This is a genomic window from Rhodococcus sp. Q1 (genome assembly GCF_004153645.1).
GTDB classification, from domain to species: domain Bacteria; phylum Actinomycetota; class Actinomycetes; order Mycobacteriales; family Mycobacteriaceae; genus Rhodococcus; species Rhodococcus gordoniae.
Window position 1 is genome coordinate 1 of sequence record NZ_SDMJ01000011.1, and the last position, 96323, is coordinate 96323.

Annotated in this window: 61 protein-coding genes, 2 pseudogenes and 1 riboswitch; of the genes and pseudogenes, 30 read left to right on the top strand and 33 right to left on the bottom strand. The window is 64.0% G+C overall.

From position 1 onward, the window contains the following. Positions 1–122: 122 nt before the first annotated feature. The 4 genes from EQ874_RS21070 to EQ874_RS21085 all read right to left on the bottom strand — a co-directional run bounded on the left by EQ874_RS21070 (position 123) and on the right by EQ874_RS21085 (position 7529). Complete coding sequence (locus tag EQ874_RS21070; protein ID WP_165369303.1) at positions 123–1346, bottom strand: HEPN-associated N-terminal domain-containing protein; 1224 nt, start codon at positions 1344–1346, stop codon at positions 123–125. A gap of 584 nt (positions 1347–1930) precedes the next feature. Then, positions 1931–2815 (bottom strand): HNH endonuclease signature motif containing protein, encoded by an 885-nt coding sequence (locus EQ874_RS21075; RefSeq protein ID WP_129978048.1) that lies wholly within the window; start codon positions 2813–2815, stop codon positions 1931–1933. Positions 2816–2958: 143 nt separating this feature from the next. Then, positions 2959–5928 carry a Z1 domain-containing protein gene (locus tag EQ874_RS21080; protein WP_242496867.1) on the bottom strand — a complete coding sequence of 990 codons (2970 nt, stop codon included), beginning with the start codon at positions 5926–5928 and terminating at the stop codon, positions 2959–2961. A 92-nt stretch (positions 5929–6020) separates the two neighbouring features. Further along, complete coding sequence (locus EQ874_RS21085) at positions 6021–7529, bottom strand: ATP-binding protein (RefSeq protein ID WP_129978049.1); 1509 nt, start codon at positions 7527–7529, stop codon at positions 6021–6023. Between the two features lie 490 nt (positions 7530–8019). Between EQ874_RS21085 and EQ874_RS21090 the strand changes: the two genes are divergently transcribed. From EQ874_RS21090 to EQ874_RS21145, 12 genes are all read left to right on the top strand, one after another. After that, complete coding sequence (locus EQ874_RS21090; protein WP_242496868.1) at positions 8020–12138, top strand: NERD domain-containing protein; 4119 nt, start codon at positions 8020–8022, stop codon at positions 12136–12138. Next, positions 12138–15746, top strand: coding sequence for a BREX-2 system adenine-specific DNA-methyltransferase PglX (gene pglX, locus EQ874_RS21095; RefSeq protein WP_129978050.1), 3609 nt, complete (start codon positions 12138–12140; stop codon positions 15744–15746). Before EQ874_RS21090 ends, pglX begins: the two co-directional genes overlap by 1 nt. 32 nt (positions 15747–15778) lie before the next feature. Continuing rightward, the gene (locus EQ874_RS21100; RefSeq protein WP_242496869.1) at positions 15779–19507 is read left to right on the top strand and encodes a DUF6079 family protein; all 3729 of its coding nucleotides are present in this window, start codon (positions 15779–15781) and stop codon (positions 19505–19507) included. Next, complete coding sequence (gene pglZ / locus EQ874_RS21105; RefSeq protein WP_129978051.1) at positions 19504–22314, top strand: BREX-2 system phosphatase PglZ; 2811 nt, start codon at positions 19504–19506, stop codon at positions 22312–22314. Before EQ874_RS21100 ends, pglZ begins: the two co-directional genes overlap by 4 nt. Next, positions 22311–23606: a BREX system ATP-binding protein BrxD gene (gene brxD, locus EQ874_RS21110; RefSeq protein WP_129978052.1), complete on the top strand. Its 1296-nt coding sequence runs from the start codon at positions 22311–22313 to the stop codon at positions 23604–23606. Before pglZ ends, brxD begins: the two co-directional genes overlap by 4 nt. Before the next feature lie 3 nt (positions 23607–23609). Continuing rightward, positions 23610–25700, top strand: coding sequence for a DEAD/DEAH box helicase (locus tag EQ874_RS21115; RefSeq protein ID WP_129978053.1), 2091 nt, complete (start codon positions 23610–23612; stop codon positions 25698–25700). Next, positions 25697–26581, top strand: coding sequence for a GIY-YIG nuclease family protein (locus EQ874_RS21120; RefSeq protein ID WP_129978054.1), 885 nt, complete (start codon positions 25697–25699; stop codon positions 26579–26581). Before EQ874_RS21115 ends, EQ874_RS21120 begins: the two co-directional genes overlap by 4 nt. A 319-nt stretch (positions 26582–26900) precedes the next feature. Continuing rightward, a complete protein-coding gene (locus tag EQ874_RS21125; protein ID WP_129978055.1) occupies positions 26901–28835 on the top strand; it encodes an AAA family ATPase in 1935 nt (644 codons plus the stop codon). Next, positions 28832–30292, top strand: coding sequence for a hypothetical protein (locus EQ874_RS21130; RefSeq protein ID WP_165369304.1), 1461 nt, complete (start codon positions 28832–28834; stop codon positions 30290–30292). Before EQ874_RS21125 ends, EQ874_RS21130 begins: the two co-directional genes overlap by 4 nt. Before the next feature lie 180 nt (positions 30293–30472). Continuing rightward, complete coding sequence (locus EQ874_RS21135) at positions 30473–31201, top strand: ankyrin repeat domain-containing protein (protein ID WP_129978057.1); 729 nt, start codon at positions 30473–30475, stop codon at positions 31199–31201. A 350-nt stretch (positions 31202–31551) separates the two neighbouring features. After that, complete coding sequence (locus EQ874_RS21140) at positions 31552–33648, top strand: UvrD-helicase domain-containing protein (RefSeq protein ID WP_129978058.1); 2097 nt, start codon at positions 31552–31554, stop codon at positions 33646–33648. Between the two features lie 38 nt (positions 33649–33686). Next, entirely contained in the window at positions 33687–36557 is a 2871-nt protein-coding gene (locus EQ874_RS21145; protein WP_242496870.1) for a DUF262 domain-containing protein, read from the top strand. Between the two features lie 106 nt (positions 36558–36663). Here the strand turns inward: EQ874_RS21145 and EQ874_RS21155 are convergent, their stop codons facing one another. From EQ874_RS21155 to EQ874_RS21170, 4 genes are all read right to left on the bottom strand, one after another. Beyond that, the gene (locus tag EQ874_RS21155) at positions 36664–37590 is read right to left on the bottom strand and encodes an HNH endonuclease (RefSeq protein WP_242496871.1); all 927 of its coding nucleotides are present in this window, start codon (positions 37588–37590) and stop codon (positions 36664–36666) included. A gap of 86 nt (positions 37591–37676) precedes the next feature. Further along, on the bottom strand, positions 37677–38888 hold the full coding sequence (locus tag EQ874_RS21160) for a hypothetical protein (RefSeq protein WP_129978059.1): 1212 nt from the start codon (positions 38886–38888) through the stop codon (positions 37677–37679). Beyond that, positions 38888–40651, bottom strand: a complete 1764-nt coding sequence (locus tag EQ874_RS21165; RefSeq protein ID WP_129978060.1) for a helicase-related protein — start codon at positions 40649–40651, stop codon at positions 38888–38890. The genes EQ874_RS21160 and EQ874_RS21165 overlap by 1 nt, the downstream gene beginning before the upstream one ends. Beyond that, a complete protein-coding gene (locus tag EQ874_RS21170) occupies positions 40648–46008 on the bottom strand; it encodes an AAA domain-containing protein (protein WP_129978061.1) in 5361 nt (1786 codons plus the stop codon). Before EQ874_RS21170 ends, EQ874_RS21165 begins: the two co-directional genes overlap by 4 nt. A gap of 632 nt (positions 46009–46640) precedes the next feature. On the opposite strand from EQ874_RS21170, the gene EQ874_RS21175 reads away from it, so the two are divergent. From EQ874_RS21175 to EQ874_RS23000, 4 genes are all read left to right on the top strand, one after another. Continuing rightward, complete coding sequence (locus EQ874_RS21175) at positions 46641–47219, top strand: TerD family protein (protein ID WP_129978062.1); 579 nt, start codon at positions 46641–46643, stop codon at positions 47217–47219. Positions 47220–47307: 88 nt separating this feature from the next. Beyond that, positions 47308–48438 (top strand): DUF475 domain-containing protein, encoded by a 1131-nt coding sequence (locus tag EQ874_RS21180; protein WP_129978063.1) that lies wholly within the window; start codon positions 47308–47310, stop codon positions 48436–48438. 178 nt (positions 48439–48616) lie between these two features. Next, entirely contained in the window at positions 48617–49258 is a 642-nt protein-coding gene (locus tag EQ874_RS22995) for a TerD family protein (protein ID WP_242496872.1), read from the top strand. Further along, a complete protein-coding gene (locus EQ874_RS23000; protein WP_165369308.1) occupies positions 49155–49751 on the top strand; it encodes a Tellurium resistance in 597 nt (198 codons plus the stop codon). Before EQ874_RS22995 ends, EQ874_RS23000 begins: the two co-directional genes overlap by 104 nt. A 73-nt stretch (positions 49752–49824) precedes the next feature. On the opposite strand, the gene EQ874_RS21190 is transcribed toward EQ874_RS23000, so the two are convergent. From EQ874_RS21190 to EQ874_RS21215, 6 genes are all read right to left on the bottom strand, one after another. Further along, positions 49825–51297 carry a hypothetical protein gene (locus EQ874_RS21190; protein WP_129978064.1) on the bottom strand — a complete coding sequence of 491 codons (1473 nt, stop codon included), beginning with the start codon at positions 51295–51297 and terminating at the stop codon, positions 49825–49827. Between the two features lie 42 nt (positions 51298–51339). Next, positions 51340–51936, bottom strand: a complete 597-nt coding sequence (locus EQ874_RS21195; RefSeq protein WP_129978065.1) for a hypothetical protein — start codon at positions 51934–51936, stop codon at positions 51340–51342. A gap of 12 nt (positions 51937–51948) precedes the next feature. After that, complete coding sequence (locus EQ874_RS21200; protein ID WP_129978066.1) at positions 51949–53481, bottom strand: DUF4407 domain-containing protein; 1533 nt, start codon at positions 53479–53481, stop codon at positions 51949–51951. 81 nt (positions 53482–53562) lie between these two features. Continuing rightward, positions 53563–54222: a hypothetical protein gene (locus EQ874_RS21205; RefSeq protein ID WP_129978067.1), complete on the bottom strand. Its 660-nt coding sequence runs from the start codon at positions 54220–54222 to the stop codon at positions 53563–53565. Then, the gene (locus EQ874_RS21210) at positions 54182–54985 is read right to left on the bottom strand and encodes a protein phosphatase 2C domain-containing protein (RefSeq protein WP_347400880.1); all 804 of its coding nucleotides are present in this window, start codon (positions 54983–54985) and stop codon (positions 54182–54184) included. The genes EQ874_RS21205 and EQ874_RS21210 overlap by 41 nt, the downstream gene beginning before the upstream one ends. A gap of 128 nt (positions 54986–55113) precedes the next feature. Continuing rightward, a complete protein-coding gene (locus tag EQ874_RS21215) occupies positions 55114–55842 on the bottom strand; it encodes a VWA domain-containing protein (RefSeq protein WP_129978069.1) in 729 nt (242 codons plus the stop codon). A gap of 183 nt (positions 55843–56025) precedes the next feature. Here EQ874_RS21215 and EQ874_RS21220 point away from each other — a divergent pair, with 183 nt between their 5' ends. After that, entirely contained in the window at positions 56026–57738 is a 1713-nt protein-coding gene (locus EQ874_RS21220) for an alpha/beta-hydrolase family protein (protein ID WP_129978070.1), read from the top strand. Between the two features lie 38 nt (positions 57739–57776). Here EQ874_RS21220 and EQ874_RS21225 read toward each other — a convergent pair whose 3' ends face one another. The 4 genes from EQ874_RS21225 to EQ874_RS21240 all read right to left on the bottom strand — a co-directional run bounded on the left by EQ874_RS21225 (position 57777) and on the right by EQ874_RS21240 (position 65044). Then, positions 57777–58457, bottom strand: a complete 681-nt coding sequence (locus EQ874_RS21225) for a hypothetical protein (protein WP_129978071.1) — start codon at positions 58455–58457, stop codon at positions 57777–57779. A gap of 4 nt (positions 58458–58461) precedes the next feature. Beyond that, positions 58462–59073 (bottom strand): DUF6642 family protein, encoded by a 612-nt coding sequence (locus EQ874_RS21230; RefSeq protein ID WP_129978072.1) that lies wholly within the window; start codon positions 59071–59073, stop codon positions 58462–58464. A gap of 226 nt (positions 59074–59299) precedes the next feature. Next, positions 59300–63625: an AAA domain-containing protein gene (locus EQ874_RS21235; RefSeq protein WP_129978073.1), complete on the bottom strand. Its 4326-nt coding sequence runs from the start codon at positions 63623–63625 to the stop codon at positions 59300–59302. Between the two features lie 213 nt (positions 63626–63838). Beyond that, entirely contained in the window at positions 63839–65044 is a 1206-nt protein-coding gene (locus EQ874_RS21240; protein ID WP_129978074.1) for a Glu/Leu/Phe/Val dehydrogenase dimerization domain-containing protein, read from the bottom strand. Positions 65045–65219: 175 nt separating this feature from the next. Between EQ874_RS21240 and EQ874_RS21245 the strand changes: the two genes are divergently transcribed. Continuing rightward, a complete protein-coding gene (locus tag EQ874_RS21245; RefSeq protein ID WP_129978075.1) occupies positions 65220–66131 on the top strand; it encodes a LysR family transcriptional regulator in 912 nt (303 codons plus the stop codon). Positions 66132–66153: 22 nt separating this feature from the next. Here the strand turns inward: EQ874_RS21245 and EQ874_RS21250 are convergent, their stop codons facing one another. Then, a complete protein-coding gene (locus EQ874_RS21250) occupies positions 66154–68949 on the bottom strand; it encodes an aconitate hydratase (protein ID WP_129978076.1) in 2796 nt (931 codons plus the stop codon). Between the two features lie 514 nt (positions 68950–69463). Here EQ874_RS21250 and EQ874_RS21255 point away from each other — a divergent pair. The 5 genes from EQ874_RS21255 to EQ874_RS21275 all read left to right on the top strand — a co-directional run bounded on the left by EQ874_RS21255 (position 69464) and on the right by EQ874_RS21275 (position 72074). Next, positions 69464–69895, top strand: a complete 432-nt coding sequence (locus EQ874_RS21255) for a hypothetical protein (RefSeq protein WP_129978077.1) — start codon at positions 69464–69466, stop codon at positions 69893–69895. Between the two features lie 167 nt (positions 69896–70062). Next, the gene (locus tag EQ874_RS21260) at positions 70063–70653 is read left to right on the top strand and encodes a DUF3558 domain-containing protein (protein WP_129978078.1); all 591 of its coding nucleotides are present in this window, start codon (positions 70063–70065) and stop codon (positions 70651–70653) included. Positions 70654–70661: 8 nt separating this feature from the next. Further along, complete coding sequence (locus tag EQ874_RS21265) at positions 70662–71021, top strand: hypothetical protein (protein ID WP_037215801.1); 360 nt, start codon at positions 70662–70664, stop codon at positions 71019–71021. Positions 71022–71107: 86 nt separating this feature from the next. Beyond that, complete coding sequence (locus EQ874_RS21270) at positions 71108–71695, top strand: DUF3558 domain-containing protein (RefSeq protein ID WP_129978079.1); 588 nt, start codon at positions 71108–71110, stop codon at positions 71693–71695. Between the two features lie 19 nt (positions 71696–71714). Beyond that, positions 71715–72074: a hypothetical protein gene (locus tag EQ874_RS21275; RefSeq protein WP_129978080.1), complete on the top strand. Its 360-nt coding sequence runs from the start codon at positions 71715–71717 to the stop codon at positions 72072–72074. A 311-nt stretch (positions 72075–72385) separates the two neighbouring features. Here the strand turns inward: EQ874_RS21275 and EQ874_RS21280 are convergent, their stop codons facing one another. Next, on the bottom strand, positions 72386–74239 hold the full coding sequence (locus EQ874_RS21280; protein ID WP_129978081.1) for a TerD family protein: 1854 nt from the start codon (positions 74237–74239) through the stop codon (positions 72386–72388). Positions 74240–74365: 126 nt separating this feature from the next. On the opposite strand from EQ874_RS21280, the gene EQ874_RS21285 reads away from it, so the two are divergent. Continuing rightward, complete coding sequence (locus EQ874_RS21285; protein ID WP_129978082.1) at positions 74366–76594, top strand: glycoside hydrolase family 3 C-terminal domain-containing protein; 2229 nt, start codon at positions 74366–74368, stop codon at positions 76592–76594. A 3-nt stretch (positions 76595–76597) separates the two neighbouring features. On the opposite strand, the gene EQ874_RS21290 is transcribed toward EQ874_RS21285, so the two are convergent. From EQ874_RS21290 to EQ874_RS21300, 3 genes and pseudogenes are all read right to left on the bottom strand, one after another. Beyond that, positions 76598–77644, bottom strand: a complete 1047-nt coding sequence (locus EQ874_RS21290) for a zinc-dependent alcohol dehydrogenase family protein (protein WP_129978083.1) — start codon at positions 77642–77644, stop codon at positions 76598–76600. Between the two features lie 108 nt (positions 77645–77752). Next, positions 77753–78055, bottom strand: a complete 303-nt coding sequence (locus EQ874_RS21295) for a DUF5994 family protein (protein WP_064060094.1) — start codon at positions 78053–78055, stop codon at positions 77753–77755. A gap of 161 nt (positions 78056–78216) precedes the next feature. Then, positions 78217–78898: pseudogene (locus tag EQ874_RS21300) on the bottom strand (phosphatidylinositol mannoside acyltransferase); the annotation flags it as partial. A 137-nt stretch (positions 78899–79035) separates the two neighbouring features. Between EQ874_RS21300 and EQ874_RS21305 the strand changes: the two are divergent. From EQ874_RS21305 to EQ874_RS21315, 3 genes are all read left to right on the top strand, one after another. Beyond that, positions 79036–79593 (top strand): DUF5994 family protein, encoded by a 558-nt coding sequence (locus EQ874_RS21305; protein WP_228044967.1) that lies wholly within the window; start codon positions 79036–79038, stop codon positions 79591–79593. 31 nt (positions 79594–79624) lie between these two features. Further along, complete coding sequence (locus tag EQ874_RS21310) at positions 79625–80086, top strand: DUF5994 family protein (RefSeq protein WP_064060096.1); 462 nt, start codon at positions 79625–79627, stop codon at positions 80084–80086. A gap of 139 nt (positions 80087–80225) precedes the next feature. Continuing rightward, on the top strand, positions 80226–81506 hold the full coding sequence (locus EQ874_RS21315) for a serine hydrolase domain-containing protein (protein ID WP_129978085.1): 1281 nt from the start codon (positions 80226–80228) through the stop codon (positions 81504–81506). A gap of 364 nt (positions 81507–81870) precedes the next feature. Here the strand turns inward: EQ874_RS21315 and EQ874_RS21325 are convergent, their stop codons facing one another. Beyond that, the gene (locus EQ874_RS21325) at positions 81871–83175 is read right to left on the bottom strand and encodes an LLM class flavin-dependent oxidoreductase (protein WP_129978086.1); all 1305 of its coding nucleotides are present in this window, start codon (positions 83173–83175) and stop codon (positions 81871–81873) included. After that, complete coding sequence (locus EQ874_RS21330; RefSeq protein ID WP_016933873.1) at positions 83175–83939, bottom strand: 3-oxoacyl-ACP reductase; 765 nt, start codon at positions 83937–83939, stop codon at positions 83175–83177. Before EQ874_RS21330 ends, EQ874_RS21325 begins: the two co-directional genes overlap by 1 nt. Before the next feature lie 55 nt (positions 83940–83994). Next, positions 83995–84086: riboswitch (TPP riboswitch) on the bottom strand. 262 nt (positions 84087–84348) lie between these two features. On the opposite strand from EQ874_RS21330, the gene EQ874_RS21335 reads away from it, so the two are divergent. Further along, positions 84349–85845, top strand: a complete 1497-nt coding sequence (locus tag EQ874_RS21335; protein WP_129978087.1) for a stealth family protein — start codon at positions 84349–84351, stop codon at positions 85843–85845. Here the strand turns inward: EQ874_RS21335 and EQ874_RS21340 are convergent. After that, on the bottom strand, positions 85842–86762 hold the full coding sequence (locus EQ874_RS21340) for a phosphodiesterase (RefSeq protein ID WP_129978088.1): 921 nt from the start codon (positions 86760–86762) through the stop codon (positions 85842–85844). The genes EQ874_RS21335 and EQ874_RS21340 overlap by 4 nt on opposite strands. Positions 86763–87389: 627 nt before the next feature. Between EQ874_RS21340 and EQ874_RS21345 the strand changes: the two genes are divergently transcribed. Continuing rightward, positions 87390–88286, top strand: a complete 897-nt coding sequence (locus EQ874_RS21345) for a type IV toxin-antitoxin system AbiEi family antitoxin domain-containing protein (RefSeq protein ID WP_129978089.1) — start codon at positions 87390–87392, stop codon at positions 88284–88286. Between the two features lie 52 nt (positions 88287–88338). On the opposite strand, the gene EQ874_RS21350 is transcribed toward EQ874_RS21345, so the two are convergent. The 6 genes from EQ874_RS21350 to EQ874_RS21375 form a co-directional block, all read right to left on the bottom strand. Further along, a complete protein-coding gene (locus EQ874_RS21350; protein ID WP_129978090.1) occupies positions 88339–89820 on the bottom strand; it encodes a sodium:solute symporter family protein in 1482 nt (493 codons plus the stop codon). Positions 89821–89841: 21 nt separating this feature from the next. Then, complete coding sequence (locus EQ874_RS21355; RefSeq protein WP_129978091.1) at positions 89842–90873, bottom strand: 2-oxoglutarate and iron-dependent oxygenase domain-containing protein; 1032 nt, start codon at positions 90871–90873, stop codon at positions 89842–89844. A 69-nt stretch (positions 90874–90942) separates the two neighbouring features. Next, positions 90943–91638, bottom strand: a complete 696-nt coding sequence (locus EQ874_RS21360; protein WP_242496873.1) for a hypothetical protein — start codon at positions 91636–91638, stop codon at positions 90943–90945. Beyond that, on the bottom strand, positions 91635–93605 hold the full coding sequence (locus EQ874_RS21365; protein ID WP_129978092.1) for a 5-oxoprolinase/urea amidolyase family protein: 1971 nt from the start codon (positions 93603–93605) through the stop codon (positions 91635–91637). Before EQ874_RS21365 ends, EQ874_RS21360 begins: the two co-directional genes overlap by 4 nt. A 7-nt stretch (positions 93606–93612) precedes the next feature. After that, positions 93613–94263, bottom strand: a complete 651-nt coding sequence (locus EQ874_RS21370) for an urea amidolyase associated protein UAAP2 (RefSeq protein ID WP_129978093.1) — start codon at positions 94261–94263, stop codon at positions 93613–93615. Beyond that, positions 94260–95108: an urea amidolyase associated protein UAAP1 gene (locus EQ874_RS21375; RefSeq protein WP_129978094.1), complete on the bottom strand. Its 849-nt coding sequence runs from the start codon at positions 95106–95108 to the stop codon at positions 94260–94262. Before EQ874_RS21375 ends, EQ874_RS21370 begins: the two co-directional genes overlap by 4 nt. Positions 95109–95282: 174 nt before the next feature. Between EQ874_RS21375 and EQ874_RS21380 the strand changes: the two genes are divergently transcribed. After that, positions 95283–95969, top strand: a complete 687-nt coding sequence (locus tag EQ874_RS21380; protein WP_129978095.1) for a TetR/AcrR family transcriptional regulator — start codon at positions 95283–95285, stop codon at positions 95967–95969. Between the two features lie 96 nt (positions 95970–96065). Here EQ874_RS21380 and EQ874_RS21385 read toward each other — a convergent pair. Further along, positions 96066–96323: pseudogene (locus tag EQ874_RS21385) on the bottom strand (cytochrome ubiquinol oxidase subunit I); the annotation flags it as partial.

Consider the following 96323-nt stretch of genomic DNA (forward strand, 5'->3'; position numbering starts at 1 on the left):
ATCCGGGCAGCAACGGTTCGACGATCTCCCACAACGCATCCGGTACCAGCCGGGAAGACAACGCATCGACCACGGCAATGCATTATGCCGCACAAACGATCTAGGCCATAAGAGACATGCTCTTAATCCCTGACGCGACTAACCACTCGATGCGCGGTTACGGAACCAGGTACGAGAGCCAACGTGGCGTGTTCTGTATCGACAGAATCGGCTTCCACGCACCCGCTACCATCACAAAAGACGACGGTGTTTACACCCTCAATCTGTGCGCTTTTAAAGCTAAGTCCGCGCACTTCGAAGGGAGCGGCACGCCTCAGATACTCCGTAAACACCTGGGTGGGGACATACTCGATATGCTCCCGTCCATCCAAAGTGATCGACTTCGCCAAATCAGCCTGGAAGCTCTGCAGAAATTCGACGATGTAAGCAATTTCTCGATTCGATACGTCGAAAGGACTGATCCGCTTTGGAAGCTCCGAAAGATCCACTATCGGGAGGTCTTTCACAACCCGGAACTTTCCCGTTACGGCGTGACCATAGGAGGAGTGCGCCCCTATTTCCGCGATCACGGTGTCGACCGAATCCCCGCCGTAAAACATCGAAATTCCAGCCGGGCTCATGCGGTTCGCCGCTGCAAGATTGCGCGGTGGTGAACCCAGTGTATTTGCGTTGTGGTCCGCTATGCCCTCAGCTTCCTGGAACATTCGCCCTCGGTACAACTCACTACCGGCCGGCATTGTCTTCACGAGGCCGGGAATCCTCTGAATGCCGACGGCCAGCTTCTCGAAGAAATCGGCCACTGGAATCCTTTGCGGATCAAACCAGTCTTCGGCCTCGTGTGACATGAACAGAAATCGGGATTCATACATGACGGTCTTCTTGAATCCCTCCCATGTGTATCCCATTCTCTCGCCAGGGTTCATCCACTGCCAATTTTCCTGAACCCAGGCATCGTCAATTATAGTGTCTTGAATAGCTTCTAGAATTTCATTTTCCGCGTCGCCGTCAAGTTCTGCCCATTGAGAGACGTCTTCAGCAACCTCGCACGAGTCCCGCGTAGTTACTTGAAAATCGCCATCTTCAAATGGTGCGCCGTCATCATTCGCCTTGCTATAGAAGAAGCCGACTCCGCCCATGAAGGCATCCATAAAGTCCTCGAAGTCTGCGGCGATGGGCACGTCCTCAGACCCCTCGCGGTCGCAGAAGCTGCACCGTTCACGAACCGCGCAGCGAAGCACGTGCTCCCTGAGGACTGCATCGCGGATATGCTCATGGCAAATAGTCTTCTCGCTGCTGACAAACCCACGCGCAGAGTTTCGGGCGTTCTCGTGCTTTATGTATCCCACGTGAAGATGAAAGCACAGCGCACGGGCGGCTGTCTCGCCGGTAGGAGGGGCCGAAGCGGACGAGCGACTGGCGATCGGGCATACCGTGCCACGACTTCAGTATGTAGTCAAAGTGCCGACGTCTCATGCCTACACCCGACACTGCTGTCGGTGATCCTGCAATTCGCCGGGATGATGCTCACAAATAGGCGATACTGTCAAATCTTCGGTAGTCCGGCACGTCTCCTGTACTTCATGCGTTGTCCGACCTGCCTCGCACGATCCGACCTAAAGGGAGTCACCGACCGCATCCCGGGTGTGACAGAGTCAGTGCAGGCAGCAACCGACGGGACAACACTTCTCTAACCGGCACGGTTCTCCATACCGAGAAAATCCCGACGTCTGAAGTCAGACCGTAGACCCACCAGTCGTGAGGGATGCGGTGATCGCTGATGGGATGACGTGCTCCGCCGATGTGCGTGCGAGTGAGTACTCGAGCCATCAGACGAGAATGCCAGCCTGAGCGGCTGCGGTCCCGTAAACCGAAGTGATAGATATTCGAGCGGGCAGCAGGATGTTGCAGACATGATCCGCGCATTGTCTTTTCATCGATTCCGCCACTGCTCGCGGTGCAGCCTCAACCACTCACTCTGCTTCGAGTCGAATTCGATGTCCACGCGACTGCCGTGGAGTGCTTCGTAGGCGGGATAAGCACGAATATCTTCGGCAATGTCGACGATACCTGCACCGTCAACGACGAGAAGACCCATGTCGAACAACTTGTGGATATCCCGCCGCATCAGCAGCCCACCCTGGTCTACCGACTTACCTGGCACTGAGTAGATGTCAAGACGACACGCTTCCAACACAGCTTCGGGTGCGGGACCTGTTACTGCGCAACGCGGCCCGTACTCTGCAAGAAGTTGGGCGCGCATCGAGGCTCGTGCTGTGCGCACACGAACCGGACCAACCCTGGTATTCCCGGCGGACTGCGCCGACAGTTGTTCAATCGTCTCGTCGAGGATCCGCAAAGGATCCCCGTCGGTGGCAGACCGCAATGCCCTTCGGAACTCTTCGAACTTGAGTTTGCGAAAACTGTTCTGCTCCCGCGGATACACGCAGAGCGATCGCAGGGACTTTCCGTCCAGTACACCTTCGAGGTCGATCCATGCCTGGTCGTGGCTGCCCCGGTAGGTAGTGACATTTTTCTTGCCGTAGACCGGTTCATCGAACTCAGCACGGCAGTCATCGCAACGGAAAACAGGAAGTTTGTGCTTCCTCGAAACGACATTGGATCGACCACAGTGCGGGCACTTGGATGTTGTTTTGGTCCCCGTCCCCGTCTCGATCCGATCGATCACGGAAACTCCGAGAAGGTACTCGTCCCAGATCACGATGACGTCGCCGACACCAACTTCCTGGTGATGCACCACCGAACTGTCCCAACTGTAATGGGACGCAGGATTGTCGTCGTACTTGTCGTTGCCCACGATACGTCGATAGTCGGCTTGCTTGGACTGCGCCAGCCAGGCCGTGACTTCTGATCGAATTGACACTCCACTACTTCCTTCGACGCGTGAGGATCGCAGCCTCAACGCTGCGGTTACCGAACGAACAGTTCTAGAGAGTCTGTCTAGCTTCTCCGGCCGTCCACTACGATCTCGTTCGCTTGATCTGCAGCAACGACCGTGTACTGGATGAGGTCACGTTTGTTCCTGACGGACTCATCGGGTACGCGGAGCGACATCAATCCGACTACGTCACTGCGCCCGATATCGACATTTTCGTTGTCGTTTGCTATGTCTGCGACGAGCGAGATGACGACCACACCACGAGTCTTACTTTGGCCGAGCACCGGCACCGGCAGCCCTTCCGGAATAGGCTCAGCAGCGAGAATGTTTCTCTTGTTTTCACCCGTGAAGTCGATACGCGGTGCAGATCGTCGAGCACGTTTGAAGACGGGAGCCTCCAGCCCCAATTCGCTGATCCAGAGCCTCCGGCCAGCGTCTGTCTTCCGTTGCGGCCAGATAATTGCCCAATCCACGATCCGCTTCTTCCCCATCGCTGACGCAATGAACTTCCGCAAGGGCTCGATGACGGACGCGTAGTCAGGATGCCAAGTGTGCCTATCGAAGTAGCTCAGGAACTCCTCGGCGGATATCAAGCCAATCTTCGCCGGCTGGACGCTACGCACGCCGTCCGCCACATACGGGAGATCGACTGCACTCGTCGTCTTCGCCAAGAGCGGGATGATGACGTTCACGAGATTCGATTGATTTTCGCCCTTTGCACTTCGCGGCGGTATCGACGACAACTGATGGAACGAGCCGACCGACGCGCGTGCGGCGATCACGGCGTTGAACATCTTGTTTCGTGCAGTCGGCCTGAGCCACGGGAGATGCTGACTGACGAGCGGTGGGATCTGCCAAGGCTCGACGATCGGTTTGCCTTCCTCGTCCAGCCCTTCGTACTTGGCGAGTTCGTCGCGGAATGCTTCTTCGTCGAGCAACAGAGCTTCGAACGCTTCGTACAGGTCGACGGTTTCGTCGCGTCGGATGTAGAGGCGCACAAGGTCGCGATACCCGTCCCGGAAACCGAACCACCTCCCCGCCTGCATCAGAGTGTCAGCCTGTCCGGCCTTCCGTCGGAAGTAGGATATGGTCAGCCCCTCGACGGTAAACCCCCTGCTCAGCTTTGTCCCGCCGACGAGTACGCGCCATACCTTTCCCGCATCGAAGTCCAGTGCTTCCTGCTGGTCTTGGATGCTCTTGTCCGAATTTACGACCAGGACCGGTACCGTTCCTGCACTCGTCATCTCGGCATATGCCGCTGCCACATATGGCTTGAGATCATCAAAAGTTCCTGGTACCGCGCCATCCTTGCGCGCCAGCATCACAGGGTGGAAGTCGCTGTCGAAGAGAGCTTTCAGACGCGCCAACCCCGCGCTCGACGTGAATTTACCTTTGCCCCAGAGAGACTCTACGAGATCAGCAGCTTCGCTGTGGGTGGCGTTGCTCGTATGTTCGTGAACGAGCATTGTGTGATGCCGATACTCCCTAGGCTGCCCAACCTCGGGGTGTGCTTCGCGGAACTTCTTGATAGCTCCACTGAGAACCCAGGCGTCGAGTGCACGGGCGAGCTCTGATGTTCGCCGTGCTTGATCACTGTCGGGATCACCTTGAAGAGATCTGACATACGCGAGTTCGTTCGAGGTCGCGACGGTCTTCTTCCTCGCCTCCCAGTCAGGTTCGATGTCGTGGAACTCTTGAACCCCCATATAGTCCTTGGGCCGCGGAAGCGATAGGACGAAGTTCGACGGGAACAAATCGCGAACGTCGTCTGGGTCGATGAATACGTTTGCAAACGGAGTCGCCGTATAACCGACGTACTGCGCGCGTGGAACGATTTCGAGGATCTCGGTAATCAGATTATTGATCGTGGTTCGCGCAGTCGACTTCTTCGGATCCTTTGTATTCACAGAAGCCAGATCTGACTCATCATCGATGACCAGCGCAGGAAGCTCATCGAGCATGTTTCTCAGTGGCTTCAGATCTTTGATCAACTTCTTGAGTGGTGCCTGGTTCTTCTTCACCACGACCACGTACGCGTCGGTATGGAAGAGGTTTTCCTCCGCGTTGAGCGGTTTCGTCCGATCGTGGCGCTCATACCGCAACTGGGACATACCCTGCGGAAGACTTTTGTAATCGGAACCATGTGTCGTGACCCGTCGGATCCGCGCGACTCCTGGTTGATTGAGAGCCCGCTCGGTGTGACGAACGAAGCGATCATTGATCCAGTCTTCGTCGTTCTGGTAGTCGAGGCCTTTCGCGACGTCAGGGTCCTTAGGGTCCTGGCCTGCCAGTACGTTCTCGACGCCCATGAGTTCCATATCGATGCGGCGTTGGGTCTGCGCCCGAAGAATTTCGATCGTTCCAGTCATGACCACGACGAGTCGGTATCCGGCGTCGATCGCCTTGGCGATGACGCCTGTAAAATTCGCGGTCTTTCCACTTTGGACGTAGCCGACCACAAGGCCTTTGGTTTGCTTGATCTCCGGGCGGGTCGGATCCGCCAGTCTCTCGACGATTTTGTTCGCGCTTCGTTCGAGATCGGTGATCGAGTCTGTGGGCCAGTTCTTCACCTCATGCAGGTAATTCTTGTAGTCATCCCAGTACGTACTTCCGCGTTTGGTTCGCGCTTCGTCGTACCAAGGCTCGAAATCCGTTGAGATGACCACGGTTCCTTCACGGTGGATGGGTACACACGAATTTATGACGTCCCCGGCGTTCGTCGACAGCCCCAGGGCCGCGATGACTGCACGACGACGCTGCTCTGTTCCGGGGTAGGTTTGGACACCATCCGAGTCCAATATGTTGAGCTTGTCACTCCCGTCCCATTCTGCAAGGGCTAGGCGTAATGCTATGAGTGCATTGTTGTGACTCGGCGCGTTCTTGATGAAGTCGACGAGCTCCGGTTCGGTAATGCGACCGTTGTAGAAAAACCCGATCGCAGGAATCAGCGGACGAGGCTCCTGGTTCGCCAGGGCGTGGAGTACGTTCTTCAGAGCATCTGACCACTCAGGCTGCACGAATAGATCGATCACTAACTCTCCTAGTGTGCGTTGATCGGGAACGCTCCGTGAAGCGGCAATACGGAATTTGTAGCTTTCGGGTGCTTCTCGACGGTGGTCGGCGATCAGTCTTTCGCGCCCTCGCGCATAGCTTGCTCGAGTTCGACGGCTTCACCGAGGATCGCTCCCCACAGCGCGATGTTGTCCTTGTCTTTCGGTCCGAGGTGCGCACCCTCGAAGACTTGATGCGTGAGAAGGAAGAGCAGCGATTTCAGCACCGGCGAGTCGTTCATGCTCCCGCCTTCCGGAGCGAAGAGAGGTCGGTATCTCTGATTGATCCAGAGCGTCTGTTCCTTGAAGTCGACATCGATGAATTCGCCGCGTGGAAGCCTCTTCCACAGGATCTTCAGGTTTTCTCCACGCTTGAGAGGGAGCTCGGCTTTGATCGCGCGTCGCAGGCCAGGCGCAAAGCCTCGGTCCGGGGAGATCACGGGCTGCCTTCTTCGGCTTCTCTTGCTACCTTCGGCATACGCGGTCTCGGCGTCGGTGAGGTACCGGTCGAAGGTCGTTCCGTCTTTCGACTTGGCTACGGCGAGTGCTGCTTTGAATGCAGGCTCGAAACGCAGTCCCGACTTCTCGGGGTTCATCGTAAGGAAGGTGCCGACGGCGTTCGGGTCGTCGATGACTACCCGCGCAAGTTGCCGCTTCATCGACTTCGATGCCATGTTGGACCAACCGCCGATCTGCAGCAGACGGTCGTTCCTGTAAATGTAGAACCCTTGGAAGTGCTGGCCCTGCTCGCCGAAGATGCGGAAACCGGGAACGTCGCGCTTGGCTGGCCAGATGTGGCAGGTGACCTGGACTTTTTTCCCTGCCACGTCGGCCACCAGTGTCTTCGGATAACCTGGCCTGCCTGAAGTGGGATACCCGAACGGGTTTACGGGGGCGACCGGTGTGCCGATTCCGTCGGCGGCATCGAGCTCGTCCACGAGGATCTCGATGCGCAGCGCCCCACTGGATATGAGGCGATGAAACGTGACACCAAGGTGCTGACGGATGGTGCGTTCGATGTCAGCCATCCAGATCTGGGCCTCTTCACGGTTGGAACCGCTGTAGACCCCATCGCGTAAGGCAGTCCACACCACGCTGGTCCCCCGCTTCGACTCCACGATGTGGTCGCGACGTCTGGCGGCGGCACTGGCGGCGCGTTGAGTCAATCGCTCACACGAGTAGTCCCTAGCGAAATCGTCACGTCGGATACGACGACCGACGGCTTGCGATCCTTCGGACAGCGACCACACCGTCAGGACATCGCTGTGGCTGAGGGACGCCGCCTTCATCCCGATTCCGAAGTGACCAAGATCGCTCCCGCCGTACTCGCGGCGGTGACCGAGCGTCATGGACTTGTCAATTTCGGTTTCGCTCATTCCTCGGCCGTTATCCACAATCTCGACCTGCACGAGGTGGTCCTTCTTGGTCAGTAGCCGAATCACTACGCGATCGCTATTCGCGTCGACGCTGTTGTCGACGAGATCGGCGATTGCCGATGGCAGGGTGTGGTGTGCACCAAGACTTCTGACGAAACCTGCGTCCGGTTTGAGTTTGATTACGTCGACAACGTCATCTTCAGCCACGTCGCCCCCTCCTCGTGGTCTTCCCTGGCACCGTTCTTGCTGCGCGCCCGTTGTGGCTCGGACGTCACGTTTCCTCCGGCGAGTGAAGCCGTGTTGGTCGTCGCGGTAAGCGCCGTAAGGACGATGCGTTGGACAGTGCGAACGCCGCCGGCGAAGGTCCACACGCGGCCACCGTTCGCGCTCGCCTCAGGTGCGGTTCGAGCGCACAACCATATTCTTCGACAGGGCGTCGTTCCAGCGTCGGGCATTGCTCGATCAGTCGTCCTTCCATCGTGCGGAGCGCCCCGACGCGATACCGCAAGTGTCGAATAAGAGATAGCAGACAATCCGCGCCAAGCCAGCACAGGGAGGCGATTGGCATCGGTACCCCATCAACGTGAAGTCGCCTCACGTGGCACGGTGCTTCGAGAACCGAACAATTGGTACCCTCGCCTGCGAAACCTGCGCGACCCTAGTTCGGCCGCGATCGAACCGAGAAGTAGGCGGTGACGTGGCACAAGGCGATGACCGTTGGGTTGAGGTCTCGAAGTCGGCGTTTGCGCACGAGACCGACGGTCTGGCGATGCTCCGGTACATCGTGCCCAAGGCATCCCCATACCGTGCATGGACGAACTTCGAGTTCATGGACAACCACGGGCAGTGGCATGAGATCGACGCTTTGGTTCTTGGGCGCCGCCGGCTACACCTGGTCGAACTCAAGCACTACACCGGCGTCCTACAGGGCACAGAAACAAACTGGGTGCGCACGACCCTTGGCGGCAAGACACGTACGCAACGATCGCCACTGCTGCTCACTCGACGGAAAGCGCAGCGCCTTGCGACGCGTATCCAGGAGGAAGCGCTCAAGGTCGCGAAAGAGGCCGGCCTCAACGTCGGAAAGGTGCAACGCGCGCTCCCGTTCGTGCAGGAATCGGTGTTTCTACACGGAGCCCCTTTCAAGGCCGACATGCCGGACCTGGCGAAGTCTGGCCTGTTCGGTCCGGACGGGTTCGAGGACGAGACCGGTCTGCCCGGCATCTCGACCCGGTTGCTGGAACCACCCACCGAGACCAAGCGGGTCGACGAGGATCTGTCGGTCATCATCGCCCTCGCATTGAAGAATCTGGGTATCGCCCGCCGCACAGAACGCGACGCAGGGTCGTGGACGATCACCGGCACTCCCCTGGCCAGTGGCGACGACTGGCAGGAATGGGCGGCCACCCACAAGGGCACCGAAGAACGCGCACGTGCCCGCATCGTTTCGTTCCATCGCGGCACGCCGGTGCAGGCTCGCGCGGCTTCGCACCGGCGGATGCAGCGGGAGTTCTCGCTGCTCTCCTCGCTGCGCCACGACGCGATCGTCGCACCCCGCGATCTGGTTCAGGACGACGACGGCAACACCGTCATCGTCTACCCGGACATTCCCGGTTACGAGCCACTGGACCTGGCCCTTGCAACCCGCACGCTCACAGCGGAGCAGCAGCTTCTGATCCTGACCCAGACCGCCGAGGCCGTCGCCTACGCGCACCGCAACCATGTCGCGCACCGAGGTCTGGGCCCGAGCACCGTGCTCGTCAACGCCGATGCTCTCGATCGGGGCGAGGTGCGTGTACGCCTAGCCGACTGGTCGTGGGCCGGCCGCGTGCACACCGGCGATACCCGGTCGGCGACGATGCTCGGCACTGCGGTCGCGCCGGGTAGCGCCCCGGCAGACGCGGTGTACCAGGCGCCGGAGGATCGGTGGGCTCCGGATGCCGACCGGTTGGCGCTGGACGTGTTCTCCCTCGGTGCGCTCGCCTACTACTTGCTTTCGGGTGGGCAAGCTCCGGCTCGCGACAGGTCCTCGCTGCTCGAACGGCTGCGTCTCGAACAAGGCCTGGATCTCGCGGCGTCGGGTGGCGGGTTCGTCGATGAGACCTTGCGCGCGTTGGTGCTGCAGGCAACGGCGCCGTCGGTGTCGTCGCGTATGAAGACGGATCGCAAGACCGGCCGCCCCGAGTTCGGAGCGCAGCAGTTCGTCGCCGCGCTCTCCGACTATCGCCACAATCGGTTGGTCACGTCCGAGATGCCGGAGGTGGATCCGCTCAACCCTGCTCCGGGTGCCCTCCTCGGGGGCCGCTTCGACGTCGTGCGGGTACTCGGAGCCGGTTCGACTGCACGTGGCGTGCTGGTCACCGACCGGGAGCACGACGACCGGCTCCGGGTCCTCAAGGTGGGTCTCGACGATGCGGCCACGGAACGGCTGCACAACGAGGCGCTGGTGCTCACCGAGCTCGCCCGCCAGTCCCCGCCGGTACCCGGCGTGGTCGAGCTCATCGAAGGGCCGATCGAGCTGGCGCACCGCACAGCGTTGCTGCTGAGCAACTGCGGCGAGCAGACGCTCGCGGACCTCGTGCGCTACACCCCGTTGGGTGAAGCGCAGTTGCGCACGTGGGGTAAGGAACTCCTCGACGTGGTGGTCGCGCTCGACGCGGCCGGCATCACCCACCGCGACCTCAAACCTTCCAACCTGGGTTTGGCCAAGCAGGAGGGGAAAGCCAAGGCGAAGGCCCGACTCGCGCTGTTCGACTTCTCGTTGTCGCGCGCACCCGTCGAGCAGATCGACGCGGGCACCCCGCCGTATCGGGATCCGTTCCTGGGCTCCGGACTTCGCACCTCCTACGATTCGGCGGCCGAACGGTATTCGGCGGCCGTGGTGCTGTACGAGATGGCAACCTCCGGAACCCCCGTCTACGGGGACGGGTTGAGCGACCCGCGTGTGCTCGACGACGATGTCTCCGTCTCGGCGGAGGACTTCACCGCCGGAGGCATGAGCACCACACGTGCCGATGCGTTGGCGGAGTTCTTCCGGATCGCGTTGGCTCGCGACGTGAAGAAGCGGTTCGATACCGCGGGCGCCATGCGCGACGCCTGGGCCGCCGTGTTCGCAGCGCAGGTAGCCGAACCGGCACCGGCGCGGAAGAAGAAGCGCACCCCGCCATCCGGTTCGGAACCGATGCAGCCACTCGGCTCCACCGCGACGTACACCTCGCTTGCAACGCTGGCAGACGAGTTCGCTCGCGCAGCGGCGACGAAGTCTTCGGCGATCCGTCGACAGGTCGTGGAACTGGTTCTCGGGTCTCATCCAAACAGCACCGACGATCCATTCATCACCTACCAGATGGTGGCGCCGCGTGCCGGTGTCTCCTCGGGTCGCATCGCCCAGATCTTCGGCGAGTTCCCGTCGCTGTGGGCGAAGAATCCGCAGCTCGCGGCGACGGTGGAGGACCTGTACGAGCAAATGGTCACGCTGCTCGAATCGTCCGGCGGGGCCTCGACCCCTGATCTGCTTGCACAAGCGCTCGCCGGTAGTCTCCACACCGACGGAGTAGAGAACCCACAGCGGACGGCACTCGGTGTGCTGCGGCTCCTGTTGGCGTCACCTCCCCGCGCCGAGAACGACGAGGAGAGCGCGGCCACTGCCGCAGTACACATGGTGCGACGGCACGGTTCGGGCACCGTCGCGATGATCTCGACCCCCTCGGTCTCACGCAAGCTGCCGGCGGTGCTCGCCGCGCGCGCCGAAGCGCTGGTGGACGACGCGCAAGCTCAGGGATCATTGCTGGTCGCCCCCGCCGAGTCCGAGTCGGCCCTGCGCAACGCCGCGGCAGCACTACTGGATGGCGCTGCCGGGGATGTGGAAATCCCGGGCCACGCTCTGCTGCGAATTGCTGCGGCAGCGTCGACGCAGGTTGCTTTGTCTTCTCGTGACGAGTTGCATGCGCGCTCGATGCCGGTCCTCGAGGCATTGCGCATGTTGCTGCGCGGTCTCTCCGCGGCAGATGCCTTCGGCCGGCCCGAACTGGAATCGCGTCTCGCGGCCCGTTTTCCTGCGTTGGCGAAGTCGCTGCCCCGCCGCCCGGAACTCGACGCGGTGGTGCTGTCGCTCGTACCGGACATGCAGTGGAACGAACAGCGTGGTCGCTACGAGTTCGCACAGGAGCAGGCCGCGGCGTCCTACGTTCCGACACGGCACACCCGCACCCCAGCTCCCGCACACCGCGAGCACGGCACCTCCGATATCGAGTACCTCCTGACCTCGAGCGCGCAGGAACGAACGTTCCGGGCCCTCGGTGTGCCACTGGGTACATCCGACAGCGTGGCGGCGGCTCTGGTCGCGCGATTCGGCGCCACCCACATCGACGTGACGGAACTTCTACTGAGTTCGCTGCGCTCGAAAGCCGCGGCCGCGGGCATCGACTGGAACATGATTCTCGCCGCAGATGCCGGTGCTGCCGCCGACCGCGAGGGTTTGAAAGGTTTCGTCGCTCAGGCAATTCCGACGCTTGTCGAGGCGGTCTCGGCAGCGGGCGGTCCGGTGGTTCTCACCGATCTGTCGACACTCGCCGCATACGGACAACTCGACGTACTCGGCAGATGGACCGATCTCACCACTCCGCCTTCGCACGCCGTGTGGGCGCTGGTGCCGCAACGCAACGAAGCGGGCGGTCGTCCCGGATCGAAGGTGGACGGCACGAGGCTGCCGATCAACAGCCCGGAACAATTCGCGCAGATCGACGATACAGAAGTAGCGGCGCTCCTCAGCGCGGCAGCACAGACCGAGGACTCGACAGTGAAGGAGCACGCCTGATGGCATTGGCCACGATCGCCGGAACCCAGTTGACGGCCGCACTCAAGCCGCAACTGACCCTGCTGGTCGATGACATGCGGGCACGGCTGAACGCCGACACGCACGAGCTCGAGAACTGGCGCACCACGCACCGCGAGGCCGTGCGCGAACAGCGCACCGCCACGTCGTGGACCGACTGGTCCGAAGACCAGCTCACCCAGGCAGCCGTCGGCTGGTTGCTTACTTCCGTGTTCGTGCGGTTCTGCGAGGACAACCTGTTGCTCGGCGACACCGCAGTGTGGATCGCCGGCCCGACTTCATTGCTACGGCAACGCGCGGTGGACGCCGAGAACGCCTTCTACCGCGAACACCAGGACTGCTCCTACCGCGAATGGCTCGAACAATCCTTCGACGCCTTGCGCCGCAACCCCGCCACCCAGGCGCTCGTCGACGAGCACGCCGCGCTCAACATCATCTCCCCGTCCTCCGACGCCGTACAGCAACTGCTCGGGTTCTGGCGCCGGACCAACGACGCGGGCGAGTTGGTGTGGTCGTTCAACGACGAGAGCCTCTCGACCCGATTCCTCGGCGACCTCTACCAGGACTTGTCAGACTTCGCGAAGAAGAAGTACGCACTGCTGCAGACGCCCGAGTTCGTTGAGGAGTTCATTCTCGACCAGACCCTCGAACCGGCGTTAAAGGATCGACCGCTCGAGGGTTTCAAGATCATCGATCCCACGTGCGGGTCCGGGCACTTTCTGCTCGGCGCATTCGACCGCCTCGTGGAGCGCTGGCACCGGCATGCTCCCGGCCTCGAACTCCGAACCCGCGTAGACAACGCGCTCGCCTCGATCTATGGCGTGGACCTCAACCCGTTCGCGGTCGCGATCGCCAAGTTCCGGCTGATCGTCGCGGCAATGAAGGCGTGCGGCGAGCCCTCCCTTGTTCACGCACCGAAGTTCACCCTCAACCTCGCCGCTGGTGATTCACTGCTGCACGGACCGGAGCAGGGAGGCAAGGCTGCCTTCGACTTCGGTGACATGACGTTCGACAAGGACGCCGTTGTTTCGGGTTTCACCTACGCCACCGAGGACGCAAAGGTCCTGCGGCGCATCCTCGCACCTGGTCAGTACGACGCAGTGGTCGGGAATCCGCCGTACATTACCGTTAGAGACAAGGCGCTCAATACGCGATACCGAGAGATCTACCACTACTGCAAGGCTCAGTACGCCCTCACAGTGCCGTTCATGGAGAAGTTCTTCGACCTAGCCAAATCGGGAGAGCGTGCCGGGTGGGTCGGGCAGATCACCTCGAACTCTTTCATGAAACGCGAATTTGGTGTGCCGATCATCGAGGAGTTCCTCGCCCGAAAAGATCTGCGTCTGGTCGCTGACACCTCCGGCGCGTATATCCCCGGGCACGGCACACCGACCGTTATAATTGTCGGCCGTAACCATTTCGCAGTCCATGACACTGTCCGCGCGATACTCGGTATCCAAGGCGAGCCCGGAGCACCCGAGAATCCAGCCGAGGGCAAAGTGTGGACCGCAATTGTCGAGCACGCCGGCCGATCCGGCCATGAGGATCAATGGATTTCGATCGTCGACCTCCCTCGCTCGACATTAAGTGACCATCCATGGAGCCTTGCTGGTGGTGGCGCGGTCGAACTTCAAGCAGCTATCGATCAGCAGAAGTCGATGCCGCTAGGAAACGTCACCCGTGCAATCGGCAGAACGTGTCATACAGGTTCCGATGATGCCTATTTTGGCGATCCCGGGTCTTGGACGCGGCGCGGCATCTCACGCGAGCACATTGTTCCGTTGGTTACGGGGAACGTGGTTCGCGATTGGGATAGTGCCATCGCCACGGAGGCAATTTTCCCCTACGACGCCAGCTACTCAGCATCGCTTGAGGACCCGGCACTTGGAATCGTCCTCTGGAATCTTCGAACCCCGCTCTCTGCCCGACGAGAACCAGGCGGCACGCACGAAGAGATTGGTCTCACCTGGTACGAGTGGAGTCGTTGGCATCCGGAAAGGTTCACAGTTCCACTGGGCGTTGCGTTCGCCTTCGTCGCCACCCACAATCACTTCGTCCTCGACCGTGGCGGCAAGGTCTTCAACCGTTCCGCGCCGGTGATCAAGTTGCCGGAGGGGGCGAGCGAGGACGATCACCTGCGGTTGCTGGGCACCCTCAACAGCTCGACCGCGTGCTTCTGGCTCAAGCAGAACAGCCACAACAAGGGTGAAGGCGGCGGCGCGCGCGTGGATGCAGGATACGCCGCCATGGGAAGTGAGCTTTGGAAGAATACTTACGAGTTCACCGGCACCACCCTCAAAGACTTCCCACTGACGAAGGAAGCCCCGCTAGAACGCGTCCGTCTTATCGATTCGCTCTCACGACAACTCGCCGCACAAGAACCTGCAGCAGCAATCGAAGACACCGGTCCCACCCGCGCTGCCATCGATGCCGCACGCACGGAATACTCTCGCCTTCGTGAGTTGATGATCGCCGAGCAGGACGAACTCGACTGGGAGGTCTACCGCCACTACGGGCTGATCGACGAAGATCTCACCCTTGCTCCCGGACAGGCACCTGCCATCACGCTGGGTGAGCGTGCTTTCGAGATCGCGCTCGCCCGTAAGGTCACAGCCGGTGAAGCCGAAACCGAATGGTTCACTCGCCACGGTTCGTCCCCGACCACCGAACTCCCTACGCACTGGCCTACCGAGTACCGGGAACTGGTCGAAAAGCGCCTCGCTGCTATCGAATCCAATCCGTTCATTCGGTTGCTCGAGCGCCCCGAATACAAGCGGCGTTGGGCCGGTGATTCGTGGGACGTGAAACTGCAGCGCGCCCTGCGGGATTGGCTGCTCGACAAACTCGAGGATCCGACTCTGTGGTTCACTCCGCACGGCACCCCGCTCCCTCGGTCGGTCAGCGAACTAGCGGGACACGTTGAAAAGAACCCTGAGTTCATTGATGCATTGGATTTGTGGGCCGGTCAGAAGGACGCACCCGTCACTGCAACTCTGGTCAAGCTGCTCTCTGACCAAGCCGTCCCGTACCTCGCTGCCCTGCGCTACAAGGAGTCCGGTCTGCGTAAGCGCGCCGAATGGGAAAGGGTGTGGGATCTGCAGCGCGACGAAGACGCCGGTCTGATCAAAGCCACCGACATCCCCGTACCGCCGAAGTACACCAGCGCCGACTTCCTCAAGTCGTCGTACTGGTCGCATCGCGGCAAGCTAGATGTACCGAAGGAACGGTTCATCCTGTATCCCGATGCCGGTCGCGATACCGATCCGACCCCGCTACTCGGATGGGCGGGCTGGAACCACGCGCAGCAAGGACTGGCGCTCGCCACCATCTACGCGATGCGCGAATCCGAAGGCATGGCACTGACTGCGTTGGTGCCCGTCGTTGCCGGCATCGCCGAGGTACTGCCCTGGGTCGAACAATGGCACTCCGGTGTCGACCCGAATCTCGGAGTCGATCTCGCCGAGTACCTGACCGCCCAGCTCGCCGAGAAATCCGCCGCTGTCGGTGTGCCGGTGCAAGATCTGCCGGCGTGGCGACCCGAGAAGAAGACCCGCGGCCGCAAGGCAGCAACCGGAAAGGCAGGCAAGTAGTGTTCCCCGGCGCTTCGACTCCCTCGCGCACCTTGCGCGAGACATTCGACATTCCCGAATCGCACGGCACCAACGACTACGTGTTGCGGCTGTCCGACTCGGTAGGCGAAGACCACCTCGCCGCGACCGTCGACTCCTACGTCGTCACTCCCGCCCTCGCCGAGGCGTTCGACTCGGCGCTGTCGGTAGTCGACGAGGCGCTGCGCTCCGGTGAGAACAAGGCCGCGTTCCTCCACGGTTCGTTCGGCTCCGGTAAATCACACTTCATGGCCGTGCTGCACGGCATCCTCGGGCACTCTCCCAAGGCGCTGTCCGTCCCGGAGCTTCAACCGATCGTGGCCAAGCACCCCACGCTCGACCAAGCGAACCTGTTGCGCCTCACCTTCCACTTCCTCGACGCGACAACCGTCGAATCGGCGCTTTTCGAGCAGTATCTGCGGCAGATCACCGCCGCACACCCCGAGGTGCTGCCGCCGGTATTGCACTCGGCAGGTGGCTTGTTCGATGACGCTGACAACCGGCGTCGCGAGGTGGGCGACGAGAAGTTCTTCGCCGCGCTCAACAGCGCAGGGGGCGCACAGGCCAGCACCACGGTGAACTGGTCGGCCTTGGGCCAAACGACCGGCACGTGGACACCCGAAACCTACGCAGCCGCGAGCGCTCCCGGAGCGGACCCCGCCGAGCGCGCACGCTTGCAGCAGGCCCTGGTGTCCACCTACTTCACCAGCTACTCACGCAACACCGACTGGCTCTCTCTCGAAGACGGCCTCGCCGTCATCGCCGACCACGCCAAGTCCCTCCGCTACGACGGCGTCGTTCTCATGCTCGACGAGCTCGTACTGTGGTTGACGTTCCTCATCACCGAACGCGAACGGTTCAACGCCGAGGTGCAGAAGATCACCAAGCTGGTCGAGACCAGCAGAGGGCGCCTCGCCGTGCCGGTTATCTCCTACGTCGCGCGGCAGCACAACCTCGCCCAATGGGTCGCCAGCGGGCCTGACGCCGGCGCCATCCAGCAGGCAGTCGAGCGGGCATTCGCCCATCAGGAAGGCCGATTCGGACTCGTCACCCTCGGCGACGAGAACCTTCCCTACATTGCACACAAGCGGCTGCTCCAGCCGCGGGACGCAGAAGCCAAAGCCGCGCTGGACGCCGCGTTCGCACGACTCGATCGCAGCCCACAGGTGTGGGACGTACTTCTCGACGGTGTCAACACCGATGACCGGCACCGCGGCTCCGATGCCGATGCTTTCAAGCTGACGTACCCGTTCTCGCCTGCGCTCATCGCGACGCTGCGCGAGCTGTCGGGACAGATGCAGCGTGAGCGCACTGCGCTGAAGGTCATGCAGCAGATGCTCTCGGACAACGCCGACCGGCTCACCATCGACAACGTGATTCCTGTCGGCGAGGCGTTCGACTACATCATCGACAGCGCCAACGCGACCCCCATCAACGAAGCCGCCACCCAGACGTTCAAGACCGCGCGCTCGCTGTGGACCGACAAGTTGCGGCCGCTGCTGTTCCGCAACGCGAATGTTCCCGAGTCCACGCCCGACAAGGACGTGCCGCCCGGTCTGCGGGCAGACATCCGTATCGCCAAAACGTTGCTCATGTCGGCTGTAGCCCCGAACGTGCCCGCGCTCAAGCAGATCGACGCCTCCCGGTTGGCCTCACTCAACCATGGCAGCGTCATCAGCCTCATCCCGGGCGACCAGATTGGCCAGATCACCGGCAAGGTCAAGGCGTGGGCGGCCGAAATCCCCGAGCTTTCCGTCACGGCAGACGCCAACCCCATCATCTCCGTAACTCTCGAGTCGGTCGACTACGAGCGGATCGTCCGCCGCGCCCAGGCCGAGGACACCGACGGCCGCCGCCGCGAGTTGATGCGGGAGTTGCTCTCCGAACAGCTTGGTGTGGTGGGTGCCGACCACACTGTCGACAACGCGCTGCTCCGTCAGGTGATCTGGCGCGGAACCCAACGGCAGGTGGAGGTGGTGTTCGGCAACATCCGCGACCACGGCTACCTGCCCGACGAAGCATTCCGTCCCTCGATCGACGGTGCGCTACGGCTCGTCGTCGACCTACCGTTCGACGACGCCGGCCACACCACCGGCGAGGACCACGACCGCATCGACCAGCTCCTGCGCACGGGGCAGGACCGATTCACCGTGGCATGGCTACCGAACTTCTTCAGCGAGAAGGTAACTCGCCAGCTCGGCCGACTCGTCATCCTCAACTACGTGCTCGCCGGAGACCGGTGGGCGTCGTACGCGAACGAACTTTCCGACGCAGATCGCGTCGCGGCCCGATCGATCCTGCAACAGCAGCAGACCCAGGTGCGTGGTCAGCTGGGAACCGCTATCCAAGTTGCGTATGGAGTGGCAGCCGGATCGGGTTCGGCCTTCGCGCCTGATCAGCCGCCGCTGCGGTCGCTGCACGCAGGGTTCGCGGTGCAGCCCCCGATCGGGCACGATCTGGGCGAGGCCGCCAACCGGTTGATCGCCGATGCGTTCGCCGCCCTGTATCCCGACCATCCGGAGTTCACGCCTGCCGACCAGCTCATCACCCGTCGTCAGTTGAATACGACGCTGACGCGGTTGCGGGAAGCCCAGGCAGTGGAAGACGGGCGGATCCCACTCGACCGCGGTGAACGCGACACGGTGCGACGCATCGTCGAGTCCCTGGGGATCGCCCGCACCAACGACACCCATCTGCTGTTCGGCCCCGAGCATTTCGCGAGTTGGCGCAATCGCATCACACAGGAACTCTCACGCGCAGGATTCGACGAGTCCGGGGACGTTCACATCGAGGATCTGCGCAACGCAATCGTCGCGAGTGGACCGAAGCGCGGTCTGACCGATGACATGGTCGACCTCGTGGCGGGTGCGTGGGCAGCGCAGGGCAAGCGGTCGTGGTTCCTGCATTCGTCTCCCATCACCGAACCCGCCATCGGGGAGTTCCGACGTGGCACCACACTACGACTGGAGCCCTTGCCGGACCGTCAAGTGTGGACTCAGGCATGTACTCGGTGGAAGACGCTGACCGGGTTCGCTGTCAACGACTACCTCACCGCCACGAACGTCGCGGCATTCGTTCAGCATGTGCGTGATCACGCGGCCACCGGACGCGCCGATCGATCCCGGCTGGTCGAGGTCCTCACCAGCGCATACGCCTACTTCGGTCTCGAGACCGGCAAACGACTGCAACTCGCCCGCGACCTGACCGGGATGCTCGACGCTCAGCTCAACCATCTGGACCATCTCGCCGTCGTCGAAGCGATCGCGAAAACGCCGCTCGCAGGAACCGACCACGAGGCAGGCAAGTGCCTGACCACGGCCGGAACTGTCGCCGATGCTGTGAGCCGCTTCAACCTCGCCCGGTTGGACGTGCTTCGGACTGCCGCTGCAACGGGCGACGACCGGGGCCGGCAGGCTGCTGCCATCGTCGATGCTCTGGGTTCGGCGTTCACCGAGCACGAGCTCTCGCGGCCACTCGCCGAGGCGCTGCGAGTTGCAGGAGAGGCGCGGGATGCGTGGTTGGAGGCGGGGGTCGTGCATCCACCGAAACCGCCGGTCGTCAACCCGCCTGTTATCGATCCGCCGGTAGTTGCTCCGCCCGTGGTAGATCAACCGCGTACCGACAACACCTTCACCGTCTCAGGTCGTCGCGGCCTTTCTGCCATCGAGGACAGACTTCGGGCATTGCTCGACGCAGATCCGAATGCGACCTACACCGTCACCATCACCAAGGTGGTGCCGTGAGCGTCGCTGCCGGACTGCCCGAAGCCGATATTTCGGCGGTGCGCAGTCTTGTCGCCGGACTGCGAAACAAGAACTACTCGCGCGGAGTAATTGCTCTTTCAGCTGCGCCCGTGTGGACCGGCCCGGAAGAGCTCGACTTCAACGGCCAATCGGTGCGCGTGCGTGTGGCGCCGAGTGTGCTGGCGATCCGTGATGCACTCACCGAGCGGCACCGCGCCGACTGGGTGGTGATTCTGACCGATCGCGACGCCGCAGAGTTGCCCGCAGGGGTGCTCGAGCACCTCACTGCGGGTCGACTGTCGAATCTCGATCCGTGGCCCGCATTACGCGAATTGTTTCAAGCTGCCCGGCAGGAATTTCATCTCCTCTCCCTGAGTAACGACGCCGCTCGCGCTGCGCTGCGCGACCTCGACGGCGTGCGTGCTCCTGCGCCCGGTGGGGTGCTGACCAACGATCATCTGTTCGCGACGCTGGCCGACCGCAAGTTCGGGCTCCGCCCAGCCGAGTACACCCCGCACCACATCGCGTTGTGGTCGATGGACGACGCCACAACCGCCCGGTTCGAGGTGTGGCGCCGGCACACGGACCCCGTTCTGCTCGACCAGTTCTACGGCTGGATCGGGAGCCGGCTCGGCCCCCTCGGCTCGGTGTTCGTCGCAGTGTGGCGCAGCCAAGGCCCGAGGCACCTCGTCCCACTCGGTCTCGTCGCTGCCCTTCTCGGCGACGGTAACGACGCCTCGGTAGCGTTCCCGGCAGCACGAGACACCATCGTCAAAGTCCGCACGTTGCTCGAGGTCGAGCTCGATAATCACGCGCTCACCGAGCAGCAGCTCACCGCGTGGGGCAATGCCGCCACACTTGCGGTGTCGGGCACCGACGTTCCCGACGAGGTGCTGCGTCGGGCCGAAGAGGCAGTACGTCGCCTGCACGCCGAGTCGCTGGTCGCACGGTCCGATGTCCTGCCGATGGCGCTTGCCCCTCGCATCGCACAGTTCGCGAAAGTTCTCGCACCCGCCGTCGATTCTGGTGATCTCGCAGCAGCGGAGAATGCGTGGGCAGATGTGGTCGCTCACCGCGGTGCACACGTCGGCACCCCATACGCACCTCGGAACGTTCAGGTCGGGGCAGCGGCGCTGCGGTTGCTACGCCGTCTGAACCTTGCGTGGTCCGACCCCGCCGGTCTGCCTCACTGGATGGCGTACTACCGACGCGACCTGTCCTGGGTGGACGACGCCGTCAACGATGCTTTCGTCGGTGCCGATGACCGAGACCTGGCGACTGTGGCCGATCGGATAGTCACTGCGGTACGCAACCAGCGGTCGGCGGCGGACCGCCAGTTCGCGCGCCAACTCGCATCCGGGGGCGGCCACCGCGCAGGATCGGGTGGCCCGCTCTACGTCGAAGACGTGCTCGACCGGATCGTGAAGCCGCTGACGGTGCCGGCGCCGGGCCCCACTGGTGGGCTCGCCGGCGTCTCCGCAGGTGGACCGAGCCCGTCCCCGGTGCTGCTCGTGATCGCCGACGGGATGAGCGGATCGGTCGCGAACGAGGTGGTCGCCGACGCGCTGCGCCGTCACCGGCCGCAGTGGCAGGAATGCAGATTTGCCGGTGCAGACCAACCGCATGCGGCACTCGCGGCACTGCCTACCGTGACTCGATTCTCACGCTGCTCACTCCTGACCGGAGGTCTCGCCGAGGGCGGACAAGATAAGGAGCGATCGGGCTTTGTGAAATGGTTGCAGCGCAACGGGTTGAGGGCAGACGGAAAGGTTCTGTTCCACAAGGCTGATCTGGATCTGGTCTCCCGTAGCCATGCACTTGCCGACGTCGTTCGCGATGCGGTGGACGACACCGAGCACCGGCCGGTGGTGGCGTGCGTGCTCAACGATATCGACGATGCCCTCGATCGGTCCGATCCCATCGGTACTACCTGGAGCACTGCGAGCTTCAAGCATCTCGATCCGCTGCTCACTGCCGCTGCAGCAGTGGGCCGCACCGTAGTGCTGGTCAGCGATCACGGACATGTGGTCGAACGCCGCGAACAGCCGAGCGTCCAGCGTGGACAGCAGATCTCGGCGCGGTACCGATCCGCATCCGGCCCCGACTCGGAACCACGTGAGGACGAAGTGCTCGTCGTCGGCGAACGAGTTCTGTCCGGAGAGCAACGCGTGATCCTCGCGGTGGACGAACATGTGCGCTACACAGGGCTCAAGGCCGGCTACCACGGCGGCGGCTCACTGGCCGAAGCGGTGATCCCGGTGTCGATCCTCGTCAACGGTGCATTACCGCAACATCTCGGGCTCGAAGTGGCGCCTGCGCCGCAGCCGGCTTGGTGGGAAACACCGCGCGCCGCGCCTGTCCCGACGGCCACCCATCCCGTTTCGGCGTCACCTGCACCGAAACGCAGGAAGGCGCCAGTCGCAACGAAACCCGTTATGCAGGCCGATGCATTGTTCGACGTCGGCACACCGGTGGCAAGCCCAACCGCGACGGCGCCCGCCGATCGGGACCGGGTGGCAGAGGTTCTCGCCAGCGAGCTCTTCAAGCAGCAGTACGCACAATTCCGCCCCAAGTTCACGAAACCTGTGATCGGGAAATTGCTGCAGGAAATGCTCGACGGCAACGGTCGGTTGGCGTTGAGCCGAGCGGCGGACATTCTCGGCGTCAAACCCGCCCGTGCACGCGCCGCGATCGCCGTACTCGCGCAGGTGCTCAACACCGACGGGGTGGTGGTGCTTTCCGACAACGGTACCGAGGTCGAGCTCGAATCGGCTCTGCTGTTCGAGCAGTACGGAGTTTCGTCATGACAGCGCTCTCACCGGTCAGACGACGGGAAATCCTCCAGGCGCTGCGGCAGGGCACCGTACCGGCCGGCAACCTCGATGTACTCGCTGTAGGCATCGACAAGTTCGCACCGACCGTCGACGACGACCTCGATGCCGTCGCCGCCGGCGGATCGGTGTTCAAAGCTGTTCGTGGTGAATACGGCTCGGGCAAGACATTCTTCGCCCGGTGGATACAGCAACGCGCCATGCGTCGGGGCTTGGCGGTGGCCGAGGTACAGATCAGCGAACTCGAAACACCTCTCCACAAACTGGAAACGGTCTATCGGCGGACCACCGAATCGCTACGCACAGCTGCATTCCCTCCTTCTGCCTTCCGCAGCGTGCTCGACGCATGGTTGTTCGGTGTCGAGGAAGACGCTGCCGCCGCCGCGGGCGTGGACGAAGCGTCCGAGGAACAAATAGACGCTCTCCTCGAACAGCGTCTCGCGACGGTAGCGACAGCCACGCCGGTCTATCCGATGGTGTTGCGCGCCTACCGCGCCGCCCTCGCACGTGAAGACGCAGCGACCGCAGACGCACTCGTTGCTTGGCTCGGCGGGCAACCACATGTGGGTGCCGCTGCGAAGCGCGCTGCGGGCGTCCGCCAGGACGTCGATCACTTCCTTGCAATGGGCTTTCTCCAGGGACTCTTGGCAGTACTACAAGGAGCACGCCATCCGGGACTGCTCCTGGTGATCGACGAAGTCGAAACGCTGCAGCGGATGCGCTCCGACAGTCGCGCCAAAGCCCTCAACGCGCTCCGGCAGTGGATCGACGAGCTCGACTCGGGCAGGTATCCCGGGTTGTATCTGCTCATCACCGGGACGCCCGCCTTCTTCGACGGTCGGCTCGGCATTCAGTCGCTTCCTCCCCTAGCACAGCGTCTCCACACCGACTTCACCACCGACGCCCGCTTCGACAACCCGCGCGCTCCCCAGATCCGCCTCGCCGGATTCGACCTGGAGAAGCTGGTCGAGGTAGGCATTCGGGTGCGTGAGGTGTACGCGGATGGTGCGGCGGCTCCCGACCGGGTTCGCACTCTGGTCGACGACGCGTACCTGCGCGACCTTGCGTCCGCGGTCGCCGGCAAACTCGGAGGACAGGTAGGCATCTCACCGCGGATCTTCCTCAAGAAGCTGGTACTCGACGTCCTCGACCGAGTCGACCAGTTCGACGACTTCGATCCGCGGCAGCACTACGCGCTGACGGTCGCGTCGACCGAGCTGACGGACACCGAACGCGCCGCAGTCTCCGCAGACGACGTGGAGCTGTAGCGCGTGGCCGGCTTCGACTTGCTCGATCCGGTGTTGCAGCACCACATCGTGAACTCACTCGGCTGGCCCGGTCTACGACCGCTCCAGGACGAGTCGGTCGCGCCGATCACCACCGGATCCGACGCGATCCTCCTCGCACCGACCGCAGGTGGCAAGACCGAAGCCGCCATGTTCCCGTTGCTGACCCGCATGCAGGCCGAACGGTGGACCGGCATCTCCGTGCTGTACATCTGCCCGCTCAAGGCGCTACTGAACAACCTGCAACCGCGTATAGCGGACTACGCCGCGTGGCTCGGACGTGACGCGATGACATGGCACGGGGATGTCGGCCAGTCGGTCCGCGGTCGCATCAAACGCGACCGGCCCGACATTCTGCTGACCACCCCGGAATCGCTCGAATCCATGCTTGTCTCCGAAAGTGTCGATGCGTCAGAACTGCTCGGGGGTGTACGGGCGGTGGTCGTCGACGAGGTGCACGCGTTCGCAGGTGACGATCGCGGGTGGCATCTGCTGGCAGTGCTGGCACGACTCGAATCGCTGCTCGGACGACGTTTGCAGCGGGTGGGTATGTCCGCGACTGTGGGCAATCCGGACGAGCTGCTTGGCTGGCTGCAGGGTGGTGCGATCTCCCCCGGCCGCGTCATTTCTCCCGCAACCTCAGGTGCTGCAGTGGTCCCCGAGATCACCGTCGACTCTGTAGGCGGCATCGAGAATGCCGCAAAGGTGATCGCTGCGCTGCATACCGGGGAAAAGCGACTGGTTTTCGTCGACTCGCGAAGGCTCGCCGAAGAGTTAGGAACACAGCTGCGCCGACGTGGCATCACCACCTTCATCTCGCATTCGTCACTGTCTGCCGCAGAGCGGCGTGAATCCGAGGAGGCATTCGCCGAAGCCCGCGATTGCGTCATCGTCGCCACCTCCACACTCGAACTCGGCATCGACGTCGGCGACCTCGACCGCGTGATCCAGATCAATGCGCCTCGCACCGTGTCGTCCTTCCTGCAACGACTCGGTCGCACAGGCCGGCGCCCCGGCACCACCCGCAACTGTTTGTTCCTCGCCCTCACCGATCAGGCAGTGCTCGACACGCTCGGCATGTTGCAGTGCTGGTCGCGCGGATGGGTCGAACCGGTACTACCGACCCCGCAACCGCGGCACATCGCCGCCCAACAGTTGCTGGCCGCGGCATTACAGACGCGCCGCGTACCACTCGTGGGGTGGCAACAGAGTTGGGGATCTCTTCCACTCTTCGACAGCGACGGGCAGGAGATTCTCGACCATCTTCTCGCCGAGGGATTCCTCGAACACGATGCCGGCAGCGCATTCATCGGACCGGAAGCCGAGAAACACTTCGGGCGGCGGCATTTCAGGGAGCTACTCGCGGTGTTCACCGCCGCTCCGGAGTTCACAGTATGGGCAGGTAGACAGGAGATCGGCTCGGTAGAGACCAGTGTGCTCACCGACGATGTCGAAGGCCCACGCATACTGCTGCTCGGCGGACGGTCGTGGAAGGTCACCCATATCGACTGGAAACGACGGCACGTGTTCGTGGAGTCCACTCATATCCAAGGCCGCGCCAAGTGGAGTTCGCTGCCCGATGGCGCATCGTTCGAGATCGCGCGGGGCATTCGCGATGTGCTGCTCGGTGCAATGCCCTCCGGCGTGACATTGACGCGACGCGCCGTCGCGACATTGGAGGATCAGCGGCTACAGCGCTCCGACCATGTCACCGACGGTGCGTTGGTCATCAAACGCGACGACCGGGACGATTGGCGCTGGTGGACGTGGGCCGGTTCGAAGGCCAACCGCACCCTCGCGGCGTGGGCAGCGGACTTGGTGCCGCCGCGGCAACGAATCGGAGCCGAGTCGCTGCGTTTGCACGCGGATTTGTCGGTCGCTGATATCCGTGAGGGACTGGCGGCGTTACGCACCCGGAGTTCGAGGCATCTCCCCGCGGTGGATAGCGGCGCACTCCGGGGTCTGAAGTTCTCGGCAGCGTTGCCTGAGCACCTTGCGCGTGCCACTCTGGCCATCCGTGCCACAGACGCGACCGGGGCAGACACGGTGCTGGGCGAGAAGACACAAATCGGATGACCACCGGATCAACCCTCGAATGGAGCAGCTGGATTCCACTGCTAGGCATCTCCCGCAATGCCTCTGTGCCCCGACTTCCAGGCATCTACCGTGTGCGCCGCAGAGACTTCGACGGCCTCGACTACATCGGGCAGACCGGACGGAGTCTTCGCGAGCGCCTGGGCGCATTGTCCCGGTGCCACGCAGAGCAGATGCCCTACCGCGATCCGCACACTGCGGCACCCGCACTGTGGGCGTTACGCCACGCAAGCGGCTGTGAATTCGAGGTGTCGTTCGCGGCAACCGATGGGGATTCACATACCCGGAAGGGACTGGAAGCATTAGCGATCGGGCTGTACCGACAAGAGTTCGGCGCGTCACCGACCGTACAGTTCGGCCGGGTACCGGACGGTTATCGCGCCTCTTCTCCGAACAACGCGCGCCTGGTGGCAGCAGGCTCCAGGTTCCGCGGAGGCGTGTACGACGGACCGGCATTGGCGGAGCATCGTGTCGGGGCGCCCCCGGTTGGTCCGTTTACGCCAGACATCCAGAGCCAATCGTGGTGCGGACATCGTTGGAGCACGTGGATAACGCTGTCGAATGCCCGCTACGCACTTCCCGCCAACACGGTCGGTCTGTATCGCATCAGAGGCGATCGAGACGACGCCCTGCTGTACATCGGACAAGGCGTACTCCCGAATCGACCTCTCGCGCACCTTGCCAAGATCGTCAAAGTTGGTCATGTGCAAGGCGCGATCTTTGCCGCACAGCACAGACTCGAAGTCTCCTGGGTTGCGACGCCGCAGCGACCGGCGCACCAGCTACTGGAACTCGAGAATGACCTCATCGCAGCACACGTTCTTCATTTCAACAGCGCTCCCGCAGCGCAGTTCAAGGGTTGATAAGGGCAGGACATTCAGGTGCAGTCAGTAGATTCATGGCCATTGCCAACGGGTTCGGGCCTTGCATTCCCTATACGCCAGCGGCTATGCCGGTCCGGTCCTCTTCGGTTTGGCGGCATAGCCCTGCTGGAGTTCACCGACGACGCGTGCTACATCGGCATATCCGGCAGCGACTGCGCCGGCTGCCTCATGCCAACCGCGAGATCGACAACTGCGTCGCGGATTCCCGCTGCGGCGGATTGCCGCGCAGAGACGGCATGAATAATGACAACTTTCGACCCTGCGTGAAGTTCGAATTCCTACCACTGAAAGCGATAACATGGCAATCCGCGATATCGAACGAGAGCACCTCGACGCCGCCATCCGCGAGTTCGACACGACCGACCGCAAGGCAATGCTCGATACCTACGGATTCGGTGTTTCCACCGGATATCTCGTGCATCTCAACGGGCGATTCTACGATCCGAAGGCGCTCATCGGCGTTGCGCACAAGTATGCAACCGGCCGTGCGCTCACAGCGTCGGACTTCGTTACCGATAACGCACGAGCCCGCCTCAAAGCGCTCGGAGTCCCCGTCGTAAAGTTCAAGGGCCTATGGTGGGTAAACCAAGGTACAAATTACGCAACCGAGCGCGATGGGGGCTATGTGTGGGCCGGACAGCGCGCCAAGAACGGGAAGGTCGTCCCGTCCTGGTCGAATGTTATGAAACTGCAGGACGGACAACTCATCCTGCACTACGCAAATAAGCAGATCGTCGCGGTCGGCACGGTTCATGGACACCCGCGTGAGGCGACCGATCCTGAATCGAATCTGTTCGAACAATATGCATCTGCTGGGTACCTCTGCCCCATCGACTACCGGGAACTCACCAACCCCATTCCCGCGTCGGAATTTCCTGCGGAACTCCTCGCGACCGCGCCGTTCGATAAGAACGGCAAGGTCAACCAAGGTTACCTGTACCCAATTGGTGACGACCATATACTCGACGTACTCGCGTTTCTCGACGCTCGCATACCCGGACTACTCGAGGGCACCTTCACCCATCGGTCACACTACGAGGATCAACATTCGGCTGAGCTCGCCGGCTCCTATGAATCGGATCCAATCTTCGAGTCCCTACTGCAATTCAAGAACATCGTACTCGAAGGTGTCCCAGGTACTGGAAAATCGTACGCAATCGAGAACATCGCACGGCAATGGAGTTCCCGAACCGGACGGTCGCTACACGATTTCGACGGGCGCCCCTACCGCACGGTAGTAATGCATCCGAGCACGTCTTACGAAGACTTCATCGAAGGACTGCGTCCAGTCCCCTCAGTGCGCGGGGACGAACCAGGGTATTTCGACGAAACTCCAGTTCGGGACACATCGTTCGCAGTTGCTGATGGATTCTTCGTCGAGGTGTGCCGTGCGGCCGTACGCGCCCCCCACGAAGACGTCCTTGTACTGCTCGACGAGCTGAATCGCTGCAACATTCCGAGCGTGTTCGGCGACCTGTTGTTGACACTGGAAACATCCCGTCGCGCAACGTTTCGCAGTACCGGACCAAGTAGCGGATCCGCGCGTGATTGGACGACGACAACGACAGCTCGGCTGCCCTACTCGGGTCGGACGTTCTTCGTGCCGGAAAACGTGTACGTCGTAGCGACCACCAATACGACGGACCGGTCGGTGGCACCGCTCGACGCTGCATTGCGTCGCCGCTTCGCGTTCCACCGACTCGAACCCGAGTTGACCCAAGTGACTGCACCATCGATCTTGTCCTCCACCGACCGCGAACTGTTCCAGCGCGGGGCGCGGATCCTGGAGAGTGTGAACGACCATGCGTTGCGACCGTGCCTAGGGCCCGATGCACTGCTTGGACACTCCTACTTCTACGCGATGGCGGCCGCGCTCAATGATCGTTTCCGCGATCCCGCCGACGTCATCGCAAGCCATTGGAAGTACACGATCCTCCCACAATTGATCGATTCGGTCCGTGCACTCAATGCCGATGACATCCTCGACAGGCACACCCGACCCGCATGGTTCGACACCCACGCCGAGATCGAAAAGAAGGCGCTCGACCGTGCCATGGATGCGCTCGGGGCCCTGGACGATTATCTGGCCGAAGCGCTCGGTCTCATGCTTATTGTCGAAGGCACCGGGTTGGCGAGAGGGGCGCGGATCGCAGGGATCGAGGTCGGCGACCCGAGCTCCGACGACGAGTCGATTCTCGACGACTCCGACGAACCCGCTGGTGTCGACTCGTGACAACCACGATCGCAGCGTCGCCGCGCGGCGCCCGCATCGGATTCTCCTCGGCGAGCATAGGCGGGACACAACTGCTGTTGACGGTCGCACCGAAAGCCTGGCGTCCCGAACATCAGCAGAAGTACCACGTAGCGGACTCACCACGCGCGGATGGCCACTACCTCGCGACAGTATTCGAAACCGACCGACTGCATATCCGCGGCAACCTGGATCTCGAAAACCTCGCCGAGCGGTGTCTACGGCGCTCTGCGGTCGAATCACACAAGTTCAACCGGACGTGGGGAGAGGCACTACTCCACCCCGATGTCCCCCCATCGCGACCGGATCTGCTCGACTCCCTCCCTCAGACTGACGCTCACCCGGCAACCGATCTACTCCGACTGTTCACCCGAGTGAATCTGCTCCGACGCGATTCGGATCCACTCTCGGCCGAGCTGAGTCGATCGCCTCTCCACCGACCAATGCTCTACCGCCGATTTCTTGATGAGGTGCAGCTTCGCCTTTCCTCCACGCGCCGCGGATTTCGTCCGATTACTGCAACACATACAACGATTCGAGGTCGGGTGGTTCCGGCCGGGTTGGCGCGCTACCACGCCACCGGAGACCCTCGGATCGAATGTCGCTATTCAGAATTGAGCGGCTCTACCGCATTGTTGGGTATCGTGTGCGCGGCGCTCGACTGGATCGCCGACGGCAGTTCGACACCATCCTTGTTCTCGGCCGAGTACGCGACGACACGGCTGCGGCACGACGCTGTCGGGCTGCGCCGTGCACTCAACGAGGTCACCTCCACGCCGCTGCGTGCCGCACTCATCAACGGGCCGCGTCTGCATTTGACCCGTCTGGATCGTCCGTGGTCCGAAGCGCTCGCGATGAGCCTGGCAATCCTGAGCGAACGCGAGCACATCGTTGGGCGGACACACTCTCGAGAAACCGACGCGTTCGAGTTGTCGACGCGCACCGACAAACTGTGGGAACGCATCGTCGAGGAGTTGCTTCAACGCGCCGGGTTCGACGCCGTGCGAAATCAAAGCAGACTCGGCACCGATGTGGTGGCGGACCCTTGGTTCGGCACCGCTGACAGTGGGCCTCGAACATTCCCGGATCTCGTAGCTTACCTAGGCAATGACCTCGTGGTGATCGATGCGAAGTACAAATTGCGCAACAGCCGCGCAGCAACACCGAGCCGCGACGACCAATACCAGATGTTCGCCTACAGCCACCTCGTGGCCGACGGAGAGCGCCGGCCCGGTCGGGTCATGCTCATCTACCCCGGAACTGGGCCGAAAGCACGATGGCATCGAGGACCCGACGGCGCGATCCCACTCGATGCCTACAGCATCCCGTTCCCCCAGCCCGCTGATGTACGCACCGATGTCGCCTTTGCTCAATATCTCGATTGCGCCGGAATGCATCTCGCTAATCAAGTCCGTGAGTACTCGAAACGTCCCGAGTGAGCACGTATGCCTACAGGCCAGCCGCACAAGGGGATCTCGTCATCCCGTTGCGACCACCACGCTCCTCAGCGTGACCCGCGACGAACACTCAGCACCAAAGCACGCCTCGAAAGGCGCTGCAATTGACGTGAAATTTGGAGCTTAAGGGCAAGCCGAGAATCAGGAAGTGGAGTTCAAATAATGACAGCGGTGAAGAGTAACGCCCCGGCGGACAGCAACGGCGCGTCGGCGCCCGTAGACGCGACCAAGAATCCTGACTACCCGAAAGAAGTTGTCTGGGACGGTAGAATCGATCATTTCTCCAAGCACGAAGTCGTCATCCGAGACGCACTTGCCGACGCAGCCAAAGTCGCAGACTGGGAGGGTGTGTTCCGCCTACTCGATACTCACACGCACGAACTGTCGCCGAACTCATGGCGTCCGAATGGAAAAACCTGGTACACACCACTTCACCAAGCTGCCTGGCACAACGCCCCGGTGTCGGTGATCGACGAGCTTATCCAACGTGGCGGATGGTCGTCATTGCGCACCGCATACGGTGAAACCGCGTACGACATTGCTATGAAGAATGGGCACACTGCAATCGGCGAATCGCTCGCGCAGCAGGCACCCAGTCACATTAACAACGATGTCTTCAGCAAGCTCGACGAACACATGAGTCGGTTGATCGAATCCCGGATCCGCCCTGCTCTGGCCGTGCAGCTTCGTCACCCCGCCGCTGAGGTGGTCGCCGAGATCGCCGACCAGCCTTTGTGGTTCCCCGTTCCCGGTATGTACGGCGGATTCGCCATTCGATTCATGCGCAGTTATCTGTTCGTCGAGAGCTGGTGTCGAGTCGTCGGAGGATCCGGGCAAGCGCACGTCGTCACCTCAGAAGGCTTCACCCTCGTCGAGGAAGGCTTCGTTTAGGCTCATCACACAGCGCGGACGCGATGGGCCGTCGGGTAGCAATCATCGAACACAAATCCGAAGACCGCGTGCCTTCTCAGTCGGGTCGCACCGAAGAACGCGCTCCACCAGAGATTTCGCAGATTTAGGGGATGGTGTGAAGCACTTACCCATGTCTCTATCCGCTTCCCACCGCTCCTCGAGGGCTTCCATCTTCCCCGGCGAACGCCCCTTATTAGCCGGCCTCAAGATTCGAATACGTTTATGACCTTCTGCACCTTGTCGGTGCCAGACCGTAATGTTCGAGTTCGTCGAAGCGACAAACCAAGGAACATGTGGTTCGGCGTGGTTGGGAACGAGAGGGCGGTGCGTTGGCGACACTGGCGATCGACAAGGACTTCCTCCTTGACTTCGCGAAGCTCGAGTCATCTGTCCAAGCCCGGGTCACCGAGGTGTTCGAAAAGTTCGACGCCGCAACCCACACTGGCCTGCACCTCGAGAAGATCAAGAACGCCCGTAACCCCCAGTTCCGGTCGATCCGCATCACTCAGTTCTGGCGGGGTATCGTGCTCGCTCCCAAGAACGGCGACACATACACACTGCTGAAGGTCCTGCCCCATGACGACGCCTACGTGTGGGCGGAACGCCGCGACGTGTCCGTCAACCAGGCAACCGGTGGGATCGAGGTCCGAGACGACACCGCGATCGATGAGCAACTCGCGGAGTTGGACCGCCAGTCCAACGGCAAAGCGCACAGTGGCTACTTGTTCGAGCACATCAAGGACAGCGAACTCGCCCGGCTGGGCCTGGATGAGAAGGCGATACGCTTCGCACGGCTACTTACCGAGGACTCCCAGCTCGACGCCGCGCAGCCCTACTTCCCCACCGTTCAGTGGCAGGTTCTCTACGGTCTCGCTGCCGGCATGACTCCCGACGAGGTGTGGTCGGATCTCGGAGCCGACATCCTCGACGGTCCCGTCAACACCGAGGACCTCGACGCCGCGATCAAACGAAGTACCGAGCGCGTACTCCTCGTCGGCGGTCCTGCTGAGATGATGGCCGTCTTCGCCCACCCCTTCGCTTTGTGGCGGATCTACCTGCACCCCACCCAACAGTCCGCGGTGGATGCAACCTACCGAGGACCGGCGCGTGTGACAGGTGGGCCGGGAACAGGTAAGACCGTCGTCGCACTGCATCGTGCACGCCGATTGGCGGAACGAGGGGCAGGACAAGTCCTCGTGACAACCTTCACCTCCACCTTGTCCGATTCGCTCGAAGAGGGCATTGAACTGCTCACTGAGGATTCCGACGTCACGTCCCGCATCGACGTCCAGCACGTCGACCGCCTCGCTCATCGTGTCTTCCGCGACGTGCACGGTAGCCCACACATGATCAGTTCCGCGGACGAGAAGAAGCTCTGGCGAAGCATCATCGACGATCTGGGCATCGACTTCACCGAAGCTTTTCTCGGTGAAGAGTGGCGACAGGTGGTGCTTGCACAACGTGTCAGTTCCGCAACCGAGTACCTTGCCGCCAAACGAACCGGTAGAGGGCGGAGACTTGGTACTACTCAGAAGGCGCAGGTGTGGCAAGCAGTTTGGGAATTCGAGGAAGCGTTGAAGACGCGTGCGTTGCATACGCACGAAACCGTGCGACGTGAAGCAACGAGGATTCTCGAACAACGCGACGACAAACCCTACCGCCACATTGTTGTCGATGAAGCTCAGGACCTCAGCCCCGATCAGTGGCGGCTCCTTCGTGCTGCCGTGCCTGAAGCCTCGGACGACATGTTCCTCGCCGGTGACACCCACCAGCGCATCTACAACAACCATGTCAGCCTGCGCGAGCTCGGCATCAAAGTAAAGGGCAGATCCAGCCGTCTGTCCATCAACTACCGCACCACTGCCGAGATCTTGCGGTGGAGTCTCGGCCTGATGCAGGGATGTCGCATCGATGACATGAACGACCATTTCGACTCGATTGCCGGCTGTCGTTCCGACATCCACGGCGATCACCCTGCTGTACGAGGCTTCGGAACGCGAGACCTCGAGTTCGCTTTCATTGCCGACAAGGTGCAGGAGTGGATCGAGAACGGAATTGCGCCGGCAGAGATCGGGATCGCTGTACGGTCCAAGAAAATCGGCGAGTCCCTTGCAGGTGTTCTCACGAAACAGGACATCCCGAATTCTGACTTATCCGACTCGCGCAACAGCACCGACAGTGTCTCCATCGGAACGATGCACCGCATGAAAGGTCTCGAGTTCCGTTGCCTGGCTGTCGGTGCCGCGACAAGTAAACAGCTCCCCGCTCCATATGCCGTTACCCCGGTGAGCGAGGATGAACACAGCCACGAGCGCGACCTACAACGCGAACGCTCTCTTCTGTTCGTCGCATGTACGCGTGCACGAGAGCAACTGTTGGTGACCTGGCATGGCGAACCCAGCCCGTTCCTCACTCCGCTCATCTGACTTCCCGCTCTACAGGTCTGTTTCCCGAGAGGTTTCGAATGCCCAGATTGTCCACCCTGCTCGACGAGATCGATTCGGGCACCGTCCTACTCCCCGAGTTCCAACGCGGCTACGTCTGGAATCGTGATCAAGTCCGAGGTCTGATGCGGTCGCTCTACCGGAGTTATCCCGTGGGCGGCTTGTTGATGTGGGAGACTGCGACCAGCGAGATCGCTGTACGTGGCGAGATCACCAGTGGTGGTGTCCGACAGCTTCTGCTCGACGGACAGCAGCGCGTCACCTCTCTGTACGGCGTAGTACGCGGCACCCCTCCCCCGTTCTTCGAAGGCGATTCCTCAGCGTTCACAGGTTTGTACTTCAACGTCGAGTCGGAAGTCTTCGAGTTCTATCGCCCGATGGTCATGGCCGAGGACCCGTGCTGGGTGAGTGTCACTCAACTGTTCCGCGAAGGTCTGAAGCCCTTCTTCACCGCCTTTACCGACCACGCGGAGAAGGCGAGTACCTATCTCGACCGCCTGAACACGTTGTCGCAGATCCTCCAGCGCGAATTCAATGTCGAGAAGATCACCGGCTCGGACAAGTCCGTCGATGAAGTGGTCGACATCTTCAACCGCGTGAATTCCGGCGGCACCAAGCTATCGAAGGGCGACCTTGCGCTCGCGTCTCTGTGCGCACAGTGGCCGCCCGCACGCCAGGAGATGCGCGACCACCTCGCCGTATGGAAGAAGGCGGGCTTCGACTTCACGTTGGACTGGTTGCTTCGAAACGCCACAGCGGTAGCACGAGGCCGCGCACTGTTCACCGCGCTGAGCAACGTGAAGGCCGACGAGTTCGAACGCGCACTCACTTCCTCCGTCGCCCACATCGGCACGTTCCTCGACGCAGCATCCGGTCGTCTCGGCCTCGACCACGACAGAGTCCTCATGGGCCGCTATGCGATTCCAGTCGTGTCGCGCCTACTCGAACTGAACGGCGGCAAGTTCACCGACGCGGCCCACCGCGACAAGGTCCTATACTGGTACGTCCACTCCGCTCTGTGGGGCCGGTTCGGTGGATCGACCGAGACCTACCTGCAGCAGGACTACGACACCATTCGCGACTCCGGGGTCGACGGACTGATCGCTACGCTTGAACGCATTCGCGGTGGACGCCTCGAAATCCGTCCCCACGATTTCGACGGCTCGACCCGCGGATCCCGCTTCTACCCCCTGCTCTACCTGCTCACGCGAGTCAAGGGCGCCCGCGACTTCGGCAGCGGGCTGGAACTGCGTGCAGAGTTGCTCGGAAAACTCACCAGCCTGCAGGTCCACCACATCTTCCCGAAGGCCTTGCTACGCGATCGATACGACCGCAACGAGATCAATGCGATCGCGAACTTCTGCTTCCTCACCCAAGCCACCAATCTGGAGATCGGCAAGCGTGCGCCGGAGGAGTACTTTGCGGAAGTCGAAGCGAAGAATCCCGGTGTGCTCGCGTCTCAGTGGATTCCGACCGATCCGGCACTGTGGACGGTCGACCGCTACCCGGACTTCCTCGCAGCACGACGTGAACTACTCGCCGAGGCAGCCCAGTCGTTCTTGGAGGAACTCCGATCCGGTTCGCAGAGGGATGAGGAGTCTCTGCAGCCACTCGCCGTTACGGAGACAGAGCCCGATGACCCGAGGACTCTGCAGATTCAGGCGATGATCGCGGAGCTTCGCGACCTCGGATTCGCGGAACCGGAGGTCGATACCGAAATTACCGATCCGACGAGCGGGCGCTTCCTGTCGATGGCGGAAGCGTTCTGGCCCGACGGCCTGCAGCACGGAGTCGGTGATCCTGTAATACTCGAACTCGATCCCGACGAAGCCGACCTGCCGCGTCTCGAAGAACTCGGCTACAAGGTGTTCACGTCCGTGGACGCTCTGCTCGGGTTCGTCAACAACTTCAACGAGGCCGCTGCCGGCGTCCCGGAGTCGACCGAGCCGGAAGAGTTGCTCAAGGACGTCGGCGACAACACGACCGCACTGGAGTCGGAGTTCGGCTCCCGCATCCGCGAGCTCTACGATCGCGCTCGACGTGAGGCCGGCTACAACGCCACCCACTTCATCAGCATGGTCGCGAACATCGGTCCTCTGGCTACAGCAAAGAAGCTCCTTGCCTCACGGACCATCTCGGATGGCTTCTCCGAGCTGTGGGAACGAGGACGCATCGACCTCACTGTGGAGGCGCTCGTCATCGAGCCCACCTTCGAAACACTGTTCACCGACACGGAGCTCGAGGTCGCCTGGCATCGACTCACGCAGTTCGGATACACGGCCAACACATCCGTCCCGAAGACATGCCCCTCGACCCGTACGTCGAAAAAGCCGGCCACAACGGAAAGCACGAACGTCACGCCGACCTCGGAGAAGCCCGAGTGGAACGGGCAGGACTGGTACGTCTGCCTGGGCGAAGTCAACGATTCCCGCAACTGGGACGACGCGCGCAAGTACGGTTTCGTGTCGGCCGGTGGAGGCCGCTGGTACTCCGACACCCTCAAGAACCTTCAGGTCGGAGATCGGGTCTTCGTCTACGTCCCGAAGGTCGGCTATGTCGGTGCCGGTACGGTTGCCGGCTCCGCCGCTCCGGCGGACCAGGCGACACTCGAGGTCGACGGCAAACAGGTCAGTTTCCGCAGTCTCGACCTGGTGGGTCCGTACACGCACGAGATCGACAACCCGGACCCCGACGAGGACTACCAGGAGTGGATCGTTCCCGTTGTCTGGGAACGGACGGTCGACCGCGAGTCTGCACTGCGCGAGGCCGGTTTGTTCGCGAACCAGAATTCTGCATGCAAGCTCCGCGACGAGCACACCCTGAACCGAGTGACAGAGTTCTTCGGCGTCACCAATCTCGACCGATCTGCCCCGTCGGCAGACATCAGATGAGACAGGGGTGTGCGAGGGACCAGCCCTCGCACACCCTCTCACTCATCGAGTGTCATTCGAGCTACCGAGGCGGCGCAGTGCGCATACCGCGCCCGGCACCTTATTCTTACCCGGCGCTGCGGAAACGCTCGTAACTGATCGCCAGCAGTTCTCGATCAGGACGTTCATTGCGAGCCTGCGGAACCACCATGAGCTTCTGGCCGTGCCGCTCCTTGAGACCGTGCTCGAGCATCGGGCCGTCGATCTCGTCGAGGAGATCCTTTCGAATCTCCACCACCTGGTCCGGCGTAATGCCAAGGATGTTCACGTCATATGCGGCGTGGTGGATCTTGCACAGAGCGAGCCCGTTGGTCACCGACGCAATACCTGCCTCGTGCGAGTCGGGCACGATATGCGCAGCATCCAGCAGCTCACTATGACCGAGAGCGCAGACCGCGCATCGCGTTTCATATGCACGCATCACAGTTGCACGAAAGACCGGCTGATGGAGCCGACGTTTCGTCTCAGCCACGACATATCGCCGAAGCTGCTTCTCCGCTTGGGAATCGGGACGATGGAGATCGCGAGCCACTTCTGTGGCAATGACGAACTGGTGTTCGTCAGGTTCTTCCCCAACGATGAACACCGGATAGATGTGCTGAAACAAACTCGGACCGACGCCATAGAACCAGATCAGCGGCACGCCCTCGTTCATGGCCGCGCGCAAACCACGATTGTCCATGTTGTTCGGGTCGGTCGTCGACCACTTGTAGCGCAAGAGTCCGTCCGAGCCGACCTGATCCTCGTATGGACGCTTCGCACCAGGCGCACGATATGTCGTACTGATGGACAGGGCTGACGAAAGCTCCCTCGGCTTCCGTATCCCGCGCGTCGGGTCCATGAGCCGGAACATCTTCCCATCGATCGTGAAGTCGAGGAGGTCCTGTCGACTGATCGGATCGAGGCCGTCATTCGTGCGGATGGTCAACCATGCCATTGCCTCACGGCGGAGACGAGCATCGAAATCGTCGCCGCTCCACGAACCGTCACTCACAAATCCTCCTGATTACCCCATCAGTGACCACGCGCCGGCGCCATCTCGGCGCATCGGTCGAGTGATTCCTATTGAACCATTAGCAACTAGAACGACTTGCTCGTGGACTCCCGCAGCGATCGCATGGAAGTGTCGTCCACTTTCCACAGGTCCCAGCCGTCGAACGGACCCTCATCACCGAGCCGGAATGCCTTCACTACGGCGCTGGCAGCGGCGTCAGGATCCGGATACGTCGCGCCCAGCAATGCACGCACTGGCGCTACCGTCACATCCATCTTCTCGGTCCCGGGATCGAACAACGCCTTCACTCGGTGACCATCACAGTCGAGGTAGACGCGAATCCTCTTACCACTGAGCGCACTGATGCGACGCGCAGGTCGAACTTCGACCGACTCTGCTTCGCCGATGCCGGGCAGGTCCACCGAAGCGTCCGCTGACGCGACCGGGCTCGATGAACGCGGTCTGCTCTGCTGAGATGCACGATTGAGCTCCTCGGTGCTGCTCCACTTGTTCCACACTCTGATTCGTGGACGGGAAACACGCTCCGACGCACCGCGTGGAGACACTGGCGCTGCCCGCTCGAGTGTCGACCGGGCGCGCGAGGACTCGACGACAGCTACCGGGTCGGGCAGCGCCTCCGACATCACTGCTTCCCATAATGTGCCGAGACGCTGGGCGCCCAGATGTTGTAGCGGCGTTCCTTTCACCGCGTTCTGCAATGCCTTGATTCTCGAGTTCGCCGGCAGACGACGGGTCAATTCGTGCAGAGCCCGGATCTGTTCCAGCCGCACGTCCGGATGCACGTCACCGGCGCCGCCGGCAGCCACCCACAGCGAACCGACCGAGCTCCAGACGACATCTTCATGGACTTGCAGGACGTCGGGAGTTTCACCGAGCGCTTCGGTCAATTCTGCTTGGCTGGCGATGCCGTCGAACCCGTCGAGCGCGGCACGAAGCTGATCGCCGATACTCAACGGCTCAGTGACTACCTCCGGATTTCCGCCCAGCAGCAGGTTGAGTGTCGAGAACCGGTCGTTACTCCCCACCGAGAATCGAACAACATCGTGTCGTATGGCAGAATCTCCCGCTGTCGTTGCCGAGATGCAGATTCTCAACGAGCCAAAGTTGGAATCGGTCGCAGACCTGAACTCGGTGCCGGTCACGGCCGTACGCATCGCGCGCAGTGGTTGCGCTGACGCATCTACGAGCAGAGCGCCTGGAATTCCCTCACGCATGATCCAGACGTAATCGTCCTCGAGGACGACCTGGCCGTCGAACCCTTCGAACCACTGCGCCATTACACGGGCTCCATCCGCACCATCACGTCCGACAGCAGCTCACCTGCGATGGTGTCTCCCAGATACTCGATGGCTGTTCTCTCGACACGACTGATCTGGCTCGACGAAACACCCAGTCGTGCACCGATCTCCGCCTGCCTCTTCGGCGGTTCACCACCGAGGCCGTACCGCATGACGAGCACCGAAACCTGCCGGGGTTCGAGGATCGACAAGCATGCCAACACGGTGTCGAAATCGTCGACGCTCCCCCGCTCACCCACAGCTAACAGAACGCGACCGATCTCGGCGTGTTCGCTGCCCGAGACGAAGTCTTCTTCCGGCGCGTCGTCTTCGATCAGTCGCTGTGCAATGGCGACGACCTCTTCGGTTGCAGACGAGTCGCCACTCGGCGCCGGCGGGCTCTGAGGTTCGACCGACTGCAACAGGTCGTCCGCACTCTGCGGTGCGGTCTGCATCCATTCCCGAAGTAACACGGGCGCTTCGTCAAGACCGACGGTCACGACCTCGGAAGCAATGCCTGTCAGCTGCTCGAGGAATGTGCCGTGAGCCCCGTTGCGGGGATCCTCGGAGCTGTTCTCCGCGAACATCACCAGGAACGAAGCCGGTCGGCCATCGGACTTGGGACGGATGACCCGCCCCATACGCTGAATCATCTGTCGGCGACTCTTGCTGCTCGCCAGAATGATTCCGACGTCCGCCTCGGGCACATCGACGCCTTCGTCGAGAACCTTCGGGGCAACGAGTGTGGTCACCGTGCCGTTCTTGAACTCGGTGAGAAGTCGCGCTCGGTCCGCACGTTTCAGGTCGCTCGTGAACGGAGCAGCGAGCACGCCCTCTTCGAGAAGCACCTCGGCGGCGGCACGCGACGAGTCCTTCGTCTCCGAGAAGGTGAGTGCCTGTCCGGTCTCCTTGAGCACAGTGCCGAGCACCCTCAGGGCCTCGAGCTTTCCGCGGCACCCGGCGAGCAGCGATCGACGCTTCGAGAACGCATAGAGATACTTCCGGGCGGCCCATGTCGAACCCTCGGCGCTCTCCCCTCCGCTGAGCAGCTGGACGTCGCGCATGAACTCACCGAAGGGCTCCCCCGCGCACCCGAACTTCTCGATGAGATCACCTCGGAGCTTGCGTGCCAGCTCGTCGTATTCCTGGTATTCGGCCGCCTCGAACTCGTCGAACGGTACAGCGACGAGCATGACCCGCACGGGGGCAAGAATGCCGTCCGCGTGGCCTCTTTCGTAATCGCAGCCGTTGATGACCGCCCGGAAGTAGGGCAGCAAGTGCCGTTCGACACCGTCGTCGGACCGCTCGAAGGTGGCCGTGAGACCGATCCGCTCCGTGAAGTCGTCGGTGAGAAGTCGCGAAAACGTCAGCGCGCCGTATCGGTGCACTTCGTCCGCGACCAGCAGCGTCGGCCCGACCGGACGCGGCGCCGATCTACTGATCGCCGACTGCACCGTGCTGACGAGAATTCGCTTGCCGTTGAAACTGTCCGTGTACCCACCGCCACGTCGACCGACGGGAACATCGGGAAGAACGCGCCGAATGGATCGATGCCATTGGTCCAACAGTTCGATCCCGGGCACGACGATCAAGACGTCCAGTCCGCGGATGACGGCGTCGGCAGCGGCCGCGATTCCGAGCGTTGTCTTTCCGGTGCCCGTGACGGCTTCCACCACCGCACTTCGGTCGGCTGCCACCCAGGCATCGAACGCTTCGCGTTGCCAGGCACGAAGAGGTGGCCCGGCGAGGGTAATCGTCGTCATCGGCCCGCCTTGGTCCACGTGACTCCTGCACCGTCGGAGTTCTTGAACAACCGACCCTCTGCTTCCAGATTTTCGAGAACCACGAGAAGGCGCTCATCGTCGAGTCGGGTCAGCTTCCGTGCCCGTTCCAGCGACAGATCGGCGAATCCGGCGGCCGTAACCAACACATCGGCGACGGAATCGAGGTGTGCCGGCGGTAGATCCGCAACGGTAACCGCATCCTGTGCCGCGGGGTGCACCGGAGGCGCGGCGTCGAGGAGAGGCGACACCTCGTCTGCCAATCCGTATACGCGCGGGCCGCGTTCGGGCATCCACTTCGCGCGGCCCTGGGCGATGAGCTCACCCATGAGCGCTTCGATCCGGTCTCTCGGTTCGTTCAACCGGTATTCGAGGTCTGCCAGCGAAACCGGACCGGCGGTGAGGCGTTCCATAATGCGCGAGCCGAGGCTCGAAGGAAGCATCTCGGTAGCCGTCGCGGGCATTACTTCCCAGCCGCCCACGAATGTCGGTGTGGCAGAAGGTTCCGCAAGCGCCGGCCCTGCATCGGACGGTGTCACGTTCTCGACGCCGAGCGACAGCTCGAGGTCTTCCACCCGGGAGACATCGCCGATCAGGTGATAGTGGGTCAGCTTCCCGAACTCGTTGACTTCCTCGACGCGGCCGTCGTGCTGAAGGCGATCTACCTCTGTCTGGACGTTCCGCCAGTCCTCGTCGAGACGCTGAGCGAGTGTGCGTACGGGGAGGGGTTCGCGCTCCAGTTCTTCGAGGATTGCGTCTCGAAGGGTGCGCGCCGGTCCGCTCTCGACGCCCGGTTCGTCGTCCGGTACCGGTGTCTCGGAGGGTGGCACGAGTGTCGGCGTCGTGGCGTCCTCCACCGGCGGACGTTCGACCTCTTCCGCGGAGACGGGCGGGACTACGGGTTCCTCTACGCGTTCGATATCCGGAACAAGAGTGGGCTCGACGACCGTAGGCTCCGGTTGGATGACCGGCTGCTCCGCCACGTCCACGACGTCCTCGACCGGCGAGTCGTCCTCCACGAGCTCTACCGGAGTCCAGGTCTCCTGCACGGCAGTGACGACGTCGTTCACTCCGACGACGTGCGGCCTGATGCCACGCCTGTCGAGTTCCTCCCAGAGACCTCGCATCGACCCCACGGGGTCGAGGTAGTACTCGGACTCACGGATACGCCAGAACTGCCATCCGCAGCGTTGCAGCTCTCGTTCGCGTTCGAGGTCGGCTCGCTGCTGTTCGGGACTCGTGTGCCAATGGTCACCGTCGCACTCGACCGCGAGCTTGCCTGCTGCACCGGTGACCACGAGATCGATCCGTCGGCCGTTCGCCTCCACCTGCGGATTCACGTGGTAACCGCGAGCCACGATGTCGAGGAACACGCGCTGCTCGAAGAGGCTGTCGAATGCGTGGTGTCGATCGTCGCGGGTCACGCCCTCGGGCATCGGCTCTGCCGGCGCGGGCGACGTCGACTGCATGTAGGTGAGCAGCGAATGCCGCAGGTCGGTCGAGCGAAGAGACTCAACGGTGCGGGAATGGAACAGCCACATCTGGTCCTGTGCGCGGGACGCGGCAACATTGAACCGTCGTTGATACTCGGTCTTGGTCATCGCCATGATGTTCTGTTCCGGCGCGACGACCATCGACAGGAACACCACGTGCCGTTCGTCGCCCTGGAAGTCGGGCGGCGTTCCCACACGCAGTCGTCGCTCCTCCCACTGCTCGGGGGTCAATCGATCGAGTAGCTCGTTCGTGATGACGTCGACCTGCGCTTGTCCCTGAAGAACGACGACGCCGAAGGCCTTGCCGTTGTATGCCTCGTTCGACATACATTGCTTGATCGTGTCGGCGATGGCGCGAGCTTCGACCCGGTTGGAGAGCGTCGCGTTCCTGCCGGTGACCACGCCACCCTCGACATAGGTGGTGCGCAGCGGTGGCAGACGATCGGCACCGAATTGACGCACCGGCACCAGTGGCGCATCGGCATAGAACTGTCCACTGGACCAGTTGATGATCTCGGGCATGCACCGGAAGTGCTCGCGCAGCCGGATGACGCTGCCGAATCTCGAGCGGAGCAACGAGAAGACGCTGGATCGAGGGGTGAAGCTGTCGCGCAGGTACTTCGGGATGTCGGGCAGGTACGAGTCGAGTCGGGTGAAGACTCCTTCGAGCGCACCCGACGAGACATCACTGGGCGCACACTGCTTGTCGTCACCCACCACGATCACCCGAGGAGCAAGCCACAGCAGGAACAGGCTACTGATGTCGGCCTGGCTCGCCTCGTCGACGATGACGACGTCGAACGAGTTCTGTTCAGCGGGAATGGATGCCAGTACCTGCTGCAGAGGCATGACCCATGCCGGGACCGCCTGCTGCGCCACCTGCATCGCCTCTCGCGCACCTGCACGGAAGCGTTCGGCGTACTTGCCGGTTCCCTTTCCGATGCTGGCCACGTGATCGCGGTAGGTCTGCAGCGCTTGGACCTGGGCCGCCGTCGTTCGCTCGAGGCATGCACTCCATGCGCGTTCCGCGGCCAACTGTGCGGTGAGCTGCGCGATGTCTTTCTCGGTGGCGTCGAGTTCGTGCTGGAGGTGCTGATCGTCGACGGCGTGGGAGTGCTGCTGCACCCAGTCGTATGCCCGACGCCACGCCCATGCCTGCTCGATGTAGTTCAGGCGAACCGACCACTCCGCGGACGAGGGATTCTCGGCAACGGCCTGCGCCAATGCGGGTGCGGCGTCGCTCAACCGGGTCTGCAGCGACTCGAGGTGAAGTTCTTGCTGGTACTCGCGGACCGCAGCGTGCCAGGAATCGATCGCCGTGCGGATCCTGCCGAACTCGGCGGAGTCGATGGCGCGGACGAGCACGTGTCCTTCCGGGGGAATCCCGTGCGTCATCCTGGCTCGGACGCGAGTCGCGACGTCCGTGAGCCAGGAGCGATTTGCCTCCGCATAGCCCGCCGCAGCGATCGCTTGCGCAGCCGTCGCAACGGACCGTGCCTGATCCAGGCTCGCGATACGCGGCGCCCCCGGGCTCGCCGGCTGCAGCGCAAGCTCTACTTCTCGCGTGCGGGCTGCGAGAGCCTCCACCAGATCGCGCGATCGGGCGGCCCGCGCTGCCGCACCGATCATCTGACTGCGGGATCCCGAGGTGTCGATCTCTACGCCGAGGTCCCGAAGGATGAGAGCGACGGACTGGATGGCATCGAGCGCACGAAGATGCTCGGCCACCGCGCGAGCGAGTGGCGCAGTGGTGGCTTCGACGCCGTCGACGGTGGCGAGCCTGCCCAGCGCCTCTACCGCGGTCTGCTCGTCGCTCCTGCGGAAACGGGCGAGTCCGCTTCGCCACGTCTCGCCGCCCTCGAGCGCCCTGGCGAGCGCGTCATAGGCATGCAACGCATTTCGTCCGACCACCGGACTGTCGACGACAGTAGTCGTACCGAGGAAGACGTCGGTGTTGTAGGCGACGGTCACCAGTTCGCGAATATGCGCAGTCTTGTCCCACAGATAGTCGATCCGGCCGGACAGTACTGCGTCGGCGAGGTTCCGGAATGCGGGTTCGAGACCATCGATATCGATCAGTGCGCGCTGAAGATGGTCGCACTGCTCGCGGATCCGTTCGAGAACGTCGGGAGCAGCGCCCTCCAGCATCCGGAGCAGTCCCGAAGTGGGGACACCTCCCGAACCCGGACCGTTGCGAACAGCTTCGCAGGCGAGTTCGAGATCGGAAAGGCTCGGCAACTCCAGGTCGGGGAAGTGCTGCCGTCGGCGCTCCGCTCGGCCGGGCCGAGACCGTTCGTACAATGCGAGCAGTGTCTGGAACTCCTCCGGAGAAAGTGGTGGAGTATCCGTCGCGAGGGAGCCACGCAGCCAGTCGTGGTTGGCGCTCTGTGCAGTGACCTTACGGACGATCTCCGCCGGCGTTCCCGCATACCCCGGTGCGACATCAGCGTGAGCGAGCGTCTCGGACGCACGAGCCTGACGGATGCGTTCCGTCAGCATCGCCCGACGACTCAGTGCCGTGTCGCGTCGTTGCGCCACCTCGTCGATACGCGCCGCTGTTCGGCGTGGGTCGAACTGTGCCTTGCGGATCGCGATCTCGCTGACGCTGCGGTTCAACTCGGCCGAACCACCGCGGCCGGCGTCCGTGACCGAAACACAGAGCTCCTGCAGTTCCGCAGGCAGCTTTTCGCGAAGAACCCGCAGTGCCTGCGCCTTCTCGCTGGTGACCAGGACGCGCTGGCCACGAGCCAACAGCGCTGAGACCAGATTGGCGATCGTATGAGTTTTGCCGGTTCCGGGTGGGCCCTCGACGACGACACCGCTGTCGCCTGCGAGCCGATCGATGATGTCGCGTTGCTCCTGGTTGGCAGGAAGCGGGAACAGCGGGTCGTCGGCGAGCAGTGAGGACGACGTGCCGGCCCTGTCGAGCCACGCGACCCGATCGGCAGGTTCGATCGCCTCGACCAGCTGTGCCAGACCGAGGGGAACTGCCGTTGCCTCGTCGGCCGCCGCTGCCGTCATGCGGTCGTAGTACTCGATCAGGGCATAAGCACCCCGCTTGCGCAGAACCAGCGAAGGCGACGGTGTGAGCAGACGATCTTGCGAGGCTGCTTCGCCGGGTCGGTCGACGATCTCGACGCGGGTGGCCAGGGCACGATCGGACCAATCCTTGAGGAAGATCCGTGTGGCAGGATCCACAGGGGAACTTACCCGCGCAGCCAGCGATTCGTGCAGGCTCCGAGTACCCGACGAATCGAAGATCTCGAGCCCGGTCAGCAACTGAGTGTCTTCGAGTGCAGGAGCGGAGTCGGGGTCCAGCCGCACCAGGAGGTCGCCCGAGGCCGAGTCCCGTTCCACCAGCGTCGACTGCGTGATGAGGTGTGTTCGCACCTGTTCACCCGCTACATCCGCCGAGAGTTGGAGCAGCCCCGACGCAATCACGAGTTCCAGGGACTCCGGCTGCGCCTCGAGGTCGAGCATCGCACGCTGGAGAAACGCGTAGAGGTGCCACGCTGGTCGCCGCTCACGATCGACTTCCGCCCAGGCACGCCACTTCGTCAACCAGGGCTCGAACTTGTTCGTGTCGGGAGCACTGGGTTCGAGTGTGGGTTCGGTGGTCGAATCCGCGATCGATCCGTGGATCCAGGGAACGACTGCAGCAGGTGGTCTAGGTGGGTCTTCCAAGTGCACACGGCGCGCCCGGAGCACGACGTCGCCGGCGGACGCATCGCCACTGAGAGCTACATCGAGGTTGCCTTCGTCCAGCGCCATCACAGCGCGGTGCTTGTCGACGACTCGAACCGGGGCGCTTCGCGCCTTGACGAGCTCCGACACGAAGGCGAGCAAACGTTGGACACGATCCTTCAGCTCAGGATCGCTCTCCCTCGTATCCACAACCACCCCACTGCGCGATGAAGTTACTCCGTACGAGTACGGAGGGAACGCCGACGAACATAGACAATGGCTACGACAACAACCGTCGATCAGCCCTTCCGGCACTTCTGCGCATGCGCCCCCCGATCGTTCCGACTCCATCACCGAATACATCCGCCCTCGGCACCGAGATTGTTACATTCGCTCGCCCAGCGCGGAGCAGACCGCACCCATACCTCCGGTAACAGAAAACGATCCGTTCGAATCGGAGCGATCGGCACTTCCGGACATTTAGTTGAACCTGCTATGTTGTCGCCCAACAGTCTGTCGGGGGCTGGAGTAGGTGGCACGGCATCGTGATGCCGTTTGCGTCGCAAGCCCAGAAGTTGCCCCCGCAGAAGGAGTTCAGCCGCACAAGGTGGACGACAGTACCCACGCGAGCCAGAGAGTTTCTCTCGACGTGCTTGCCACTCGAATCGAAGGCATTCAACCCTCCGATTCATTCAACTTCACCGGCAGCCCCCTGACCGGTCCGCGTTTGTAACACAATCCGGACTGGCGTACAGACCACGCCTACTTCCGCGCAGAATTTCGAAAGGATCCACATGAGCGTCTCTCTTGCCAAGGGCGGCAATGTCTCCCTCTCCAAGGCGACCGACAACCTCACGACCATCACGGTCGGTCTGGGTTGGGACGAGCGCACCACCACCGGTGCGCCCTACGACCTCGATGCGTCGGCGCTGATCACCGGGCCCAGCTACAAAGTCCTTTCGGACAAGCACTTCGTCTTCTACGGCAATCTCTCCTCGCCGGACGGCCTGGTCGAGCACACCGGCGACAATCTGACCGGTGACGGAGACGGCGACGACGAATCCATCCACGTCGATCTCGCGGCACTCCCGCTCACGGTGACCAACATCTTCTTCGCCGTATCGATCTACGACGCGGACGTTCGCGGGCAGTCCTTCGGCCATGTTCGCAACGCCTACATCCGAATCATCGACCGCGTCACGGGGGTCGAGTTGGCTCGCTACGACTTGACGGAAGATGCCTCCACCGAGACTGCGATGATTTTCGGTGAGGTCTACCGCCACAACGCGGAGTGGAAGTTCCGCGCCGTCGGCCAGGGTTACGCATCCGGCCTGCGCGGGATCGCCCTCGACTACGGCGTCAACGTCGCCTGATTTCGTCAGTTCCGTCCGCGGGAACGGTCGGGAAGCTCGAAGAAAGAGCGTCCCGACCCGTCCGCACCCATAGAGAAAGGCCACGTCCGTGGTTATGCGCATCTTCGGCGCATCTTTCGCCGTCACCGTTGTAGCCCTGGTCGTCGCTTTCCTCTACGGCGGTCCTCAAGCCCTGCTGCTGGCCGCCATTCTCGGCGTACTCGAAGTCTCACTCTCCTTCGACAACGCGGTCATCAACGCAACGGTGCTGCGAAGAATGAGTGAGTTCTGGCAGAAGATCTTCCTCACCATCGGCATTCTCATTGCTGTCTTCGGCATGCGACTCGTGTTCCCGCTGCTCATCGTCTGGGTTGCCTCGGGACTCGGCCCCGTTGCAGCCCTGGACCTGGCGCTCAACCCGCCTGCCGACGGTGCGGCCTACTTCCCCGACGGTCGCGCAAGCTACGAAACGCTGATCACCGATGCTCACCCACAGATCGCGTCGTTCGGTGGCATGTTCCTGCTGATGCTGTTCCTGGGCTTCATCTTCGAGGAGAAGGACATCACCTGGTTGTCCTGGATCGAACGCCCACTGGAACGGATCGGTAAGCTCGACCAGCTCTCGGTGGTTGTGGCATCCGGGCTCCTCGTTCTCACCGCACTGCTGCTCGCCCCCGAAGGCAAGTCATCCACGGTGATGATCGCCGGCACGCTCGGCATGATCACCTATATTCTGGTCAACGGCCTCGGCGAACTGTTCAACGTCGACGAGAAGGGCGAGGAATCGTCCGGTGGTCCCAGTGACCTCGCGAAGGCAACCGGTAAGGCCGGCTTCTTCCTGTTCCTCTACCTCGAGGTGCTGGATGCGTCGTTCTCCTTCGACGGCGTGATCGGCGCATTCGCTGTCACCTCCGACCCGATCATCATCGCTCTCGGCCTGGGCTTCATCGGCGCGATGTTCGTCCGCTCGATCACCGTCTACCTCGTCCGCAAGGGCACGCTCGCCGAGTATGTCTACCTCGAGCATGGAGCTCACTGGGCGATCGGTGCGCTGGCATTGATCCTGCTGTACTCGATCGGTCACCACGTCAGTGAGATCGTCACCGGCCTGACCGGCGTGTTCCTGATCCTCGCGGCCCTGGCGACCAGCATCATCCGGAACAAGAACAACCCCGACGACGAGGCGACCACGGACTCGGACGAAGATCCGCAGCCCGAGACGGTCACCGTCAACGCCTGATCAGTTCCATGTGTGGGCAGCCGGCAAGTCCGGCTGCCCACACGCATCTCCGCCGAAAGGGGTCGGCCGCAGGGCCGGACACGCCATGCCTGTACTTCCTCCCGGAGCGAACACAGTTATCCACGACGGCACCGCAACCTTGTCGGTGTCCGGCGCACGCCAGGGCACAGTCGACCTGATGGCCTTCCAGTTGACGGAAAACCAGTGCGTACGAAACGACGACGACTTCATCTTTTTCAACCAGCCCGAGTCCCCCGAAGGCGCGGTTCGACTGATCGGCGCAGATCGAATCTCATTGGATCTCTCGCTCATCCCCCCGCACATCCACACCCTGTCGATCGCGGTGGCCCTGGACGAGAGCGTGAGCGGGAGCCTGGCAACGGTCCCCGGTCTCGGCGTCACCCTCGAACAACCGACCGGCATGGCCGTTCAGTCACCCGCCAGCGGATTGAGCACTGAACGTGCAGCGATTCTGATGGAGGTCTATCGCCGCAACGGTACATGGAAGGTACGTAACGTCTCGCAAGGATGGAGCACTGGACTCACAGGCCTCGCAACGAACTACGGTGTCGATATCAGCCAGGCGGCACCGCCGGCGCCGACCCCCACTCCTCCCCCGGTGCCGTCACCCAACCCCGACGACCGAACGTCGCGGTGTTCCTCCGTCCCAGCCACCCGTGACAATGCCAGCAACGCCTCCACTCACCCTCTCCAACATCACACTCGACAAGAACACCCCCTCGGTGAGCCTCGTGAAAGCCGGCGAGGAGCAGGGTCTGATGCGCGTGAACCTGAACTGGACCACCAGGGGCGCCGGTAAAGGCTTCCTGAGTCGCCTTGCCGGCAGCAATGGCATCGACCTCGATCTCGGTTGCCTGTACGAAATGGCGGATGGAAGCAAGGGCGTCATCCAGGCTCTCGGTGGAGCATTCGGATCGCGGTACGACTATCCGTTCATCGAGCTCGACGGCGACGACCGAACTGGCTCCGTGGCTGGTGGCGAGAACCTGTATATCGATCTGTCCAACCCGTGGGTCTTCGAACGCATCCTGATCTTCGCGTACATCTATGAGGGCGTACCGAACTGGGCTGCAGCGGATGGCGTGGTCACGCTCTACCGGACCTCCGGATCCGATATCGAGGTCCGTCTGGACTCCGGCGACAACCGTGCACCCATGTGCGCGATCGCGTTACTGGAAAGCAAGAACGGACAGATCGATATCAACCGCGAAGTCCGTTACATACGAGGGAGCCAATCGGACCTCGACAAAGCGTACAAGTGGAAGATGCGCTGGACACCTGGTAGCAAGTAGCAACTCCCGAGACAGGATTGCCACTGACACATCCGATCCCGCTGTGGCCGAACTATCCCGACTACAGCGGGACTCAACGCGGTGTCCAGAAGAACCGAATGATGTCCGACGTTGAGGACCTACGCACCGGGTCCCTACCGCCTTCGCGATCCGCCACGTTCAGCGCGTCCGTCAGCGCACCCGACAAGCCGTCCGCCGAGAGCATCATCGATCCGAGATCGAGGACCTGGAGCGACGCGTCGCCCACCACCTCGGGAAGCTGTGGGGGCCTCACCTGGCGTAGCAGGTCGTCGACCCACTCGACATCACGCTCGGGTTCGAGCAGTCGACTCAGAGGCTCGATATCGATCCCCGTTACGACACGACTGGCATCCTGTAGCGCAGGAACATTCACAAAATTGATCCGGGGCGGCGTGAAGACGTGCACGACGTCACTGAGCATCTCTGTCGCACCGTTCGAATTCGTTGCGACGAGCCTGAACTGTCCAGAATTCTGAAGAGCTACCTGGAGCGAATCAGGGGCGCTGACTCCCAGATCGTGAACCGTGCCCCACGGCGTATGCAGTACCAGTGCTTCCTGCCCCTGGACCTGCCATCGAACGGTGACCGACTGGCCGGCGAGTCCGTGGGCGGGTTCCACGTGCAAGTCGGCGATCTTCGGAAACTCGATGAGCGCGGTGTACCGAGCGTAGAAGTACCGGTACCACTCTTCGGCCGAAGGTCGTCGGTCCCGATCGCCCCCCAGGGCGGCGGTGAACATCTGCACGCCCGTGGAGTCGATCTTGCCCTGAACCGCAGACAACTTCGGATCGATACGCATCGATGCACCGAGCACGTTGTACAGCAACACAGCAAGCTTGAAACGATCCGTCTCGACGTCCTGCTCGCGCGTTGCGTTCGCTCCCCTGGCCTCGGGCGGACGCATTCCGGGAGAGGTCGCCTGCGCCAGCGGCGGAGATTTCGACGCCACCCGGACGGGATCCGTGTCGATCAGCATGACGGGGTTGTCTCGCGCGTCGCTGTACAACACGTTCGTCAGGCTGAGATCCCCGTAGACCATCCCGTTCCGATGCAGAAGGTGGAAGACGCGGGAGAGCCATGCGCAATAACGCAGCCGGGTTTTGACGTCGCCGGCCTCGACGACGAGGGATGCTCCGGACTTCCTGGCATGTACAGGGTTCGCCAACCAGTCGATGCTTCGCATGACCGACGTCGTTCGTTCGACCTGTGCGATCGAGGCTTCCATGAAGTCCTGCGGAACGATACGCATCAGAAAGCCGACGACGTCACGGCCATTCGTCACGACCTCGCGTGGCCACGTCGTGAACCGGTCGAGGACCTCGCGATCCTCCTGAGACATCGCAGCTCTGTGTGCGATGAGCACACGCAGGTTCTGGATCTCAGTGCTTCCCGGGGACTTGAACTCCTTGAATGCGCATGTCCGGTCCGAGAAGAGGGAATTCGGAGTGTCGACCTCGTAGACCGTGCCGAATCCACCTGAACCGAGTTCCCGGTGAACCGTCAGACTTGCTCTGTCGATCGGCACGAAGCACCCCTCCCGATGCTCGTACCGTCTGGCTCAGTGGAATCAACCGGCCGCATAACCCATTCCCTCTGTAATCGGACTGACGCGGTTGTCGATCCATCGGGCGACGTCGGGCTGATCTGCCGTCGCAACCTCGTCCAGGAAACGACTGCAGACGAGGGTGAGCCGGTCGGATGCGTCTACGGGATCCGCAACGGTCCGCATGGGTCCGAGCTCTTTGTGAACTCGGAAGTAGACCTCGTTCGCGTCCTCTCCGACAAGCCAGAGGAGGACCGGCCACGGAGACCGTCCAACCCTTTCCTTCTCAATCCTTCCAGTAGAGGCAACTACCAAGGTCATTCCGACATGCGACTCGCTCGGTTCGTTCCGACCGCTGTGCGGGATCGTCCCTCGCAAGATTGCATCGGGACCGGAGCCGACCTCCAGTGGCTGGTGGGAACTGTCGAACACAAGTCTTCCGCCCCTCAGGACCACGAGACGGAAGACGCCGTCGAGATGCGGTTGGGACAGCATGCGGTCGGACAGTGCGGTCAGCGCCGGGACGACAACGGCAGGGTTCCAATCGTCACCCGGTAGATGGAGGACGAGGTCGGTACGCAGCAATGGATCGACATCGATGTCGAACGACAGGTCGGACACGTGCTACGCCTTTCAGATCCTGCTCGGATCGGGCAGCGGGTCCGCCAATGTCCTGGTAGCAGCGCCACCTCGCGGTGTAGGCCGTCCGTACTCGCCGTTCCCGGCGCCGCTCTTGTCGAGGGAAACCGACGCAGCAGCCGGCCGCGGAGGCATACCGGCCGGCGGCATTCCCACGGTTCCGGTCCCACCGAGCGTCGCAGCCCAGCTGTTCAGCCGCTCCGACGCGGTTACCTTCGCGTGGTCGGTCCAACGCTCGAGCGCAGCATCGATCACATCGACCTGGTGGGCAACCACCGCGTCGTTGATCTTCAGCACCGCTGATTGCTGCTTGTCGATGCGATCCTTCTCGGCCTGCATCTGAGCGTCCGTTCGGAGCTTGTCCCGCTCACGCTTGGCGTCGATGTCGGCTGTCGCAGCCGCCACTTCGATTTCTTCTTTCTTGGCGAGTACATCGTCGTAGGCGGTCTGCTTGCCCAAATTGGTGAGAACCTTGAAGATCACGGGGAGCAGTTCGAGACACATGAACAGTGCAGCCACTGCGTAACGTGCCGCGGCTGCCGTGCTGTCTCCTGCCGAGAGGTCGTTCAGTGCCTTGAGACGAGCGATGATGCCCTGGTTCGCTTGTTCCAGCTGATAGCTGGTGTCCTGCGCCGAGGAGATCTGCTCACGAAGCTGGGCTACCGTCTGTTCGACGATGGGAAGCTCGACCTCGGCGTCTGCGATGCGACGCTCGCTCTCTTCAAGGAGAGTGCCTTCGAGTTCCGTCGCCAGTCGTGCCTTGTCGCCCTCCTTGGCCTGAACCTCACCGAGGGTCTCCTCCCAGCGAGCTTTGGCTTCGTTCGCAAGACGTTTCTTCTCCAGACACATGTCGGCACAGCCCGCTATTCCGGTTCCACCGCTTCCTTCTTCCTCAGCAATGGCCAAACCCTGGAGCCTGTCGTAATCGGCCTTCTGCTCGACCGCCTCTTCGTTCAGTGCGTCGATCTCGACCTGCACGGATTGAATCTTCGGGTTGGCCGCCGGGTCTGCCGAGGGACCGGCATTGATCAGGGCACGCAGCTCTGCCAACTCCGATTCTGCTGCCGTGAGGTCCGCAGAAGCAGTCGAGTTGTTCAGGTCGGATCGAAGTTGTTCCTGCGCCGCGAGGATGTTGCGGTTCAATTGAGCTTCGATTTCGGACTCGAACACCTTGAGCATCAGCGGAGTCGAAATGACGACGCCGATGATGACAGCGAGCACCACTCGGGGCGCGGCCAACATCACCAGCTTCTTCAAGCTTCGTTCCTGGGACAACCCCAGAACGAGCATCCGGTCGAGATTGAGGATCGCGACGCCCCACACCAGTCCCGCGACGAGAGCGAAGAACCATCCCGCTGTAACGCCGGTGATATAGAGGGCGTATGCAGCCGAGATTGCCGCGAAGAACGCGGTCGTCAGCAGGACTGCACCCATCGCCACCTGCTTGGGAATCTGTCCCGGCAGCTGCCGCAGGACATCGATTCGCGCGCCGGCAAGTCGTGCGAGGAACAGGGAGAAAGGACTCATGCGATTTCCGTTCAGAACAGCGAGATTGCTTCTCGAACCATCAGGTACGAGAGGTCGATGATGGACACTGCACGCTTCGACTCATCGTCGAGACCTGGCATGCCATAGCAGTGCGGAGGGGAATCCGACGACCAACAGCGATATGCAGGCCATCATGGCGATAGCCGACGACATCTGCCACAGACGCAGATAGCCGACAGCCGAGTAGCACGGCCACGCAACAGAAGTAGTGGTGAAGCGTTGGATCGTTTCGCAAGCACCGTACGAAGGCGAACTCGGAGCCGACCCGTAGATCGCCTTCGGGATGGCTGTGGCCAACTCATTCGTGTCCGCTTCCACTGCTGCAACGGTCGGAGCCGCCATCGCCCTCAGGTCGTTCGCGAAGAACACCTGCGTCAACGGGATCGACATCGCCACCGCCAGTATGCAAACCAGCAGAACATGGCCGCTACGTTCACCACGAAAACGTTCGACGTCGCGCTTCATCACTGCGACAGCCGACCGGACCTCACGGTGGAAGAACCGGAACAGATAGGCGCCCCACAGCAATCCGATCACGCCCAGTGGACGCCAGAGGATTCCTCCGACCGCCCCCATCGCCAGTACCGGAATACATGCCACGACGACGACGCATGCCTTCTCCGAGTCGAAGAAGGTGCCTCTGAAGGCATCCTGGAACCGCGACTCGAGCCTGGACTTCCTAACCTGTGGGGGCCCAGAGTGCGACACCGGTTCGGTCATCGAGAAGTCTCCTCCTTCCGAAGGACACCTGAGCTGCGAAGTTCAATGCGGTGGGCGGCTTCATCCATGACTGCTTGAGTGCCCGGGCGACTTCGCCGTCTCCCGCTCCGAACGCGTCACCGACACCATCTGTGCATGCGAGAAGCAGCTGTCCCTCGAGCAAAGTGAACTGTCCCGGCCGCACGGGTGTACTGTCGCGCAGCGGCAGAGCCGACGTTCGGTTGGTGGCAACGTCTTCTGCAGCGGCCTTGCCTGCGAGGACGGGGGTCCATGCCGTCTCGTCGTCCGTGGACACGTCCGTCAGCCATAAGGAGCTGTCGCCGATACCCGCGTAGCGCACCGTCCACGAGCCGGAAACCGACACCTTGTCCACGACGACGAGGATCGCTGTCGTTGCCATGACCTCACGAACCCCGGCTGCTGACGCATCCGACACTCCGAGGTTCGCGGCAGCGATCGTGACAGCGTCGGACGCAACGTGGAACGTCTCGGTCCACCACTCGCTATCGCTCGCCATCGCACCCTCCATTGCGCGATCGACCAGGGAATTCGCGGCTGCTTCCGCGGCAATGTGAGACTGCGGAGCACTACCGACACCGTCACATACGGCGACAGCGAAGCGATCGGTATCCGGCGAGTAGCGCACCGCATACGCATCTTGACGAGGCGAGCCGTCACTGCGATGCATGAGTCCGCGTACCGACGCCGCCCTGAGTGACCAATCGAAGCAATCGAACGCGTCACACATCGAGTCCGGCGGCATCACCGAGCGAAACGGCACCCCACCTCCGAGCTCGGTGTATGCGCGTCCCGGGTCACCGATCGTGTACGGCTCAGGATGCTCGAGATCGGTCGTTCCGTGCTCATCCGAGTCTCCTCGCAGAACGTCGCTCACACCATGTCCCAAGCGGGGGCCTGCTGGAGAACATGCTCTGTCCCGGCCTTCTCCAAGTTCACGCGCGGCATTCCGTCTGCCGCAGACTGGGTCGAACTCACAACGGACTGAACGACGATCTTGGCGATCGCAGCCATGGCTTCGGCGCGTCCCAATCCCTGACGGGCGATGAAGTAGTAGCTTTCCCCTCGCTTCTTGGGGAACGTGATCTCCTTCAGGATCTCACTGTTCGCATCACCGAAGCCGAAGGGAATGATGTTCGGAAACGGCGTGGCCGTCGTCAGATCCCGAAAGGCCCGGCGCCATTCGTGGTCGTCGTCGGTTGGGTGACCGTCCGTCACGAAGAACACCATGGGCCGATAGACGGCGCCACCGGACTCCGCCTTGAGCAACGGAAGATCTCGCTGGATCTGGTCCCTCAAAGTCTGGAAAGCTGCCGCATAGGACGTCGCACCCTCCGGCTGCAGCACGGCACCATTGCCGATCAGCCCGTCCTGAGCGAGATCCATCATCGGAATGACCACACGCGCGTCGGTGCTGAAGCTGATCAAGGAGACACGGGCGATGTCGGCCAGGATGGGGCTCTTCAACATTTCGTTCTTCAGGTCACGAAGTGCTTGGTTGAGAGCCGGCATCTCGTCCGTCATCGAGTACGACACGTCGAACACCAGGTAGAACGGCGCAAGAGCAGCCTGTTCTACCTGCACGTTCATGTTCGACACCATTTGCCTCCTTGTTGCAGAAACACGTCCGTCCGAGACGGGCACACAGACGTATCGGCCGACCCGCCGTTAGAGTTACGAACAAACTTTGTCCGGATTCTTACTGTTGGCTACCAGCCGTAATGCCGGCATCGTCCAGCCACGGTCGTCCCGCGGTGGGACGGTGAGCGGGTTAGGGTCGCCCGTGTGAACACGGACGTTGATCAAGACGGGACACCTCTGAGCAAAGACAACCCCACCCGACTCCTCTCCGTCTTCGGCCTCGACTTCGTCGGCCTCGTCGTCGCCCTGCTCTTCTTCGCGTGGAGCTTGAGCCCCTCACTCATCCCCCGCGAGTGGTATTTCCAGGGTCTGATCAGTGGCGTGACGAGCATCGTCGGCTATGGCATCGGTGTGCTCATCGCCTTCCCCGCGCGGCGATGGATCGCTCCGCGGCTCACGTGGCGGCGAGGCCACACTGCTCGGCTCATCGCCGAGGTGCTGGTCGCTCTCGTCGCGGTGGGAACACTCGCGGGAAGTCTGCTCGCCGCGGCGGAATGGCAGAACGAGGTCCGTGCGCTCATGGGTATCGAGACCACGACGGGCTTCGCGTATCTGCGGACCGGTCTGGTGAGCGTCGCAATCTTTGCCGTGCTCCTCTACATTGCACGGGGCTTGCGGTGGGTCGGACGACGCTTCGCGGAGTTCCTCGCGACCCGCCTTCGTGTTCCGGTCGCCGCAGCAGGCATCCTCGCACCGGTGATTCTCGTGCTCGCGGTAGTCGTGTTCGTCGACCAGGTTTTGCTTGCGAGCAGTTCTGCGGCGGCACGTGTCGTCTTCGCCGACGACAACAACAGCACCGACCCAGGCGTGGAACAGCCACAGGTTCCCGAGCGGTCCGGCAGCCCGGCGTCGCCGTCGTCGTGGGAGAGCCTCGGTCGTCAGGGACGCACGTTCGTCGCCGGTGGGATGGACGCCGAGGAGCTGACCGAACTGAACGGCGCTCCCGCACTCGAACCCATACGGGTATACGCAGGGCTCGAAGCCGGCGGCACCACCGATGAGCAGGTGCAGCTGATCCTCGACGAACTCGACCGCACGAAAGCGTGGGAACGCGAGATCCTCGTGGTCGCCGGCACCACCGGCACCGGGTGGGTGAACCCGTTCGCCGCCGACTCGATCGAGATGATCTACAACGGCAACTCGGCAATCGCAGCGATCCAGTACTCGTTCCTGCCGAGCTGGATCTCCTTTCTCGTCGACGGCTCCGCAGCCAAGGCCGCCGGCGATGCATTGATCAACGGGGTTCACGAACGCTGGTCGCAACTGCCGGAGGACCAGCGCCCGAAGCTCGTGGTCTACGGCGAAAGCCTCGGCTCGCAATCCGCCGAAGCCGCCTTCGACGACCTCACCGACATGCGCAGCAAGATCGACGGCGCGCTGTTCGTCGGGCCTCCGAACTCGAACCAGCTGTGGCGCAGCATCGTCGACTATCGGGACCCCGGCAGCCCCGAAGTCCTGCCCGTCTACGAAGACGGCGTCGCAGTGCGGTTCGCCTCCGACCTGCAGACGCTCGAGGACCAGCAGGGAACGTGGGACGAACCTCGGGTCCTGTATCTGCAGCACGCGTCCGATCCGGTGGTGTGGTGGGGACCGGGATTGTTGTTCGAGCGACCCGATTGGCTCGCCGAACCTCCGGGTTCGGACCGAGCACCCTCCATGCGGTGGTATCCGATCGTCACCTTCGCTCAGGTCGCGGCCGACATCATGGTGGGCACGTCGCCGCCCGTCGGCCACGGGCACAACTACGAGGACCTCATCCCCTACGGCTGGGCCGCAGTCACGTCACCCGAGGGGTGGACGTTCGCCGATACCCGACGGATCGCCGAGGCCGTCGACAACCTCAACGACGGCGAGTAACTCGAAGCAGGCCTATCGATCGCGGCCGGGTCCGATCATCAGCCTTCTCCCTCGATCGCTTCCGCGGCACTCCGCATGGCGGACTCGAACGCTTCCCGGTTCCCAGGGTGGTTGATACCCGGCGCAGATGGGGACGCTCCTTCGATGATCTCGGCTCCTGGCACGCGGAAACCGCAGCGCTTCCAGCCCGACTTGGCCGGCACCCCGAGTAGTACGACAGCCTTCAGCTCGGGCAACAGACTCAACAGCTGCATGTTGTAGGGCGTCGCCCGCCTCAGTTCTTCTGCATTCGGCACCGATCCCACAATGGGGAAAGGACAGATGTTCCACGCGACCAGTGACGAACGGTCGATCCCCTCCTTGCTGCATGCCTCGAAGATCCGTGCAGCCACGGGGTCGTCGTTGTCGAGGCTGAGGAAACGAGCTCCGGATCGGCTCGGGTCTGCGTCGGCTTCGGGTGCTTTCAACATCAGAAGTACCGAGGCCTCTGTTCCGCCAAATGTTGGATCGAGGTACGGCAAGTTCTCGACCTGCCGCTCGTTGCTGATCGTGTCGACCAGCCTGTTGATCGGTTCGACATGGGGCGCATAGATGTGAGCGGCCCGATCAGCACGGACGCTCGGCTGTCTCATCGCACGAGGAAAGCGCGGAATCTGCACCAGCGCAGGATACGGGTCACCGAACTCACGACGGTGCTCGGCCGCCGTCAGACGCTCCAACCCTCTATTCGATTGCGGACTGCGCGATTGCTCTGTCGGACGCCCAGGTTGCATGAGCCATTCGAAACCCCAGCTTCGCAGTCAAGTCGGGGTATTTCGTGGCGAGACTGTTGTAGGCAGACTTCATCCTGACCGAGTGGATGAGGCGCGAGATCATCAAGATCTCGAAGGCCGCTGCTTCGAACCAATCGACATCGCGCGTATAGCCCACGACCGCTTTGGCACCCGTGGTCTTGCAGAAGTCCTGCAGCACGCCATCAGGTGCTGCGAGAACCTTGCACGCGGCGAAGTAGAGCACCTTGCCGCTGCACTTACCCGACAGGATCGCGGCGAAGTCCTCCAACGAAATATCTTCCTCGCCGAGATAAAGTGTCTCCGAACTGCCGTGCAAACCGAAGTAGCAAAGGTTGTATCCGGACATCCCCTTAGTTCTTCCGAGCCATCTGTTCAGGTGGAACTCCAGTTCAACCCTCGTCGCTACGTCTCGATGCACCAGACGTAATGTGCCGCTCAGTTCCAGCAGTCTCAGTACCGGCTCGATGCTCACCCTGCCTTCCATCCCATCGAACCACTCCCCCTCCAGACACAAGACGCCAGGCAATTTCTTCGCACTCACGGTTGCGAGCATGCCAAAGGCTCCACGCTCACGATCAGCTTTTCGACCGACTGCACATGCTGCCGACCGCGGCGAGCAGACACACGAAACGCTCCTGATCGTCTACTGGTTTCTGTATCACGGCTTCGCATTCCGTCACCTCACCATGCTCTTCTGAGCCCGCATAGATCCACATACGAAAGATCCCAGAAGACAACGTCTTCGGGGATCTTTCGCTGGTCGCGGTCTACTGGCCGCTGAGGTTACTGATGCTGTCGAGCCCTGGCGCCGGCCCATCCACCCGGCCCGCCGCGATTCCGCGGCGCTCCAACTCCTCCCACACCCCGGCCATGGCCGCAACCGGGTCGAGGTAGTACTCCGATTCCCGGACCCGCCAGAACTTCCAGCCACTGCGGTGCAGCTCACGCTCTCGCTCCAGATCGGCGTTCTGCCGGTCGGGGCTCGTGTGCCACTGCTCGTCGTCGCAGGCGACTGCCAACTTGCCTGCCGCCCCGGTCACGACGAGATCGATGAAGTGTCCGTTCACCTCGACCCGCGGGTTCACGTGATAGCCGCGAGTGGCAATGTCCAGGAAGACGTCCTGCTGGAAGAGGCTGTCGAATGCCTCGTGCCGCTCGTCACGCGTCACGCCGGCGGGCATCGGCTCGGCCGGCCGCGGGGACGTCGTCCGCATGTGGGTGAGCAGCGAGTACCGCAGGTCGGTGCGGCGCAGCGTGTCGATCGTCCTCGAGTGGAACAGCCACAGCTGGTCCTGGGCACGCGAGGCTGCCACGTTGAAGCGTCGCTGGTATTCGGTCCGGGTCAACGCCGCGATGTTCTGTTCGGGCGCGACGACCATCGACAGGAACACCACATTCCGTTCGTCGCCCTGGAAGTCAGGGGGCGTGCCGACGCGAAGCCTGCGTTCCTCCCACTGGTCCGGGGTGAGCCGGTCCAGTAGCTCGTTCTGGATGATGTCGACCTGTAGCTGCCCCTGCAGCACCACCACACCGAAGGTCTTGCCGTCGTAGGCCGGGTCCTCGACGCACTTCACGAGCGTGTCGACCAGGGCATGTGCCTCGGCGTAGTTCGTCAGCGTCGAGTTCTGGCCGGTGACGGCCCCGTCCTCGACGAGCGTGGTGCGCAACGGCTGCAGACGATCGGAGCCGTACTGCCGCATGGGAACCAGCGGATCGTCGGCGTAGAACTGGTCGCTCGACCACGCGATGATCTCCGGCATCGACCGGAAGTGCTCGCGCAACCGGACGATGCTGCCGAACCTCGACCGTAGCAACGAGAACAGGCTCGACCGCGGAGTGAAGCTGTCGCGCAGGTAGTTCGGGATGTCGGGCAGATACGAGTCGAGGCGGCTGAACACCCCGTCGAGCGCACCCAGCGACACCGCACTCGGTGCACACTGCTTGTCGTCGCCGACGATGATCACGCGCGGCGCCAACCACAACAGGAACAGGCTGCTGATGTCGGTCTGGCTCGCTTCGTCGACGATGACGACGTCGAACGAATTCTGCTCGGGCGGAATCGAAGCCAGCACCTGTTGCAGCGGCATCACCCAGGCCGGCACCGCGCCCTGCGCGACCTGCATGGCCTCACGCGCAGCCGCCCGATAACGTTCCGCGTAGCGCCCGGTTCCCTTACCGATACTCGCGACATGGTCGCGGTACGAATGGAGCGCCTGCACCTGCTCGGCGGTGGTGCGGTCGAGACACGCGCTCCATGCCTTCTCCTCGACGAGCTCGGTCGTGAGACGCGCGAGGTCCTTCTCGACGGCATCGAGTTCGCGTTCGAACTGCCCGTCGTCGTTTCGCTCCTGGAAGCGCCGCACCCATTCGTCTGCGCGTCGCCACGCCCACGCCTCCTCGACGTCTGCGAGGCGAACCGGCCACGCCAGACTCAACGGATTCTCGGCGAGAGCTTGTGCGAGCGCGGGTGCAGCGGTGGTCAGGCGCGCATGGAGGGAGACGAGTTCCAGCTCCTCGCGCTGCTCCCCCGCCGCCCGGTCCCACGCATCCAAGGCCGCATTGATGGCGTCGAAGTCGGCGTCGTGGAAGGCCCGTGCCAGCGCGCGTCCTTCGGGCGACGCTCCCCCGGAGATCTGGCTCCGCACGTACATGCCGATGGATTCGAGCCAGTTCTTGCTCGCTTCCGCGGTGCCCGCTGCGGCGATGGTCCGTGCCGACTCCGCGGTGGAGCGCGCCTGCTCGATGCTCGTGATCCGCGGCGCACCCGGATGGACTTCGCGCAGTGCCGATTCGACGTCGTGCACACGTGCCACCAGATTGTCGACGATGGCGCGGTCCCGGTCGAGGAATACGAGGGTGCCGACCGCACGGCTGCGCGACTCGTCGAGTTCGATATCGATGCCGAGATCGCGAAGCACGACGCGCGCGACCCGGATCGCTTCGAGCGCACGAAGGTGCTCGGCGACGATGCGCGCGGTCTGGGCGGTGGTGGCCGCGACGCCGTCGACGGTCGCGAGTTCACCGAGTGCCTCGACGGCGGATTGCTCGTCGCTGCGCCGGAAGCGGGTGAAACCGCTGCGCCAGGTGTCGCCCGCCTCCAGCTTGCGCGCGAGCGCGTCGTACGCCTCGAAGGCCTGCCGTCCCGTCACGGCGGTCTCCACCGAGCCGGCACCGATGATCCGGTCGGCCTCCTGCGCGGCCTGCACGAGCTCAGCGAGTTCGGCGGTCTTCCCCCACAGATGCTGGGCCCGGCCCGACAGGACGTCGTCGGCGACGCGCTGGATCCGCGCGTCGAGCCGGTCCGCGTCCTCGAGGGCACCCTGCAGCTGCTCGCACAGGTCGCGGATGCGGCCGAGTGCTTCGAGCGACGCACTCTCGAGAACCCGCAGCAGGCCCTGCGTCTCACCGTTGGTGGTGCCGCTCGATGCCTGGGAGACGGCGGCGCACGCGTACTGCAGTTCCCTCTGGGTGGGCAGGGACAGTTCGGGGAAGCGCTGCTGGCGACGGCGCGCGCGCTCGACGCTCGACCGTTGATGCAACGAGTGGAGCGTGACCAGCTCGTCGACGGTCAGCGGTGGGGTGTCGGTGAGCAGAGGCGCCGGCAACCACGCGTACTTGGCTTCGTGCGCGCGGACCCGCCGGACGATCGACGCGGCCGTCCCCTCGTAACCGGCGGCGACGTCGGCGTGGACCTCGGTTTCCTCCGCGCGCGCCTGCCGGATCTGTTCCATCAGCGTCGCGCGACGCTCCAGTGCGTCGTTGCGCTGCGTGGTGAGTTCGTCGATGCGCTCCTGTGCGCGCCGCACGTTGAATTGCGCCTTGCGGATGGCGATTTCGCTGACGCTGCGGGTGAGCTCCACCGTGCCGCCGTGCACCGGGTCGGTGACGGCCACGCACAGTTCCTGCAGTTCGGACGGGAGCTTCTCGCGGAGTACACGCAGGGCTTGCGCCTTCTCACTGGTGACCAGTACGCGCTGGCCCCGTGCGAGCAGCGCCGCGACGATGTTGGCGATGGTGTGGGTCTTGCCCGTGCCCGGTGGTCCCTCGACCACGACACCGCTGTCACCGGCGAGCCGGTCGATGATGTCGCGCTGCTCCTCGTTGGCGGGCAGCGGCATCAGCTGCTCCCCGGTGAACTCGGTCGACGGCGTGCCGATACGGTCGAGCCAGGCGACCCGGTCGTCCGGTTCGATCGCTTCGACGAGCTGCGCCAGCCCGAGCGGCACCGGGTTCGACTCGTCGGCGGCCGCCTCGGTCATGCGGCTGTAGTACTCGATGAGCGCGTGGGCGCCACGCTTGCGCAGTACGAGTACGGGCGACGGTGTCACGAACGCATCGGACGACGATGCTTCGCCCGGCCGCTCGACGATGTCGACCGGCACGGTGAGCGCCCGCTCGGTCCAGCTCTTCAGGAACGCGCGGGCCGCGGGGTCGAGAGGCGAGGCGACCTGGGTGACGAGGGAATCGTGCAATTCGCGGACGCTCGTCGGGTCGAAGACCTCCAGTCCGGTGAGGAGCTGGACGTCTTCCAGCGACGGCCCGGCGTTGGGACTCAGCCGGACCACCAGGTCGCCGGAGTCGCCCTGTCGCTCGATGAGCGCGGCCTGCGTGATCAGGTGCGTGTGGACCCGCGCGCCCGCAATACCCTCGGAGAGGTGCAGCAACCCGGACGCGACGACGAGCTCCAGCGATTCGGGCTGGTCCTCGAGATCGAGCATGGCTCGCTGCAGGAAGCTGTACAGATGCGAGGCGGCCTGCCGCTCGCGGTCGACGACCGCCCACGCCCGCCAGTCCGTCAGCCAGGCGTCGAGACCGTCGACGCCGATGGCCTGCGGGTCGAGTTCGGGCTCGACGGCGGACTCCGCGATGTCTCCGTGCACGTATTTCGCGAGTTCTGCGGGCGGACGCGGCGGTTCTTCGAGCCGCGCGCGGCGCGCACGCAGGATGACGTCGCCCGATGCGGCATGGGGCCGCAGCCCGGCTCTGATGTTTCCCTCCTCGAGGGACATCACGGCGCGGTGTTTGTCGACGACGCGGATGGGCGTGCTGCGGGCCTTGACGAGCTCGGCAAGGAAGGCAAGCAGGCGCTGCACGCGATCCCTCAGTAGGGGTTCGCTCTCGCCTGACTCCACGCGCACTCCACTCACCCTTGCGGACGTCCTTCCACCCGTCCACGGGGACGGGTATGTCCACCTTAGAAGTCTTGATCGACATACGCGTTTCCGGATCCGGACGACACGGGCCGTCGCGCTTGCCGATCTTCGCCGTCGAGGCGCTGACCTGCAGGAACGGGGTGAGTGGAAGTGTCAGGGGATGGTGATCGTGCGCGAGGCCGCCGGCGCGTGGTTGGTCGCTCCGAGTTCGCGTGCCGTCTGCCGCGGCGGCACCCGATCCAGCGCCCAGCGTTCGACCAGCAGCGTGATCTTGGTCGGCATCTCGGTACGCAGGCGCCGGAACGACTCCTCCGGGTCGGTTCCCACCCACCCGAGCAGCACCCACCATGCCCACGCGACCGCGCCGGCGTTGGCGACGAAATCCGGGATGACCGGGATGCCGCGACCGGTGAGCACGGCTTCGGCGTCAGGAGTCGTCGCGGAGTTCGCGGCCTCGACCACGACCCGCCCGGCGACCCGCCCGACGTTCTCCGCCGTGATGGCGTAGGAGATGGCAGCGGGAACGAAGATGTGGGCAGGAATGCCGATCACCGCGTCGCGCGGAAGTTGCTCGACATTCGACGGAACGCGGGATCGGTCGATCTCCCCGTATTCGTCCCGCAGGTCGAGCAATAGCGGGATATCCAGCCCTTCACGGCAATACAGCGTTCCGGCGGCATCGGCGACGGCGGTCACGTGCATACCCGCTTCGTGCAGATACCAGGCGGCGCCACCACCCATCGTGCCGATTCCCTGGATCGCGACGGTGGTCTCGGCCGGCATCCATCGGAACGCGTTCGCGGTGGCGATGCAGGCCTGCGCAACGCCGTAACCACCGATCACGTCGCCCAGCAGGAAACCGCCGTCGACCGGCGCGTTCAGGGACATCCGCACCCGGTCCAGGGTGATCGCCGGATCCGCCGCGCGGCAGATCGCGGCATGGAACGACTGGTGCAGGCCAAGCCGCTCGAAGACCTCGTCGAGAAGATGCTGGGGAACACCCAGGTCCTCGGCCGTGACCCAATGCGCGTTCAGCCACGGACGCATCGCCTGGCAGAACCGCTGCAGCACGCCGACGGCACGGGGATCCTTCGGATCGAAGTCGATCCCGCCCTTCGCGCCGCCCACCGGCAGGTCGAACACCGCGGTCTTGGCCGCCATTCCTCGCGCCAGATCCTCGACCTCCGACATCGTGCACCCGGCCCGCATGCGTGTGCCGCCGGTCGCCATATCACCCACCAGGGTGTGGACGACGAGATAGCCGTGCGCACCCGTCACCGGGTCCGTCCAGATCAGGCGCATGAAAGGTTCGTCCTGGCGGGTGTCCACCGCGTCGACGCGTGCTGCCATCGTGGTCATGTGCGGTCCCCCGTTCGTCAGAGTCGTCGCTACGGCGATTCGGCCGGTGACGCCAGCGTGCCCGGGGGTAGCGCGGAGCGTCCAGTTACGAAACTCGAAGGTGAGAGTTCACGATTTCTACACAGCGCGATGTCGCAGCGGTTGCGAGCCTGTGTGCGTTACCTACGCTGACGACATGGAGCTGTCGCTGCGCCGGTTACGGATGCTTCGAGAACTGCATCGCCGTGGCACCGTGACGGCCGCCGCGCTCGCCCTGCACTACACCACCTCGGCGGTCTCGCAACAGCTCACCCAACTCGAACGGGATGTCGGCGCAAGGCTTTTCGAACGCCGGGGGCGTCGGGTCCAGTTGACCGAAGCCGGTGTACTGCTCGCCGAGCATGCCGAAGACATCCTGCAGTCGGTGGAACGCGCGACGACCGCACTCGAACGGACACGCGACGGTGTCACCGCGCGTCTCACAGCCGGCGTGTGGGCGTCCGTCGCGTCCACGCTGATACCCACTGCACTGGCGCTGCTGGCCGCCGAACACCCCGGCATCGAGGTCCGGACGCGAGAGCTCACGCCCGAAGAGACCGCCGACGCCGTCCGCGACGGTTCCCTCGACTTCTCCTTCGTCATCGAATACTCCGGCTACCCGATGCTGTGGGATCCGGAGTTGACGAGGGTGGTGATCGCGGTCGAGCGACTGCACGCCGCGGTGCCACCCGGAACGGTGCCGGCAGGCACCATCGCACTCGCCGACCTCGCCGAGCACCCCTGGGTTCTCGCTGGGCCCCACTCTCATTTCGGTCGCGCGGTGAGCCTCGCGTGTCAGCGTGCGGGGTTCGAGCCCAGGATCAACCACGAAGTCGGTGAGCAGGCGACAGCGTTGTCGATGGTCGCCGCGGGGCTGGGCGTCACCCTCGTCTCCGATCTCGGATTGACGTTGAGCCCACCCGGAGTCGAGGTCGTGGCGTTGACCGAACCGCTCATTCGCACGATCTCCATCGCCCATCGCGGGATCGCTGCGGAACGGCCCCCGCTGCGGCTGGTCATCGACGCCGTACGCACCGCCGCAGCGGAACGGGGGCTCGCGGCCCAGTAGCCACGAGCCCCCGCTTCTGTTGTCACTGCGCGAGCTGGCGCAGCACGTACTTCAGGATTCCGCCGTGCCGGAAGTACTCGGCCTCGGCGGGGGTGTCGATGCGTACCGTCGCGTCGAACTCCATATCCCCCGCCTTCACGTGCACGGTCTCGGGAATCTCGTTGCCGCCCTCCAGACCGGTGATGGTGAACTCCTCCTCCCCCGTCAGGCCGAGGCTCTGCGCCGACTCGCCCTCCGGGAACTGCAGCGGCAGCACGCCCATGCCGATGAGATTGGAGCGGTGGATGCGCTCGTACGACTGCGCGATCACCGCCCGCACACCCAGCAGCAGCGTGCCCTTCGCCGCCCAGTCACGCGACGAACCCGACCCGTACTCCGCGCCCGCGAGCACGACCAGCGGAGTGCCGTCCTCCGCGTACTTCTGCGCGGCGTCGTAGATGCTCATCTGCTCGCCGGTCGGCAGATACCGGGTGACGCCTCCCTCGACGTCCGGCACGAGCTGGTTGCGCAGCCGGATGTTGGCGAAGGTGCCGCGGATCATCACCTCGTGGTTGCCCCGTCGCGAACCGTAGGAGTTGAAGTCGGCCTGGTCGACGCCGTGCTCCTGCAGGTAGCGACCGGCGGGGCTGTCCCGTCGGATCGACCCGGCCGGCGAGATGTGGTCGGTGGTCACCGAATCGCCGAGCAGCGCGAGCACCCGCGCGCCCTCGATGTCGCGCAGCGGGTCGGGCTCCGACGACATGCCCTCGAAATACGGAGGTCGCCGCACGTACGTCGACTCGTCCTTCCACTCGAACACCTCACTGTCGGGCACGTCGAGATTCCGCCACGTCTCGTCGCCCGTGTAGACGTCCTGGTAGCCGGTCTCGAACATCTCCGCGCGCACCGCGTCGTCGATGACCTCCTGGATCTCCTGCGTGGTGGGCCAGATGTCGCGCAGGTAGACCTCGTTGCCCTCGGTGTCGGTGCCGAGCGGGTCCTTGAAGAGGTCGACGAGCATCGAGCCGGCCAGCGCATACGCGATCACCAGCGGCGGCGACGCGAGGAAATTCATCTTCGTCTGCGGATGGATCCGTCCCTCGAAGTTGCGGTTGCCCGACAGCACGGCCGAGACGTTGACGTCGTGCTCGTCGATCGCGGCGGCAATCTCGTCGGGAAGCGGGCCGGAATTGCCGATGCAGGTCGTGCAGCCGTAGCCGACGAGATTGAAGCCGAGCTTGTCGAGATACGGTGTCAGACCCGAACGTTCGTAGTAGTCGGTGACGATCCGCGACCCCGGAGCCAGCGTGGTCTTCACCCACGGCTTGCTCCGCAGCCCCTTCTCGACCGCCTTCTTGGCGAGCAGCGCCGCGCCGATCATCACCGAGGGGTTCGACGTGTTCGTGCACGACGTGATCGCCGCGATCACCACGTGGCCGTTGTCGAGTTCGAACTCGTCGCCGTCGCCGATCCGCACCGGGACCTTCTTCGACGGTGGTGCCGAGGTATCGGCATCGTCGGGTACGGGCTCGCGCGGCTCGTCGCGGGAGTCCTCGCTGCGCACCGACACCGGGTCGCTGGCGGGGAACGATTCGAGCACGCCCTCGTCGACACCCGAATCCTGGACGCGGGAGACGACGTCGGGCACCTCCTCACCGTTGAGCAGCGAGGTCACGGCCCTGGGCGTGAGCGCGACCGGAATGCGGTCCTGCGGTCGCTTCGGGCCGGCGACGGACGGGCGGACCTTCGCCAGATCCAGTTCGACGACCTCGCTGTACTCGGGCTCGCGATCCGGGTCGTGCCACAGACCCTGTTCCTTCGCATACGCCTCGACGAGGCGGATCTGCCGGTCGTCGCGTCCGGTGAGGCGCAGGTAGTCGAGGGTGACGTCGTCGATCGGGAAGATCGAGATCGTCGAGCCGTACTCGGGGCTCATGTTGCCGATGGTCGCGCGGTTGGCGAGCGGCACGTTGGCCACGCCGGGACCGAAGAACTCGACGAACTTGCCGACCACGCCTGTTTTGCGGAGCATCTCGGCGACGGTGAGCACGAGGTCGGTCGCCGTCGTGCCTTCCGTCAGCTCGCCGGTGAGCTTGAAGCCGACGACCTGCGGGATCAACATCGACGCGGGCTGGCCCAGCATCGCCGCTTCGGCTTCGATACCACCTACACCCCAGCCGACCACGCCGAGGCCGTTGACCATGGGGGTGTGCGAGTCGGTGCCGACGAGCGAATCGGGATAGGCGACGAGCCCGCCGTCCCCGTCCTCCCGCGTGAAGACGACGCGGGCCAGGTACTCGAGGTTCACCTGATGGCAGATGCCGGTGCCGGGCGGAACCACCTTGAAATCGTCGAAGGCACCCTGCGCCCAGCGCAGCAGCTCGTAGCGTTCACGATTGCGCTGGAACTCGAGATCGGTGTTGATCCGGAAGGCGTCCTCGGTGCCGAAGACGTCGGCGATCACCGAGTGGTCGATGACCAGCTCGGTGGGGATCAGGGGGTTGATGCGCTTCGGGTCGCCGCCCTGCTGGGTCATGGCGTCGCGCATTGCGACGAGGTCCACGACGCACGGGACGCCGGTGAAGTCCTGCATGAGGACGCGTGCCGGGGAGAACTGGATCTCCGGGTTATGGGTCGACTTCGGATCCCATCCCGCGACGGCCTCGATCTGCTCCCGGGTGACGAGACGCCCGTCCTCGGTGCGCAGCAGGTTCTCCAACAGGACCTTGAGGCTGTAGGGCAGTCGCTCCGAGCCCGGGACCTTGTCGATGCGATAGATCCGATAGTCGGTGTCGTCGACCTTCAGGGTGTCGCGTGCGCCGAAACTGTCGTCACTCATGAACGTGCCTCCCGACTGCGATGTTTCCGGTGGTTACCCGAATGGGTAGCCCGTTCCGCCGTGCGGCAATCACCGGGGTGGATTCAGGCGCCCCGGACACCGGCAGAGGGCGACTCGATAGCGACGCGTGAAACGGTCATCGGTGCGCGTTATTGCGCGCTCCGATGACCAGTTCGCGCCCGTGGTCCGGGGTGCTGTGAGAGCGCTTCGGGAGTGTGTAACGCGGGCGCCGGCACACGCGACACCCATACGGTCATTCCATACAGAACGGACATTGCAGTGAACCTGTTCGCCGGCTCGCAGCCGCGTCATTCTCGGCCTGCCCTGAGCCGACGAGCACGGATCGCTGCGCACAGTCCGCTGTGGTGGGAGGCGCGATATCTCGGAGGATTCGACGACCCGCGGCCATAAGCCGCCACTTCGCCCTCCTCTCATCCCGTCCACATACGGACTGCAGCCCATATCCGGGGCGGGATGTGCCAGGCCGACAGCATTCACACAAGGATTGGAATCAATGAGGAAGTTCATCGGAACGCTCGCTGCTGCTGCCACGCTCGCGGCAGGTTCGGCAGTGCTCACCACCCCCGTGGCCCAGGCTGTGACCATCTCCGGCAGCGGGGTGAAGTACGTGTTCTGCAGCTCCAACCAGCACAACAACCAGATCTCGTACGACGACCGGTACGGCGAGGTCAGCAAGATCGTCAGCCTGCCCGCCAAAGCGCAGGACGGCAGTTACTGCGGCGTCATCGAGGTCGGCATCGAGTCCGATTCGTATGTGTCTGCTCTGATCGAGAACGAGCGTGCGCACTACGTCTACGCCGCCGTCTACTCGGTCTCCTACCCGTTGTTCTCGGGTAGCACCGGCGCGCCGCCGAACTACACCCTGGTTGCACGGGACGAAAGCCATAGCAGCTACGGCGGATACAACTACGCCTTTGCATACTGACGCTCAGCGCTGAGCCTCCCTCACCCATAGTGGGGTTGGCGAGGTGACCGAATGCCCTCGGCTTCCTGGAGCCGAGGGCATTCGAGTACGGCGATCATGAAGTCGACGTCTCCTCGCTGTTCTCAGCTCTGTGTTAGCGTCTGCACGGCAGTCGATCGGGGGGTCGTATGGGTAGGTGGGAAACAGTTGCGCTCACCGCAGTCGCGGCAGTGGTGACGGCGTGCAGTCCGAGCGCCGCAGGCGACGTCACCGAAGACGAGACAACTACGTCGGCCACCCGCACCCCACGCATCACCGACAATTCCGGCCGCCCACCGGTCACCTTCGATCCCTGTTATGACATTCCCGACGACGTCATGAACGCAGCCGGGTACGACGCGGCGAAGAAGGAAGTCGCGGATTACCCGATGGGTACCCACACCTTCCTCGGTTGTACATACCGAAAGGATGACCACGTCCCCGGAGTCCGGCGAGGCTATAGCCTCAGTATCTTGTCCGGGAATGTGACCCTCGACGAAGAACTCGCGAAGAACGGCTCCATAGCGACCGAAACTAGCATTAACGAACGTCGGGCACTCCTCAAGATCGACCAAGAGAACTCTGCCGCATGCAAATACGTTCTTCAGACCAACTTCGGTGTCGTCTTCTTCAACAGGCTCTACAACAAGGACCACGCAGGAGAAGTACCTCAGAGTGAGTGGTGTTCGCGCATGGAAGAACTCGTTATTTCACTCGAACCGTTCATCGGGAACAAATAGGGAATTACATGCCAGACTTCACCAGGCTTGAACCGCATGTCGTATCCGAGATCTTGAGAATTTGTGAAGTCATGTTGGTGGAGCTGGACGCGTCCAGAGCGAGGGCCGATAACCTCACAGATACGCGAGGTTTCGGTGACTTCGACTCCGCCCAACAACTCGCCGCAGGATACCGCCGTAAAGCTGCAGGCACACCCGAGTCGGCCAGAGAACGCATGCAACAGTTCATCGACGCCCTTCTGCAACTCCGCGACGCTTTCGCCGCCGGCGGAGAAGCATTCCTCGACACCGAAGCCGACTGGGCTCGACAACTCGCCACCACCGACCCTGTCAACGGAGCGGGAAACGGCCATCAGAGCGCGCAATAACGCGCACCGATGACCACTTCGCTCTCCGGAGTACTGCCATCGGTGGTTGTGTTAGCGTCTGCCGACAAATCGATCGGGGGGGTCGCATGGGTAGGTGGGGAACAGCCGCGCTCGCAGCACTGGCGGTAGTGGCGACGGCGTGCAGTCCGGGTTCGGCGGAGCCGGCCACGAGCGACGCGGCTTCCACGTCGGCCACCCGGACCCCGCGCATCACCGACGACTCCGGCAGACCCCCCGTCACCTTCGACCCCTGCTACGACATCCCCGACGACGTCATGCACGCGGCCGGGTACGACGCGGGGAAGAAGGAAGTCGCGGACATGCCGATGGGGACGTACACCTTCCTCGGCTGCGCTTACGACAAACGGGACCACGTCCCCGGCCTGCGACGTGGGTACGGACTCAACATTCTGTCCGGGAACGTCACCCTCGAGGAAGAGCACTCGAAGAACGCCTATGTGGCTTCCCCAATCACGATCAACGGCAGAGCCGGACTACGCGAGGTGGGACCGAGCGGGAACAACGAGTGCACGTACGCATTGCAAGCGGAATTCGGAATCGTGCTGTTCAACCGGCTTTACTACACTGACACGGTAGAACCGGCGCCCGAGAGTGAATGGTGCTCGGGCATGGATCAATTCGTCACCTCGCTCGAGCCTTACATTCCCGAGTGAGAGCGGAGGATGAGGACGTATGCCTGACTTCACCAGACTCGAACCACATGTGATCGATGAGATCCTGCGGATCTGCAACGTCATGTTGGACGAGTTCGAGACCGCAGCACGGACTGCTTCCAGACTCACTGCAGTCCGCGGTTTTGGCGACTTCGATTCTGCGCAGCAACTCGCTGCAGGTTACCGTCGAAAGGCCTCGGGGACGCCTGAGTCAGCTGTGGAACGCATCGAGCAGTTCAGCGAAGCCTTGAAGCAACTCCGCGACGCCTTCGCGACCGGCGGAGAAGCCTTCTTCGACACCGAATCCGATTGGGCCCGCCAACTCGCCGCCACCAACCCCGACAGCGGAGCGGGAAATGATCATCGGAGCGCACAATAACACGCACCGATGACCATTTCGCGCGTTCGAGCAGTTGTGTTGTTGTCGGCCGACAATCGATCGGGACCGAATAGGCAAGGGGAACAGCTGATTCGACTTCCATCCGCTCGCAGGTTCGTCATTCGCTACGGTTACGGCAGGTGCAGATAGCAATTTCGCGAGCGGATGCATTGAGAAGGTGCCCCGAGCACCGCCACCGACCCCGACAGCGGAGCGGGAAATGGTCATCAACGCGCGCAATAACACGCACCGATGACCACTTCGCGCTCCGCAGCGCTCAGGCGATCCTCACCCGCGCGACGAAGCAGAGATCAGTCGTCGACTTCCACCCCGTACCGGCGGGCGAGGGCTGCGAGGTCGTCGTCGTATCCCTGCCCCACCGCGCGCAGCCGCCATGTGCCGGCGCGACGGTAGATCTCGGCGAGCACCATGGTGCGTTCGGTGGTGCCGGCGTCGAGCACGAAGGTCGCGGCGGTGCCGGCCTCGCTGTCGACGCTGACCGATACCGCGCCGAGTTCGCCGAAGGTGCGGTTGCCGTCGATCGCCGCGGCGACGGCGATGCGTTCGCATTCGGCGGGGAGTTCCGCGAGGTCGACGCGGATGCAGTGCTCGCTCGACCCGTCGATGGTCAGTTCGACGACACCGTCGTCGTAGAGCGGGTTGTTGTAGAAGACGAAATCGTCGTCGGTGTCGACCTTCTCGTCGGCGCCGAGCAGGAAGGCCACAATGTCGAGATCGAATTCGTCGCCGAAGGCTTCGGCTTTCCAGGCGACGTTCACGGCCCAGCGGTGACTGTCGCACGGCAGGTCGATCACCTCACCGCGGGACAGCACCGGCGCCGTCAGCCGCGACTCCGCCCGCATGTGCGGGGGCACCACTCCGTTCTCCACCGCGGCATCGACGTCGTCGGGTCGCAGGACGGGCAACTCACGCGCCGCGACCCGCGCCATCCGCTTGTCGGCTTCTCCCCCTTCGAGGACCAGCACGTCGGTGACGGCGGCCGTGAAGTTGAGGGCCGGCCGGGCACCGAGCTGAGTGAGGCGCGAGCGCATCATGACGGCCTGCAGATGCGTGCCGCCGAGCAACAGCACCGTGCGTCCGGTCCACATCTTGGGCTTCTGCCCCGTCAGTGTTCGGACCTGAGGCACCACCGCGACCTGCGGTTCCGGCGGCGGGATGATGTCGACGACGGTCGCGACCTTCGGTTCGCCCGGCCGCACTCGCGTCAGCAGCTTCTCGAGCTGGTGTTCGCTGATCACGGGAATGCCTTCGGACATCGCCTTGCGGACCTTGGCGGTCTGCACCGTGGGGTCGTTGCACACCACGGCGCTGGTCTGCTTGCTCGCGTTGTTCATCACGTCGAGTCCGGCGTCGGTCAGCCGGTTCGCGAGCGCGACACGCGGAGTGACGGTGGAGCCGCTGATCACGACCTTCATGCCCTGGACGAGGCCGTCGTCGCCGAGACGACCCGGGTTCTTCCATTGGCACGCGACCCGCGGGACGGATGCCGGATACACCGACTTACGGCTGCGGCAGTTGACGACGGGCAACGGCAATTGCAGGTTGTCGGCCATGGCCGCGCTGCGCAGGAAGATCTCGGACAGGACGCGCGCGTCGTCGTAGGCGTCGTGTTCCTGGAGCTGCTGGACCTGCCAGTGCTGCGCAAGGGTCGCCAATCGGAAGTTGGGGACGTCGAGTTCGAGCCGGCGCGACAACGCGAGCGTGCACAGACGGTGCTCCGCCGGCAGCGAGGTGCCGGCCCGACGGAACTCGGCGTCGAGGAATCCGTAGTCGAACGACGCGTTGTGGGCGACGATCGTGGCGCCGTCGAGAATCCCGGCGAGTTCACCGGCGATGTCCTCGAAGCGCGGCGACCCGGCGAGGCGCTCCCGCGTGAGGTTGTGGACGTGCACCGGTCCCGGGTCGCAGCCGGGGTCGACGAGGGTCGAGAACTCCTGCTCGACAGAGCCGTCCTCGCGCAACACGAGGGCGGCCACGCTCAGGACCCTATGTGCGTTGGACCGCACACCCGAGGTCTCGACGTCGACCACCACCCATCGATGGTCGCGGGGCAACGTCACGACTCCCTTCGCGGGTGCGTGCACTTCGATCACGTACTCCTCCGATCGCTTCGTCCCCCGACGAGAACCACCACAATCGGACATTCTTAACCCGTCTACCGACAGGATCGAAACCGCCCTCCCGCTGTAACACGACGTCCGGTTCCACCGATATCGTCCGTCTCTCCTACGGGTTATGGTGCAGCGGACCGACCCCGCCGAAGGAGCAGCATGACCGACCGCTCACCTCTCGAGATCGTGGCGCGACTGACCGTCGAGGAGAGGGCGTCGCTCACCAGCGGCCTCGACTTCTGGCACACCGAACCGATTGCGCGCGAGAACATCCCCTCGATCATGCTCACCGACGGGCCACACGGTGTGCGGAAACAGACCGCCGAGGGCGACCATCTCGGTCTGCACTCGTCCGTGCCCGCGACCTGCTTCCCGCCTGCCGTCGCGCTGGGGTGTTCCTTCGACCCGGAGTTGCTCGAGCGCGTCGGCGCGGCGTTGGGAGCGGAGGCCCGCGCACTGCAGGTCGGTGTCCTGCTCGGGCCCGGTATCAACATCAAGCGCTCCCCCTTGTGCGGCCGGAACTTCGAGTACCTGTCGGAGGATCCGCTGCTCTCGGGTGTTCTGGGCGCTGCGCTCGTGCACGGCATGCAGTCGCAGGGTGTCGGTGCGTCACTCAAGCACTTCGCGGCGAACAACCAGGAGACCGACCGGATGCGGGTCTCCGCCGACGTCGACCCGCGGCCACTGCGGGAAATCTATCTGCGTGCCTTCGAACGGGTCGTGCGCGACGCGCAGCCGTGGACGGTGATGTGCTCGTACAACCGGATCAACGGGGTGTACTCGTCCCGTAACCCGTGGCTGCTCACCGACGTCCTGCGCGGCGAGTGGGGTTTCGAGGGTCTGGTCGTGAGCGACTGGGGTGCTGTCGACGACCGCGTCGCGTCCCTCGCGGCAGGTCTGGATCTCGAGATGCCCTCCACAGGAGGTCGTACGGACGCCGAGATCGTCGCGGCGGTGCGGGCGGGCACGGTCGACGAATCGGTCCTCGACACGGCAGCCGCGCGGGTGATCGAACTGGTGCAGAAGGCCGTCGCTGCGTCCGATCCCGGCGCGACCTTCGACGCCGATGCCCATCACGCCCTCGCACGCGAGGTGGCCGGGCAGAGCATCGTCCTGCTCCGCAACGAGAACGACCTGCTCCCCCTCGCCACCGACGCGAACATCGCGGTGATCGGTGAACTGGCCCGCACGCCGCGCTACCAGGGTGCCGGATCGTCCCGGATCGAGCCGACGCGTCTCGACAACGCGCTCGACGAGATCCGGTCGCTGTCCGGCCGGGACGTTCCCTTCGCCGCCGGTTACGCGCTCGACGGATCGGACTCGCCCGCACTCGTCGACGAAGCGGTAGAGCGTGCCGCAGATGCCGATATCGCGGTCGTGTTCCTCGGTGTACCCGCCGAACTCGAATCCGAAGGTTTCGACCGCGACGACCTCGAACTCCCGCAGCGTCAGACCGCGCTGCTCGATGCTGTGCTGACGGCGAACCCGAACGTCGTCGTCGTGTTGTCGAACGGCGGTGTCGTGCGGCTCAGCGGCTTCGCCGACCGTGTTCCGGCGATCGTGGAAGGATGGCTGCTCGGGCAGGCCGGTGGCGGCGCCGTCGCCAACGTGCTCTACGGGCACGTGAATCCGAGCGGCCGACTCGCGGAGACCGTCCCGATCCGGCTCGAGGACACCCCGGCGCACACGAACTTCCCGGGCGAACACGGCCACGTGCGGTACGGAGAAGGATTGTTTGTCGGATACCGCTCGTACGACGCGCGTCGCCTCGACGTGTCCTTCCCCTTCGGTCACGGCTTGTCGTACACGACGTTCGAATACTCCGATGCCGCTGTGGAATCCGACGGCGATCTCACGGTGCACGTCACCGTCACCAACACGGGTGGGCGTGCGGGCGCCGAGGTCGTGCAGGTGTACGTCGGTGCACCCGGTTCGTCCGTTGCGCGGGCGCCGCGAGAGTTGAAGGGCTTCGCCAAGGTCCGTCTGGATTCCGGCGAATCGCAGCGTGTCGCCGTGAGTATCCGACGCGACGACCTCGCCTACTGGGACACCCGCGTCGATTCCTGGGTGGTCGAAGGTGGCACGTACAGCATCGACATCGGTGCGTCGTGCCGCGACATCCGGCAGACGCTCACCGTCGACGTGACGGGCGACGCGGTGCGAATTCCGCTGACGATGGAGTCGTCTCTCGGAGAACTGTTCCAGAACCCCGTTGCCGCCGAGATCGTCCTGCAGGCGTTCGGTTCGCTCGGCGGCGAGGTCGGGGTCGACGAGAGTGTTCTGAAGATGGCGGCGTCGATGCCGCTCGGTCGTCTCGCCGGGTTTGCTCCGGGGGTCGAGCCGGAGCAGATCCAGCAGCTTCTCGATGTCGCCGATCAACAGGAATGAGCGTCACGACCCGGCCGTGAGGAGTACTTTCAGCGCACCGGTCTCGCCGGCACGGGAGAACACGTCGTAGGCCTGTTCGAACTCGTCGAGCGCGAACCGGTGCGTGATCATCGGCGACGTGTCGAGCTGACCACTGCTCACGAGACCGATCAGTGTGGGCGTCGAGTAGGTGTCGACCAGCCCGGTGGTGATCGTCAGGTTCTTGATCCAGATGTCCTCGAGGTGCAGGGTCGCAGGTTTGCCGTGCACGCCGATGTTCGCGACGTGTCCGCACGGCCTGACGAGCGCGACCGCCTGCTCGAACGTTTCGGGATAGCCGACGGCCTCCACGGTGACATCGGCGCCGAGACCTCCCGTGAGATCTCGGACGACGGCCGCCGCGTCCTCGCGACCGCTGTTGACCACGACGTTCGCCCCGAACGCCTTCGCCGCGTCGAGGCGACTGTCGGCGAGGTCGACGGCGACGATGCGGCTCGGGCTGAACAGTCGTGCGGCGAGGATCGCGGCGAGTCCGATGGGTCCGGCTCCGATGACGACGACGACGTCGGCCGGCCGAAGACAGCCGTTGAGTACGCCGACCTCGTAGGAGGTGGGCAGAATGTCGGCGAGCATCAGCATCTGCTCGTCGCTCACGCCGTCGGGAATACGGTGGGTCGAATTGTCGGCGTACGGAACTCGGACCAGTTCGGCCTGGGTGCCGTCGATCAGATGCCCGAGGATCCAGCCGCCGCCTCCGAGGCACTGACCGTACCGGCTCTCGCGACAGAAGCGGCACGTACCGCACGCGGTGATACACGAGACGAGCACTCGGTCGCCGGGAGCGAGTGTCTGCACTCCGTCCCCCACCTCGACCACGGTGCCGACGGCCTCGTGGCCGAGGATCCGGCCGTCGGTCACCTCGGGCACATCCCCTCCGAGGATGTGCAGGTCGGTGCCGCAGATGGTGACCGCGTCGACCCGCACCACCGCGTCGGTACTGTCCTGGATGGTTGCGGCGGGAACGTCCTCCCACGATCGTTTTCCCGGTCCGTGAAATACCAGTGCCTTCACAGTCAGGCCTTTCGCCGACGGTTTCGGTCCTATTTCAGGGTGCCACGAGCGATACAGGGATCGGAACCTTTCGGGGCAACGAGCATCTCCGGCCGTTGCCTTCGGAGGCTACGATTCGATCGAGCCGATCGGGCGAACGGCCTGCAGCACCATCACACTGCCGTTGACTCCGTAGACATACACGGTGTCGGACAACTCGAACGGGTACGGGTCGAGGCGGACGCGGCGCTCGCCCACGATCAACGGCGAGTCGGTAGGAGACCAGGCACTCGGGTCGTAGACGACGCGGGATATCGGGCCTGTCCGTAGCTGCAGTGCGGTGATCAGATCGGGAAGTTCGGTGGCAAGGTTGTTCGTTCGCGGCCACCAGGTGGCGTCGATGTAATCCTTCGGGTCCGTACGTAGATGCACTCGCGGGGTCGGGGTAGGCGTGCGCGGCGGTAGGGATGGCGTGGACCGAGGTGCTGGCGTCATGGGACGCTCCCGTCGTGGCCTCCGGGAAGACCGGCTCGTCGACTCCGGCATGGCGCAACTGGGTGGTTTGCGCATGATGCCGTCGGATACAGCCGAGCCTACGCCTCCGTGTACGCGACCGGAGTGCAGCAGAATCGACTCGATCCGGATCGCGCATCGCCGTGGACACGCCGATCGGCGGTCCATACCGGTTGCAGCATGCGTCTGTCGGCCGGATGGGCGGCGAACCGGTCGGCCAGGGCCTGGGTCGTGGCCTGCACACCGCCGACGGTCGCAATCGGCGCGTCGACGTGGAACCCCCACCCGTCGGTGGTGAACCAGCAGCGCATGGGGAGCAGAGGCGCACCGGTGTCGATCGCAAGCCGAGCCGGACCGGGCGGCATGCACACCGGTTCACCGAAGAAGGAAACCGGCACGTCGGTTCCGGACAGATCACGCTCACCGAGCAGCCCGACTATCCGTCCCTGTCGAACCCGGGCGGTCAGCTGTTCCAACGGTGGCGCAGTGTGCCACCGGTGAGCGGAACGATCTCGAATCCCAGGCCTTCACGAAACCGGACGAAGCGCCGGAACAGTGATTCCGGTTGTAACCGCTCGGCCACGACGGTCGGTGTGCCGGCCCTCTGGACAATCCACACTCCCGCCAGGTCCCAGTTACCGCTGTGCAGCAACGCCAGCACCATGCCGCGTCCACGAGCGGCCGCTTCGTGGATGTGGTCGAGTCCGGTGGCTGCAGAGTCGATGGTCTCGGCAAGCTGCACGGATCCATCGACGGCAACCGTAATGTTCGAGCATGCACCGACCGCTCGCGATCGCGACGCGGGTAGGCTGGGAGATGTCGGTGAGCACGAGACCATCCGCTCTCGTCGTCACCGTCCAATGAGCAGGCCGCTGAGCGGCCTAGTCAGGAGCGTCGCCATGACGCTGCACCACGACCGACTCCGTTCGGATCGACCCATTTCTTCGCCCTCTCACCACGCATCCACGCCTCCGGCGCGGTTGTCGCTGACACCCGGGCACCCGACCATGGGTCCCGTGGACGGGGCTTGGTGGCCGCACTCGGACGACCTGTCCGCCGAACTCGACGGACTCGAAACGCTGCTGGCGGGCCGAGCCGGCGTACTCGCCCGTCTCACCTACTGCATGACTGCGTGGCAGCCCATCGAAGGGCGCAGACGCGTCAAGGACCATCCCGTCCGTCTCGACGGGTATCACTACCAGTCCGTCGGCACACTCGGTGTCCGCAGCCTGGACGGAACTCGTCGCATTCTGGTGGTCGTACCGCCGGAGACCGACCCCGTATCCGCTCGGGCGCTGCTCTATCGAGCGTCGGAACGGTCGAACATGCTCACTGCGGAGGAGTTGTTGACCGCCGCGAGCCGAGCCGTCTCCGGCACCTCCGAAGCACTGCAGAGTTGGGACAGCGAGGGAGGTCACGCCTCACCCACCGAAGCGGACATCGGATGCCTCTACTGACCTCGATCCGTTTCCCGCACCGGAGTGTGACATGACAGAAAGCCCACGACACCCGTTCACCGGCCGCGGCCTGGGACGTTTCCAGGCCGCCGCCGACGGCGGACAGCCCTTCGACGTCCCGACTCGCACGGTGCGTCTGCTTCTCCGCGACCCCGATGAGCACTCCCCCGGCGTCGACGGTGCATGGTGGCCGCGAGGCGACAATCTCACCGCCGAGTTGCACGATCTGGTGTCCGCACTGACCCCACGCCTGGGAAGAACCGAGCGGATCGCGTTCGACTGGAATGCGCTCAGCGTGTCCCAGCGAGGCATCGATGCTCCGGACGGAATCGACATCGTCGGCCCCGCTCCGGATCAACCTTCCGGCCTGATGTACGTCTACGGCAGCGGCGAACTCCGTCTCCGCCTGCTCATCATCGCGCCCACGCTCGACGCCGACCGCGCGTACGAGGACATGCAGAAGGCCGTGGCACCGGATCTCGGAAAGATCTGATCGCTCTCCGCATTCGAAAATCGACCGCCCTCCTTCGAGAGGGTGAAAATTCGTCTCCACATCGGGAAATGCACGAATTCCGTGACAACATCACAGAAACCCCGTTCTCTGGGCCCCAGATCCCGAAAGCAGACGACCTATGAAGACACTCGCAGCGTCGATCACGGCGGTCGCCCTACTGGCAACCTCGGCGTGTAGCTCCGGCGACACCGAGTCCGGTACGGATCCTTCCTCCACCCCGGCGGATCAAGCGCAACCCGCGTACGTGGCCGAGTTGGAATCCACCATCGACCAGTTGATGCGCGACAACGCCATTCCCGGCGCGGTGATACAGATCAGCTCCCCCGACCGCGGTGACTGGACCGGTACCTTCGGCACGTCCACCCTCGACACCGACGATCCGATCTCCGCCGACGACCATGTCCGTATCGGCAGCAACACGAAGACGATGACCGTCACCGCCATCCTGCAATTGGTGCAGGAAGGTCGCATGTCGCTCGAGGACCCGGTCTCGAAGTACATCGACGGTGTCCCGAACGGCGACACGATCACCATCGCTCAGCTCGCCGAGATGCGGAGCGGCCTGTACAGCTACACCTTCGACCCGGAGTTCAACGCGACACTGGACCGCGAACCCGAGAAAGCGTGGACGCAGGAGGAGTTGCTGCAGATCGCGTTCTCTCGACCCGTGAACTTCCCGCCCGGGGAACAGTTCGAATACAGCAACACCAATACGGTGCTGCTCGGACTCGTCATCGAGGAACTGACGGGCATGCCGGTGGCGGATGCGTTCGACGAGCGCATTTTCGCTCCGCTCGAACTCGGGAACACCTCGTTCCCGGCGATCGAGGACGCGTCGATCCCGGATCCGCATCCGCAGGGCTACATGTTCGGCACCAACGTCTCCACCATCGACACCTTCGAACTGCCGGACGACCAGCAGGCCGCGGCGGTCGCAGGAACACTGAAGCCGAACGACGTGACCGACGACAATCCCTCCTGGGCGTGGACGGCGGGCGCTGCGATCTCCACCGTCGACGACATGACCAGCTATGTGAAGGCGCTGGTCGACGGTGGGTTGCTCGACCAACAGATGCAGCAGACCCGGCTCGACAGCGTGCAGTCGGTGGGCGGGGGAACCGCCGGATACGGGCTCGGCATGGCCCGGTTCGGTCCGCTGCTCGGACACGACGGGCAGCTTCCTGGCTTCATGACCTTCATGGGCCACGACCCGGACACCGATCTGACGATCGTCATCGCCACGAATCTGTCGACGGTGCCGTCGGGTGAAGGTTCGGCGCTGACCCTCGTCAAGGGCATCCTGCCGATCTTCTACGGCTCCGATTATCAGGCGCCGGGCGATCCGGCACGCGCTCCCGACGCAGAGGAGAGCGCACCCGCGCCGACGCCGGGAGGCTGATCGTACCGGCGTCCGGTGGGCAGGCACGGCCTCGGCCCCGCCGGAGTTCACCTCGCCCGGGCACGCCTCGTCGCTTCCCGTCTCGACGCCGACGAGGCGCTCGGTCATGTGACGGCCGCGGTCGTCCACGGCCTCGACGTGTGGGACGCGCCGCTGGGCCGCATCCACGTCGCGCGTCCGCCGACGCGCAGCTGCCGGGCGAGCGACGATCTGCACATCCACACCGCCGACCTGGACGGCGACGTCGTCGACGTGGACGGTCTGCGCGTCACGTCGCTCGCTCGTACCGTCGTCGGGAGCTCCAGAGCGCGAAACGGTCATCGGTGCGCTCTACAACCCGCTCCGATGACCGGTTCGCGCTCTGTTACACCGCCTTCAGACCGAGCGAGTCGCGCAGGGTCGACCCGGAGTATTCGGTCCGGAACAGGCCGCGGCGCTGCAGTTCCGGGACCACGAGGTCGACGAAGTCGTCGAGGGAATCCGGATAGGCGGGACACATCAGGTTGAAACCGTCGCAGGCGCCCGCGGTGAACCATTCCTCGATGCTGTCGGCGACGGATTCGGGGGTGCCGATCATCGTCGCGTGGCCACCACCCGCTGCGAGGTAACCGAGCAGCTCGCGCAAGGTCGGGCGGCGTGTCTCGATGATGCGCTGCACCGTCGCATAGCGGCCCTGCGGACCGGTGAACTCCTCGATGGGCGGCAGGTCTCCGACGGGAGCGTCGAGATCGTGGCGCGTGTAGTCCTGACCGGTGAAGACTCCGAGTTGGGCGAGAGCGGCGTCGATGTCGAGCAGAGCGTCGAGTTCCGCCTTCTTCGCCCACGCTTCGTCTTCGGTGCGGCCGACGTAGGTCACGAGCCCCGGCAGGATGGCGACCGAACCGGCGTCCCTGCCGACGGAGGCGATGCGTGCACGCAGGTCGGTGGCGTACTCGAGCGCCGCGGTCATGTCCCACGCGACCGAGTAGACGGCCTCGGCGTGACGGGCCGCGAGGTTGCGGCCGGTCTCCGATGCTCCGGCCTGGAACAGCACGGGGCGGCCCTGCGGGCACCGCGGCACGGTCAGGGGACCGTCGACGCGGAAGTGCTTGCCCCGGTGATGGATCGGACGGATTGCGTCGGAGTCCAGGAACCTGCCGCCGGCCCGGTCGACGAGGATACCGCCATCGTCCCACGAATCCCACAGTGCGCACAGCACTTCGATGAACTCCTCCGCCCGGGCATATCGTTCCGCGTGCGGCGGGAGCGCGTCGAATCCGTGGTTGCGCGCTTCGTCGTCGAACATCGAGGTGACGATGTTGGCTCCTACGCGGCCACCACTGATGTGGTCGAGCGAGGCCAGCATCCGTGCCGCGTGGAACGGCGTGAAGAAGCTTGCCGAGACGGTGGTGACCAGACCGATGTGCTCGGTCGCGCGCGCCATGGCCGCCAGCGCGGTGAGGGGTTCGAGGAACCAGGTGGTGCCCGCCGTGTACTTCGGGTTGACGCTGTGACCGTCCGCGAAGAACACGGCGTCGAGGCGTCCTCGTTCGGCGGTGCGGGCAAGCTCCTCGAAATATGTGATGTCGCCGATGCGTTCGGCGGCGGAGCCTGGATGGCGCCATGCCGCAGAGTGGTGCCCGACGCCGTAGAGGAAGGCGTTGAGGTGGAGGGTGCGTGGTCCGGGCATCAGTTCATCACCAGTCCCCCGTCGACCACCAGGTTCTGCCCGGTGACGGCCCGCGACCAGTCGGATGCGAAGAACAGCACCGCGGCCGCGAAATCCTCGGGAGTGGTGACCTTCCGCAGCGGCGTCGACGACGCGATGAGATCGAACACCGCCTCCGGCGTCGCCGACGATGCGTCGGTCGTGCGCAGTAGACCACCGGAGACCATGTTGACGCGGATCCCGTCGGGGCCGAGGTCGGCGGCGAAGGTGCGGGTCAGCGACAGCAGCGCGGCCTTGGCGGCGGTGTAGTCGTGGTACGGGACCACCGGATGCTGGAACAGATTGGTGCCGATGTTGACGACGCTGCCGCCGCCGGCTTCCCGCATGCCCGGCAGTGCCGCCTGGATGACGTTGACGGCACCACCGACGACCCCATCGAACTGGGCACCGAATTCGGCGTATCCGATCTCGTCGGCCTTGGCGCGGGCGTCGCCGTTGAACGAGAAGTCGGGCAGGGCGTTGTTGACGACCGTGGTGACGGGTCGCCCGAAGTGCTCGCGGGCCCGCGCGAACAGCGACTCGACCTCGGCGCGGTCGGTGACATCGGCCTTCAGAGCGACGGCACGCTCGGGTCCGATCTTGTCGGCCAGTTCGTGCGCGCTCTCGCCGCTGCGCCGGTAATCGAGAACGACGGCGGCTCCTTCGTCGGCGAACGCCTGCGCGATGCTGTGGCCGAGGCCGCGACCGGCACCGGTGACGAGGACGATCCGGTTCTGCAGTGACATCTTTCTGTGCCTTCCCTGTGTCGGGAAGGGTGCGTGAGGGCGACAGACCTCAGGCCTGTCGCCGGCTCGGCATCCCTTCGCTCGCATAATCGAGATCAGGTTCGACGGGTGTTCTCTCAGCCGTGTCCGGCACCCCGTGTCGAGTCCTGCGGACAGGTTACACCTCGGGATCTCGACCCCTTCGAGACCGTCGGCGTCGGCATTCATCGGATCGTCACATCACCGACCCGGGAACTTAGCTCAGATCGGCGTTAAAATGAGCCTTTCCTGACCCGACCCGTGAAAGGAGATTCCGACGCACTCGCCGGCCCCCTACAACGCTCCCTACGTCCCCCTTTCGCAGCAGGTCGGAGACGCCCCGCCGCTCGACCGTGCCCCGGTCCTCGGACCCGCGCGCCACGAGGACGTCGTGTGGTTCGAGGACCGCTACGCGATTCCCATCACCACCACCACGCCGGACGAAGCGCAGATCGAGGACGTGCTGTTCCTGCGCCGCGTGCTCGACCGGGCGCGCATCGACTACCTGCTGGTGCGCGACGACAGCGAACGTCCGATCCTGGCGATCGACCGGTCCGATCGCAAGAGGCTGCGTGCCGCTCTCGCCGAGGGATGCTCCGACGAACCCTTCTACTCGAAGGCCGTCGGTTCGAAGCGTCGCTCGACCCTCGTCGCGGACGGACACCTGTCGCCCGCCAAGAAGGATCGGGTGTTCCGGCTGTTCCGCCCGCGGGTCGAGCTGACCAGCGGGCTGCGGTACGGCGCGTCGAACGGCGTGGACATCGAGCTGTGGACCTACACCGACGACGAAGTGATCATGCCTCGCCCGAATGCTCTGACCCGCACGACCGCACGGCGCGACGAGATGCGCCGGACGACCGTCGAACGGTACGGGCAGCTGTGGCCCACGATCGAAGGCATGTTCGACCGCCATCCCGGCGACATCCCGTTCGAGATCGACCTCGTGTTCTCCTGGGTCGACGGGTCGTCGACGTCGTTCCAGGCCGAGCGCGCGAAGCTCATGCAGAACTATGTCGTCGGTGAGGGTGACGACTCGCCGGCGCGCTACCGGCAGATCGACGAACTCAAGTACGCCCTGCGTTCGGTCCACATGTACGCACCGTGGGTGCGGCGGATCTTCGTCGCCACCGACTCGCCGCGACCGGCGTGGCTCGCCGACGATCCGCGCGTGACGTTCGTCCGCAGCGAGGAGTTCTTCGCCGACCCGTCGGCGCTGCCCACCTACAACTCGATGGCGGTCGAGTCGCAGCTGCACCACATCCCGGGGCTGTCCGAGCACTTCCTGTACTCGAACGACGACATGTTCTTCGGTCGCCGGGTGAGCCCGAGCCTGTTCTTCTCCGGCGGCGGCGTCGGCAAGTTCATCGAGTGCGACGTGCGGATCGGTCTCGGTCGAAACCACTCGTCGCGCAGCGGTTTCGAGAACTCCGCCCGCCTGAACCGGACGCTGCTGCAGGACCGATTCGGGGTCACCATCACCCGGCACCTCGAGCACACGCCGGTCCCGCTTCGCAGGTCGATCATGGCGGAGATGGAACAGGAGTTCGCGGACGAGTTCGCGGCGACGGCAGCGAGCCCGTTCCGGGCTGCCGACAACATCTCGGTGACGAATTCCTTCTACCACTACTACACACTGCTGACCGGCCGTGCGGTACAGCAGACGACGGCGAAGGTGGCATACGTCGACACCACGGCGAAGACCGGACTGCGACGGCTGGACACGATCCTCGCTCGGCGCAACCTCGACCTGTTCTGCCTGAACGACGGCAGTACGCCGGAAGTCGACCTGGAGTTGCGGACGGCGAAAGTCACGCAGTTCCTCGAGCGGTACTACCCGATTCCGGCGCCCTGGGAAACCGACTACCCGGGTCGACCGGACATCGACTAGACGCGAACGGTGAGGTCGGGGTTCTCGGGGATGCGAATGCCGGCTTCGGCCAGACGTCGCGCCGCATCCTGGGCCGTGTGGGGCTGCCCGGCGGTGGCGTAACTTCCGCTGGGCACCACCGAATGCACGATCGTGTCGGGATAGACGTGCACGAGGTTGAAGCCCTGCGCGCCGTCGTGCCCACGCTGCGACCCGACCGGAACGTTCAGATCCTGCGTGTAACAGGTCGACGAGGCAACCGACACCGGGATGCCCGCGAACGTCGCCGAGGTCGAGTAGTGCAGGTGGCCACCGAGGATGGCACGCACATCGGTGCCGCGCAGCACCTCGGCGAGACCGGCCTGGTCGCGGAGTTCGACGAGCACGGCCATGTCGAAGACACTGGGCACCGGCGGATGATGCAGTGCGAGAACGGTACCGAACGGCGCGGGTGTCGAGAGCTCGTCGGCCAGCCAGGCGAGCTGCTCGGCAGAGACCTCGCCGTGGTGATGGCCCGGAACCGAAGTATCGAGCGTGATGATCCGCAGTCCGCCGACCCTGTGGACTTCGTCGATGGGCGCGCCGGCGGGCGCTTCGTCGAGGAGCTCTTCTCGGAAAACGGCCCGGTCGTCGTGGTTACCCATGGCCCAGACGATGTCGGCACCGAGCGTCGCCGCCAGCGGCTCGACGAGCTTGCGGAGCTTGCGGTAGGCGTCGGGTTGACCGCGATCGGTGAGGTCGCCGGTGAACACCAGGGCGTCGGGACGGACCTGTGACGCACGGATGTCCTCGAGGATCAGCCCGAGGCGGGTGTCGGCGTCGACGGTGCCGTAGAGGAGTTCGTCTCCACCGACGAGGTGCGTATCGGTGAGATGAAGGAGGGTGTGCGAAGGTCTGGGATATTCGGCTGTTCGCTCAGGGGCTGGAGAACTGCCCATGATCTCTCACTTCCATTCGCCCGTTTCGGGCACTCGATCGCCATCAACGGTAGCGATTGTGTTTCCACGACTCCATGGCTTCTGGATCACATCGAGACCCAGACCCCGCGGCGAACAGCGCGTTATTGCCTGGTGACCTGCGGAAACGGACAGCTGCTTCAGCCCTGGTGATCTGGCTCACAACAGAGGGTCGTTCACGGACCGGTCGTTGACGCGGTGAACCGGGGCTCGCCCCGCGTGTTACGGCAGCGAACCCCGGTTCGGCGCGCGAACAGGGTCGACGGACGTTCGGCGTCCGACACACGACTGCCGTTCCCTCTCGACGTCCCCACCGGGAGTGCCATGGATTCACCACTACCCATCCCGGCGAGGGGCGTCATGATCCCCAAACATGCAGCCGCCTTCCGCGGTGGAGCAGTGCACCCTCCTCGGGGACATCGTCTTCGAGGAAGCGAGGAACGCGCCGAACCGGGGTTCGCCGCCGCTGTAGCACGCGCGAACCCCGGTTCGGCGCGTCAACGGCCTCCCAACAGAGTTTGTCCCCAACCCCGCGATCGATCCACAGGTGCCCCGGATCGGGAGATCGTCGCGGGTTCGGTGGGTGTCGTACCGCGCAGGATCGTCGTTGTGACTGATCCGAACATCCTCACCAACGCCTCGCTCGCCGTCGCGGGCCTCTCGGACACCGAGATCCGCACTGCCGTTCGCACCGGCTCACTCGTACGGGTCGGACGCGGCTGCTATCTGCACCGCTGCGACCTCGACGCACTCGGGCCGGTCGGCGTCCACCGAGTCCGTGCCCGACATGTCGGAGCGACGCTCGGTCCCGACGAGGCGCTCAGCCACGCGTCGGCCGCGGCCCTGCACGGACTCGAGCTATGGGACGTCCCACTCGATCTCGTCCACATCTCTCGACCTGCCACGCGGCGCGGCCGCGTCACCTCGCAGATCCATGTGCATCCGACCGAACTCGGCGACGACGTGGTGGTCGTCGACGGAGTAGCCGTCACGTCGGCCGCACGGACCGTCGTCGACCTCGCACGCACGCTCCCGAAGGAGCAGGCCGTGATCGCCGGCGATTCCGCCTTTCGTCTGTACCCCGTTATGCGTGAACAGGTTTCACGCGCGCTGGTCGATGCCCGGACTCGCCACGGCCTGGCACGTGCCCGCACGGTGGTGCCGTTCCTGGACGGTCGCAGCGAGAGTGCAGGAGAGTCGCTGTCGCGTCTACGTATTGCCGAAGCGGGACTCCCGCGACCGATCCTCCAGTACGAGATCGTGGGTGGAAACGGGCGCCGCTATCGCGTCGACTTCTTCTGGGAGAACGGCGTCGTCGGCGAGTTCGACGGGCGGATCAAGTATTCCGATCCGCGCGATGTGTTCGACGAGAAGCTCCGGCAGGACGCGATCCGCGACGCGGGCTACGAAGTGGTGCGCTGGACGTGGGCGGAGTTGGAACGGTTCGACGTCGTGACGGAGAGACTCCGGCAGGCTGCGCGTCGCGCCGCGAAGCTGACGCGGTGAACCGGGGTTCGCCCCGCGTGTTGCGGTAGCGAACCCCGGTTCGACGCGCGAGCTACACCGCGACCGGTTGCTTCGCAGGCAGGACGGCAGGCTCCGGAACGGTGACCGCGCAGACGGGGCGTCGCACCAGCGCGACCGTCACGTAGGCGACCAGCGACACAAGGACTCCGATGAAGGTGGTCCAGCCGTCGACGGACGAGGTGACCAGTGAGTTCGGGATGTACAGCAGGGTGTTGTCGACGCCGTAGATCGTCGGGGTGAGGACGAAGAAGCCGGCGCGCACCGTGATGCCGGCGATCGCGGCGGCCGCCACGGCACGCCCGTCCCCACGCGACCAGAACAGCCCGAGGATGAACGGAACGACGAGCGACGCGAGCAGAAGGTCGAAGGTGAGGGTGAGAAGGATGCCCGTCTGCGGAACGCGCAGGGCGACGAGCGCGCCGAAGGCCGCCATGGGCAGCATGAGCAGACGCGCGGCCTTCATGACGTCCGAGGACATCGCGGCGTTCTCGCCGCCGACTCGGAAGACATTGCGCACCAGGACCGTCGCGGTGGACAGCAGCACCCCACTGATGGTGGTCAGCGACGCGGTGACCAGACCGGACAGGACCAGGATCGACAACCACTGAGGGGTGTACTGCCCGAGCAGGACGTAGAGGATCGGCGCGTCGGCAGCGCTGTCACCGACGATCGAGACCGCGGCGAGAGCGACGAAGGACAGCGGCACGCACAGCACGAGGATGCCGGTCGCCGCGGAGAAGCATGCGCGCTGCGCCGCGTGCGGCGACTTGGCGGAGAACACACGCTGCATCAGGTCGATCGCGACGAGGTTGCCGAGTCCGAGAGCAACGATCGTGGCCCAGTTGATCGCGGCGCCCTGCGCCGGGTCGGTGAGCTGCCCGAGATCGCCGATGCCGAGGCCGTCACCGTGGGTGAAGCCGGGACCGAGGGCCACCCATGCGAGGAGGGAGACGATACCGACGGCCATCACGGCGAACTGGACCATGCCGGTGTAGACGCTCGCGAACATGCCGCCGGCCATCGTGTAGGCGAGCACGAACGGGATGATCACCAGTACCGCAGCGGTGTAGTTCAGACCGAGGAAGTACTGCAGGAGGTAGGCCAGCGCGACGAGGTTGCCGGCGAGGAGGATGCCGAAGCTGCCCACGGTGAGGACGGAGGCGGTGATCTCGGTGCCGCGCCCGAAGCGCCGGGCGAAGAACTCCGGCAGGGTCACCACGCCGGTCGCCCGCAGGCGCTTCGCGAAGAAGATTCCGACGAGCAGAACACTGAGCGCGACGCCGAGGGGCATCGCCGCGCCGGCCCAGAATCCGAATCCGGCCGCGAGGTCGGCCGAACCGAGGGTCGCGTTGGAGTCGATGACCTGGGACATGAGCAGGACGGCGAGAACGGGTGCGCCCAGCGAGCGACCGGCGAGCAGGAAGTTGCCCGCCTGTCCGCGGACCTTGCGGGTGGAGTAGAAGCCGGCCCCGAGAAGTACGACGAGGCACACGGCAACACCGGTGATGATCATGGCAGCTCCGTATGGAGAAGGTCAGACGGCAGGAGCGCTGCGTTGGGCTTCGCGTCCGAGCGAATAGAGGGGGCGGGCATTGTCGGGAAGAACGATCTCGCCGGAGGCGAGCCGGTTGCGGAGATAGGTGAAGCTCTGAGCAGTCTGCGCGAACAGATGTTCGCCGGCCGTCACTCCGTCGTATCGTGGTCCGTCCGCGTCGACGAACCTCTCCAGCGGCTCGACCCGGGTGTCGTAGTCGACGTTGAAGAACAAGGGGAACGAGTAACGCTCCTGAGCAACCTTATGCACCCGATGTGACGTCGCTGTAAACACACCGTTCGTCCAGATCTCCAGCAGGTCACCGATATTCAGGACGAACGCATCGTCGCGGTAGGGGACCTCGATCCAGTCTCCGTCGGCGTTGACCACTTCGAGCCCCGGCGCCGTGGGCAGGAGCAGCGTGAACATTTCGTAGTCGGTGTGAGCGCCGATACCGGGGCGGTCGGATGCACTGGGATCGTAGGGATAATGGATCATCCGCAACTGCGCCGGCGGTGTCGTCACATACCGATCGAACAGGTCGGACGGCTCGCCGAGCGTCTCGGCGAAAGCCCTCAGAAGCACACGGCCCAGACCGAATACGGCATCGTAGTAGGCCCCCACGGGCTTCTCGAAGTCCGGCAGGTCGGGCCACTGGTTCGGTCCGAGCAGCGGATTGCCGGCCAGATAGTCCGGATCGTCGGCGGGAAGATCGATGGACAGATCGAACGCTTCCTTGTGATCGGGTGTGGCACCGGCGAACACCTCCTCACCCGGCGGCACATAGCCGCGGTGGTTCGACGAAGTGCCTATGTAGACCGACATCTTGGTTTCGTCGGGCAGTGCGAAGAAGCGTTCTGCGGCTGTCTTCAGTCCCGAGATGAGGGTGGGATCGATACCGTGCCCGACGATCTGAGCGAAACCGACCTCGCGGGCGGCACGCCCGAGTTCCTCGACGACTGCTTCCCGTCCGCTGTCGTCGGCGGAGACCAGTGCGTGTACGTCGACGACGGGGATGCTGGTGAAGGTCATGGTTCCGTCCTGAGGTTCGGGTCGAGCGGACGCCACCGCCTCGTGACGGGTGTTCCGCCGAATGTGACGTCACTTGTGTGGATTTCGTCTCCGAAAGCGGGGTCGAGGTCGTCCCCGATCCGGTACGGGAGAGTCGATGCGGTGATGTTCCATCGGCCGGCGCACACTCGGCCGACGGCGACCTCGCAGTCGAGCACTGCGCGGGCCTCGCGGAGTGTCGCCGCCCCCCCTGATGCGTTCGAGCAGAGAACCGGATCCGGGGGTGCGGTCGCGGCCGCGCGCGAACGCGAAGGTCTCCCCCACCCGCACGAGTACCGCGGTCGCCCCGGTGTCGATGTCCTCGAGCAGATACTCCTCGATGTCGGACGAGACGCCGGCGGTGTGCCAGTGTTCCGTGTAGTCCTCGTACACAGCGTGTTCGGCGATAGTGTCCGCGTCGAGCAGGGCCAGACTGCCGGCGTCGGGTGTCGGACCGAGCGGGTGGAACGACACGGCGCGTTCCCACTCGACGTGATCGCCGCGGTCGAGCAACCGGCCTGCGAAACCGTCCTGCGTCGCGAGTGCCACGAGATCGTCGAAGTTCATGTCGTTCGCGGTCGAGGCCGTCACCACAGGCAGTGAGGCGGGTTGTCTCAGATCGCAGTACAACTTCTCGCCCTGCACCCAGGTGACCCGGGTGGTGGTGTCGGGTTCGGTGCCCGGACGCGCCAGCAGGGTTCGCTCGAACCGGGTTCCCGCGAGCCGGATCCGTTCGGCGGTCGTCATGCGCCGGTCGCCTTCCACCGTGCCCGCTCCTGCGCGAAGGCGACGGATTGGGTCGCCTGGAACTCCGCGATCGAGGATGTGTTGTCGGCGAGGAATTTCCGGTGGTCTGCCAGCGAGAAGGTCCCGTCGGTGATCTCCACTCCCCCGCCACGACCGGCCGCGAGATCGGCGCGCAGATCGAGCAGTTCCTCGGGGTCGACGGGATACCAGGAGATCCGGTCGAAGAACCGCAGCAGCCACGGCGTTCCGTCCTCGAAGGGCCCGGCCGGCTGCGGGTGCCGGTGATTCCACACCTGGGTGGTGCGGCCGACGAACTGGTATCCGCCGGGGCCTTCCATGCCGTAGATGCACAGATACGCACCGCCGATCCCGACCGCGTTCTCGGGTGTCCACGTGCGGGCCGGGTTGTACTTGGTGGTGACCAGCCGGTGCCGCGGGTCGAGCGGTGTCGCGACCGGTGCACCGAGGTAGACGTCGCCGAGTCCGAGCACCATGTAGTCGGCGGCGAACACCGTGTCGAACACGTCGGCGACGGTGTCGAGGCCGTTCATGCGACGGATGAACTCGATGTTCCACGGGCACCACGGCGCGTCCGACCGCACGCCGTGCATGTAGCGCTGGATGGCCTCGCGGGTCGCCGGATCGTCCCAGGACAGCGGCAGGCGCACCTGACGGCTGGGCACTTCCAGTTCGTCGCTGTCGCCGATACCGTCCTCGACCTCGGCGAGCAGACCGAGCAGGACCGGTACCGGCAGGACGTCCGGGTCGACCTTGACCTGCAGCGACCGGATACCGGGGGTGAGTTCGAGCAGGCCGGCAGGTCGCTGCGCTTCGAGGCGCTGGTGCAGGGCGTGCACGCGGGCCCGCAGCGCCAGATCGAGCGTCATGTCGCCGTACTCGACGAGCACGTTGTCGTCGCCGCTGCGGCGGTAGATGACGGCGGTGTGCCCGTCGCGGCGGGCCAGGACTCCGTCGTCGCCGTCGCCGCCGCCCGACGCGACCAGCGACAGACCGGCACGACGACCGACTCCCAGCTCGCGGCGCGACGCGCTGTGCTGCGACTTCACGGGGACGAACCTGACGGTGTTGCCGGGTGCGAGCTGACCGAGCTTCCAGCGGTCGGCGGCGACGACCGTCACCGGGCACACGAAACCGCCGAGGCTGGGACCATCGGGACCGAGCAGGATCGGGGTGTCGCCGGTGAAGTCGAGTGCCCCGACCGAGTAGGCGTTGTCGTGGATGTTCGACGGGTGCAGCCCCGCTTCCCCGCCGTCGGTCCGGGCCCATTCCGGCTTCGGGCCGATGAGCCGGACCCCGGTGCGGTCGGAGTTGAAGTGCACCTCGTACTCGGTGGCGTAGAGGGTGTCGATGTCGGAGCGGGTGAAGAACTCGGGGGCGCCGTGCGGGCCTTCGGTCACCGCGATCTCCCAACGCGTGCCGAGAGCCGGTACGTGTTCGGACGGGACGGGCGCGCTCTCACCGCGGGGATCGTCACCCACGACGAGGACGTCGCCTTCGCGAAGGGTACGACCCTCGTGACCACCGAACGTGCCGAGCGTGAACGTCGAGGCGCTGCCGAGGAATTCGGGAACGTCGAGTCCGCCCCGGACCAGGATGTAGACGCGCAGGCCGGGACCGGAGACGACGCCGACGTCGAGCAGTCCGCCGGCCGGAACGGTGACGGCCCGCCACTGCGGAACGGTGACTCCGTCGACCCGGACGACGGCGGGAGCACCGGTCACGCACACCTCGGTGTCCTCGGTGAAACGCAGCGCGGGGCCCGCCATCGTGGTCTCGAGGCCGGGGGCGCCCTCGTCGTTGCCGAGAGCCACGTTGCCCAGACGGAAGGACAGGTCGTCCATGGGCCCGGAGGGCGGTACGCCGATCTGCCAGTAGCCGGTGCGACCCGGATAGTCCTGGACGGTGGTGAGCATTCCGGGGCGTTCTACGCCGATCTTGGTGGTCATGGCAAGCTCACTCCTCGCGGGTGACGATCATGCGAACCGGCGTGGGATCGAAGCCGTTGCACGGGTTGTTGATCTGGGGGCAGTTCGAGACGAGCACGAGTACGTCGCGCTCGGCGCGGAGCGCGAGGCGCTTTCCGGGAGCGGAGAGCCCGTCGACGATGCCGAGGGTGCCGTCCGCCTCGACGGGCACATTCATGAAGAAGTTGATGTTGGAGACGAGATCTCGTTTGCCGAGGCCCCACTTCGCGCCCTCGATGAGGAAGTTCTCGACACATGCGTGCTGATGCTTCGTGTGGTGCCCGTAGCGCAGGGTGTTCGACTCCTGCGAGCACGCACCACCGACGGTGTCGTGATTTCCCACCTCGTCGGCGGCGAGCGTCATCAGCGGAGCGCCCTCGGAGTCGCGCAGGACGGATCCGGTGGTGAGGAACAGATTCTGCTGTGCGGCGACGGTGGCCGCTGCGCTGTACCGCCGGCCGGTGTCGTGCGCGTCGTAGACGAGCGTGTCGACGGCCTGGTTGCCGTGCAGGTCGACGATCGTGAGGACGTCTCCCGCGGCGACGACGGCCGACCACGGTCCGCGGAGTCCGACGATCTCGTCGAGGACGACGCGACCGGGAACGAGGGCGAGTTCTGCGGTGTCTGCGGTGAGGGTCATCGGCGGATCTCCGTTTCGGACGTGGCGGCGGCCCAGGCGTCGTCGGTGTTGAGGACGGCGCGCCGGTACTCGGGATCGGTGTTCGGCAGCGAATTCAGTTCTTCCGGTGCTCGCCAGGCGAGAACTTCCAGGCTGCCGGTGGTGAACTCGGGATCGGGATCGAGCGGGTGTGCGGTGTTGGCGACGAGCACGATCACCGGCAGGTGGATCAGAAGGTCGACGTAGGCGCCGGGCCCGGCGTTACCGGTGCTGACGAGCCTTCCGTCCTCCTCGACACGGACACCGTGGAAGAAGGACAGGGACGGCGGCAGGTCGCGCGGTTGCAGGTCGTGCTTGGCGGCGGCGACGGAGAACAGTTCCCGGCCGGCCGGAGACGACGAATGAAGTTCTCCTGCTCCGTACTTCGCGGTGTTTCCGGCGAGATGGGTGGTGCCGCACAGGGCGTCGTGCCGGCCGGAGGTGTCGGCGACGATGGTCGCGAGTACTCGGCCCTGATCGGAGAGCAGGGGGTGCCCGGTTCCGAGATAGGCCTGCCAGGGCACCTTCACGGTGTCGGCGACGTTGAGCCGCTCGTGCGGCGCATCGGCACGGAAGAGCAGCACGTGCGCGCAGGCCGTGCCGTCGACGTCCCGCAATCGCAGGCGGGTGCCGCGGGCGAGAACCTTGCCGGTGTAGCGGCCGCCGGGGACGGTCTCGGCCCAGGTCATCGCTGCCGCACGGCCGTTCGGCGGGGCGGGCCAGGAGGAGGCGGGGACGATCGGCATCGCGTCCGTGACGGTTCCGGCCTGCGCTCGGGCGTGGGCACGAGCGGCGTGCGTGGTGGCGGTCGCGAGGGTCTCGGTCATGGCGCTCCGATCGGCGGTCCGGGGAAACTGTCGATCGACAGTTTTCCGATCGCTCATCTTCGGGGAATGTCCCCGGCGTAACGAGTCCGTGACGTGTGTTTCATCCGTGTGACGAAATCTTCACGACCGAAGACCATGGTGCTGCAGTCACTTTCGTCGTGTCAGAGTGGAGAGGTGACCCATGCAGGACCGGGACGCCCCCGTCTCCACGCGCCGCGTCGGCCCGGACCGACCGCGCGTGCCGAGATCCTCGATGCCGCAGCGGAACTGTTCACCACCCGCGGCTTCTCCCCCACGTCGACCCGGTCGATCGCCGAGGCGGTCGGGATCCGGCAAGCGTCGCTGTACAACCACTTCGCCACGAAGAACGACATCCTCGTCGCCTTGCTCGAGGGCACCGTCGAACCGACCCTCGACTTCGACGACCATCTCGACGACACGCTGCCGCCCGAGGTGCGCCTGTGCGCACTCGCCTGGTTCGACACCGCCCAATTGTGCGCGGGCAGATGGAATCTCGGAGCGCTGTACCACCTTCCGGAGATCCGCACCGAGCCGTTCGATCGTTTCCGGCACGAGCGCCGGCAACTGATGGAACGCTACCGGCGTCTCGCGGCCCGGATCGTCGGCGACGGTGATCCCCGCACCCACCTGCCGTTCCGGATCGTCGAATCGGTCATCGGGATCCGCGCCGACAACGCAGACATCGACGCGGGGCTCTCCGAAGCGCTGGCGACGGCGTCGCTGACCGTTCTCGGTGTCGGCGACGTTGCGGCAGTGACGAGCGTTGCTCGGGCACTCGTGGTGGGGGTTCCCGACGATCTGCTGGGATCGATGACTCCCCCGTCTCCGCCCCACGCGTGAAGCGCAGCACGGGCTCGTCGACCGCGAAGGCCGCCGACGGGCACTCGGCTCCGCCCCTCGGCGGGTGCGTTCGGTCGGTGGTTCTACGCGTGACGATCACTTACGAGGAAGGTCGCCCGGTGTGCGGTCGGCGCCTTCGAGCACGTTCACCTCGTGCTTGTCGCTGCCCGGGCCCACGTGTGCCTCGGCGCGCATCCGCTCGACCATGTCGGGATAGTGCAGCTCGAAGGCCGGGCGTTCGGACCTGATCCGCGGCAGCTCGTAGAAGTTGTGCCGCGGCGGCGGGCAGGTCGTCGCCCACTCGAGCGAGTTGCCGTAGCCCCACGGGTCGTCGACCGTGACGACCTGGCCGTA

Excerpts from the sequence above, each read along its gene's own strand:
- pglX (WP_129978050.1), top strand. The coding sequence starts at position 12,138 with ATGGCATTGGCCACGATCGCCGGAACCCAGTTGACGGCCGCACTCAAG.
- brxD (WP_129978052.1), top strand. The coding sequence starts at position 22,311 with ATGACAGCGCTCTCACCGGTCAGACGACGGGAAATCCTCCAGGCGCTG.
- EQ874_RS21120 (WP_129978054.1), top strand. The coding sequence starts at position 25,697 with ATGACCACCGGATCAACCCTCGAATGGAGCAGCTGGATTCCACTGCTA.
- EQ874_RS21125 (WP_129978055.1), top strand. The coding sequence starts at position 26,901 with ATGGCAATCCGCGATATCGAACGAGAGCACCTCGACGCCGCCATCCGC.
- EQ874_RS21135 (WP_129978057.1), top strand. The coding sequence starts at position 30,473 with ATGACAGCGGTGAAGAGTAACGCCCCGGCGGACAGCAACGGCGCGTCG.
- EQ874_RS21145 (WP_242496870.1), top strand. The coding sequence starts at position 33,687 with ATGCCCAGATTGTCCACCCTGCTCGACGAGATCGATTCGGGCACCGTC.
- EQ874_RS21160 (WP_129978059.1), bottom strand. The coding sequence starts at position 38,888 with ATGGCGCAGTGGTTCGAAGGGTTCGACGGCCAGGTCGTCCTCGAGGAC.
- EQ874_RS21165 (WP_129978060.1), bottom strand. The coding sequence starts at position 40,651 with ATGACGACGATTACCCTCGCCGGGCCACCTCTTCGTGCCTGGCAACGC.
- EQ874_RS21175 (WP_129978062.1), top strand. The coding sequence starts at position 46,641 with ATGAGCGTCTCTCTTGCCAAGGGCGGCAATGTCTCCCTCTCCAAGGCG.
- EQ874_RS22995 (WP_242496872.1), top strand. The coding sequence starts at position 48,617 with ATGGCCTTCCAGTTGACGGAAAACCAGTGCGTACGAAACGACGACGAC.
- EQ874_RS21200 (WP_129978066.1), bottom strand. The coding sequence starts at position 53,481 with ATGAGTCCTTTCTCCCTGTTCCTCGCACGACTTGCCGGCGCGCGAATC.
- EQ874_RS21205 (WP_129978067.1), bottom strand. The coding sequence starts at position 54,222 with ATGACCGAACCGGTGTCGCACTCTGGGCCCCCACAGGTTAGGAAGTCC.
- EQ874_RS21210 (WP_347400880.1), bottom strand. The coding sequence starts at position 54,985 with ATGCCGCCGGACTCGATGTGTGACGCGTTCGATTGCTTCGATTGGTCA.
- EQ874_RS21215 (WP_129978069.1), bottom strand. The coding sequence starts at position 55,842 with ATGGTGTCGAACATGAACGTGCAGGTAGAACAGGCTGCTCTTGCGCCG.
- EQ874_RS21240 (WP_129978074.1), bottom strand. The coding sequence starts at position 65,044 with ATGACCACGATGGCAGCACGCGTCGACGCGGTGGACACCCGCCAGGAC.
- EQ874_RS21245 (WP_129978075.1), top strand. The coding sequence starts at position 65,220 with ATGGAGCTGTCGCTGCGCCGGTTACGGATGCTTCGAGAACTGCATCGC.
- EQ874_RS21250 (WP_129978076.1), bottom strand. The coding sequence starts at position 68,949 with ATGAGTGACGACAGTTTCGGCGCACGCGACACCCTGAAGGTCGACGAC.
- EQ874_RS21255 (WP_129978077.1), top strand. The coding sequence starts at position 69,464 with ATGAGGAAGTTCATCGGAACGCTCGCTGCTGCTGCCACGCTCGCGGCA.
- EQ874_RS21260 (WP_129978078.1), top strand. The coding sequence starts at position 70,063 with ATGGGTAGGTGGGAAACAGTTGCGCTCACCGCAGTCGCGGCAGTGGTG.
- EQ874_RS21265 (WP_037215801.1), top strand. The coding sequence starts at position 70,662 with ATGCCAGACTTCACCAGGCTTGAACCGCATGTCGTATCCGAGATCTTG.
- EQ874_RS21270 (WP_129978079.1), top strand. The coding sequence starts at position 71,108 with ATGGGTAGGTGGGGAACAGCCGCGCTCGCAGCACTGGCGGTAGTGGCG.
- EQ874_RS21275 (WP_129978080.1), top strand. The coding sequence starts at position 71,715 with ATGCCTGACTTCACCAGACTCGAACCACATGTGATCGATGAGATCCTG.
- EQ874_RS21280 (WP_129978081.1), bottom strand. The coding sequence starts at position 74,239 with ATGTCCGATTGTGGTGGTTCTCGTCGGGGGACGAAGCGATCGGAGGAG.
- EQ874_RS21285 (WP_129978082.1), top strand. The coding sequence starts at position 74,366 with ATGACCGACCGCTCACCTCTCGAGATCGTGGCGCGACTGACCGTCGAG.
- EQ874_RS21305 (WP_228044967.1), top strand. The coding sequence starts at position 79,036 with ATGACGCTGCACCACGACCGACTCCGTTCGGATCGACCCATTTCTTCG.
- EQ874_RS21310 (WP_064060096.1), top strand. The coding sequence starts at position 79,625 with ATGACAGAAAGCCCACGACACCCGTTCACCGGCCGCGGCCTGGGACGT.
- EQ874_RS21315 (WP_129978085.1), top strand. The coding sequence starts at position 80,226 with ATGAAGACACTCGCAGCGTCGATCACGGCGGTCGCCCTACTGGCAACC.
- EQ874_RS21325 (WP_129978086.1), bottom strand. The coding sequence starts at position 83,175 with ATGCCCGGACCACGCACCCTCCACCTCAACGCCTTCCTCTACGGCGTC.
- EQ874_RS21330 (WP_016933873.1), bottom strand. The coding sequence starts at position 83,939 with ATGTCACTGCAGAACCGGATCGTCCTCGTCACCGGTGCCGGTCGCGGC.
- EQ874_RS21340 (WP_129978088.1), bottom strand. The coding sequence starts at position 86,762 with ATGGGCAGTTCTCCAGCCCCTGAGCGAACAGCCGAATATCCCAGACCT.
- EQ874_RS21350 (WP_129978090.1), bottom strand. The coding sequence starts at position 89,820 with ATGATCATCACCGGTGTTGCCGTGTGCCTCGTCGTACTTCTCGGGGCC.
- EQ874_RS21355 (WP_129978091.1), bottom strand. The coding sequence starts at position 90,873 with ATGACCTTCACCAGCATCCCCGTCGTCGACGTACACGCACTGGTCTCC.
- EQ874_RS21360 (WP_242496873.1), bottom strand. The coding sequence starts at position 91,638 with ATGACGACCGCCGAACGGATCCGGCTCGCGGGAACCCGGTTCGAGCGA.
- EQ874_RS21365 (WP_129978092.1), bottom strand. The coding sequence starts at position 93,605 with ATGACCACCAAGATCGGCGTAGAACGCCCCGGAATGCTCACCACCGTC.
- EQ874_RS21370 (WP_129978093.1), bottom strand. The coding sequence starts at position 94,263 with ATGACCCTCACCGCAGACACCGCAGAACTCGCCCTCGTTCCCGGTCGC.
- EQ874_RS21375 (WP_129978094.1), bottom strand. The coding sequence starts at position 95,108 with ATGACCGAGACCCTCGCGACCGCCACCACGCACGCCGCTCGTGCCCAC.